We start from the raw sequence: 115,075 nt of genomic DNA, 5'->3' as shown, positions 1-115,075 counted from the left end.
GGCAGCCATCGACACGGCGAGATGGGGTGACCATGTCCTGGACCTCAGGATTGACAATGAGATCCCCTTTCGGCATCAGGCCCTGACCGCACATATGATGCACTTCGATTTTCGCCGCGAAGCCACCATCCACTTCCGTTATCGCATGGTGGGACTGGAGGAGGACTGGCAGGATTCCACGGAGCCCGACATCCGCTATCCTCCGATGCCACCGGGATCGTATCTCCTGGAGATCAAGGCGATGGATGAAGGCGATGGACGCACCTCCCAGCCCGTTGTGCTGCGGTTCCATGTGCTTCCGCCCTGGTGGCAGACCCGGAGCGTCTATCTGCTGGAACTGCTCTCTGCACTCCTTCTCGGACTCAGTGTCTGGCGATGGAGCGTGCGCATGCTGGTCCGGCGGCAGCGCCTGCTCGAAGACCTGGTTGCCAAACGCACAGCCGAGCTCCAGCGCGAGACCCAGGAACTGGTGAAAGCGCGCAACGAGTTGCAGGTGCTGGCGATGCACGACTCCCTGACCGGCCTGCTCAATCGCGGAGCCATCATCGCGAAGCTCGAGGAGGAGCTCCAGCGCAGCACTCGTGACGAGTCTCCGCTCGCTCTCGTGCTGCTGGACATCGATCACTTCAAGCGCATCAACGACACGTGGGGCCACACAACGGGCGACGCAGTCCTGAAGGAATACGCTCGTCGCATGCGGGAACTCGCGCGTTCCTATGACGCGGCGGGTCGCTACGGCGGAGAAGAGATGCTGGTGCTGCTGCCTGGACTCCGAGAGACCGACTCCAACGAGCGCCTCAGAGAGCTCCATACCGCTCTCTGCCAGCCGATCGAGGTCGGCATCCTCACGCTGACCGTGACCTGTTCCATCGGCGTGACCTGGCGGAATGGAGCCTCTGACTCAGCGCACAGCCTGCTCGAACGAGCCGACAAAGCCCTCTATCGCGCCAAGAACGAGGGCCGGAACCGGATGGCATTTGCGGCCCTCACAGGTTCTCTTCCCGAAGCCGTCCCTGCACAGCTGGGTTCGTATGAAACGCCGGCCCCACAGGATTCTCCTTCGCTGCAGTAAGCGTTGACAGCTACGTTCCCGCACCATCTACTGAAGTGGCCATGCGTCCAACCAAGCCTGCCCTCCTTCTGCGCGCCAGTCTCCGCACCGGCATCCTGCTAGCCACGTCAGCCGCGCTCGCCGGCGGCGTGACGCCAATCTCCCGCGCCCAGCGCACTGCCGCCGCACCACCTCCGCCGCCGCTGATGCTGGGCGATGCCTGGTACCCCGAACAGTGGCCCGAGTCGCGCTGGGAGGCCGACCTCACCCTCATGCAGCAGGCCCACATCCAGGTGGTCCGCATTGCGGAGTTTGCCTGGAGCAGCATGGAGCCCAGCGAGGGCGTCTACAAGCTCGACTGGCTGGAGCGCGCCGTGAATATGGCCGGCAAGCACGGCATCTACACAGTCCTCGGCACACCCACCGCGGCGCCGCCCGCATGGCTCACGCAGAAGTATCCCCAGACCCTGCGCGTGGACGCCAATGGCAAGCGTGACGAGCACGGTGGACGCCAGCAGTTCAGCTTCGACGACCCGAAGTATCGCGTCTTCGCGCATGAGATCGCGCAGAAGATGGCCGAGAAGCTCGGCCACAATCCCTACGTCATCGGCTGGCAGATCGATAACGAGCTTGCAGCGGACAGCTTCGATGAAGGCACGCAGAAGCAGTTCCAGCAATGGCTGAAGAAGAAGTACGGCACGCTCGACAACCTCAACACGCGCTGGACGACCTCCTACTGGTCGGAGACCTTCCAGGACTGGTCGCAGATTCCGCTGCCGAAGCACAACGGCGTGGACGCCGGAAACCCCGGCCTGATGCTCAACTGGCGGCTCTTCGTCTCCGACACCTGGCGCAGCTACCTGAAGAACCAGATCGACGCCATCCGCCCGCTGGCCGACAAGCGCCAGTGGATCACCACCAACACCATGGGTTACTTCGATCAGTACGACCACTACGTGACCGAGGACATCCTCGACATCGCGGCATGGGATGACTACATGGGCGATGGGAAGATCGACCAGGTAAGGAATGGCTTCGCGCACGACATGGCGCGCGGCTTCAAGCGCAAGAACTTCTGGGTGATGGAGACACAGCCGGGCTTCGTGAACTGGTACCCGGTCAACATCGCGCTGAAGCCCGGCGACGAGCGTGCGCTGATCTGGCACGACATCGCCCACGGCGCAGACGCGGTGAGCTTCTGGCAGTGGCGCTCGGCCCTCAACGGGCAGGAGCAGTACCACGGCGTGCTGGTCGGCGCAGACGGCACGCCCGTCCCTGTCTACGACGAGATCAAGCGCACCGGCGAGGAGCTGGATCGCCTCGCACCTGTCCTCGCAGGCACCACGCCGCACGCCGACGTGGCCATGCTCTACAGCTACGAGAGCCGCTGGGCCATCGAGTGGCAGAAGCACACCAACAAGTTCGACTCCGTCGAAGAGATCGCCCGCTACTACGCTCCGCTGCGCCGAGCCACGCAGTCGGTCGACGTGCTTTCGCCCGATGCTGATCTCTCGCAGTACAAGCTGGTCATTGCGCCGGCCTTCAACCTCGTGACGCAGAAGCAGGCCGATCACCTGATGGCGTACGTCAAGGCCGGTGGCAATCTCGTGCTCACGGCCCGCTCGGCGATGAAGGATGAGGACAACTCGCTGTGGCCCGCGCGTCAGCCGGGACCGTTCGTCTCCATGCTCGGCGGCCGCGTGGAGCAGTTCTACGCGCTGGATAAGCCGGTGGCGATCGAGGGCGCGACCGCTGCACCGGGAGCCGAGGCCACGATCTGGGCCGAGCAACTCTCGACCTCTTCGCCGAAGGCGGAGGTTCTCCTTCATTACGGCGAAGGCAACGGCTGGCTCACGGGGCATCCTGCGGTGATTCAGAACAAGGTCGGCGCAGGCAGCATCACCTACATCGGCGCGGTGCTCGATGCAAAGACCACGGCGTCGCTGGTCGATGCCCTGCTTGCCCAGGCGCACGCTACACCTGCAGAGATCGCAGTGCCCGAAGGCGTCGAGGCCTCCACCCGCTACAGTGACCACACATCCGTGCACATCCTCATCAACCTGAGCGACAAGCCGCAGACCGTCGCCCTGCCACGTGCGATGAAGGACGAGCTGAATGGCGGTCAGGCGCAGTCCGTCTCCCTACCGATCAGCGGCGTCGCTGTACTTTCAGAGGTGAAGTAGCGCGCACCGCACTCGCAATACATGACGGGCAACGATCCACACGGTAAAATCGGTCTCACTCCACGATGCCCAGTCTTCCGAAGCGACTTCCCGGCTCCTGCTGCCGACTGCTGGCCGCAGCGCTCTGCTGCGCCTCGGCCGCGGTTGGGATCGCGCAGAAGCCAGTCGCCCCGGAGACGCTGAAGGGCCCGCAGGGCACCACCGAGGTAGGCCTCATCGACGGGGCGGCTTATCGTATCGACATCCCTCCGGACTGGAACCACAACCTCATCGTCTACTACCACGGCTACGCGGAGAACAGCGTCAGCTACCACATCGCGGAAAAGCTCACCGGGCGGCCGCAGCCCATGCTCGACCGCCACTACGCCATCGTCGAGAGTGGCTACTCCGAGGGTGGCTGGGCGCTGCAGCAGGCCTATCCCGAGACCGAAGCGCTGCGCCGCTACTTCGTGAAGAAGTTTGGCCAACCCAAGGAGACCTATCTCGTCGGCACGTCGATGGGTGGCATGCTGGTCGCGATCTCGCTCGAGATCGACGCGCAGGGCTACATGGGTGGCCTCGACCTCTGCGGCTCCGTCGGTCCGAGCTACGTCTCGATGGATCGCCGCTTCGCCCAGCGGGCCGCCTTCGACCGCTACTTCCCCGGCATCTTTCCGCCCCTCGTCATGACCCCTCCCGACTATGAGCAGAGCTCTGCGATGCGCGACAAAGTCCTGGCCGCGTTGAAGGCCAATCCCATCGCGGCCACGTCGATGCGCGCGCTCACCGGGCTGCACAACGATCCAGACCTCGCGTGGGACATGGACTACTTCACCTTCAACATCGCGGATCTGCAAAAGCGCGCCAGAGGCAATCCCTTCGACAACCGCAACACGCTCTACACGGGTACGGGCGGCAGCGCCTCCGACTACGACCTTAACGACAAGGTCCGGCGCTACGCCTCCAATCCCCTCGCTCGCGCCTACCTGATCGCGCATTACACGCCGAATGGCCACCTCGGCAAGCCCATGCTGGCGCTGCACACGCTGTACGACCCCATCGTTCCGCCGAACACGCTGACGCTTTACACGAACATGATCCTGGCCGCGGGCGAGAGCCGCCACTTCGTGCAGCAGTACGTCCACCGCGAAGGCCACTGCAACATCACGGACGAAGAGGTCGGCCGGGCCTTCGACGAGCTTGTCGCCTGGACCCACAATGGGCCACAGCCGACGGCAGGGCTGCTTCCCGAACCGCAGCTGCGTTAGGAGATACCGGGAGGCGGGATTCGAGAGGCGGCCCGGGACCAAGAGTCAACTCCCTGCCAGAATCTCCAGGGAAACAGCGGCGGGTCTCGAATCTAGCATCTCGCATCTCGTATCTAACCGCTCTCATCTTCAAAGCCCTCGTATAATGAACTATGGCTCTCGCTCGGCCCGAGGTGACTTCCTCTGGCGCTGACCTATCTCTCGAGCCCACCCTCAGCGAGACCGGCATGGAGCTCGAAGCTGCACTCCCGGACCCGCCGCACCCTGCTGCGCCGAAATCTTCCGGCCAAAAGCCTGCGAAATCCGTAAATGGAGCTGCGCCCCTGGCAGCCCATCCCGCGCCCCCGCTCGATGGCCCTTCGGGCGAATTCGCTCCCTCGGCCGGCACTGCGGCTGCTCCAGATGCGACCTCCACGCCGAATCCCACCGCAAACGACCCCGTCATCGACCGCAACTTCGCGGAGCTGCTCACCGTCGTCCGCACCAATCGACCGAACGACGATCTCGACCTGATCCGCAGCGCCTGGGCCTTCTGCATCGAGAAGCACGCCACCCAGAAGCGTGCCTCCGGCGAGCCCTACATCATCCATCCGCTCGAAGTCGCGCATGTCCTCGCAGAGTGGAAGATGGACGCCACCGCCATCGCCGCAGGTCTGCTGCACGATGCCGTCGAAGACACCGACGTCACCGAGGCTGACATCGCGAAGAAGTTCGGCAAGCAGGTCGCGCTCATCGTCGATGGCGTCACCAAGCTCGACAAGATCAAGTTCGCCAATCGCGAAGACCACCAGGCCGAGAACATCCGCAAGATGCTGCTCGCCATGGTTACCGACGTCCGCGTGGTGCTCATCAAGCTGGCCGACCGCCTGCACAACATGCGGACGCTCAGCTTCCTCAAGCCTGAGAAGCAGGCCCGCATCGCCCGCGAGACGCTGGAGATCTACGCTCCGCTCGCGCATCGGCTCGGCATGGGTAAGCTGCGCGGCGAGCTCGAAGACCTCGCCTTCCGCTACGTCGATCCGATCACCTACAGCCAGCTCAGCGACGAGGTCAACGCGATCCGCGGCGAAGGCGAAGCCTTCCTCGACCGCACCGTCGCCAGGCTCGAAGAGAAGCTGCGCGAGGCCAACGTGCAGAGCCGCGTGCAGTCGCGCATCAAGCGCCTCTACTCCATCCAGCAGAAGCTCAACGCGCATCACGTTCCCGTGGGGCAGGTCTTCGACCTTTTCGCTATCCGCGTGATCACGCAGTCCGAGCAGGACTGCTACGCCGTCCTCGGCCTGCTGCATGCCACCTGGCGGCCGGTCCCCGGCCGCTTCAAAGACTTCATCGCGATGCCGCGGCCCAACCTCTACCAGTCGCTGCACACCACGCTCATCGCCGAGGGCGGCCATCAGTTCGAGGTCCAGATCCGCACCGAGGACATGCACCGCGTCGCCGAGGAAGGCATCGCCGCGCACTGGAAGTACAAGGCCTCCGACGTCGTCAGCGCCAAGGATGAGGCCCGTCTCGCCTGGGTCCGCCAGATCATGGAGTGGCAGCGCGAGATGACCGACCCCAACGAGTTCATGTCCACGCTCAAGATGGACATGTACCCCGAGGAGGTCTACACCTTCACGCCCAAGGGCAAGGTCATCGTCCTTCCCAAGGACGCAAGCCCCATCGACTTCGCCTACGCCATCCACACTGACGTAGGTCACGCGACGACCGGCGCCACCGTCAACGGTCGCATCGTGCCGCTGCGCTCCAAGCTGCGCAACGGCGACATCGTCAGCATCACCACGCAGACCGGTCATTCCCCTTCGCGCGACTGGCTGAGCATCGCCAAGAGCTCTCGCGCGCGCAACAAGATCAAGCACTGGCTCAACGAGCACGAGCGCGAACGCGCCACCGAGCTCGGCCGCAAGCTGCTCGAACGCGAAGGCCGCAAGTTCAAGATCTCGCTCGACCGCTTCAAGGAAGCCGACTTCGAACGCGTCGCCAACGAATACGGCCTCGGCGGCGAAGCGGACCTGCTCTCGGGCATCGGCTTTGGCAAGATCTCCCCGCGGCAGGTGCTCAACAAGCTGGAGCCCGGCAGCACCATGCCGGTCGAGGAGACCCCGGGCGAAGCCACCCCGGCCACCGATCCGCTCTCGCACCTCTCGCCGTCCGCCAAGCGTGTCTACTTCGGCAAAGGCTCCGAGTCGCTCACGGTGGAGGGCCAGGACGATCTGCTCGTCTACCGCGCGCGATGTTGCAATCCCATCAAGGGCGAGACCATCATCGGCTATGTGACCCGCGGCAAGGGCGTCGCCGTGCACGCGCGCAGCTGTCCCAACGTGCAGAACCTGCTCTACGAAGCCGACCGCCGCATCGATGTGGAGTGGTCTGAGCCACCAGCGGCTGGCCAGCCCGGCGCTCCCAAGGCCACCACCTACCCGGTCAAGCTCATCGTGACCGTCGACGACAGGAGCGGCCTGCTCAAGGAGTTCGCCGCCATCATCTCCGAGGACGGCACCAACATCCGCAGCGTGCTCACCCGCCCGGCATCGGACGGCCTCGTCTACGTGGACTTCGTCATCGAGACCACGGACATGCGCCACCTCGACCGCCTCATCCAGAACCTCCGCAAGGTTCCCGGCGTGCGCGAAGTGCAGCGCGTGCAGAAGATCTAAGCGCCGAACGAGCACCTGGAACCGTCAAATTCATTAGTGGCTGACTACTTCTGACCTTCTAGAGTTCTAGGCAAAGACGACGAAGTCGTTGGGACGGTCGTCTGAGACGCCTTTCGCCTTGATGCCGTCAGGATGAGCCCATAAAGCTTCTTCAGGGTCCTATCGCCGTATTTGAGGCATCTTGCGAGCACCGCCGCGTCGAGAAACTTCTCAGTGGGGTAAAGCGCGTCATGAAGTATCTTGATCGTTCTTTGCGAGTGCCGTGGCGCTCCATCCTTTAGCCAAGCTTTTCTGATTGCTTCCTCGGCCAGAAGGTGTACCGAATAGGTTCCCTGCTTCCCCACGGAAAGAAAGAACGTATCGCGGCCAACATCCGTTGCCGATTCCGACATAAATTTGGCGGCATAAAGGTGATAGGCGCAAGCATCCATATCGGAATACCGGCAAAAGCCGTGGTGGTCTGCCGCAAAGCTCAGCGACGCGAGTGCTGCCGGCGCACCACTCCCGATCGCAGCGAATCCCATCGAATCGAAATCATGGGGAGGTTCGCCAGCAGATACGATCCGAATATGCGGCTTATTCTTAGTATCGAACCCGGCCACTAAAAATTGAAGACTTAGATTCTCTCGATCAATGCGGCTACAAATTTCGTAGAAAACCTGATCGGTAAAGCTCTTCCTTCCTTTATTTACAAACTGTTCAACAGTGAGACCGTATTTGCTGAGAACCTTCGCTTCGATCACACGGTTCTGGGTCTTACAGAGTTCTTCGTAGAGAATTTCTGCTGTCTCATCTGAATCTTTAATCGAGTCTTTGGCTATCCGCTTTCTAGCTCGCTGGATAGTCGGAGAAGCGAAGACGACATCGTTACCGGCTATTAAAACGATGTGTCCATTTCCCAAGTGCTCATGCTTGATTGCCCCTTTATCGGTAGAAAAGTCTCCGAATGCAGCCTTAGAGTCCGATACAACGCAGATTTGTTCTTCATGATTGGCAAACGATGCGATGCATACTGTCACTGTGATTGAACTCCCGAAACGCCAAGGACGTCTCTGTAGAAAGCGGTAGGGACCCACGACCCATGCAAGTCCCCTTTTCATTTTTTGTCAAAGCGGCGCAGCTGGCCGACCGCCCTCTTCTTGAAGCTCGCGATGGAACTCCCACCGCAGACCTGACGTAGCATGTTCCTGACGGCGCGCGGTCGCGGAAGACCTGCGCGTCAGGGAGCTGAACCCATGCAAAGCCGCATCGTTGGAACCACCATGCCCGTGCTCGAGCTTCTGCTGCAGCCCGGCGAGAGCGTCATCTCCGAGGCTGGTGAGTTGAGCTGGATGACCCAGACCATCGCAATGAACACCCACACCCAGCTCGGCGGTGGCGGAGGCTTCTTCGGCGCGATCAAGCGCATGGCTGGCGGCGGCACCCTCTTCATGACCGAGTACACCGCGCAGGGCTATCCCGGCGAGGTCGCCTTTGCGGCCAAGATCCCCGGCCACATCCTTCCCATCGAAGTTTCCCCCGGCCACGAGTTCATGATTCACCGCCATGGTTTTCTGTGCGGCACGCCGCAGATCCAGCTGGGCGTCGGCTTCCAGCAGTCGCTCGGCGCGGGCATCTTCGGCGGCGACGGCTTCCTGCTGCAGAAGGTCACCGGATACGGCACAGCCTGGCTCGAGCTTGGCGGCGAGATCGTCGTCCGCGACCTGCAGCCCGGCGAGACGCTGCGCGTACATCCCGGCCACGTGGGGGCATTCCAGTCCAGCGTGAACTTCCAGATCACCCGCATCCAGGGCATCCGCAACATGTTCTTCGGTGGCGACGGAATCTTCCTCGCTGCGCTCACCGGCCCGGGCCGCGTGTGGCTTCAGACTCTTCCGCTTGCGAACCTCGCGCATGCGCTGGAGCCTTACCTTCCGCACTCCAGCGGAGAGGGCACACGCAACGTCGGCACCGCCGCGGTGGTCGGCGGCATCGTCGGATCTCTGCTGGATCGCAACAGCTAACGGCAGCTACGGTTGGAGTCATCTGCATCTCGAGGGCGTCTGGTCTACATACCAGGCGCCTTTTTGCGTCGTGGCATGCCTGAAACTCCCAATTCGCTCGCCCGGAGTGTTTGCTCGCGGCTCCTGTCTTCCGACATGCCTGTCCGCTCACTTTTCGCTACCGCCGCCCTTCGGTCCGTGGTATCACCACTCTGTCTCAAAACCACCCTCGGCCCAGCAGTCAAAATTTGTATCGACGGAGCAATGCCATGGAGAACGAGACCGTTCAGGCCACCGGCCTCAGCGACAACGCTGCAGCTGCACTCGCCTACATTACGATCATTCCTGCGATCGTCTTCCTGCTCGTAGCCCCCTACAACACCAAGAGCTTCATCCGCTTCAATGCGTTTCAGTGCCTTGGCCTGGCCGTTTGCTGGATCGCGCTTTCGATCGTCCTTGTGATCCCATTTCTTGGCTGGATCGTCAGCGGCATCGGCTATATCGTGGCATTTGTCTTCTGGATTCTCTGCATCGTCAACGCCTCCAAGGGGACGACGTTCAAGATCCCTGTGATCGGCGACTTCGCAGCCCAGCTGGCCCAGCACTCTTAGCTTGCGACGCCGGCCGGTAAGCGGCCGGTCGTCGCGGCGCCATCCCGTCGCGTCTTCCGCTCTTTACCCTGCGTGACATACACTCTGCGCCATGACATTCCGTCCCCGTATTCTGCCGCTGACCGCACTCCTGCTTGCCACCGCCGCGCCCCTGTGCCACGCGCAGGACTGGGCGAAAGCCGCTCTGGCCAAGAGCCCGCGCCATGGCGAGTTCGTCACCATCAAAGAGCCCGGCGGACGTGCGCTCGAGGCCTGGGTCGTCTATCCCGAGATCAAGGACAAAGCTCCCGTCGTCGTCATGATCCACGAGATCTTCGGCATGTCAGACTGGGCGCGCGATATGGCCGATGAGCTCGCCGGTGCGGGCTACATCGTCGTCGAACCCGATCTGCTCAGCGGCTTCGGGCCGATGGCCGTCGCGGCTCCCATGGCCAGCATGCCTGGCATGTCCGCTGACGACCATTCGCACATGGCTCCGGCGAGTGGCGGCGCGGCCTACGCACCCGCCTCGCCCGGAGGCACCAGCGCCTTCCCGGACCAGGGATCGACCACACGCGCGGTCTCGTCGCTGCCTGATCCCCAGGTGCTCGCCGACCTCGACGCCGCAGCCGACTATGGCAAGAAGATCGCCGCATCCAACGGCAAGACCTACGTCGCCGGCTTTTGCTGGGGCGGCGGCAAGAGCTTCCTCTTCGCCACGCATCGCAAGGATTTGAGCGGTGCATTTGTCTTCTATGGCCCGCCGCCCGCGACGGAGCTGATGAAGAACATCGCGGCCCCCGTCTACGGCTTCTACGCCGGCAACGACGCCCGCATCAGCGCGACTGTACCCGCGACCGAAGAAGCGATGAAGGCCGACGGCAAGAAGTACGAGCCGAAGATCTACGATGGCGCCGGCCACGGTTTCATGCGCGCTGGAGAAGCTCCCGATGCCTCCGCCGCCAACACGGCGGCCCGGCAGGAGTCCTTCCGCCGCCTCGTGGATCTGCTCGGCGGCGTGCACTAAGACATCAACATCGGAATCCTCTGGACTTGAGTGGCCGTTCGCATCTCGCAGCGTTCCTCTGCAAATCGGGCGGTCGTTTCTCGTTTGGGGAATGCATCCCTTGGGGAACCTACTTCGCCGCGGCCGCCAGCCCGGGCATCCCGGCTTCGGATGCCTGCTGCGGAAAGACACGCGGCCACCAGAGGATGAAGCGGGTGCCCTTGCCCAGCGTGGACTCCACGCGGATCGTTCCACCGTGCCGTGTGACGATGTGTTTTACCGTCCAGAGGCCCATGCCGTTGCCCTTTTCGCCCTTGGTCGTAATGCCAAAGGTGAAGAGATTCGGCAGAATGCCCGGCTCAATCCCCGAGCCCTCGTCGGCGACCACGATCTCCACGCCATCACGCTCCCCGGTCAGCGTCACAGTCACGGCGCTGCCGTCCTTGGGCGTCGCCTCGCAGGCATTGCGGATGAGGTTCAGGAGCACCTGGCGCAGCTCGCCGGGAAGCGCTTCCACGGTGAGGTCTCCGTGGCCTTCGACCTCGAGTCGCAGATTCCGGCCAGCAAAGACGACGATCAGCAGCGCACGTACGCTCTCCGCAGCCGCCATCAGATCGGTCGCCTCCGGCGTATTCGAATGGCGGAAGAAAGCCAGCGAGGAGCGACTGATCTTCACGACGCGCTCAACCTCTGCTCCGGCAGTGCGGGCCAGTTCCGCGATCTCCGGCGTCGCGTCCTCGCTGTGGCTGATGAGGTACACCAGGTTCTGGATCGCCTCGAGAGGGTTGGAGATCTCGTGCGCCAGCACCGCGGACATCCGGCTCCAGTCGTCGAGCTTGCGGGCGGTCAGCAGGCTCTGCTCAAGCCGCACCCGCTCACTCTCACTCGAGACCAGCCGGGCGGCATAGTCATTGATGCTGAAGGTGATCTCGCCCCGCCGGCGCACCAGCATCACGGCCACATACGCAGAAAGCGCGGCCGTAACGATATTGGCGGTGGCGTCCAGCCAGAACCACGGCACCCAGGTGGTGACGACCTCCATCAGGTGCGTGGAGCCGCAGGCCACGATAAACAGCGCAAAGCCGACGACAAACCATGCCCAGTCCCGCGCGATCACACGCTTGGTGCGCCGCACCATGTGCAGCAGCGTCAGGCAGATGCCGGAGTAGCTCAGGAACGTGATCGCGTTGGTCACGACCATCGTCCAGATCAGCTGAGGATCAGCTCTCCAGCAGACCGCGTGCGGCATCAGTGAAGACGGAGCCATGCTGGGAGAATCCCTCACAGACTAAGAAGCAGAATGGCGCGTTCGGGTTGACCGCCCATTTGGAGAACATAACTTAACTGAAAGCTGTTCCATCGTCCAGCCGGACCACCCTCGATCCCCCCGATCATACCCGTTATGCGACAGGTAGTAGCCTGCGCAATGTGCTATAACTGGGCCTGTCCCGTGAGTATTTCGCCTTCCCTCCGTCCGGCTGCGGCCGATTTTGGCCCTGCGCTGCGCGTTGGCATCGTTGGTTGCGGCAAGATTGCCGACGCCCATGCTGAGGTGCTCACCTTTCTTCCCGGGGCCACCCTCGTAGCCGTCTGCGACCGTGAAGTGCTGCTCGCCGAGCAGTTGGCAAAGCGTTTCGCGGTGCCACGCTACTATACGGACGCCGCGGAGATGCTAGCCGCCGAGAAGCTCGACGTGGTGCACATCACTACGCCGCCCGCGGCCCACCTCCCACTCACGAAACAATGCGTCGAGGCCGGAGCGAACGTCTTCCTCGAAAAGCCGCTGACGCTCACCGCGCCCGAGTCCGTCGAGCTCATCCGCGCCGTGGAAGCCGCAGGCAAACGCCTCGCGATGAACTACTGGCCAAACTTCGAGCCCCAGATGATGGAGTTCAAGCAGCGTCTCGCAGCCGGCGAGTTCGGGGAGCCCGTCCACATCGAGGCCTCCATCGGCTACGACCTGGGTGGAGCGTATGGCCAGGCCCTCATGTCCGACCCCAACCACTGGGTCCATCGCATGCCGGGCAAGCTCTTCCAGAACATCATGGACCACATGTTCAACCGGATCGTCCCCTTCTTTCCTGACGGCGATCCCGAAGTCCAGGCCTTTGGCTTCAAGTACCGCACCGAGATCCGTAACGACTCCACGGACGCCCTGCTCGACCAGCTGCGCGTCGTCCTGCGCTCCGGCCGCCTGTCGGCTTACGCGACCCTCGCCAGCCAGGCCCAGCCCGTCGGCAACACGCTCAAACTTTATGGCACCAGGGCCACGGTTGAGGTCGACTTCAACCTGCGGACGGTCGTCACCACAGGCTCGCAGCGCTACCCCAGCTCGCTGGGCCGGTTGTTTCCACCCTTCCAGCAAGCGATGCAGTACCTCCGCCAGGGCCGTAAGAACGTTCGCGCCTTCCGCCAGCACCGCTTCCACTTCTTCGCCGGCATGACCGAGCTGCTGACCCAGTACTACGCGGCGATCCGCTCCGGCGGGCCGCTGCCCATCTCCTACGCCGAGATGCTCTCCACCGCCCGCATCATGGACGAGGTCAACGCGCAGGTCTACCCGCAGAACAACACCCCGAATGCGACCGACGGAGGTGCCGCGTGAAGATCCTCATCACCGGCGCCGGTGGCTTCCTCGGCAAGCGCATCGTGGAGCGCCTGCTCGCCCACGGCCAGACTGACCTCCGCTGCATGGTCCGCGACGTTGCCAAAGCTCAGGGCCTGCGCGACCTCGCCGCGCGGCACAACGTTGAGTTCGAGATCGTCTCCGTCAACATGCGGAATGCGGCAGAGATTCCAGCCGCAATCTCAGGCTGCGGGCTCATCATTCACGCAGCCGCCGCCCTCAAGGGCAGCCCGGCAGAGATGTTCATGGACTCCTGCGTGGCCAGCCGCAACCTGCTGGATGCCGTCGCGGCCATGCAGGCGACGAGCCCCGTGCGGGTCGTGCAGATCAGCTCGTTTGGCGCCATTGACGTCAACTCGCAGCCGCGCGGCGCACTCCTCGACGAGCGTGTCCCCATGGAGCCACATCCCGAGAAGCGCGACCTCTATAGCTACACCAAGCTGCGCCAGGAGCAGATCTTCTGGGAGTACCAGCAGCGCTTCCGCTTCGAGCTCGTGGTGCTGCGGCCCGGCGTCATCTATGGCCCCGGCGGCGGACGCTTCTCCAACCGCGTCGGCCTCGAGCTCTTCGGCCGCTTCATGCACCTGGGTGGAAGCAACCTGCTGCCGCTCACCTTCGTCGACAACTGCGCGGAGGCCATCGTCGTCGCTGCCCTGTCTCCACAGGCAGCAGGTCAGATCTACAACGTGGTCGACGACGACCTGCCCACCTCGCGCGAGTACCTCCAGCGCTTCTCGCAGCAGGTCCAGCCCATGCGCGCGGTCCCTGTACCCTTCTTCGTGCTCATGGCCGTGTCCCGCGCTGTGGAACGGTACTACCAGCGCAGCAAGGGGCAGCTCCCGGCTATCTTTACGCCGTACAAGACGATGGCCATGTGGGGCGGCAACCGCTTCACCAATGCCAAACTCAAGGCGATCGGCTGGAAGCAGCTGATCCCGACGAACGAAGGCATCGCCCGCAGCTTTGCGTGGTTCCGCGAGAACCCGGTCGCGAAGAAGTAGCCCTCTCGGTATCATCGGTGGCGTGAAGCCTTCAGCCTCTTCCATCCCCGCGACGCGGCTTACGCGCCGTCGCATGCTGCAGCTCAGCGCCCTGACCGGTGCAGCCGCAACGCTGCCCCCGGCAGCGTATGCCATCGCGGGAGACAGGGCCGACACCACGCGTGCCTCCGCGATCGCCGTACTCCTCGGCAACGTGCGCAAACTGCCCCAGTATGACGTGCCCATGCTCGTGGAAGGAGCGGTCTACCCCGGCGTCTGGATGGAGTGCGGCCCGCTCGAAGCCCTCGTCTACGCAAAGCTCGGCAGGATCATCCCGTCAACGGCCGGTCCGACGCCTCTCCAGGTCGCACGCGCCAATCACATGGCGTTCTTCAAGGTGCAGCATGAGGACGGACAGATTCCCTCCAGCATCAAGCTCTCCGGTGAGGTCGGCTTCGGCCAGATCCAGATGGTCGTCCCCATTGCGGCAACCGCCTGGGAGCTCGCAAAGATGAGCAAGGACGAGGAGCTCCTGACCACGGCCTACGCCGCCTGCGCCAGGTGGGATGCCTTCCTGCTGCGCTATCGCAACACCCGCGGCACCGGCCTCACCGAAGGCTTCTGCACCTACGACAGCGGCATGGACAACAGCCCGCGCTGGGCTGGCATTCCCAACCGCTGCCCCGACAACGACGCGCGTAAATCGCCACCCATCGCATCGATGCCACGCCTCTGCCCGGACCTCTCCGCGACGACCTACGGGGCTCGCATCGCTCTCGCGGCCATGGCGCGCGAACTCGGCAAAATGGACGATGCTGCCCGCTGGGAGGAGTCCGCCGAGCACATCCGCACGCTGATCCTCGACAAGCTATGGAGCGAGGAAGACGCTTGCTTCTTCGATCTCGATGCGCAGGGCAAGTTCGTCAAGGTGCGTTCCATCGTGAACGCCCGCGTACTGAGTGAGCACGTCCTCAAGCTGGAGCACCCGCGGGACCGTTCTATCTTTCAAGCCCTCTGGACCCGCCAGCTCGGCAACCCCGAAGCGTTCTGGACGAAGTTTCCCTTCCCGTCCTCCGCGCTCAATGAGCCAACCTTCGTCCGGCCAATTCCGCGCAATAGCTGGGGCGGAGCTTCGCAGGCGCTCACTGCGCTGCGCACCTCGCGCTGGATGGCCCACTACGGCAAGCAGAAGGAGCACGTCACGCTCATGCGCGCCTGGGTCGAGGCCATCGAGCGCTCCGGAGGATTCCGCCAGCAGATGGACCCGCTCACGGGCGACTTCACCATGATCGATCCCAGCGGCTACTCACCCGCCGCGCTGGTATATCTCGACTTCGTCCGGCAGCTCAATTCCCACACCAACGGATGATGTTACCCGGACCCGTTCTGAGGTAGCATCGCTGCAACGAATCGTCGCCATCGCAAGCCGCACTGGAAACTATCGGCACAAAGCATGGGTCTTCTGGAAGCTTCGGGAGATGATGAATCGCTGCGGCCACTCGAAATCAGCCGCACCTTGGATCGTCCCTGCATCACGGTAACCTTCAGCAATTCCCGGCAACGCCAATACCTGCTTCACGCTTTTCTGCATCCCATTTCCCTGCGAACACGAAAGAGGACAACATGCACGGCCTCATCTGGTGGATTCTCGTCGGCATCATCGCCGGCTGGCTGACTGGCAAGATCATGAAAGGATCCGGCTACGGATTCCTTGGCGACCTCGCAATCGGCATCCTTGGCGCCATCGCTGGCGGCAGCATCATGGAGCACCTCGGCTTCAATAACTCCGGCGGACTCATCTACACGATCCTCATCGCCACGCTGGGTGCGATCGTCCTCGTCTTCCTCTTCCGCCTCATCTTCGTCCGCCGCTAGCCCATTCGTCCGACAGAAGCCCAGCGGCAAACTCTGCACCTCCCCGGCTCGGGGAGGTGCAGCAAGTTCAGCGCGAATCACTGGGCCGGTGGCGGTGGGGTCGGCGAGGCCGCCGGAGCAGGATCACCCGGCTGAGCCGCCGGTGGCGCCGTCGTCTGTGGTGGAGTGTTCGCAGGCGTCGCGTTGACTGTGGGATTCTGTCCATCCGAGCTGACAGTCGTTCCGACAGTAAGCGGGAAATCTGCCGAACCCATGTGCCCGGTAGCCTCCACACGCACCACCATCCGGGCCCGAACGGCCTTGGGATCAGGCTCGAGCTTGTACGGAAAGCGCACCCCCGACTCATAGCGGCCCCGCGCTGGAGCAGTCATCGGGGCCTTGAACTCCATCCGCTTGCCTTCGGTCTTCAGCAGCTTGTTCTTCTTATCGAAGGTCGTCACCGTAACCAGCAGCCGTGTCGACCGCGGCTGGTCTGCCGTACCGAAGTACCAGGCGAGGCCCTTGGGCATCACCGTCACCATCCACTGGTGCACATCTTCGGGAGCGATCGCCAGGACGAACGGTACAGCGTCGTAGACCATGTTGCTCGCGCTCGCGCTGACCAGCTCCGTCGCCAGTTGGCGGCCGACGCGGCCATCCTGGGTCGGCCGCGCCGGGCCACCCTGCGGATAGTATCCCTGCCGCGTCACAAAGGTGACTCCCGGCCTGTCAACGACCACCTTGATCCGGCGGAACTTCTGCGGGTCGTAGGTATTGTTCGTCGGCCTGTAACTCATCGAGTACAAGCTCGCACCATCGCGGATGGCGGTTCCAATCATGGCGTCCACATCGTTGCGGCCGTGAATCGGGCGGCCACCCGTCGCCACCGACAGCGCTTCGAAGTTAGGTTCGCCCCCAAACGGCGAGAAGGTTCCCGCGAAGTTTCCGTAACTCCCGGGATCGATCTGCAACCCGGCCGGATCGATGGTGTACAGCGTCACGCGGGCATCGCGCAGCTGATTCACCGTGCGCTGCACCGCGTTGTGCACCTGGCGTTCGCCATCCACACCCGCGTTCTGCAGGTTGATGTTCGGAAAGCCACGCCCCAGCCAGATCATGTCCTTATGGCCCGGATGCCCGGAGCTGGCTTCGGCAACACGCATCAGCGTGATGAACGCGGTCGAGAAGCGTTCCGGCACCCAGCTGAAACTGTGCGACTGCCACGGGTTCGCCGCAAAGTGGTGGTCGAGCGCGGAGATGATCTGTTGCTTGTCCTGCGTGTAGTCGCGCAGCACCTGGAACTTGTCGATGCTCACCGCGATCAGCATCGTCGGCTCGTCAAGCTTGCCCGGCTGCTTCTCGAGCCACTTCTTCAGGCTGTAGCGCGCGAAGGCCATGTCCTCGAAGTGCGTGTTGAACTCGTCCAGCAGAACGATGTTCACCGGAGCTTCCGGAGCCAGGCGATCCAGATCCGCCGTGGACTCAATGTCCACATTGGCGGGCGGCATCGTGCGGCCCGGAACCTCGAACCTTCGGATCGTCTGGGGGGCGTCGTCCTCCGTGATCTTGAAATCGTCCGCCTTCAGGTCGAGAACCGGATTCCCCTTCGCATCGAGCGCCACGCCATCGAGCACGACCACCGTCGAGTACGTACGAATCGTGTTCGCCGCGCTCTGCGGCGTCACCTGCCCCGGCTGCGAAGGCGTCATGCCTCCACCTTGCTGAGGAGGAACCGGCGATGCCGGAGACCCACTGGGAGCTCCGCTCATGGGCGCAGACTGGCTCTGCGCCCACGCCGGGCTCACACCCATCACCGAAAGACACACCAAGGACGACCACAGGAGATTCTGCATAGAAGACTCTTTTCCCGTCCTAACCCGGAATCTAAGGAAATGACTTGCCACGATGCATAAGTGTTTCAGCTTTTCAGAGAGAATCCCGCAAATCTTCAGACGCATGTAAACCGTTTTGTCATGAGCGGCGTCCATTGCATCGGTCGACGTCGCGCAACGCAGGCCGTCATGGTCGGGCCCAGATGCTCACTCAGCTCCTCCAGGTCGGTCCCATGAACACTCCTCGTCTCGCCGCTTGCCTCGTTCTCCCGCTGTCGCTTCTCCCCCTGGGAAGCTGTAGCTCGGCCGTCACTGCCGCCAGCAGCACAACCTCCACCGGCAATTCCACCACATCGACCACCAACACCTACGCGGCCGCCTATCAGGCTGTGACGTGGGCCTCGGGAGTGACCGTCGCCTTCACCTCGAACTGCAGCATGACCGTCACCAGCAGCGGCATTCCGCCGTTCCACAACACGTACTATCTCACGCCCGCCACGGGCAGCCAGACCGTCGTCGCGACCACTGCCTCTGGGATTCAGCTCGCCGTTGCAGCCTACGCGACCTCAGGTATCTCCACGGTGAACAAGGTCTCCGCGACCTTCAATATCTGCCCAACGAAGGCCACATCCACCACGGCCACGAGTAACGGCCCCATCGGGATCATGACCTCGGGCGAAGCCATCTTCGATCCTTACGAGGCCACAGGAGTGGTCGCGATGGCAGACAACGCGTCTTACACCTTCACCTCCGGTGGTGTGAGTTACACAGCGTCCTTCATCGACCAGTGCAACTCGCACGCTGCCGGAGGCATGGGCGCTAACTCCGGTTCGACCTGGCACTATCACGCCGTCCCCACCTGCTGGACGACCACCGTGGACGGAGCGACCGGCCCGTCGCACATCATCGGCATCGCGCTCGATGGCTTCCCCATCTATGGCGGCCGCGACGTGAACGGCAGCATCGTCGATCCCACCACGCTCGATGCCTGCAATGGCATCACCAGCGCGACGCCCGAGTTCCCTTCAGGCGCGTACCACTACGTTCTGCCCATCACCTCAAGCGGGGCCGCGATCACCACAAAGCAGTCGTCGCTGACCTGCTACGCAGGCACCGTGAACTCCACTGTGGTTGCGACAATGAAGAAGTTCGGCTGTAACATGCCCTTTCTCCTGGCCGACGGTAACGCCCGCCTGCCCGATGGGCGCGAAGTAACTCGGGCCGAAGCCGCCGCATGGCTAACCGACATGAAGAAGCAGATGGCCGGTATGCAGATGGCCACCGATAAGATGATGCCGGACGATATGCCGCACCACAATGCGATGCACCATTCGAGCGAGTGATTCCTGTTATGTACGAGTTACTGAAGCTATGAGTACTCGAAGCCCGAAACTCGAAGCCCGAAACTCGATCACATTTTTCATTGGTTCAAGACAGCGACATGGCCGTCCGGAGGACTTCCGGACGGCCATGTCGCATTGTTGAGGAAGCGCACAAGATCAATCCTTGTAGGGATCGAACTCGTTCGCTCCGGCCATCGCCACGCCCACCGGGGTGAGCGTGTGCAGCACGCGGATGGTTCCCGCATGTGACGCCAGTACCTCGTTCAGGCGCTTGTAGCAGTGCGGCGACTCATCCAGCCCGCCACCCTTCAGCACCACGTTCGAGCGGGTCATCCACTCGTGCATCATCTCCGGCTTTACGAGGCCCTCGCGCTTGCAAGCTCCGGTCTTGCGATCGTAGACGCCCGCAGCCTGCTTGCGGCCCATGACTCGGCCAGCACCGTGCACGGTCGAGTACAACGAAGCACGCTGCGACGCAGCCACGATGCGGCCCTCCTCAGTGCTCTCATCCGGCGCTACGCCTTCGAGAATCACCGACTGCTCGCCCATCGTTCCGCCGACGAAGCCACGCTGCCCCGGAAATGCAGGCGTCGCCCCCTTGCGGCACACCCACAGCTTGCGACCCTCGTGCTCTTCGAGCCACGCGAAGTTGTGGTGGTTATGCACCTCCTCCATCACCGGCGCACCGAGCAAGCGAGCTACGCGCTCGCACACCCAGTCGCGGCCCGCATACGCGTACGCTCCGCCCAGCTGCATCGCAGCGATGTACTGCGCGCCGAGATCGCTCTCGACATCGAGGAAGACAGGATCGACCATCATCCCATCCTTCGCTCCCGCAGCCTTGAGGAACCACGTCGCAATGCCATGGCCGAGACCACGCGAACCGAAGTGCACACCGACCCACACGCGATCCTGTTCATCGGTGAAGAGATCGACATAGTGGTTGCCAGAACCGATGGTGCCAAGCTGCGCTTCCGCCTTGCGCTTCAGCGGCTTCGCAGCTTCCGTGTTCCAGCCATCATGCGCGTTACCCATGCTCTCGTCATATGCGAAGAGCTTGTGCTCGACGCGCTCCGCGTTCTTCCGGCCGACACCGAAGCTTAGCGTACGGAAGATCTCTTCCATCAGGCGATGGATATTCGCGCGCAGCTCGCCGCCCGGCATATCGAGACGCACCGCCTTGTTACCGCACGCGATATCGAAGCCTACTGCGGTGGGCGAGATGCGCGACTCGCTCGCGATCACGCCGCCGATGGGCACGCCGTAACCAAGGTGGCCGTCGGCCATCAGGGCGAAGCGGTCCGCATGACGCGCACACATACGCGCCTGCTCCAGCGTGTTGGCCTCGTGTTCTCCGAATACAGGTATTTCGTCAATCATCTTCATTGCTATGTAATTCCTTTCTGGCTGGACGGTTGGTTGAAACCGTATCCGGCCGGGTTGGGTTGCAAGCTTCGCGCAAATCGCGTTGCAGGCAAATAGAAAAGCCCAGGCTGTCGCCCAGGCTCGTGAGGTATCACTCGGAATCGTGCTAAGTCGTTACTTAGGACGCCTCCCGCGTTGCCGAATCCCACGATCGGGAAGAGGTATGCAGCGCGCGCGGATACCGCGGCACAAACAATTTCGCGATTTGGAATGTATCTAGGCGCATCGCTTCCTCATGCCGTCGCAGGGCTCAAAGCCTCGCGTTCAGCTCCACGAGCATAACCCAGGGAGATACAAAGTTCCAAGAAGATTCTGGCCTCGGAGGAATAGCGGCGACGCACCGTACTGTCCAGCTCCCGCGCCATGAGGCATAATATTTCGCATGAATCCAGAGGCTTTGAATGCCCCCGGGACCGCAGAAAACTCACCGCCGGCCGGAACTTCCATCACGTCCGGCGAGGGACCTCGCGGGCAGACACGCGGCAGGAATCTCTTCCTGACAGTACTGCTCCTGCTGGGCTTCATCTGTATCTGCAGCTATCTCTCCTGGAATAGTGGGTTCTCCGATCTTGCGCCGGAGTACCTTGCGGCTCGATTCCTCGCCACTGGCCGAGCGGACCACTTGTACGTACTCGACCCGGGCCAGTTCAACGTCACCGATCCTGTGTGGCTCTCGGAGTGGCATCGGTTAGGCTACGCGTATTCGCCGGCGCCATTCGTTCAGACACCGCTGCTCGCGTGGGCCCTGGAGCCAGTCTGCACGCGGCACAGTTATCTCTGGTTAGCTCATGTGGTTACGGTACTCTCGCTGGTGGCCTCCGCGGCCATTCTTTGGATGATTGCCTCCCGGTGGGCGCCACGATTCCTGGCTCCCGGCCCAATGCTGCTGGCCTGCATCCTCCTCGCCAGTTGGGATCCGTTTCGCTATTCTCTGAAGCTTGGCCAGACGCACATTGTGGTCGCCTGCATGGCCCTGGCCGCACTACTGCTCGTGGATGCAAACTACGCGCCGATCCGGCCCGCCTGGAGGAATGCCCTACCTGCAGGGCTTTTACTCTCCATCGCGACGGTTATCAAGATCACCCCGGGATTTCTCCTCCTCTATTGGCTTGCGAGGAGACAATGGCGTGCTGCCTCTTGCTTTGTCGCGTGCTTGCTGATGCTGTGGGGCGCGACCCTGCTGCTCGTCGGGCATCCCGTAACACGAGAGTTCGTCCAGACAGTGCGCACGATATCGAACACCGTCTTTGTCTCTTACAACAACCAGTCACTCGCAGCGTGGTGGATGGGACCTCACTATCCCCAGGAGGAACTGCTGCGGTGGCGGATGTTGCCTTTGCCTGTGTGGCTGAAGCAACTCTCCACTGGCCTGATGGCTGCAGCCTGCCTGATCGGCGGGTTCATGGACTTCCGGTCGAAGCCCTCCTGCAATCCAACCTCTTACGGAGCAGCGTTAGCCATTGCAGCCTCCACGGTCTTTGCTCCACTCTCCTGGTCACACTATGGCGCGCTGCTCGTGATCCCGTGTTTGATCATGGCCGATTCCGCCTTCTCGCCGAAGATCTCCACTCGACTGCGACTGTGGCTGGCTGCGGTGATCGTTGTCGTCGAGGTGCTCAACGTGCGCGTCTGGGCGGCCCTGGGACCGCACCCCTTCCATATCGGCGGCTTCACGCCGCGTATTGTGCGGACACAGTTCTATTGCTGGATCCTTGCGATCGTCATGATGGGAGTGCTGTACCTCCACAGCCGGCCAGGAGCATCGAAGCTGGACTCGTGATCGGCGCCATCGCCTCCCAAAGATCGTGCAGGCGTCCACCATCTCCGCGATACTGGAGAGTATGCGCAAACCGATCCTGGCGCTGACGGCTGCGGCCTTTGGCATTGGCACCACCGAGTTCATCATCATGGGGCTGCTGCCGCAGCTGGCCTCGGACTTCCACGTGAGCATACCGCGGGCGGGGCTGCTGGTGTCGGGGTATGCGCTGAGCGTCACGATGGGATCGCCTGTGGTCGCGCTGGCGCTGAGCCACATGGATCGCAAGCGTGCGTTGCTGATCCTGCTGGGGCTGTTCATCGTGGGCAACACGTTGTGCGGGCTCGCGCCGAGCTTTGGCTTGCTGCTCGCGGCTCGCATCCTTACGGCGCTGGCGCATGGATCGTTCTTCGGCATTGGCTCGGTGCTGGCGACGCAACTTGTTCCGAAGAACGAGCGCGCGCAGGCGATCGCGCTGATGTTTACAGGACTTACGGTGGCGAATATTCTTGGCGTTCCTGCGGGTACCGCGCTGGGGCTGGCGTTTGGTTGGCGCGCGAGCTTCTTTGCGCTGGCGCCGATTGGGCTGATTGCGGCGGTGCTGCTGGTGAAGTGGGTGCCGCATCAGAAGCCGGAGCCGCTGCACCTGATGACCGAGCTTCGCAGTGTCCTTACAGCTCCCGTGCAGCTGGTGCTGGCGATGAGCACGGTCAGCTCGGTCTCGATGTTTTGCGTGCTGACTTACATTGCTCCGATGCTGGAGGAGGTGACGCACCTGTCTCCGCATACCGTGACGTGGGTCTTGGTCCTGTTCGGGCTTGGCATCACGATCGGCAACACGCTCGGCGGCTGGCTCTCGGACTGGAAGCAGCTGCCGTCGGTGCTGGGCGGGTTCGCGATGCTGGCGGTGTGCTTCGCGGCGATGCCGTTCGCGATGGGCAGGGCGATTCCGGCGGTGATCGCGGTGTTCGTGTGGGGGCTGGTGCACTTCGCTGCGGCGGGCCCGTTCCAGCCACGCATCGTGGAGAAGGCCCACAGCGCGAACCTGGCCAGCACGCTGAACCAGAGCGCGTTCAACTTTGGCAACGCGCTGGGCGCAAGCCTCGGCGGGCTGGCGCTGACCAGGGGGCTGGGCTATGCGCAGCTGCCGTGGCTCAGCGCGGGGCTGGCGTGCGTGGTGATCGTGCTGGCGCTGGCGGCGCGGCGGCTGGACGGGGTGCTCCCCTCCCCCCGGGTATCGCCAAAATATTGATCCGATAGGGGTTCGTGAGTGGTATCTCCCCGCCGCTTTGTGCGCACCGTAGGCAGGGCGAGATACCTCCTATTTCCATTGTAGTTAGTGGGGAGGGAAGATACGCCAGGTTCCCGCGAGAAAGTCTGCGGCGCTTCCCATCAGGGATGGAGGAAGAGCCGGCTGCCTGATGGGTGCAGGCCTTACGGCACGACGGAAGTCGTGCCCTTCCGCCCTTGCACATCGATCAAGAGTTTTCCCGAAGCATCCTGCGGAATGCGGCGGCGGCGCGAGACGCCGAAGAAACCGAGGATTGCGGCTCCGCCGGTGGCTAGGAGCGCTAGCGATGAGGGTTCCGGGGTCGCGGCGACGAAGGTAGTTTCTAGCGTGCAGCCGCTGCAGACGGGATCGAGCTGCGTGGCGCCGCTATAGGTGCCGTAGTAGGCTCCGGTCGCGACGGGGCCGAACTGCGGGCCGTTGATGTCGTCGTAGAACTGCATCCCGTTATAGACGGGGCCATCGGTGGGCAGCGCGCCTCCGAAGGAGGTCTGCGCCCAGAAGGAATCGAGCTCGGTGAAGGTGTAGGCGTAGTAGTCGGTCTGGTTCGGGGTTACAACGTCCTGCGCTGTCCACTGCACCTCAATCTCGGTCCAGGTGGCGTTGTCGCCGACGCCGCTGTAGTTGTCGAAGGAGTAGGTCACGTCGCCGGTGGGGTTGCCGCTGGGCGTTGCGGAGAGGGTCGTGCCGTTGGGGTTGCCGAGGTCGGGGGTGTGGACCAGCGTGAAGCTCGCACCGTTGGGCAGGCCGAAGACGTAGGTGTAGGTCCCGTTGGCTCCGCCGATGGTGTCGGCGTGCGCGGAGGTGGACGCGAGGCCGGGCGAGAGGGCCACGGCAGAGAGAAGCAATAGACGTCCGATGGGGTTTCTCATGAGTTTCTCCTGGGAATGCTTCCAAAACCTTCGCGGCGGCGTGCTCTTGCAGATTGGCGCGCAAGGGTGGCTGCTTAGATCGCGTGAAACGCGGGGAGAATGACTCATGGGAAGGTGAGATTTGTGAGAGGAGGTAATGGAACAACTGGGCATGGGCCACCCGGTGTACGCCCCTCCCTACGGTCTCATTTCCGAACGACGTGAAGGATCGACTCGGAATTCATCACAGTCATCTTTCTTGGGGCGGCCCCCTTTTCGGTTAGGTCTTGGTCAGCCAAAACGCGAATCAGGGTCTGGAAGTCCGATTTAGTTCGAATTTCGACCGGCAGTAGCCGGTCGAGTTCGCTTCCGTCTAGCAAGCACTTCATCACGTGGTCTACCGCCACTCCATTTCCGGCGACCACCGTACAGTCTTTGGTTGAGCTTCTTGAGACGACTACATACTTCACAAGATGCTCCGATTGCGTTCGGAGTGGCAGGTGGTGCTCGGGGAAAAGCATCTTGGCATCAGTGTCGTCTTCAAATGGGGCAGACGGCACGTCTCCATAGATTAGCGACCACGTCGAAGGCATTCGCCGGTAGACGAAGCTGCACGGCCTATAGTCTCCATCTTGTGAGGTCCTGATTGGGCGATCTTGCAGGAGCTGCTGGAGGAGTGTGGTATTCACTGCGGGGCTCAACAAAAAGAGCCGATGGTAGTTCGTAACCTCAGGCAAGCTATGGTATGTGGCCTTGTCATGGACTCGCGACGCTCTTGAGCCGTAGCCCACACTTGAGAGATACTCCGCAATCCTGACGTAAGCCTCAAATAGAGGCGCGGCGACGAACGAGGGTCCTTCCGCTAGATCCTTCTTAAGTATCTGAGGCTTTCCTATCTTCCGCCGTGCACTTTCATCTACTCCAGCCGACAGTTCTACGATTCTTTCAATCTGGTCGGCTCCAAGGTCGGTCTTCGTATCGCGTATCAGCGCTCCAGTTTGCTTGTGCCGGACAAATATGGGAGATGAACAAACTACTTCTAGATACTGTCGCTCTTTGCTAAGCGGCCAGAACAGTTCGACGTCGTCTGCTTCCGGAGCAAACGATGACGTAGCGATTATCAGTCGCAAATGGTCGCTTGTCGGCTCCTCAAGGCGCAGAGCGTAAATGTCGCCAAAGTTGAGGTGGCCGTAGCAACACAGCACCGCCCTCAGATTCGAGGCCATCTGCTGGAACGGCTTCCGATTGTCGCGATCCTTCCCGCTCCCCTCACCACGCTTGACCTCATCGACCAGTTTGAAGTCCCTAATTCCATACACCTTTGGAAGGGAAGGGTTCTCAATGTAGTTATCGAAGAGGATTCCCAATATCTGTCTCTGCCGCTGAGGGAAATCATCCGGAACGGCCTTAGAGATGCTCCTCGTGTTCTCAGTTGTTTCCTTTTGAGCCGCGCTTGTGTTTCCGCGTGCGTCTCTCGGAATTCGGAGCTTGCCAGCCTCTACATCGCACTTGAGGGCGGCGCGCACTTCTTTAGTGAATTCCCATTCAACTATTTGAGCGCGAAGCTCTTGGATGTCACTCTTTCGAACTCTCCGAAGCATCTTGAGAATCTCTCACATCTATTTCTTTTCCTCAATAGAGAAAGGAACGCTCCCAAACGAATCGAGGCCGGCTCTTCTCAGTTCACAGCCTCGGAAAAGGCTCCGTCGATGGTCGGTGTGTCGAATCTTTTCGGGAGATGAGGAAGAAACTATGCATCTTTGCTCCCAGATGCGAGCCTCGGAATCGTGGTCGAGCAGAATCAACTGAAGATCACAGGAGGCGTCATCATGAAGAATCCGAGGCTTGCCGACTCACTCATGCCGATCCTTGCAACGGTAGAATTTGCGGTCGCGGGCCGCTTCACCGGACCTGCCGCTTGGTTCCTTACGAGCTATGCGACAGCCAGCATGATCAGCTATTTCACAATGCGCCATCGCCTGAAGAGCTTCACCGCTTACCACTGCTTGATCAGTATCGCGGTAGGCGTGAACATTGCGCTCCTCGTCACGAGTGGTGTCTATATCGTGCCCAAGCTCCTTTAGGAGACTTCGACTATTCGGAGGAGGCAAACACGAAAAGCCCGGCCAATGGCCCGGGCTTCGTGTTTCTGCTGATGATGGAGGTTGTTACTCGGCAGCTTCGGTCGGGGCTACTACCTTCGCGGCGGCTACGGTGAAGTTGGGGTCGCCTACCTTGAAACGGGCGAAGCGCTTTACGGAGATGTTCTCGCCCATCTTGGCGATCTTCTGGGCGATGAGCTGCTGGATGGTGAGGGACTGTTCCTTGATGAAGGGCTGCTCGAGCAGGCAGACTTCCTCGTAGAACTTGCTCATCTTGCCTTCGAGCATCTTCTCGATGATGTTGGCGGGCTTGCCGGAGGCAGCAGCCTGCGCGCGGTAGATCTCCTTTTCCTTCTCGATGTCCTCGGGCGTGACTTCGTCCTTGCCGACGAAGCGGGGATCAACCGCGGCGATGTGCATCGCGATGTCCTTGAGGAGGGTCTGGAAGTCGTCGGTGCGGGCTACGAAGTCGGACTCGCAGTTGAGTTCGAGCATGACGCCGATCTTGCCGCCGGCGTGGATGTAGGTTCCGACTGCGCCCTCGTTGGTGGTGCGGCTTGCCTTCTTGGCAGCCGAGGCCATGCCGCGCTTGCGCAGCACGACGAAGGCGTTTTCCATATCGCCCCTGGCTTCTTCGAGGGCCTTCTTGCAGTCGCCCATGGGAGCGCCGGACTTCTCACGGAGTTCCTTGACCTGGGCAGCGCTGATCTTCACGGTTTCAGTGGTGGACATAGTTCCATTCTTTCTCGCCTGTGTGTGAGGCGCGTGAAAAGGGGCGCGGAGCTGGAGCAGAAGAGCTCTGGCGCCGCGCCCCCGAAGTAGATCAAACGGTGTGGCTTACGCGGAGATGACCTGCTCGAGGTCATTGGCGGTGGGCTCTTCGAGAGCTTCGATGGCAACGGGAGCCTTGCGGATTCCGCCGCCAAGGACTGCGTTGAGGTCGATGTTCTCTTCCGGAATGTCCTCGGTGGAAGCCTCGGCGATGCCGGCCGACTCGTGAACCTCGGCGACGGTCTCATCCTCGTCCACCAGCATGTGCGCAGGCAGACCGGCGGGGGTGACGTCGGCGAACTCCTCGGTGAAGGCCTTGTCCGAGATCATCTGCGTTCCCTCGAAGGCCGCGTCGGCGATCTTGGTGGTGAAGAGGCGGATGGCGCGGAGGGCGTCGTCGTTACCGGGGATGACGTAGTCGACCACGGTGGGATCGCAGTTGGTGTCGACCACAGCGACGACCGGGATACCGAGCTTGCGGGCCTCGGAGACGGCGATGGCTTCGTTGTTGGAGTCAACGACGAAGATGGCGTCCGGCAGGCGGCGCATGTTCTTGATGCCCGAGAGGGAGGTCGAGAGAGCCTTGCGCTCGCGCTCGAGCTTGATGACTTCCTTCTTGGTGAGGAGCTCGTACCGGCCGTCGACTGCCATCTCGTCGAGCTCCGCGAGGCGCTTGACGGACTTCTGGCAGGTGACCCAGTTGGTGAGCAGGCCGCCGAGCCAGCGGGAGTTGATGTAGGGCATACCCGCACGCTTGGCCTCTTCGGCGACGGCATCCTGCGCCTGGCGCTTGGTGCCGACGAAGAGGATGACCTTGCCCGAGGAGGTGAGGTCGGTGACGTACTTGGAAGCTTCCTTGAACATCTTCAAGGTCTTCTGGAGGTCGATGATGTAAATGCCGTTGCGCTCGCCGAAGATGTATTCCTTCATCTTGGGGTTCCAGCGCTTGGTCTGATGCCCGAAGTGTACGCCTGCTTCGAGCAGCTCCTTCATTGTGATGCTGGCCATGATGGCTCCTGTCTGGGCATCGCTGTCTGTGTTCCCGGCCGGCGTCAGAAAGGATGACGGCCTCGGCGACAGACGATTGATCCCGGTTGCGCCCTTTGGGGCGCGGGGTTGGGAGATTTACTACGGGCCGACGGCGAGGTGCCGGCGGGTGATGCGGAGGTGAAGCGGTTTTGGTTTTTCGGTGTTGGGTGTCAGGTCAGTAGACCCAACACCCAACATCCAAAACCCAACAACCGCGAAGCGGATTAGCGCTTCGAGAACTGGAACCGAGCGCGAGCGCCCTTCTGGCCGTACTTCTTGCGTTCCTTGCCGCGAGCGTCACGGGTAACCATGCCGCCGGCCTTGAGGGCCTTGCGGAGCTCGATGTTGAACTCCATGAGCGCGCGGGCGATACCGAGCTTGACGGCATCGGCCTGGCCGTTGACGCCGCCGCCCTTGACGGTGGTGAAGACGTCAAAGGTCTCGTTGATCTCGGGGATGCCGAAGGGGGTCTTGGCCGCGACGCGCTGCGCCGGGGTCACGAAGTACTCTTCGAACTGCTTGCCGTTGACTGTGAACTTGCCCGAACCCGGGCGAAGGAAGACGCGCGCGATCGCGCTCTTGCGTCGGCCCGTTCCGTAATACTGTACGAATTCCGCCATTTGAATCCCTCAGGGCCGAGGGCTCAGGGCCCAGGGCTCAGAAATCTGTTGGTCGCCTGAATCGGCGAGATGTTGCCTACCTGCCGGATCCCGTGGTCTGGACCCTGAAACCTAAACCCTGGCCTCTACGCCAGCTCGAGCGCCTTGGGCTGCTGAGCGTGGTGGGGGTGATCCGCACCCTTGTAGACCTTGAGCTTGGTGGCCATCTGGCGGCCGAGCTTGGTCTTGGGGAGCATGCCCTTGATGGCCTCTTCGAGGATCTTCTCGGGGCGGCGGGCGAGGAGCTTGACGAAGCTCTCTTCACGCAGGCCACCGGGGAAGCCCGTGTAGCGGCGGTACATCTTCTGGCCGGCCTTCATGCCGGTGAGGTGGATCTTCTCGGCGTTGATCACAATGATGTGATCTCCCATGTCCATGTAGGGCGTGTAGAGGGGGTTGCGCTTGCCGGCGAGGACGCTTGCGGCGACCGAAGCCAGGCGGCCGAGGGTCTTACCCGAGGCATCCAGCACAAACCACTTCCGCTCAACGTTCTGCACGCTGGGAATCGTGGTGGTCTCGTTCAGGTTCACTGTTGATACTCCTTCGTTCTGCCGTCTTCGTCTCGCCGAGCCCGGCTTGAAGCGCGAAGACTATCTGGGCTCTAAACAACCGTTATGCGGCTGCCAGGCGGCGAGCACGATGCCCGCGACCCGAAAGCCGTCGTTCACAGCAAATTGCGCACAGAGACCCATGAAGCTGGGTGCTGGGGAGTGAGGATTCGGTTGCCCTGCAGTTATTTCCCTGCCCTGCGCCAGTTTCCCGGCTGCATCTGGCTGAGGAGAGAACGGCGTCTGCCCCGGTGACTCACCACGGTGTCCCGACGGCTTTCGCCTCCTCGACGCCTAAGCTGCGGACGCACGGAGACGAATGCGCAGGACTGCGCGAGCTTTCAGAGTAGACCAAATGTGAGTTGGCGTCAACCGGAGGGCGGGAGTCTCACGCAAGCCGGCACGGCCTAAGCCAATTGTAGCCACGGCCATTCCAGCGCAGCGTGGGATGTCGCGAGGCTAGAAGCTGAAGTTGGCGCGAAGGAAGAGGATACGGTTGGCGGCGCTGGTCGACGAAAAGCTCGTGTCCTGGGCCAGGGAGCGACCGAAGAGCGACGAACTGAGCACTCCGACCGGGGGGAGCGCATTCACGTTGTTGGTGAGGTTGTCGGCTTCCGCGGTAAAGCTGAGCTGCGTTCCGCCCTGCCGGTGTGCGGTCTTGCCGCTGCCTTCCACGCGCCCGCCGAGGGTGAAGGCGCGCGTGATCGAGGTGGAGAGGTAGAGCAGGCCGGGACCGGTTCCGTAGTTCACGGGGATGACGCTTTCGCCGGCGACGGGGCTGGTGTTGAAGGTGCCCCAGCGGGTGGCGACGACGGAGGCGGCGGGGCTCGCGCTGGTGGCGAATGTTGGGCGGTCGTTGTAGATGGTGTCGCCGTTGAGGTCGGTCCCAGTGGTGATGTTGAAGGGCATGCCGGACTGCCACGAGAGGTAGCCGTTCAGCGAGAAACCCCATGGCAGGGTGACCATCGCGCCGCTGAAGAGTTGGTGGCGGCGGACGGCTTCGCGGCCAAAGTCCTGGCTGACGTTGTAGGAGTTGGAGGCGAAGTCCGTGGCATGCTGGGCGCTGCCCTGCTTGCTCTGGTTAACGTAGAGGCCGTAGATCATCACCTTCGGCGTAGGTGTGATTCGCCAGTTGACCATGCCGGCCTGATCCTTCTCGATGCCCCGCCCTGTGAACTCGTAGATGTCTGTCGTTCCGCCGTACGGGCGGACCCCGGTGCCGGGCTCAGGAGCGTTGGCATTGATGGACAGGTATTCATGGATGCCGCGAGCCCAGAGGTACGTTGCGGTCACGGAGGCGTAGTGGCTGAAGCGGCGCTCAGCCGAGACCGTAGCGATGAGCTCATGGGAGACCTTGAGGTTCGGGTCGACGCGATAGACCATGGGCTGGGCGGCGCCGAGAGAGGCCGAGGTAAAGCCGTACTCGTAGAGCTTGTTCAGCGTGGCCGGGTCAGTGACGTAGCCGCTCTGCTCGCGGACGCCATTCTGGTGTTCCGCAGTGAGAAGGTTTTCGACCTCGAAGCGATTGAAGAAGACGCCGGCTCCCCCGCGCAGGGTGAGGACCGGGGTCTTGGACAGTCCGTGCTTCGGAGCCCAGGCGAGGCCCGCGCGCGGTGCGACGTTGAAGTGATCCGGGATGCCGGTCTGGGATTCGATACGGACGCCGTAGTTGATGGTGAGGTCCTTCCGGGCCTTCCATTCGTCCTCGGCGTAGATGCCGAGGTCTCCTGTGGCAGCCGAGGCAGCGGGATCGCCTGTCGTCAGGTTGAACTGTGCAGGCAGCGCGGCGGCGTAGTTCGCCAGCGAGGTGAAGACGAACTGACCGTTGAAGGCGGCGGTCGAGGTGTTGGATTCGCGGGTCCAGCGATAGCGGACGCCGGTGCGCAGAAAGTGCGAGCTCAGTTCGATCGAGAGAAAGTCCTCGCCTTCGAGATGGTCGCGATGGTCGTTCAGAACGCCAGCCGGATCGCCACCGCCGGCGAAGGAGCCCTGCACGATGACGGTACAGGAGGCGATCTGCGCCGTGGTGCAGGGACCGCTGGCCGTCTGCTCGGGGCGTTGATCGAGCCGGGTGCGGATGTATTCAAAGCGGGCCTGGTTGACGATGCGGGCGTTCGCAATGCTCTCGTGGGTGAACTGCAGGGTCTGGTTGGTGGACGTGCTGGCGTGACCTTCGGACGGAAGCACGAGCTGGCCGACGCCTCCATTGGTGAGCGTGACGCGGTCCAGCTGATAACGCATCGTGAGCATGCTGCGCTGGCTGAACTGGCGATCGCCGCGCACCGTTGCCGAGGAGGTCTTCTGCGGGTTGGGCACCGCCGTCGAGAAGAGCGTGGGGATGAGGGCGTTCACCGCGGCGTTGTTCTGCTGATCGTTGTAGACGCCGCTCGCGAAGAAGGTGCTCTTGTGGTCAACGGGGCCGCTGAGGCTCGCATCGGTGTTGAGCACGTAGTACGCGGGCTGCGGCGATGGGGAGAAGGGATCCTGCGCGTTGAGTGCCTGCTGGGTTCCGCCGACGCCGACAGAACCGTGCAGTCTGGGGCCGCCGGCCTTGGATTCGATCTCGATGCGCCCGAAGCCCAGGGCGTCGTATTGCGCTGAGTAGGGATCGTGGTTGATCCGTACGCTGAGGATGGAGCTCTTGGGCGGAATCTTTCCGCCCGTAAAGCCATCGACGTACACGCTGGGAGAGTTGCCGAGCGATCCAGCCATGGCGAGGAGCTGCTTCTGAAACGTGTTCTCGTCGTCGGAGAGCGACATCAGCTCGCGCTCCCCGATGACCGTGGCAGACAGGTTGTCGCCGGAGGATGTGCTGCTGCCGTCGCGGTCAACCTCGATGTGCTCGTCCTTGGTCGCGATGGCGAGACGGATGCCGAGGTTGTGCCCGGCCTCAAGCTGAACGTGGCCCACTTCGGTCTTGACCCGCCGGAAGCCCGTCGCTTCGACGATGACGTCGTAGTCGCCATCCTGGAGCCTGACGCTGAACTCACCGAGATCGTTCGTCTCGGTATCGATGTGAACGGAGGCGCCGAGAATGGAGATGGCGGCATGCGGCACCCGCGCACCGCTCGGGTCCACCACCTGGCCGTTGAGTGAAAGTTCCGCGCGGGTTTGCTGTCCATCCGCTGCACCCATGAAGAGGGCGGCGAAGCTCAATGCAAGATGACCAGCCGTGACCCGGGGAAAGCTCAACATGAACCCAATCACTGGAGATGCCCCCAAATCGATACGACGAGGCCCGAGAACTTAGAGCGCGGGGAGGGTTGGGTCCATTGTTACCTTTGGGCAAACATTTGACAAACAATTCGCACGGTACAGAAGGCGCATGATTATTGCCTCCTAAGGTTCCAATGGGCTTGCATGGAGTACACGCAAGGGGTGCATGACTCCAACACGGACACCGTTGGCTGATTGCTGGTGACGATAGTCGCTATTCAGCGATTGAGTTACCCAGGTCTTCCATATATCAAAGGCGGTACTGCTGGGTACCAGAATGGCCCAAACGGGCTATCCTCGGACCTCGATGGGTTGTCCGACGGTATGTCGTGCAACACGCTGGCCGAGTTCTGTAAGACGGCGGAGTGAGAGTCCCAGCAGCATGGCATAGCCGGCGAGCAGAAGAATCTCCAGCACCATCAGCTCGAGCGCGTTGCGGTTGCCCTTCAGCAGGAGCGCATGGAGCTCGACCGCGGTGGGCTGGCCGAGGATGGAGGACCAGAAGCTGTGCTCGACTGCAGCGACGAAGAGAAAGACCGCGAAGCCCCAGGTGTAGATGCGCTTCGACTGCAGCACAGTGAGGCAGATGGGGTAGAGCGCCAGCAGCACGTAGGTGGACCAGGACTTCTTGGAGAGCAGAAGGACGGCCATGGTGACGGCAGTGGCTCCGTGCACGAGCAGGAAGAGCTGGGCGCTGCGAGTCCGCTCGGCGTCGACGCCACGCAACGCACGCTGGGCAAAGACGAAGAGTGCGCCAGCCACGGCGATGACGGCGAGAGCGGTAAGGGCGTCCCAAATGGCGCTGCGCAGCAGGCGGCCGAGGAAGGTCTCGATGACGAACGGGATGCAACCTGCGCCGCGATAGTCACCTTCGACGCCAAGCGGGATGAGCACGTTGGCTCCGACGGCGATGAAGACGCCGTAGACCGCGGTCATCGTCGCAACGAAAGTGAGTGCCCAGAGCCACCAGCGGCGCACCACAACGATGAAGAGCGGGACATAGAGCAGCGCGAGAAACTTTACCGCGCAGACGGAAAGCGCGAAGGCCACGCCTGAGAGCGCGGTCTTCTGCTTGAGCAGCACGTAGACGGCGAGCGCAAAAAAGAGGGCGATCAGCACGTTGTCCTGGCCGTCCACGGTGACGAAGAGGACGCTGAGCGGATTGACGAGATACAACGTGAGCGCCTGCCGGCGGAGGTCTTCGCCAAGATAGCGCTCGGGGATGGCGCTCCACACGGCCATCAGAGCGAGCTCAAAGGCGATGGCGAGCAGGATGATCGAGTGCGGTGCGTTGTGCAGGCGCAGCGCCGCGGCGTCAAGATAAGCATGCAGCGGGGCGTAGCTGGTTACGAAGTCGAGATAGGGGCGCTGGCCGGCGAGGATGCGGGTTGCTTCCGGGAAGTAGTAGGCCGGGATATCACCCCGCGGATCGACGTGGAGGACACCGAACAGGAGGCCGAAGACGAGGAGCCGGGACAGGCCAAAGAGCAGCAGGAAGATGCGATTCCAGCTCACTCTCTGCGCCGAGGGAAGCAGCCTGTAGCGACCAGCGAGGACGGTCGCGGTGGCTCCGATGACTCCCAACGCTCCACGCGCAGCCAATGTCTGCGTTCCGGTCATGCTCCCCCTCAGGCTTAGAGACTCTCAAGACACTCTAACCTTGAAGCGAGCGAATCCGCGGCAAGATCACTGCACACCCGTCGGGATGCCTGCGGTGCACGAACGATGGCGAGCTGCGGGTTTCTCCACTGCGCAGGCCGATCAAGCCGTACTGCTCCGGTCGAAATGAAACACTCCGGGGCTCTATCTGTCGATACGGCCTAGTGTTCCAGCTGGTCGACGCTGGGCTGCTGTCCCAGCCTGGTGCGGAGGGCTTTGGGCAGAGGCCGGCGGCGGCCCTTGACGGGCGGCGTGGCGTCCTTCGGGTCGAGGCGATAGACGATGAGCAGGTTGCGGTCGGGATCGTCCATGGCCGGGAACGCAGCGACGCGCTGGATGCGGTAGATCGTGGAGAGGGCGTCCATCTTGTCGTCGTCGAGCTCGTTCCAGGCCACGTACCAGCCGGGACGGTAGGCCTTGACGCGATCGACGAGTTCCATGGTGCCGAAGTCATCGTCGATGGACCTGAGGCCGGTCATCATGGTGATGTCCGACCCGGAGATGGAGAGGATGAGCTCCGGGTGCGAGGGATCGGACAGCACGACGCTCCTGACCTCCTGAGCGGCGTGAAGCAGGGTGTACTCGGGGTGCAGGACGTAGCCGATCTGCTGGATGGCGTCGGGCACTGCGATGGCGAGAACCGCGCAGGCGGCAAGGATGCCTCCGAGGATATCGGCGCGACGGGCCGAGGCCTGCCGGAAGGCGTCGATACCGAGGGCGACGATAGCCGTGAGCGGAGCGGCGACGACGGTGTAGTACCGGGGCTGCAGGTTGTTGTGATAGCCGAGGAACGCGAAGTATCCGCCGGCCCACAGCAGCAGAGCGACGAACGCGGGATTTGCAAAGAGCCTCGGCCGCCAGAAGAGCGAAAGCCCCAGTACGACGAAGAAGGCGGGATAGAGCACCGGGCCCATCCACATGCCGTCGGTCAGGGTGTTGAGGACGACCTTCTCCAGGGGATCGAGCATGATGCCGGTGTAGCCGTTGGCCGAGAAGAGGTAGTGGAAGTCGGCGAGGTAGTGCGGCCGCACCAGCAGGACAAAGTAGGCGAGCCAGAGACCGAGTGCCAGGCCCCCCGGGAGTGCGGCCAGCTTGAGTGCGGGGCGGAGACGATACCCTGCGCGCGACCACACCATGTAGGCGACCGCCGGCACGAGGAAGAGCGCAGTCGTCTTGGTGAGGATCATGCCGACCAGCAGCAGCCCCAGAGCGATGGACGGAAGCCAGTTCTTCCAGGGCCGGAGGTGAGGCGGGTGCAGGTGCGCCGCGGCGATGAGCGCCCAGACGGTGAGCGTGACGACCAGGGGCTCGAGGATTGCTAGCCGCTCGAAGACGAAGAAGTACGGGCTGACGCAGAGCAGCAACACCGTAATGGCAGCGGCGAGGGGCCGACCCGAGCCTTCACTGCGCGGGCGGGTGAACTTGCAGATGAGGACGTAAAAGCCAGCGATGCCCAGCGCGAAGACGCAGAGCGTGAGTGCGCGCGCGGCCACGATGCTGACGCCGGTGGCCTTGAAGAGGGCGAACTCCAGCAGGGGCCAGACGGGGAGAGCGACGGCGGGGTTGAAGTCTCCGGCGAAGTACCAGTTGCCGAAGAGCATCTTGCGGGCGGCGGCGTCGCCGTACCAGCCCTCATCGGTGTACTTGGACCAGTCGACCCAGGGCGAGTGGTTGGGGAAGTCGGCCGCGAGATGGACGAAGTGCAGCGCAAAGAAGATGGCCGCGACGACGAGCATCAGGCCGCTCAGGACCGTGGAGAGCTGCCACCGGAAAGCGGAGCTTTGGGTACGCCGATGCTCCGTGGATTGTCCGAGCTCGTCCGCCATCTTCCTCGCAGGGGGTGTTGCCGCATGCGCCCGACCCCCATGCAGATAGGTCAGGGCAAAACTGAAACGATTGGACGCCAGCGGACGGCCAGGCGATGGATGGCCTCCCGGGGAGATGTCTTAGAGGGCCTTATGAAGCGTCATTATAGGAACTTCGGCGGCCCGATCCAAGAAAACCGACGGGGGAACCTTATGGGCTACTGGATGGAATCGACGTCGGTGGCGTGCTCAGGCGGCGGGAGCATCGACGCCAGCGGCACGGCGAGGCCATGGGAGGCCAGGCAGACGCGCTCGGTTGCGTTCGGGGATGCTACGAGGAAGTGCTGGTCGTGGGTGCTGAGACCCTGCACATCGAAGGACTGGCAGATGGACCAGGCGGAGAGATCCATCTGGAGCGCGAGGTCGTTGACCTGGCGCTGGTCGAGGAAGGCGAAGTCGGGGCGGGCAGCGACGCAGGCGTGAAGGCGCTCCGGGTAGTCGTCCGGCGCCATGCGGGCACCCATGGGACGCCCTGGATTACAGATGGGAGCGAGGGTGAAGTAACCGACAGCCCCGGGGTCGTCGGCGATACCGTGGAGGCCGACGAGGAGGCCGAGCGGATGCTCCTGCATGAGGCGGAGCTGGTCGCGGCGAGAGTGCATGGCGCGGAGGACCAGGGGGCCTTCCCAGGGCAGCGAAACGCCGAGCAGCAGGACGAGGGAGAACGCTGCGATGGCTCCTTGAACCACGAGAGGCGCCGCGACGGTCTGATCGCGCTCGGCGGTGGAGATCTCGAGGATGTTCCAGAGGATCGCGAAGAGGATGGGCCAGGCGAGCTCTGCGGCGAAGGAGATCTGCTCTCCGCGGAGGATCAGCGTCAGCAAAACAAAGATGGGGAGCAGGTTGGCCACGCGCGCTACCTTGACGCGGTGAGGGATGCGGTAGAGAAGCGCCGCCGAGACGATCCAGAGCGCGAGCAGGCCCCAGCCGAAGCTGCGAGCCTCGAGGAGCGAGAGCCATGCTGAGACGGCAGCCCAGCCCCAGGAGACGGGCCACAGGGTGGCGTGCAGAGGGAGGCCGATCTGCAGGACGAGCCTGAGGATGATCAAGGCGGCGAGAGCGCAGACGCCGGCGATCAGAGGCGTCTGCCAGGGGGTGGCGACGGCGCTGCGGCGAGACCGAGCGGGTTTGCCCCCGACCTCATCCGTAGCCCACAGCGAAAGCATGATACAGACCGCCATGGCGCCGTAGAACATCTCGACCCGAAGGAGGACAGCGGCCACGCACCAGAAGGCGAGCGGCCAGCTGCTGCTGGTGCCGTGGCGCATCACGCGGCGGGTGCGCATCACGATCATGAGCACGATGAGAAGCCCGAAGGAGGTCTCGGTGCCGTCGTTGAGCCAGAAGACCGCCGCCGGGGTGCAGAGGACTGCGACGGCGAGGACCGAAAGCAGCAGCGTCAGCGGACCGGCGCGCCGCACTCTCTCGGAGAGACCCAGCGCCAGCCGTGCGATGAGAACGACGTAGCCGATCGTCGAGACCACCCGCAGGGCGACGGCGTAGTTGAAGAGGCTGTGCACCAGCATGAGCAGGGGCACGTAAAGAAGACTCAGGCGGCCTGTTCCCCAGTCCGACCCGCCAGCCCAGATGCTGCGATTGGCGTCGAGATCCGTGGCAACGCGCAGGTAGGTAAGCGCGGTGTCATGCAGGGAGTCCCAGGGAAGAAGAAGCCACACAGCGAGCCAGAGGCCCAGCGCCACCATGACGGCGGTGTAGAGGCGATCCAGCTGCTGCGAGGACAAGGCCTGCCGCGGGGTTGACCATGGCGGCCGCTGGGGAACTCTACTCATACGAGAGGGCGTCGATCGGGTCCTTCGCGGCAGCCTTTGCCGCGGGATACAACGCGCCCAGCAAGGCGCCGCACATGGCGATACAAACAGCTCCGGCAACCCAGCCCGGAGTGACCTGGAAGCTCAACGTCGGGAAGCGATTGTGCAGCACCGAACGCAGGACGTAGGTCGCCCCTACGCCGAGGATGACTCCCACGGAGGCCAGGATGCCGGTCTCGCGGAGGACGACGGAGACGATGTCGATCTTTCCGGCTCCCATGGACTTGAGGATGCCGATCTCGCGGGTTCGCTCCATCACAGCTGTGTACATGGACTGGAAGATTACGAGGAAGCCAATCACGACGGCAATACCGATCACGACGCGGAGACCGATGTTGAAGGCCGGAACGTGCTCCGGGGTGAGCATGGAGAGATACTCTTCGGCGGTCTGGACCTGGTAGTCGCCGAGGCCGTCCGTGGCGAGGATCTCCTTGCGGACCTCTTCCTGGAACTTTGGCGAGTCTTCCGTCTTCAGGTAAAAGAGGGCGGCCCTGTTGGGAGTGCCGTCGAGGTCATCCATGGTGGTGAGGGGGATGAACTTGCGGCTGCCCTTGCCATGCTCGACGATGCCGCAGACGGTGAAGTCCTTGCCGAGGATCTTGATCTTGTCACCGACCCTGGTGCCCTTGCCGGAACGTGCCTGCAGGTCGTCAATGATGACATCGAGGGGCTGCTGAAAGGGACCGCCCTCGAGAAAGACAAAGGGGCGCAACGCGTTGTAGGTCGCGAAGTCGATGCCTGCGATGTTCTCCACATTGCTGCTGACGGTGAGCTTGATGTTGGAGGGCGCGACGACCTGGACGTGGGGAAGGCCGCGGAGAACATCGGCCACGCGGATGTCGGCTGCGGCAGCAGAGAGGTTGGCCAGCGTTCCACCTGCGCCGGGGCGGACGATCATGTCCATGCCGATACCGGTGGTCTGGGTGCGGCTGCCGTTGAGGATGCCGAACATGACGCCCGCGATGGAAAGGATCATCACGACTTCGATCGCTACCGCAAAGGCCGAGATCATCGAACGCAGGGGCCGGTGCACGAGGTTGCCCACAATCAGTTTGTTCATAGTCTCCGTAATTTCATCATGCGCCGGAGGTGCCGGCGGTAAAGCTCGAGCTCAGCTGGCTGCAGCGCTGCCGATGGCTGCGCTTTGATACTTGCCGGATTCGCGGCCTCCTGCGAGCGGAGCCCCGATAAGGCTACCGAGCAGGGGCGCTACGTAGACGCAGAAGGTGATTGCCAGGCAAAGGCTGATGTTTCCGTACCATGAGTACCAGATGAGGCCGCCGACGAGGCTCTCCGGGGCGAGATGGGCAAAGTAGAGCATGGGTAGAAGTGCCCAGGGCCCCGATCGAAGGCTACCTGCGACGATGTCCGTAATGATGAAGAGCGCCAGCCAGAAAGGTGGCGCGAGCAGAAAGACACCTTGCCAACCGGCGATGGCGAAGCACTCGCCGAGAAACCCGAACGAGATGCCCGTGGTCACGTCCTCTGAGCCGAGGAAGCCACCGGTGCGATGGGCGTACCAGTTTCCGCTGTAGTTGATCTCGTTTTCGCCCTTGCCCGGGAGGAAGACGCGGGGGATCAGATTCTCGATGTAGTACCCAACGGGAGCGTAGCCAACCGGCTCATTGCGGGCTGTCCAGGAGATCAGGTCGTCATCGATCTGGAACATGGCGAGCCGGTCTCCAAGTCCGAGATTGCGGTTGAAGTAGCCGTGGTGGCCCTCGAGGGAAACGCTGACCTCGTAGGCCTCGTCCTCGGTTTCACGGGTCTGCTGCAACGTGGCAGCCAGGGAGAACGCGATCTCCAGGCGGTGGACGAGGCTGGTGTCCTCGGCGAGGGTCCGTCCTACCTGCGAGATGGGTGTGAGGACGCTGGACATGAGGAACAGCGAAACGATCACCGACACGACGTGGATCGTGCGAACCCTGAGCCCACCGTAAACGGCGCCGATGCCCCAGGCCAGGAACGGGGTGAACATACCCTGTTTGGAAAACGTCCCCAGGCCGATCAGGAAGGCGGAGAGAAATCCGAAGATGGAGATTGGGCTCAAGCTGCGGCGTCCGCCGCTTCGGGAGACCACGTCCACCGTGGCCAGGATGAGCCCCAGGGAAAGAAAGACGTTGAGCTGATTGAGGGCGCTGAGAAGCGAGGCTGGAAGTCCGAGGGGGACAAAGTCCAGCACAAAGATCAAGAGGCCTACGAGAATGCAGCCCAATCCGCTGAAGGTGAGGTTGACCTGCCGCCAGCCCAGGAGATTGCCAAGGCCGTGGACCTCGCCGGTGAGGCGGCGCGCGAGGATCACCGTGCCCAGCAGCAACACCGAACCGACGGTGTAGACGGACATGGTGAGCATCGGATCCTCAAGATTGGAGTCCGCAGGTTCGCCCACCAGCGCCTTCAGCGTGACGGCAGCGATGACGGTCAGGAGAGCGAAGAAGAGCACGTACGCGCCGGAAGGACGGGACATCCCGCCGGCGACATTGAAGGTGATCGCGCTGACCACGGTAAAGCCGAAGAAGAGAAGGCTGAAGGCGAAGCCCGTGTGCTGAAACTGCTGCACGACCACCAGGGTGCCCGCGAAGAGCACCGTCATTGGGATCGAAACCCGTGTGGGAAATTGCAGACGCATTCCCTTCCATCCTTACATATCCCCCCGGGGCTTTGAGGCAGCGGACCCCACCCCGGCACCCGGGGCGAGGGTGCGCTGGGCAGAGGTGGAAGACACGGGCTAAGATGATGCGGAGCCGTATCATTCAAGATCGATAGCGAGTCGGCAATCGCTCCCTGCGTTGGGTCACGCAGGGCGACGGCACTTCCCCGACTCGCCGGAGAGGCGCGTGTCGTTCGGCAGGGATCTGCAACTGGAGCGCGAGAGGCGCGGAATCACGCTGGAAGCCGTGGCGGAGGGCACGAAGGTGTCTTCGCGACACCTTCGCGCGCTGGAGGCCGACGACGCGGAGAACATGCCCGGGGGCGTGTTCAACCGGGGTATGGTGCGAAGCTACTGCCGGTTTCTGAACCTTCCGGAAGAGGAGTGGCTGGAGCGGTTCAGCGGAACGGACCGGCCAGCTCCAGAGCCGGATCTGGCTGAGTTTGCGGAGAATGTGAAGCGCAGCCGCGTGCCAGGGCCCCCGAATATGCGTGGGCGATGGCTGGTGGCGGCCCTGCTGCTCGTGATCCTGGGCGGGGCGGGGTACGCTTCGTGGAAGTACGTGATCAGGCCGCGGTTGGGTGCTCCCTTGTCGACCGTCCCGGTGGATTCGCGGCCGACGCGGTAGTTTCCGGGGTCTCCCTGCGACGAAAGTTCTTTTGAAACCCGGGGTGCCGGGTGCATAATTCTTCATTAACAGGACATACGACGATTCTTAACACTTGGAGGCAGCCCTTTCTGTATTGCGGCGCCTTATGGGTGGAATCCGTTCGTTGATGTTGATGGGCAATCGTTAGCCCAATCCGCTCGTCACCGCGTGGGAGCAGAAAAGACCCGCCCCGCCCGGAACGATTTTCCATTCTCCGAACGTTTCGTTCGATTTCGAGGAGGCAGGATGAGCCAGTTCCTTTCCCGCACCCGCATCGCCGCGTGTATCTTCGCGACGTCGCTGGCGCTCTCAAGTCCCGGGGCATACGCCCAGGACGCTACCACCGGCAGCATCAGCGGCACGGTCACCGATTCGACAGGCGCCATCATCAAGGGCGCGACGATTACGCTCATCAATACCGACCGCAACCACGTGGAGCGCACGCTGACCACGAACGGGGCGGGCTTCTACACGGCGACGGGACTTCCCCTCGGCACCTATTCCGTAAAGATCTCCGATCAGGGCTTCAAGACGAACACGGTGACGACGCTAGCCCTGCACGTGGGCGACGCATTGACGGTCAACCGGGCACTTTCCGCGGGCGATGCCTCAGAGACCGTGACGGTGACGGCAGACGAAGCGCTCGTGAACCTGCAGGACGCAACCTCGGCAGGCCTCATCAACGCCGAGCAGATGAACGAGATGCCTCTCGTTACGCGTAACTACGAAACGCTGCTGAACCTGCAGCCCGGCGTAGCCTTCGGTGGCGCGACAGACGACCTGACGCGCGGGCCTGCCGGCCTCTCCGGAGCTTCGAGCACGGTGGCTTTCTCGGTCAACGGCGGACGTACGACGTCCAACGGATGGACGATTGATGGCGCGGACAACCTCGACCGCGGCGCAAACCTGACGCTCTATGTGTACCCCAGCCCCGATTCCATCTCTGAGTTCAAGACCCTGCGCGGGCAATACAGCGCGGAATATGGTCGCAATGCCAGCGGGCAGGTCGACGTCGTAACCAAGTCGGGAACGAACAAACTTCACGGCAGCGCGTACGATTACATCCGTAACGACGCTCTTGACGCGAATGGCTACGCGAACGACTTCCTGGGAACCCACATTGGAGCCTACCGCTACAACGTGTACGGCTTCTCGGTCGGCGGCCCGGTTGAGATTCCGAAGGTGTACCACGGCAAGGACAAGACATTCTTCTTCGTCTCGGAAGAGTGGCAGCGCATCATCCAGAACCTGCCCGCGACCTCGGCTCTTGTGCCGCAGGCCTCGGAGCGCGCGGGCGACTTCTCGCAGTCCGGCTATAAGAATTCTGCCGGTCAGTGGACAACAGGCCCGATCACGGTCTGCACGGCGTATACGACCAATCCCGCGACCCAGGTGAATACCTGCACGGCTACGGGCACCCAGGTGACAAACATCTCGCCGACGGCGCAGCAGTACCTGAAGGACATCTATAGCAAGATCCCGGTGCCAGATGTGACCTACAACATCGCGCACAACCTTGATCCGCACACGATTCTTTCCAGCTTCAAGAACACCTTCAACAATCTGGACTCGGTCGTCCGCATCGACCAGGAGTTCGGACAGAAGATCAAGATCTTCTACCGCTATGTGCACGACACCTTCCCTGAGATTCTTCCGCAGGGCCAGTTCACGACCGTGCCGATCCCTGGCGCGAACACCACGGTGGCAACCAACCCGGGTACGCAGCACCTGGCGAAGGGTCAGTACATCTTCAGCCCGACCGCTTTGCTGAACGTCGGCTACGCGTTCTCGAACGGCAACATTGTGTCGACGCCGTCCGGCTTCCTGGGCTCGTCCAAGTCGCCTGACGTCAACCCGTCGCTGGTGTATGCCAACACGGTTGGCGTGGTTCCCACGGTTTCGGTCAGCGGCATGACCAGCCTTGCTGGCAGCCTGGCGTACACGGACCACGGCACCAACCACCAGGTCTTCGGTGATTTCACGAAGATCCTGCACAACAACACGATCATCGCGGGCTTCAGCTACAACCACTACCAGAAGCTGGAGAACAACACGACGGGTACGCAGGGTGCGTTCTCGTTCGCGACGGACGCGGCGTTCACCAACGTTCCTTCCAACACCGCCGCGGGCGCGACCGAAGCACAGGCGTACGCCAACTTCCTGACCGGAAATGCGAACGGCGGCTTCAGCCAGCTGTCGCGCGATCCGGTGACCGACATCAAGGGCGCTCTGTATGAAGCCTTTGTGCAGGACAACTGGAAGGCCACCAAGCACCTGACCATCAACGCTGGTGTTCGTTATGCCTACTACGGCCAGCCGTGGGACGCGAACCTGCTGCTGAGCAACTTCGATCCGAGCCAGTACTCGGCGTCGAAGGCGCCGACCATTGCGACCACCGGTCTGATCTGCTTCACCGGAACCTGCAGCCAGGCCAACAGCAATGCCGGCCAGTCAACGACGCCGAACCCGGCCGCGGATTACGCCGGGATCAACTACATCAACGGCCTGATCTACAACGGCCCCAACGCAAACAACAACAACCAGGCATCGCAGTTCGGCAACAAGGTAGGCAACGCACAGAAGACCAACTTCGCGCCTCGCTTCGGCTTCGCTCTGGATGTCTTCGGTGATGGCAAGACGTCGCTCCGCGGCGGCTACGGCTGGGCCTTCGACGATGCCGAAGTGAGCTACTACGAGACGACGGTCTTCAACAACCCTCCTGCTGTGGCAACGTACTCGGTTGGTCAGACCTCGTTCGACTCGCCTGCTGGTGGCGCGACGACCGCGCTCTCGACCACACCTGGCCGCATTCAGGCTGTGCCGATCGACTACAAAACGCCATACGTACAGCAGTACTCGCTGGACGTGCAGCAGCAGATCACACCAACGCTGATGCTGGACGTAGGCTACTTTGGCGATCACGGCACGCACCTGCTGGGCGCTCTGAACGAGAACCAGCCGGTCCCGGGCTCGTGGGTTGGCAAGGTGCTTCCGGCAAACTCGGGCAGCGCCTGTATCGACCCTGACACCAACGCGCAGTCGTTCCTGAACTCCACCTGCGACCGCGTGCTGAACCAGATCAAGCCATACCTCGGCTACTTCTCCGTGGATTCGCTCCGCACCATCTTCAGCTCGAACTACAACGCGCTGCAGGCCAAGGTGACGAAGCGATTCAAGGGCAAGACCTACATCGACGCCAACTACACCTGGTCGCGCGACCTGACGAATGCGCAGGCCGACTACTCAGGTTTTGACGAAAACATCTACAACGTCAACGGCGACTATGGCCGCGCGGCGGTCGATCGCACCAACATCCTGAGCATCGACGGCGTATACGAGCTTCCGTGGTACCGCGACCAGAAGGGCCTCGTCGGCCACCTGGTGGGCGGATGGGAGATCTCGGGCATCTACGCGATTGACTCGGGTCTGCCTCTGACGGTCTCGGCCAGCTCGGCATATTCGCCGAACTACAACCTGCCCGGCGGCGCGGCCAGCGTCTTCAATGGCCGCACCAACACCGGATACATCACCGACAACGCGGGTCTGGGTGCGCTGGGTAACACCAACGCGGGCCTTCGCCTCAACCAGCTCGGCGATCCGAACCAGGGCTACGGCACGAAGATCCACAACAAGGGCTACAACGCTCTGTGGTTCTACTCCGGAGCTTTCGCCGCTGCGCCTCCGAGCCAGACCAACATCGCCCCGACCGCGAAGCGCGGCACGATCCAGGGACCAGGCTTCAACCGCCTCGACCTGGGAGTCCACCGCAACTTCCGTCTCTACGACCGTCTGACCTTCCAGTTCCGTGCAGAAGCGTTCAACGCGGTAAATCACACCAACGTGCAGAGCATCAACACGGCGGCTGGTTCGACCGGAACCTTCGGTGAAGTCACCGGCTACCGCGATGCGCGTATCCTGCAGTTCGCGGGCCGCATCGAGTTCTAAACTCAGCGCGATCTCTACCCCAACGGCGTCCGCTTCGGCGGGCGCCGTTTGGGTTTTTGGGTGTGGAGGGGAGGCTCGAGACCCATTTCGTGACTTGCCTGTAAAATAGTGAGGTTCCGCTGCATCGTTTCCTTTCCAGGAGCCCTTGCGGAGCGACCGGGTTGTCTCGCCAAGTCTGCCGCCGTTTTTGCGGCGAGCGTGTGCGGCGAAGTCCGGTCGTCGGGTCCTTCGACTTCGCTCAGGACAGGCGCTTGCCTGCCTCCGCGCGAGCTGGACGTCCGGCTATCTCAAATCAGGAGCAGCAACGCTTTGTCGACCACTGATCGTTTCCTTTTCACTTCGGAGTCAGTCACCGAAGGCCACCCCGACAAGATCGCCGACCAGGTCTCCGACGCCATCCTGGATGCCTGCCTGGCGCAGGACCCGATGAGCCGCGTCGCCTGCGAGACGCTTACCTGCACCGGCCTCGTGGTGGTCGCCGGTGAGATCACCACCAAGGCTTATGTCGACTTCCAGACCATCGTTCGCGAGACGGTTCGCGAGATCGGTTACGACGATGCCCTCAAGGGTTTCGACTGCGATACATGCGGCGTGATCTCGACGATCAACCGCCAGTCGCCTGACATTGCGCAGGGTGTGGACACCGGCGGCGCGGGCGACCAGGGCATGATGTTCGGCTACGCCACCAACGAGACGCCGGAGCTGATGCCGACGCCGATCTCGCTGGCGCACAAGCTGGCGGAGAAGCTGACCGAGGTTCGCAAGAGCGGCCTGATGGGCTACCTTCGCCCCGATGGCAAGAGCCAGGTGACGGTGGAGTATGACGCCGACCAGAAGCCAGTGCGTGTGGATGCGGTTGTGATCTCGACGCAGCATGCGGAGTTCTCGGACCGCGATCCTGGCTCGACGCTGACCAACGACCAGCTGCATGCGGACATCCTGAAGAACGTGATCCAGGCTGTAATCCCGGCCGAGCTGCTGGACGAGAACACCAAGTACCACATCAACCCGACGGGCCGCTTCGTGATTGGCGGACCGATGGGCGATACGGGTCTGACGGGCCGCAAGATCATCGTCGACACCTATGGCGGCATGGGCCGTCATGGTGGCGGCGCGTTCTCGGGCAAGGACTCGACCAAGGTCGACCGCTCGGCGGCGTATATGGCGCGGTACGTGGCGAAGAATATCGTCGCTGCGGGCCTTGCTGATCGCGCTGAGGTCCAGCTCGCCTACGCCATCGGCGTGGTGGAGCCGGTGTCGATCCGCATCGACACGTTTGGCACGGGCAAGGTCTCCGAACAGCGTCTGATCGAGCTGGTTCGCGAGAACTTCAAGCTGACGCCGAAGGGCATCATCGAGAGCCTGAACCTGCGTCGTCCGATCTTCAAGAAGACCGCTGCTTACGGCCACTTTGGCCGCTCGGGCGAGAGCTTCACGTGGGAAGCGACCGACAAGGCCGAAGCGCTGAAGGCTGGCGCGGCGGCTGAACTCGCGGCGAAGTAAAGAAGCAGATCCTCTCCGAGGATGACAGCAAGAAAGACATAGACAGCACAGCGGCGGGCCTTCGGGCTCGCCGTTTTGCGTCAGAGGCGTCCAGTGCGTCTGGCTGCGGAGGCTGCAGGGGTTACGAAGGTACCGTTGCGCCGTCGAAAACCGCAGATTCGGGACAGAAGTGCGGACCGTGTTCCGCAGAAGTGGCATTCCGCGCGGGTGTCGAGGACCGTTTACTGGGTGCTGTACGGTAGCGCCATTCACTCGCGAAGCTTATCTCCCCACGCGTTCGCGCAGAGGTCAACATGCGGTTTGTCTCACTTCGGTCCCTGATCCTTACGTCTTCGGTCTCGCTTACGGTTGGCTTGCTCAGCGGTTGCGGGATGAGCGTGAAGGATGCTTTGAGCACTGCGTTGCTTGCAAGTCAGACCAGTCGCCTGAGCGGCAAGCTGCATGGCGGCCCCAACCCGATCCAGCAGGCCAACATCACGCTGTGGGAGACGTGGACGACGGGCATTGCCGGCAATGGCGCCGGCGGCACGGGGCGGGCTGCGGCCTCGGCGAGCACCTATGGTTCGGCGGCTTATTCGCTGGGCACGACGACGACCGACTCCAATGGCTCTTGGACTCTTGCGAGCTTCAACTGCGATGCGGGCGAGTATCTGTATGTGACGGCGACGGGCGGCAAGACAGCGTCCAACTCGGCCAATCCCAACGAGGTGCTGGTCGCGCCGCTGGGGGCATGTTCCGATCTGCCGACGGCAACGGAGACGCAGGTGAACATCAGCGAGCTGAGCACGCTGGCGATGGCGTATGCGCTGGGCAACTTCACCAGCGAGGATGCGGGCTATCTTGGCGGCGGCGTGCAGAAGGTGTACATCGGAGCGCCGGCGACGAACAACGCGGCGACCGCTGGCTGCACAGGTACGGGCTCCTCCATGAGTTGCGTTGCGAGCGGGCTGGCAGAAGGTTTCGCGGACGCGATCAGCCTGACGAACTCGACGAGCTACACGATCAACTTCCCTGCCGGCGCGGCCAATACTGTTCCCACGGATGCGAACGGCAACCCGACCAATGCCACGGGATCGATCCCCGCAGCGATGATCAACACGCTGGGCAACGTGCTGCAGAGCTGTGTGAACACCAGCGGCGGCGCGGCGCCGGATAGCTCGAACTGCGGCAAGCTCTTTACAGCGACGACGGCGGGCGGCAACGTCCCGACCGACACGCTGCAGGCCGCGATCAGCATCGCGCAGCACCCGGCGAACAGCGTGCACTCGCTGTATACGATCGCGAGCACGGTCGGCATCTTCACGCCTACGCTGACCGCGGAGCCCAGCGACTACACGCTGGCTATTACCTACACGGGACAGAATGCGTCGAATGCCGCGTCGTTTGGGCAGCCGATCGCTCTCGGTCTGTTGGCGAACGGGCAGATTGTGTTCTCGGAGATCGCTTCGGGCGGCTCTGGCAAGATGACCGGGATCGACACGAATGGCGTGCAGTGGGCGAATGTTGGCGCACCGGCTTCGGCGAGCGTGATTCCGGATAACGCGGGCAACGTGTACACGTTCCAGCAGGGATCGATCTTCCGCAGCAGCTCTTCGACTCTGAGCCTGACCACAACGATTGCGTCGGGAACGACGACAGTGAAGGGCGGGGCGGTGGACCTCAACAACAACTTCTACTCTTCGCCATACAACGACTCGAATGCGCTGGCGTATGTTTCTCCGAGCGGCACGACGGTGACGAGCATCTCGGGGCCGACGCTCTCGGGGTCGCCTCTGGCCGCGGGACTTGCGTTCGACGCTTCGCAGAACCTGTGGGCGGGCATCGGCAACGGATCCACGTATGTGACGCAGGAGTTCGTGACCAACGGAAGCTGCGTGCCGCCGGCGTTCTGCGCGACGACGCTGGGTTCGGCGACGACAGCTCCGGCGAGTCCCATTGCGGCGGTCGCCATCGCGGCGGACGGTTCGGCCTGGGGTACGGGGCTGACTTCGCTGTACCACGTGGGCAGCAACGGGGTGCTGCTGGGGACTTACAGCCTGCCGACGAACGCGCAGGACTACACGCTTGCCATGGATGGAACCAGTGCTCTTTTCTCGGCCGATGCGATTGGGGGCGGGATCTATCGCTTCGATACGACCGCGCTGACAGGGCAGACGCTGAACCCATGCTCGCTCCGCAATGGAACCTCCGCCCAGCTGACGGTGTGCAACACGGGGATCGTCAGCAGCACCTCGGTGCAGGTGGACGCGGAAGGCGCCTTGTGGGTGGCGGACTACTCCGGCTCGCAGATGACCAAGGTCCTGGGCGTGGCTGCTCCGGCATGGCCGTACCTGGGGTATGCGCATCCGGGCGTGAAGCCGTAGGGAGACAGAGGGTAGACAGTAGAGGGTAGAGAGTCGAGAGTCGACGGGAAAACAACAGTCATGCGGCGGGCCTTCGGGCTCGCCGTTTCTTTCTGGCGAAGGCATTGCGCACAGGCGCCCCGGCGTGTTCGACTCCCTTTGACACCACATTCATGGCCGCGACACGCAGGGCCTGATAGGGTCAGTCATCACAGCGAGCGGCGCGCTCCCACGCCGCGCAAGGAGAACGCAATGGCAGATCTGGATACGTTGAAGGCGAAGTATCAGCCTGTACTGGACACGATTGATAGCTTCAGCGAGTTTGGCGCGAAGGTGGACGATGTTTCCCTCGACGGCGACAAGCTGGTGATCAAGGGCGAGGTTCCGTCCAAGGTGATCGCGAACCGCGTGTGGGATGTGATCAAGGAGTGCGATCCGACCTTCGCCGACCTGGAGCACCAGATCGCGACGACGGGCGGCGACGATCAGCCGTACACGATCAAGTCCGGCGACAACCTGAGCAAGGTCAGCAAGCTGTTCTACGGCTCGGCGAACCACTACACGACGATCGCGGAGCACAACGGGATCGACAACCCGGACCATATCCAGGTAGGCCAGGAGATCAACGTTCCGCCGCTGGACTAGTTGCACCGGAGTTGTGAGACAGAGGAAGAGGCGAGCCTGATGGCTCGCCTCTTTGCGTTGGCGCGCGAAGACGCTTCGCGGTCGTGCCTTTCGTTGGTTTCCGAGGTGAAAATCGCGATGGATGAATCAATACGGCATTATGCTGTAAATGTCGTAGCACGCATGCTCGGGTTTCCCGGGCGCTATCGTGCGACTTCACTTCGGGCCCCCTCGATCTCCTTCCTCCTTCCTCCATCCTCAGAAACTCCAACACAACCGCGCCCGTGCGCAGAGGTGTCATGCGGTCTTCTTCGTCCCGCTTCTTTGTCTTGGCCACTACGCTTTCACTTTTCACCAGCCTGGTCACGGGCTGCGGTATCGGTACCGGCACCTCCGCAGGCATGGCGACCCCAGCCGCTAGGCGATCTGGTGTGGGTGGGAAGCTGCATGGCGGCCCCAATCCGATCCAGAACGCCAGCGTAAATCTATGGGAGACCTGGACGACCGGCATCTCCGGCGCGGCTACTGGGCGATCCGCAGCGGCATCCAGCACGTACGGATCCACGGCCTACCAGCTGGCGACGACCACAACGGACAGCACCGGAAGGTGGAACATCGCCAACTTCAACTGCGATCCAGGCGAGTATGTGTACGTGACGGCGACGGGGGGAAAGACGGCATCCAATTCCGCCAACCCCAACGAGGTACTTATCGCTCCGCTCGGGGCGTGCGCCGCCCTGCCCACCTCCACGGCGACGCAGGTGGACATCAGCGAGCTCACCACGCTGGCCATGGCGTACACGCTGGGCAACTTCATTGGGGATGTGGGCGCGTCGCCGGCGATCGGCGAGCAGGAGATCGATATCGGCGCCCCCGCGAAGAATAACGTCGCGACAGGGAGCTGCAGTGGCACGGGCTCATCAATGACCTGCGTGGCGAACGGTCTGGACGAGGCCTTTGCGGACGCGATCAGCCTGGTGAACGCCACCACCTACAACGGCGCGAAGCCCACGGGCAACGCCAACACGGTTCCCACGGACGCTAACGGCAACATGCCGAACGCTACAGGCTCCATCCCTGCTGCGCTGCTCAACACGCTGGCCAACACGCTGCAGAGCTGCGTGAACACGAGCGGTGGCATCGCGGGCGACACGTCCGGTTGCGGCAAGCTCTTTACCGCTACGACGCTCGGCAGCAATATTCCGACGGACACGCTGGAGGCCGCGATCAATATTGCGAAGGCCCCGGCCAGCAACGTCCACACCCTCTATACGATTGCAAGCACGGTGGGGGCGTTTACTCCGACACTGACTGTGGAGCCGTCCGACTACACACTCGCCGTTACCTATAAGGGCTCTGATGCGACCCACCCTTATTCCTTTGGCATGGTGATCGGTCTTGCGCTAACGCCCAGCGGAACCGTCATCATGGATGGCTTCGCGACCGGGCTTACGGTCAACCTGATCGGCGTGAATCCCGACGGTTCGCAGTGGGGCTCGGGTACGGTGAACGGCATAGGGGGAGTTCACCTGGTGGTCGATAACGCAGGCCACGTGTACTACCCGAACGGGTCGAGCATCCAGCGCATCGACGCGAGCTCCTTCTCGGTGCTCTCAAACATCACGACCAGCGCGTCTGTACAGGGCTTCGCGGTGGATCGCTTCAACAACCTCTACACGTCGATCATTACGGCAGGTGCACCGTTGTATTCGGTCAGCGCGACGGGAACCTCCGTGGCGGCGGTCGGCACCACAACGACCTCATCGGTGCCGATCGGAACGGGAACGGCGGCAGGGTACAGCCTGTTCTTCGATTCGAGCGAAGGGCTGTGGACGAGCATCTATAACCCCAGCACCGCGATCGCGACCCAGAACTTTACGTCGGGCGCGGGCTGCACGCTGCCGGTCTTCTGCTCGACATCGACGTCCAGCTCGCCGACGATCCAGACGGTGTTCAACGGGGTCGTAACGACGGCAGACGGCAAGGCCTGGGCGACCACTTCGGGCGCAGTCTACGAGATGACTTCGAACAACGTCTACGTGACAAACTTCCCGTATGCGCCGGGGCTCCTCAGTGGGCCGAGCATCGATGGCGCCGGGACGCTCATGATCCCAGACGGCGGGCACTCCGCGCTGGTGACGTTCAATACCTCGACGGGGACGTTTACTTCGCTCACACCGTGCAGCCTTCGCACCGCGGGCTCCGGCAGCCAGAACCCTACGTGCAGCAACGTCTTTGCGAATGAGTACATGACGGCGGTGTCGGCTTCGGGCGCGGTTTGGTCGGTGGATGACTTCCAGCAGACGCTGGTGAAGGTCTTCGGCATCGGTACACCGGCGTGGCCTTACCTCGGATACAACCACCCTGGCGAGATGCCGCAATAGTCCGGTTGCATCCGCACAACGAGAACGGCGGCCTTCGGGCCGCCGTTTTTCTCTCCTGAAGGTGAGTTACCGCTGCGAGCGAAATACAGGGGTTCCTCCCCTTCCCTTCCCTTCACTTCGTTCAGGGTCAGAGTCAGGGTCGGAATGACGAGGGTTGCGTACAGCCTCGGCTATTTGCTGATCGTGACCCGCTTGATGGTGATGGGGACGAGGGGTTTGTCGTGGTCGTCGCGGGGGATGCGGGCTGCGGCTTCCACCACCTTGACGCTGGCGTCGTCGCACTGGCCGAAGATGGTGTAGCTGCCATCGAGCCGGCGGATGGGATGCTCCGTGACGAAGAACTCGGTGTTGTTGGTGTTGGGGCCTGAGTTGGCGTAGGCGAGGCGGCCGGGGCGATCGAAGCTGAGGCCGGGGACGATCTCGTTGCCGAAGTGGAAGCCGATGTCATGATCGCCCTTGGGATCGAAGGGGCGGTCGTTGTTCTGGATCATGAAGTCGGGAATGACGCGGCCGAAGTGTAAGCCATCGTAGAAGCGGCGGCCTTTGACCTCGACTCCGGTAGAGGGGTTCTTGAAGGACTTCGTGCCGTTGGCCAGGGCGACGAAGTTCGCTACGCCGATGGGAGCTTCTTTGTCGAAGAGCTTGCAGGAGATGGTGCCGAGGGTGGTTTCGATGATGGCGGTCGGGCCGGTGGGGTCTGGAGCCGGGACGGCAGGTGCTGGCAGCGGCGGAATGGTGAGGTCGGCTTCGCCTTCCATCGGCGGCGCGGGTGGTGGAAGCTCCTGCCCCGCGGCCACGATGGCGACACGGCGCAGCACGACGGGATGCAGCGGGCGATTGTCTGCGCTGAGGAGCGTGTGAGCGATATCCGCGGCCACCGTCACGGAGGCGTCGTCGCACTGGCCGAAGACCACGCCGCGTTTGCTGAAGTCGGCGATGGTGTGGTCGAGCACTACGAAGGATGCGGCGTTCTGCTTGCCATCCTTGACGACGGCGACGAGACGGCCGGGACGCTCCGTGTCGAGGCCGGTCTTCTCTGGCTCGACGGCTGGACCGGCGTTGCCCTGGCTGAAGGCCTCGCGATCGCCGCCACGAAAGCCGTCGGTGACGCCGATGAGCTGCGTGGCATCGTAGAAGGGCTTGCCGTGCCGCACGGTGCCGTCGGCGCCGGTCCAATCCTTCTCACCCTTCGCGAGCGCGAGGAAGGTGGCGACGGTCTGCGGGGCCTGCTTGTCGTACAGGCGGCAGACGACGCGGCCGGAAGAGGTGTCGAAGACGGCGGTGGGGCCGGTGGGTTCGACAGGCGCGGCGTGCGCAGGAGCGGCGTGGGATGCGGTCGCGCGGTGCGTCTGTGCGATCAGCGAGGATGATGCAAGGCATGCGAGGGTTGCAATCAGCGAGGGACGCATGTCTCAGTGATACCACTGAGCAGCGCTGCGCGTTTGCGGCTGCGCCTTAGCCGCTGCGCGGTTGGCGCTGCGCTTCAGCTTGTTCTGCTGTTCTGCTGTTCTGCTGTTCTGCTACCCGATGATGGTCTTGATCTGTGGCGGATGCGTGAGGGTGTTGTGCAGGATGCACTTCTCCACGGCGGCATGGACGCCTTTGCGATGTTCTTCGCTGAGACCTTCGGGGACCGTCACGTGCATGCTGATCTCGCCAAGGCGTGCGGGGTTCTTGGCCTTCTCCGCGTGGGCGGTGACGTGCGTGCCTTCGAAGGGCAGCTTGTTGCGTTTGAGATAGTCGACGGCGTAGTAGGCGGCGCAGGCGCCGAGCGCGCCGAGAAAGATCTCGGGCGGGGTCATGGCCTCGTCGTAGCCCTTGTTGTCTTCGGGCTGGTCGCTGTAGATGACGTGGCCGCGGGTGGCGATGGAAAACTGCACGTCGCCCATGTGTTGAATTTCGATCTTCATGACTTCCTTCTGCTCTTCTCGTTGCCCTGGACCACTCCGGTGAGGACGGCGTCCAGGTGTTCCCGCACCATGCGACGGGCACGGTGCAATCTTGATTTCGTCGCAGCGAGTGTGAGCCCAAGCTGCGCTGCTGTCTCTTCCCCGCTGCGCTCGTCGAGGTCACGCAGCTCGTAGACCTTGCGAAGGTCCTCGGGCAGCGCGTCGATGGCGGAGCGAACGGCGGAGCGCAGCTGCTCGGCGGAGGCGAGCTCCTCGGGCGACCGCTGTGCGTCTTCGACCGGCTCCCAGCCCTGCTCGCCCAGCTCTTCGAGCGAGAGCGCCTCGCGGATGCGCTGCTGCGACTTGAGGTGGAAGCAGAGGCGGCGCGCGATCTGTGCGAGCCAGCCACCGAAGGCTGCGCGCTCACGCAGGGTCTCGATGCGCCGGAAGGCTGCGAGCAGAGCGTCGGTGAGCACATCCTCCGCGTCTTCGCGATTGCCGCAGAGGCGAAGCATCTGGCGGTAGACGTGGTCGCGATGCTCTTCGGCAAGGCCCTCGAACTCGGTCGCGCTTTCGCTGCTCATCCTCCTGAACGTATGCGGTTCCAGGGCATCCGCGCAAGCAGGTTGCCCATCATGCAGATGTCGGTTGCTCCCGCGAAGACCAGTCCGCAGCCTACGAGGCCGGAACACACGAGGAACCATGGACTGACCGAAGCGGCGAGAAGCGTGAAGACCACCACCAGCAATCCTGCACCGAAGCGGACCTGGCGCTCCAGCGACCAGTGGCTGACGGTGGAGCTCGAGACCGGGAGGCCTTCGCGCTGCCAGCGGTCCATGCCACCTTCAATCACGGCGGCGTCAATCCCGCAGAGGGACAGGCGGGCCTGCGCGAGTCGCGCGCGGGTGCCTGCTTTGCAAAGCAGAGCGATGCGGCCCGGCGGAAAGCTGCTAGTGTCGAGATCTACCGTCTCGAGCGGTGCGTGGATCGAACCTGGGACGCAGGCCACCGCGCGCTCGCCGGCGGAACGCACATCGATGATGATCCAGCCCCCGTTGTGGGCCTCTGCTGGCGAAATGGCTGACATGACTGGTCTCTCGTCCTCCCTTAGCAAGAGAGCTGAGGGAAGGAAAAGGATTCACCCGGGGAAGAATTCCTGGGCTGGCTCCGCTGCTGGCGCGTAAACCCTTTGCTTGCAGCACCTCGACTAGTCAGGCCGGCTACGAGGTCCACGTTCAGCGAATCACGGCTCAGGAATCCTCGGGTTTTGCATCTGATAAGGGTGCGCTTTGTAAGCGCAGGGGTACTTTTCTTGCTGATTGAGTCCGAGTTCGACATCCAGTTTCATCTTCCGCAGCCCATTGCGATGGTCGCGATGCTGCACGTCCATCCATCCATCGAGCCCCAGCTCGTCACCGAGGACCTGATCCGGGTGGAGCATATTGGGCCTTCCGACGGGGGCGACGGCGTGCGCGAGCTCCCGGTGCTGGAGTATCTGGACTGCTTCGGCAATCGCTGCACACGTTTCCTTGCGCCGGCAGGAGCCATCCGGCTGGCGGGGCGGCACATCCTGAACGCGAGCGAGACGCGAGACCCACAAGGGTACGGACTATCTCAGACGCCGGTGGAGCAGCTCCCCTCCGAGACGCTGCAGTTTCTGCTGGCGAGCCGCTATTGCCAGGTGGATCAGTTCGGCGCGATCGCGCAGGACCTGTTCGGGCACATGGGGACGGGCTGGGCGCTGGCGGCCGCCATCCGCGACTGGGTGCACGCCAAGGTGACCTTCAACTACGGTGCGGCGCGGCCGACGAAGACGGCAGCCGATGTCTTCAGCGAGCGCATCGGTGTGTGCCGCGACTTCCAGCACCTGGCCATCACGCTGACGCGGGCGATGAACATTCCTGCACGCTACGTGACGGGGCAGCTGGGCGACATTCGCGCACCATACTCGTCGCCTGGGGACTTCAGCGCGTGGTACCAGATCTGGCTGGATGGCCGGTGGTGGGATATGGATGCTCGCCACAACGAGCCGCGGCTGGGCCGGGTGCTGATGGCGGTGGGTCGCGACGCTGCCGATGTGGCGATTACGACCAGCTTCGGCCGCGCTGACCTGAAGCACTTCTACGTCGAGTCCAACGAGATCGACTCGGAGGGGCGGAAGGTTCCGCTGCCTCCGAAGTTGCCTGCGACGACTGAGCCGGTTCTCTCGTCGCAGACGACCTTTCCCGCAAGTCGCTAGAAGTTGAAGCCGGCGTGCAGCACGATGGAGCGGTTGGCCGAGGCGTTGCCGCCGAAGTTGCTCCCGATAGCGATGGACTGGCCGACGTAAGGCGAGGTCAGCACGCCGATGGGCGCGGCGCGATTGACGTGGTTGAAGAGGTTGTCGAACTCCGCGCCAAAGCGGAGGCGATATTTCGCGTCGCCGGGCCTGGCGGGCTTGCCATCCTTGTCGGGCTTTCCGGCAGGGCGAGGGCCGAAGCGGAAGTCGCGCGAGATGCTGGACTCCGTGTAGACGACTCCAGGGGCACGAGCGTAGTTGAAGGGGATGATCGTCTCGCCGGCCTGTGGGGTGATGTCGAAGTTGCCCCATGGTGTCTGGCGCAGCGAGGCGGCAGGCGTGGCGCTGGTAGCGAACGAGGGGCGATCGTTATAGATGGTGTCGCCGTTGTTATCCGAGCCGGTGGTGATGTTGAAGTAGGACCGCGAACGCACCGCGAGGAACATATTGACGTTGAAGCCTAAGCCGGGTTTGGCGTTGAAACCGGTATAGAGCTGATGTGGTGAATAGCCGGTGATCGGGCCTTCGTCCTGGCGGATGTTATACGAGTTGGAGACGAAGCTGGAGCTCGAAAAACTGCCGGTGGTGCTGGTCTGGCTGCCGATGCCGTAGAAGCCCCAGGCATTCAGCCTGGAGCCGATGTTCAGGTTGCCATTGATCCCGAAGGAATGGCCATCGGAGATGCCGTCGGAGGAGTACTGGTAGATGTTCTGCGTACCGCCCATGGGGCGCAGGCCGGTGACAGGCATGGGAGCGTTGACGTTCTCGGAATCGAACTGATGAATGCTGCGGCGGCGATAGTAGCCGACGTTGATGTTGCCGTACTTGCCGAAGGCGTGCTCGCCGGAGATCATACCCTGGTAGGTGACGGGCGAGGTGAGATTGGGTGCGATGCGGTAGGGCGTTGAGGTGCTCGCGGTGAGTGAGTTGAGCGCGCCCGCGCTGGCGCCGGCGGCAAGACTCGTGAAGTAGAAGCTGACCGGGCTGGTGTCTGTGGAGCTTGCCGCGGAGAGGTTATAGCTGAGCTGCGAGACGCCGTTCTGGCGCTGCGCCGTTAGCAGGTTGCCCGACGGGAAGCGCGTGTAGAAGAGGCCGAAGCCGCCACGCACGACGAAGAGCGGAGCCTTGGCCTTGGGCCGGGTGTAGGCATAGGCGAAGCCGAGTCGCGGCGCGGGATCGAAGTGATCGGGGATTGCGGTCTGCGACTCGAAGCGAACGCCGTAGTTCAGCGTGAGGTTTTTGGTGGCCTTCCACTCATCTTCGGCGTAGAAGCCGAAGTCGGCGGTGGTGAGTTCCGCAGCGGCCGTGCCCGTTGCGTACTGGAAGAGCGTGGGGCGGGCGTTCGCAGGAAGATTCGTGACGGTGCTACCGGAGCCGAGTGCTGCGAGGGCATTTGTATACGTGGTGAGGTCCGGAAAGGTGAACTGGCCGTTGTAGTTCGAGCGCGAGAAGTTGGCGTCGCGGTTGGCGCGGAAGCGCATACCGGTGCGGATGAAGTGCTTGCCCTCGGAGATGGAGAAGTACTCCTGCAGCTCCCATTGATCCTGGTGATCGCGCGACTGCTGTGACTGCGCTCCGCCGCCGGTGAAGGCGCCCTGCACGGTGACGCTGGGCGCGGTGGACACGGGGGCCTGCGTGAGCACAGTGCGGATGTACTGCAGGCCGGAGTCGAGGATGACCTTTGCGTTGAAGATGTGCGTGTCCGAGAGCTGCACAATCTGCCGGTGCGTGACGCTGTTGCTGCCTGCCTCGGCCAGCACCAACTGGCCAACGCCGGAGTTCTCTGCGGTGGAGTTATTGAAGCGGTACTGGCCGATGAAGGTATCGGTCTTGCCGAACTGATGATCGATGCGTCCGCGATAGCTCTGCCAATGGCTCTGCGTCGGAACGGCCTGTGTGATCTGAACCGGCAGCAGGGTTGCGGGATCGACACTCTTCGCGTTGACGCTGGCGTTGCTGTTCGTGTTCTCGACGAGCACGTTGGCGAAGAAGGATGTCGTCTTGTTGACGGGTCCTGTGAGTGAGCCATAGATGTTCTGGCTGTCATAAGCAGGCAACGTGCCAACGATGTATGGGTTGCGCGCGTTCAGGGCGGAGTCGCCCCACTGCGTATCGAGGTTGCCATGCAGCTTGTTGGCGCCGGGCTTGGTGAGGATCTCGATGCGTCCCGAACCGAACTGGTCATAGACCGCGGAGAAGGGGTTCTGATTGATGCGTACTTCGCGAATCTCATCCTTCGACGGCATCTGACCGCCGGAGAAGCCATCGACATAGAGCTGCGGAGGATTGCTGGGATCGCCGCCGCTCAGCGATTCGAGCTGCTGCTCCATCACATTGGGATCGTCCGAGAAGGTGTCGAGCTGCTCGTTCTTGAAGACGAGCGCGGAGCGGTTGGCGGAGGAGGATGTGTCGGCAGCCTGCGAGGCATCGACCTCGATCTCCTGGTCCGAGGCAGCGAGAAGCTTGAGGGTAAGTGCGCTGTTGTGGCCCGCGACGATCACCACGTTACTGCGATGCAATGTGCGAAAACCATTGAACTCCGCGGTGAGAGTGTAAGTGCCGGGAGCGAGCGAGACGGTAAAGTGGCCGATGTTATCGGAGACGGCATCGGCGTCGGCCTGGTCGGAGTGCAGATGCACGGCGGCGCCGGGAATCGCAGCACCGGTTGCATCCAGCACGTCGCCGGAGAGTACAGGCAGCTTCGAAGTAGTAACGGCAGTGGGTTTTGCCGTCTGCGCGAAGGCAGCCGACGAGACTGGGCATGAGAGGGCGCACAGCATCAGCGCGCGCACAAAGCACGTCGAGACATTCATAGGTAGACCGGCACCGTTTCCTGGAGGCTCGTTGCTCCTGCTTAGACCTCGGTGCCCGTCACACGTTAGTCAATTGAATATGTCTTTTTACGGATGAATCCCACAACCAGTTCCACAGAAACGCTCGAATTTATTTTCAAGCTATGCGGCAATGTTAGTCGGCATTGGCTGAGGGCACTTTCGCGTTGATGGAGAATTGCGACCATGGGCCAGCCTTCATGTCATGCAGAATGGGCTTTTGCCAGGCGAACTCAGGATGCGCTTTGAAAAAGGGCTCGGCGAGAAAGTTATCGCCACAGGGATGTCCCGCACGGACGATCATGCTCATGTTGGCGGCCATGGTGTCGTCCATGACTTCGCCTGTTACTGCACCCGAGGGAGAATAGGGCGGATTGCCCCACACCTTCTCACCTTCGGCCGAGAGCTCCTCATGCCCGCACAAGCTCCGCTTGCCGATGTCAATCTTCTTCTCGTAGCTGTCGTAGTGATCGGACAGAAAAGCTTCGGCGAGCTGTGCATCGAGCTTGCCGTAGTGCGTCTTCATGAACTGCTCGCCCGTAACGCGGCGGGCATTCATGCTGCTGCTGAGATCGTTGGGGTTGAAGCCCGGCGTGTCGTCGCGAATCAAGTCAGGATCGGCTGCGAAGTTGGAGCTGACGAAGTAACCATCCTTGCGGCGCGTGAGCGGCGTGTGCCTGAGGCCAAGCTCGAGATAGGCAATCTCGCCGGTCTTGCGGTCGCCCACGAGCCATGAGTTGGCATAGCCGCCGTTGTTTCCCTTGCGCATGATCGCGGCGTAGTCATCGATGCTGCTGGCGTACTGCAGTGCCTTGCGCGAGCGATCGAACTCGGCGACGCCGTTCTTGTCGAAGCCGGCGGCCATGGGCAGCGTCGTCTCAGTCATCATGATGCCGGAGGCGTTGACGCCAAAGTCGTCCTGGCTGGTGATGACACCGGGAAGGCCATCCATGAGGATGCGATAGCCGTGCTGCGGCTGGATGTCGAACATCATCGTCCAGCGCTCGCCTTCGGCGTAGCTGGACCAGTTGGAGTGGGCGATGACGATCTTACCGTCCTTCGTGGCGGAGCCCGTGGCGATGAAGGCGCTGCACTTACCGGGCGCTGACGCAGCGGGAGGGTTGGGCCTGTTCTCTTTCTTGTTGAGCGTGGGGATGTAGTAATCGCCGATCTCGAGCACACCGTTGAGGGCGACGACATCCCAGAGGTCGAGGCTGGAGCCATGCGCCTTGAGGCCTGCTGCGATGCCCTTCAGCTCCTCCTTGTACTCGGGGTCGAGGTTCTCCCAGAGCTGGGTGCGACCGGCCTCGCGGAAGAAGGCCCAGTCCCGCTCATAGGCATGCGGCGCCTCGACCTGGTAGACCTTCACGTTGTCTTCGATCTGCGGCGTGAGCAGATAGCCGTGCTGAAAGCCGATCTGCCCAGGCGTGCCTTCGAGGTGCACATAGGTCCAACCATCGTGCCTGAAGGTGTAACCACCCTTCAGGCGCGCGTCCTCCGCTTGGGATGTAACTGGCGAGAGGCAGAGGATACCAAGGGCGAGGGCAATGAGAAGTCGCAAGGGATTACCTCAAGGGCGAGGGTTCGCCGGAGTGCTGGATTGCCAGGGAGCAGGGCCGAACTGCGTGCCCGCAGTATATCCGGGGGCGAACGGCAGATCATGAGGAGTTTGCGTGCAAGGTGCGGAGTGTGGCGTGGCATCACCATGGCGCAGGATACTGTTCATGGCAACTGCAATTCTCTTCCCCGCTCCGATGACGATACCCGCAACCATGACCGATTTTTCGCACAGGCCCATCGACGAGACTCACGCCTGGCAACAGGTGCTGGCGCGGGATGCGAGCGCCGATGGCAGCTTCGTGTATGCCGTGACGTCGACGGGCATCTTCTGCCGGCCGACTTGCCCCAGCCGACGGCCGTTGAAGGAGAACGTGCGCTTCTATACAACGACTGCAGAGGCCGAGGCCGCGGGTTTCCGCGCCTGCCAGCGCTGCGAGCCTACGCGCGTGGCGGCGAAGGGCGATCCGCATGCCGCGGAGGTGCGGCGCGCGGCGCGTTTGTTGGCGGAAAAGAACGGAGAGGCAGTCCCACTGGAGGAGCTGGCATCCGCGGTGGGACTGAGCCGCTTCGCGCTGCTGCGGAGCTTCCAGCGCGTGCTGGGAGTTACGCCCGCAGAGTATGCGCGACAGCAGCGGCGCGAGCTGCTGCGAGGCACGCTGCAGGGCGGGCAGCGCAGCGTGACCGAGGCTGTCTATGAAGCGGGGTTTGGCTCGTCGAGCCGGGTGTATGAATCTGCTAACGCCACACTGGGTATGAGCCCGACGGCGATGAAGGCCGGCGGCCAGGGCGAGATGGTGCGCTATGCGCTGGGCGCAGCGTCAGGATCGGCGCAGTCACCGGAATCTTCGCTGGGTCGTGTGCTGGTGGCAGCGACCGATAAGGGCCTGTGTGCCGTGTTGTTCGCCGACGACGATGTAGCGGCCCTTGCAGACCTGCGCGGGCGGCTGCCGAAGGCTGAGCTGATTCGGGACGATGCCGCGTTGCAGCAGGCGTTGACCTTTGCGCTCTCGCGGCTGACGGAGAGCCCCAGCGCGGTGATGCTCCCATTCCACGTGCGGGCGACGGCGTTTCAGCAGAGGGTATGGAGCGCGCTGCTCGCGATCCCTCGTGGAGAGACCCGCACCTATGCGCAAGTGGCTGAGGCCATTGGAGCACCAAAGGCGATTCGGGCTGTGGGGACTGCCTGCGGAGCGAATCCGCTGGCGGTGGTGGTGCCTTGTCACCGTGTCGTGGGGGCCTCCGGGGCTCTGACGGGGTATCGGTGGGGCAAGGAGCGCAAGCAGAAGCTGCTGGAGATGGAGCGGGGTGGCTGACAACCAGGGCGGATTTCCTGATCGTGTGCATGAGGTCGATATGGCGGGCTTTCAGCCCTCGGTCTATCGCTGGCACCTTACCTAGGCCTTCGGCCTAGGCTACGACCCTGCGGGCCTTCGGCCCTGAGATTCACACCTACAGTCTAACGGCTCTAGGCTCCGGGGCAGGTCCCGGAGGTAGGCTGGGGGGCAGCGGGAGGGGTGCTCCTCTACAATTTGTAGCGTGCGCAGCCTGCGTTCGGATCTCCGGCGTGGGCGAGCGTGAGGAACCCTCCCCGATGAAGCTTCGCCCTGTTCTGCTTGTACTCGTCATCCTGAGCGTCTTTTACTACCTCTCCACGCGGCTGTGGCCCAGTGGAGCGCTGGCCAGCCTGGTGCATCATGGCGCGCTGAGTACCAATGCCACGGTGACCAATGCGTTGAGCGGCCCGCTGGGCAGCTTTTCGCTGACCGAAGCGGCAGCCGCGCCGGAGTTCGACAGCGAAGAGCAACAGAACATCGCGGTGTATAAGCGCGGCATGCCCTCGGTGGTGAACATCACCAGCGTGCAGGTGGCGTGCTGCGACTTCTTCCTGCGGCCCGTGCCGGAGGAGGGCCAGGGCTCGGGCTTCATCATCGACAAGGATGGCCACATCCTGACGAACAACCACGTCATCGAGGGAGCACAGACCGTGGAGGTCACGCTCTCCAACAAGAAGAAGTACAAGGCTGCCGTGGTGGGTGTGGACTCCAACCATGACCTGGCGCTGCTGCAGATCAAGGGCGTGCCGGACCTGCAGCCGGCGGTGCTGGCGGACTCCAAGAACCTGATGGTGGGGCAGAAGGTGTATGCCATTGGCAACCCGTTTGGGTTCAACGGCACGATGACCAGCGGCATCATCTCGGCGATCCGCTCGGTGGCGATGCCTTCGGGCAACAAGATCGAAGACGCGATCCAGACGGACGCCAGTGTGAACCCTGGCAACTCCGGTGGGCCGCTGCTGAACTCTCGCGGTGAGGTGATTGGCGTGACGACGATGATCGCCTCCAACCCCAACGGTGGCGCGGAGCAGTCGGCCGGCATCGGGTTTGCGATTCCCATGTCCACCGCGAAGGCGGTGCTGGAAGACTTCGCCAAGTATGGCCGCGCTCGCAGGCCGTCGCTGGATATCGTGACGCTGCCGATCGGTCCGGACATCGCGGAGCAGATTGGCCTGCCGGCGGACAATGGCATCCTGATCGAACGCGTGCTGCCGGGCGGGGCAGCCGAAGCCGCGGGCCTGCGCGGAGGCATGCAGCGTGCCCTGATGGGCAATACGGTGGTGATGCTGGGCGGGGACCTCATCGTGGGATTTGACGGCCAGGCCATCGAGACGCCACAGGACCTTTCGGCGGCGATGAACTCGCACAGGGCTGGCGATGTGGTGACGCTGACGGTGTTCCGCGGCCGGCAAAAGCTGAGCGTGAAGGTGACACTGAGCGAAGCTCGGCAGGTGCTGAATGGGCGGAATACGTAGAGGCGGGTTGTTCGTTCTCGGTTGTTCGTTGTGAGTTGTTGGGTGTTGGGGCTGCCAGCCGAGCTCACACCTGAATCGTTCCTTCTTGCATGCAGCGATAGCCAACTCTGCCAAACGCACAATGGCCCGGACGATTGCTCGTCCGGGCCATTGTGTTGGTGGGTAAGGGTTAGAAGAACAGCTTCGCGGAGAACTCCATCTGGCGGGCCGTGTAGAGACCGCTGTTGGTAGCCGAAGCTGCGCCGAAGGCCGAGAGGCCGGTGCCGGAGTAGGGCGAGATGCAGCCCTGCAGGACGGAGCCGGTCGGAACCGTGGCCGCAGTTGTAGTACCCGCAGCCGTCGAGCAGGCCGAGGTGGCCGAGGTCGAAGACGTCGCGTACTGCGAGTAGGTGCCGTTTACGGACGTGACAATCTTGTGGTTCAGCAGATTGAAGGCGTCCGCAGAGAACTGCAGATACATCTCCTTGTAGATCGGGAAGTTACGCTTCACGCTGAAGTCGAAGTCGTTGAAGCCCGGTCCGATCTGGGAGTTGCGGCCGATCTGGGGAGGACGGCCCGTGGTCGGCGTTCCCGAACCCGAGCTGATCGCGCCACCATAGATGCCACCGTCGTCGCCATAGCTGGTTGAGTTCGTCGAGCCCGCGTATACCGTGCCGCTCATGGAAGCGAAGATGGGCTGGCCCCCAGAAGCGATCTCGGACCCGGCAAAGGTGAATCCGTCCACCACCTGCTTCACAATCTTGTTCGACTCGAAGAGGTGGGGCTGGTAGACGAGGGTGAGTGTGAAGCGATTGCGGATGTCCGTATCGGACAGGCCGTTCTCGCAACGGATGCAGTTCGGGTCGAGCGGAGTATCGCCACCGTAGAAGGTGCCGCTGGAACCAGCAACCGCGCTGGTGTCGCTTGCATGAGCCCAGGTGTAGTTCAGGATGTACTCAAGGCCGTTGGCGAAGGGACGGCGGACCGTCGCAGCCAGCGAGTTGTACCAGGTATTCGCGACCGAGAAGCCGGTGTTGAAGCTGGCCAGCGAGGTATTGCGGCGGTCGGACGGCAGGTATACCGGAACCGTCAGCGTCTGGATCACCGTGTTGCTGGCGTTCAGGACGTCGTAGGTGCGGATGCCGTGCGGGGTCTGACCAACCAGGTTGGAATCGATGAAGACGGGAAGGCGCATGCCGCGCGTGCCAACATAGCCAACCTGCAGAGACATCTTCCAGGGGAGCTGCTGCTCGACGGAGAGATCAGCCTCGTGCGTGTACGGCGGAGCGAAGTTGGGATCGAGGCCGTGGAAGCTGTAAGCCGGTGCTGCCGTCAACGCGGTCACTGAAGGAGTGGTACCACCGGTGGGGTGCAGCGAGCCGGAGATCGACGGGCCGGTCGGGGTGAACGGAAGGTTCGGGAAGGCAAGGCGGGTGCCTGCCGTCGGGACCGTAGCGCAGGAGCTGGTGGTGGTGCCGCTGGTCGGGCCGCAACCGGAGTAGTTGTAGTTCAGCTGAACCACGCCGTTTTCGACGCGATCCGCATAGTACGTGGAACCCTGGTTGAGTGCCGAGAAGATACCGTAGCCGCCGCGAACGACGCTGCCGGTGAAGGGCTGCCAGCTGAAACCAACACGCGGTTGAATGCGGTTGGTGTTCTTGATGGTCTGCGTGTAGTAGCTGGAGATAGGTGGGAAGAGATTGTTCACCAGCGACGGAGGCGGGGTGACCTGGATGTCGTACCGGATACCCGCGGTAAGAGTGAAGTTGGGGCGAAGCTTCCAGGTGTCCTCGGCGAAGCCGTCGAACATCTTCATCCAGAAGTCGTCCTTACCCTGGGTGCCGGCAGCCGTATTCACCAGATCGACCGTCTGTACGAACGAGGTGTAGTGGTAGCCCTGGAACGGATCGGTATTGCCGGTCTGACCAGCGAAGGCATCCTGCGACCACGACTGGAAGTTCTGGAGCGAGGTCGAACCGGAATAGGAGTAAATACCACCGCCCTGGAACAGGTTGATCATGACCTCGTGAACGATGTTGACGTCGCCGCCGAACTTGAAGGTGTGGTGCCCCTTCGTGGTCGTGAAGACATCGGTGAGCTGGATGCGCTTTTCGTCAGGCTCCGCAATACGTGGCAGAGCGTTGGGCATGCCGTAGGTATCGACACCCATACCGACCGAAGGTCCGGGCGCGTTGGCGCCAGCGGTCTCGAGATCGCGCCCCCACTGCCAGTGCACTTGGTTGACCGAAGCCTTACCGAGCTGCGTCGTCAGGCCGCCGACGAGGAAGCGCTCGTGGTAGCTGGTGGGCGCGTTGGTCGAAGGCGAGCTGTTGGAGAAGGTATTCGCCGAGCTGTAGCCGTAGGTGGAATCGTAGTCGACGAAGTTGAAGTCGACGAAAGCGTCGTTGCGATTATTGATGTGCCAGTCGAGACGCGGGAAGAAGAGATTCTCCTTCAGGAAGCGTCCCGGAGCGGCGGTGGAAGTCGTCTGCAGGAAGCTGATCGCGTTGGTGCACTGTGTTGCGGTCAGCGTCGTGGGGCACTGGGTCGGCGTGATGGTGGTGGTCGAAGTCGTCGTCCCGGATGGTGTCAGGGAGATGGTGTTCGAGTCCGTGTACAGCACGCGACCGGCGCGACGGAAACCGTCATAAGTGAAGAAGTAGAAGAGACGATCCTTCATGATGGGACCGCCGACCGAGCCGCCAAACTGCTGCTGCTGGTGAACCGGCTGCGTAAGCAGGAAGGCATTGCCTCCGTTATGCAGCGCCTGATACTTGCTGTACGGATCGAGGGCGTTCATGTCCGGGTAGCGCAGCTTGTAGAACGCGTCACCATGGATGGCGTTGGTGCCGGACTTGGTGATGGCGTTGACCTGGCCGCCAGCGGCCTGGCCGAACTCGACGGAGTAGTTCGAGGTCTCAGCCTGGAACTCCTTGATGGAGTCGATGGAGTACACGTACTGTGCGCCCGACGAACGGCCACGGGCCTCGGAGAACAGCATCTGGTTGTTGTTCGAACCGTCGACGTAGTTCTGGTTGTAGAGGCCGGAGATGCCGTGGAAGCTGACCAGGCCGGTGCCGCCATCCTGCACCACGTTGGGCGTGTTAAGCACGAACGCGCTCCAGTTGCGGGTCGCGACGGGGAGATTCGCGAGCAGCTGGGGATCGAAGGTCTGCGAGACTTCGGTCTTCTCGGTATCGAGGATCGGGGTATCGGAGCTGACGTCGACCGAGGTGGCGACGGAGCTGGTGTTCAGCTTCGCGTCGATGGTCAGGATCTGACCGACGGTGAGCTGCAGGTTCTTGCGGTCGAGGGTCCCGAACGACGGAGCGGCGATGATGACCTCATAGCGGCCGGGAATCAGAAAGTTCGCCGAGTAGATGCCGGCCGAATCAGTGGTCAGGCTGCGGGTGACACCGGTGTCGAGGTTCTTGACGCTCACGGTGGCATTGGGGACGACGGCGCCCGACGGATCCGTGACTGTACCGACGATGTTGCCGTTACCGGAGGTCTGGGCGTGCCCGGCGAACGTGGCAGCAGCTGCCAATGTCAGCGTCGGAAGAACCGCGCGCAGTCGTTTTGTGAAGGAAAGAGACATATTTGGAGAGACTCCTGTCATGCTGGCGTAGTGAAACAAAGGCGAAGGCCGAAAAACACCACTGCCGAAGTCGGAAGTTCGCCTTCGGCAGGAATATCGATGTAGTTATTACTTAAGAGCATCGCCGAGGCGTCAACGCCGTGTCAAGAAAGAACGTCACGGGCAGCGCTGTCGATTGACTGACATTTGATCGTGCTACAAGGCAGCTTCGAGGCGGTTGCAATGGCACACCTGGTCTCGATGCAAGGGGCTGGGCCCCTGTTTGACCGAATGGGAGTTACAAGCGACGCGAGTCTAACTGCTCCAGGCCGGTTGAGAGGCAGGCAGAGGATGGTTATCGCAAGTTTTATGCGGTTTGCTGCTGGTGATCGGGCTACTGCAAGGTCTTGGGGATCACCGCGAACTGCAGCAGGATTTCGAACGGGACGACCTCGAGGGTCGCTTCGTGAGTCGCTTCCAGCACGACTGGGCAGGCCGCGCCGGCGCGCTGCACCTGCAGCCACCGTGCCGCACAGACGCACCAGCGATCGCCAGGCTTGAGGCCAGGGAAACCGAACTGCGGCATGGGTGTGAGGAGATCGTTGCCCAGGCGCGCGGAGGCTTCCAGAAACTCCTGCGTCACCACGCAGCACACAGTGTGCATGCCCACGTCGGCGGCACCGGTGTTGCAGCAGCCATCGCGATAGAAGCCCGTCAACGGATCGGAACCGCATGACTCCAGCGGCTGACCGAGAACGTTCTTCTGTGTGGAGATGAGCTGCTTACTGGCGTCCATCACTACCCCGTACCCTACGAGCCCTGACTGCGCCCGGGGAGATCCCGGGCTGCAGCGTCCGCACTAGAAGTGCGGCTGGAAGAAGATGATGCCGAGAACGCAGCTGACACCAAACGCAATCAGCAGAAACATCCAGTACTTGTCGATCCAAAGCTTCTTGTCGGCCTCGTGCCCCATGCAAATCCTCCAGATGATTCGATGCTACCTGAGTAGGCGGTTTGGCACCAAGTACGAAGCTCGATGATCGGCGTTCCGGGTGCTGCGTGGGGAGATCCGCTAGCTCTTCGCCCGAAACCGATTTGCTGTAGAGAACTCCTCGCGCAGCTCGGGCGTGCGGAGGTTCTCGCGCAGATGCTGGAGGCGCTGTTCAAGCGCGAGGAGCGTGGCGGCGATGTTGTCGGTGTTGGTCATGGCAATGTCGCGCCACATGCTGTAGGGGCTGGCGCCAAGACGAGTGGTCTCGCGCAGGGCGCGGCCCCCGATGGCCTCGACGGCGGCCATGCCGGCTGGGTCGGAGGCGAAGGTATCGACCAACAGCGCGGCAAGAGCGGTGGAGAGCATCTGCGGGAGATGCGAGACCCAGGCGCAGACCTCGTCGTGCTGCTCGGGGTCGATGTCGCGGACGTTGGCGCCGAAGGCGGTGACGAGGGCACGCCATTCAGCTTCGATGGGGGTCGGCTCTGCGATGGGAGTGAAGAGCCAGGTCGCTCTCTGGAAGAGCGAAGCTTCGGCGAGGGCGGCTCCGCCGGACTCCTTGCCTGCCATGGGATGACCGGGGAGAAATGCTGCGTGGCCGGGCCCGTTGTAGAGCTTGTCTGCGAGCGCGCAGATCTCGGCTTTGGTGCTGCCAACGTCGGTCACAAGCTGGCCTTCGTGAAGCACAGGCGCGAGTCGCTTGAGCCAGTCGAGGATGGGAAGCACAGGCGTCGCGAGGACGTAGATGTCGGCGGAGTAGGGCGCGAAGGCCTCGTCGCTCGCGGCAAGCACGCGATCGAGTGCGCCGATCTCAAGGGCCTTTGCGGACTCCGCGGGGTTCGCATCCCAACCGATCACCTCTCCTTCGAACGAGGCGAGGTTCTTCAGCGCGAGTCCGATGGATGCGCCGATGAGGCCATTGCCGAGGATGAGGACGCGGGTTGCCATCGCGTCTACAGCTTACGACGATGGGTGAAGCTTCGTCCGTCCGCTCCGCGGTAGTCGCCAGCGGTGTGGCCTGCGCCGCGAAGGACGTATTTGTAGGTGGTGAGGCCTTCGAGGCCGACCGGGCCGCGGGCGTGGAACTTCGACGTACTGATGCCCACCTCGGCGCCGAAGCCGTAGCGGAAACCATCTGCGAATCTTGTGGACGCGTTGTGGAAGACGCCTGCGGCATCGACCTCGCGCAGGAAGCGCTCGGCGGCAATGGGGTCTTCGGTGAGAATGCTCTCCGTGTGCGACGAGCCATGCGTGTGGATGTGGTCGATGGCCGCATCGAGCGAGCTGACGATGCCGAGCGAGAGCTCCAGTTCGCCATACTCGGTGTGCCAGTCGTGGACAGGCAGGATCTCCATGCCACGCAGGATCTGCTGCGTGATGGCATCGCCGTGCAGGGTGATGCCCCGTGCGCGAAGGTGCTCGGCGAGCTTCGGCAGGAACTCGGTGGCGATCTCGCGATGCACGAGGACGGTCTCGACGGCGTTGCAGGCAGCCGGGTAGTCGCTCTTGGCGTCTTCGATGACGCGCATGGCGAGCTCTTCGTTGGCGGCGCGATCGACGTAGATATGGCAGATGCCTTCGCTGTGGCCGAGCACGGGAATACGCGAGTTGGCCATCACGTAATCGACGAGCTGCTTGGAGCCGCGGGGGATGGCGAGGTCGATGAGGTCGTGCATCGTGAGCAGTTCGTTGGTGCGCTCGCGCCCGACGACGAGGGCGACGGAATCCGCGGGAAGATCGACGCTTGCAAGCGCTTCGCGCAGCACGTGGACGATTGCCGCAGCCGTGCGCTCCACCTCTTTGCCGGGCTTGAGCAGGACTGCGTTGCCGCTCTTGATCGCGAGCGACGCAATCTGGGTGACGGCGTCGGGACGGGCTTCGAAGATAACCGCCAGCACGCCGAGGGGGACGGAGAGCTTGGTGAGATGAAGGCCTGCGTTTGTGGCAGGCTGATCCCGGTTCCCCAGATGCGAGGGACCCGGGGCACCCGAAGTTGTGGAGGGATCCTGGTCGTCGAGCTCGATGGCGTCGAGGGTGCGGCCGAGAGGGTCCGGCAACGCCGCGACGGAGCGCACCTGCGCCACCATCTCGGCGAGCTTGGTTGCGTTGAGCTTGAGGCGCGAGAGGGTTGCAGCGGGAAGCTTCTCGGTCGCGTGCTCGGCGGCGAGTACGTCTTCGGCGCTTGCAGCAAGAAGCTCCGCGGCATGGGCCTCAAGCGCATTCGCCATCGCTTCCAGCGCAGCGTTGCGACGATCTTCGCTGAGCGGCGCGAGCCCACGCGAGGCACGCTTGGCGGCCTCTGCCATGGAGCGCGTGGTCACGTGCGTACCCTCGGCGCGTGTTGCGTCTTTCGCAGCGGCGCTCACCACTGGTCTCCTTCGAACGCGCCAAGAGGCAGCGCCGCGAAGCGAGTGCCGATATTCTGGCCTGCGACGATCTTGTCCAGCACGCCGGGCGTGCGGCCGTTGGCGATGACCACCTGCTTGCCCGCGCGCAGCACAATGCGCGCGCTCTCCAGCTTGGAGATCATCCCGCCTCGGCCGCGACCGTTGCCGCCCACGGCGAGCGCCAGCACGGAGTCGTCGATGACATCGACGTGCTCGATGAGCTTCGCGTCCTCAGCCTCGGGGTTGCGATCGTAAAGGCCATCGACGTCGGAGAGCAGCACGAGAAGGTCCGCGCCAATGTGCTTGACCAGCAGCGCGGAGAGCTTGTCGTTGTCGCCAAAGATTCGTTCCGGCTTGTTGGCGCCTTCGGCGGGGCGGTCGAGTTCCATCGTCGAGACGGTGTCGTTCTCGTTGACGATGGGGATGACGCCCATGGTGAGCAGAGCGTCGAGCGTGGCGCGAAGGTTGGCGTGACGCGCGGGATCGCGGAAGTCATCCTCGGTGAGGAGAACCTGCGCGATGGGGCAGCTGAGGCGGTCAAAGACACTGTCGTAGAGCGCCATCAGCCGCGACTGGCCAATGGCCGCGCATGCCTGCACCTGCGCCACGTTGTTGGGCCGTGTATGGATGCCGAGGCGATCCATGCCGAGGCCTACTGCGCCGGAGCTGACGACGAGGACCTCGAGGCCATCGGCGCGAAGGGCGGCCATCTGTTCGACAAGGCCGCAGAGAAGTCCCAGGGCCACGCGGCCATCGGGCCGCATGATGACGTTGGTTCCGAGTTTGACGACGATGCGACGCAAGGTGGACGGTCTCGACACGGTGTTCGTTCCTTCGATCTTAGCAAGCAGGCGTTAGGTCCTGGGTGCGTGCTGTGGTAGCGTGATACCCGCCGTACAACCAACTGCAGAGGGGTTCACGATGAAAGTTGCACTGCTAACTGCTGCCCTGCTGAGCTCCGCCGCGATGATTGCCGGAGCGCAGGCTACGCCCGACTCGATTACCAAGGAGATCCGTGGACTGCGCGCGTTGCCAGAGGCCGAACGCGGGCCTCGGACGGGCGCCATCGCTCGGGAGATCGCGGCACTTCCTGCGGGCAAGCCGAAACTCTCGCTGGCCGTGGGGCTGGCGCACCTCTCGACGGAGGGCGACCCCGGGCATGACAACCTGCAGGCCGTCACCGATGCACTGAGCTCTGCGCTCGCGGAGGCGCCCGTCCCTGAGTCCGCGCCAGGAAAGCCGGCGGAGCCGTATCACGAGCTCGCCGAGCTGGCGCGCTACGAAGGCATGCACGTAGGCGGCCCGGCTACGCAGGACACTCAGTACGACGCGGCGATGAAGGGGCTTGAGCATGAGGATGACGATGTTGCGAAGGCTGACTTCACGTTGAAGGATGGCAAGGGCAAGAAGTGGACGATGAGCGAGCTGCGCGGCAAGATCGTGCTGCTGAACTTCTGGGCGACGTGGTGCCCTCCTTGCCGCGTCGAGCTGCCAAATCTTGACGTGATCGCGGAACATTATGCGTCGCAGGGACTGGTCGTGCTTTCGGTGACGGACGAAGACGAGATGAAGGTCTTCAACCTGCTGCATGGATCGTTCAACCACATCAACGTGATCTATGATCCGGGCCGCAAGACCGAGGACCGATACCACGTCAACAGCCTTCCCAGAACTTACGTCTTCACCCGCGAAGGCAAGCTGGCAGCGGTTGGCATGGACGGCCGCACGCAGAGGCAGTTCCTGCTGATGCTGCAGAAGGCTGGACTGAAGCTCTAGCGACGATCACGCAGGTACCGCCTGCAAACGGCCGCAGACGAAGCTTGTCTGCGGCCGTGGCCTTTGCGGCACTTACGCGTGCGCCGGAACGACAGCAGGAGCGAGCTTGCGATCGACCACCGGCGCGAGCTGATGCAGCTTCGCCATGAGCTGGTTCAGCTGCTCGGGGAACAAGGACTGTGCGCCATCGCTCATGGCCTTGTCGGGGTTGGGGTGCATCTCCATCAGCAGGCCGTCGGCTCCGGCGGCAACGGAAGCGAGCGCCATGGCGGGGACGAACTCTCGCTTGCCCACGCCGTGCGAAGGGTCGCCGAGTACGGGAAGATGCGTGAGCTTCTTGAGCACGGGGATCGCGGAGATGTCATACGTGTTGCGGGTGTAGGTCTCGAAGGTGCGGATGCCGCGCTCGCAGAGCATGAGGTCGTAGTTGCCGCCGGAGAGGATGTACTCGGCGGAGAGCAGGACCTCCTCGATGGTGGCGGCGATGCCGCGCTTCATCAGCACGGGCTTGCGCACGTTGCCAAGCTCACGCAGCAGGTTGAAGTTCTGCATGTTGCGCGCGCCGACCTGGAAGCAGTCGATGTACTCGAGCATGGGCTCGATCTGCGAGATCTCCATGACCTCGGTGATGACGAGAAGGCCGTATTCATCGGCGGCCTCGCGCATGATCTTGAGGCCTTCGAGGCCCATGCCCTGGAAGCTGTAGGGTGAGCTGCGGGGCTTGTAGGCTCCGCCACGAAGGAACTGGCAGCCCGCGGCGGCAACCTGCTTCGCGCTGAGGCGGATCTGATCGCGCGACTCCACCGAGCAGGGGCCGGACATGACGACGACCTCTTCGCCACCGACGACGACGCCGTTGGGGAAGGTGATGCGGGTGCCTTCCGGGCGGAAGCCGCGGCCCGCGAGCTTGTAGGGCGAGCTGATGCGGTAGGCCTGGTGCACGCCGGGCAGCACCTGGAACTCGGTGACCTCGAAGTGGGCGGGGGTGCCGACGCCCGCGAGGATGGTTTGCGCTTCGCCTGTGGTGCGGTGCACGTTGAAGCCAAGCTCCACCATGCGCTCAATTACGGTTGTGATCTGTTCATCCGTTGCCTGGTCCTGCATTGCGACGATCATTGCTTTGTCCTTTTCTTCAAGCTTGTCTGTCACGGCGGAGCGTGACCTAGCGTTGGTTCTGCCGGGGAATGTAAGGCTGCTGCGGGTGCCGCTTGTCTTCGCCGGCCTGGGCTGTATCCGCAGGCTTCTGCAGCGAACGCATGACGTCCATGATGCGTTCATAGATGTCCTGGATCTGCGTGCCGGAGAGCGACTCGGGCTGGCGGCTGGCGGCCTTGGCGCGGGCGCGGTCATAGACGACCTGTTCGCGCTTGGGCTCGTAGACGGGCGATGCGGCCTGTGCCTTGAGCTTGCCGATCTCGATGGCGGCAGCGGCTCGTTCGCAGAGCAGGGCCACGATCTGCTCGTCCAGTTCATCGATCTTGTTACGCCAGTCTGCGATCTCCATGCCGTCCCCTGCCTCGGAGCCTTCGCGGCTCCCGATGTGATGGCGCGCCCTGCGACGCGCGAAAGTTGTCTCTGTGGGTCGATGATAGAAGTTTCGCGCAGTGTTCATGCGGACGAATCTCCTTGAGCCTGGCTCCTGGCGTAGACGCTTCCCGGCGGAATTCCGGGTTCAATTGCTACGCGCATGCGCTTTGCCGAGATGAAGCCGTTGAGTCCGTAACAGTGTTCCAGCATGAGCTTCACGCCGTCGCTTGCCACCTCAACATCGAGGCCCGCGAGCACATTCTGGTGATTGAAGCCGTTCAATTCCGAACCCGTAACATCCTCAAGTTTAAAGATCACCGTCGCGTGCTTCACCGTTCGATAGTGACCGGACGATGTAACTTCGCTCGTCATCTCGAATGCGTGAACCCGCACCTCCGACTCGACTTCCCTCTTAAGACAAAGCTCCGTGACCTCGGCATCATGAAAGGATGGCCAATAGCCGAACCACTGCCAGAGGGTCTCGAGTCCCGGAACCGTTTGTCCCAGCCCATCGAAGCTCACGCGACGCCTCCTCTTAGACTGGCGACGAATGCTCCGACTGCCGCAGGAGCTTCGGCTGCGAGCGTCTTCTCGATGAGCGCGACGATGGCCGAGCCGATGACGGCTGCGTCGGCGAACTCGCCTACGGTCTTCACGTGCTCAGGCGTGGAGACGCCGAAGCCGAGCGCGACGGGCAGTGTGGTGAATTGCTTGATGCGCTGGACTAACTCCTTGGCCCCGACGGCGAGCTCCTGCTGCGTGCCCGTGATGCCGGTGCGGGAGATGGCGTAGACGAAGCCCCCGGAGTTTTCGGCGATGGCTTTGAGGCGAGCGTCGGGCGAGGTGGGCGCGGCGAGGAAGACGGGCGCGAGGCCGTGCTCGTGCATCACGCGGAGATAGTCGGCGGCTTCCTCGACGATCATGTCAGTGAGTAGCACGCCATCGGCTCCGGCTTCTTTCGCGGCCTTCGCGAATGCGTCCATGCCTATGCGGACTACAGGATTGGCCTTTTGAGCTGCCTCCGTGAACGCCATCGAGGCCGCAGCACGAAAAGCGGTTGGACTCGACTCAATCTCGTGACTTGAACCACCCGTCAACACGACTCTGATATCGACCCTCTCGTGTCCAGCAGTCATGCCATCGCGAGCGGCGTCTCGTACAGCAGCTTCGATCTCTGGAATATATTCGGCGCTTATCGGGCTGATGCGCGGATCAGAGCTGAGTGCATCAAATCCTGTGGCAAAATCAGGAGCAACACTGAAGTCCAGCCCCATACCTTCGGCATTCGGCTCGATCCGAAGTTTTACGTGCGCATACATGCCTGAAGGACTAATGACCCGGACGTACTTAGCTTCTCCTTCGGCTCTGGCGTCGATTTCCCCAGCGATTTTCTGCTGGACTTTAGCGAACTGCAATACAGGATTGAGATAGCTGAAGAGGATGAGGCCGGCGTTGGGACGGGCGGCGCGGATCTCTTTGCAGATGCCGAGGACGTCGGTGAGGCGTGTGCCTCGTGCGACGGCACGCTCGGACGCGCGTTGGATCACAGGGCCATCGGCGAGGGGGTCGCTGAAGGGCACGCCGAGCTCGATGACGTCGGCGCCGTTGTCGATGGCGGCGATGGCCATGTCGCGCGTGGTGGCGAGGTCGGGATCGCCGGCGGTGAGGTAGATGACGAGGCCGGGTTTGTTGGAGAACGTGATAGGCATTTAGGCCCGCCCCTCCACTTGGGTGTCGATGAAAAGGTTCAGCTGGCCGAGTATTGCATTGCCTTCCTCGAAAGAATGGCCAGTTCTCGTATCGAACTCTTCGATTCCAAGTTCCTCGAGAACGACGGCGAGAGCATTGCGAAAGAGACGAACCTCTTTCAAATCGAGCATTATCCTTGCTTCTTTGGAAAGGCCACGGAGAGAGACAACAATCGATTTGAAGTCGTCCTTGGATATCCCAATGGTGCTCTCGAAATCAATCACTTCAAAACCATTGAGCACTTCGTTCGCGACATTCCAAACCAACAGATCCATGGTGCCCTCGTCGATCTCAAGGCGCATCGGGGTCGTCATTTCTGCGCTCCTTCCAAACTCATCTCACTACGCAGAATGCCGATGTCCTTATCGCCACGACCCGAGACGTTGACCATGAGGATCTTGTCCTTGCCCATCTTCGGTGCGAGCTTCATGGCTTCTGCTACGGCATGCGCGGATTCAAGCGCGGGGATAATGCCTTCGGTGCGGCTGAGTACCTTTACCGCTTCGAGGGCTTCGTGGTCGGTGGCGCTGGTGTAGGTGGCGCGGCCGGAGTCGTGCAGCATGGCGTGCTCGGGGCCGACGCTGGCGTAGTCAAGGCCCGCTGAGACGGAGTGGGTTGCGGCGATCTGGCCGGCGTCGTCCTGCAGCACGTAGGAGAACGTGCCCTGCAGCACGCCGGGTACGCCGCCGCCATTCTTCTGGAAGCGCGCCGCATGTTCTCCGAGTGCCGTCCCGCGGCCACCCGCTTCGACGCCGATGAGCTGCACGTTCTTGTCGGGGATGTACTCGTAGAACGCTCCGATGGCATTCGAGCCGCCGCCGACGCAGGCGACGATGGCATCGGGAAGGCGGCCTTCATGCTCCATGATCTGGCGCTTGGACTCCTTCGAGATGACGCGATGGAAGTCGCGCACCATCGTCGGATACGGATGCGAGCCCAGCGCGGAGCCAAGGATGTAGAAGGTCGAGCGGACGTTGGTGACCCAGTCGCGCATGGCCTCGTTGATGGCGTCCTTGAGGGTGGCGGAGCCGGAGTTGACGCCGCGCACCTCCGCGCCCAGCAGGCGCATGCGGTAGACGTTGGGCTCCTGGCGGCGCATGTCTTCCTCACCCATGTAGACGACGCATTCCAGCCCAAACAGCGCGCAGACCGTCGCTGTCGCGACGCCGTGCTGGCCTGCGCCGGTCTCGGCGATTATGCGCTGCTTGCCCATGCGGCGCGCGAGCAGAGCCTGCCCAAGCGCGTTGTTGATCTTGTGCGCGCCGGTGTGGAGCAGGTCTTCGCGCTTGAGGTAGATCTTCGCCCCACCCAAGGATTCAGACAGACGCTTGGCGTAGTAGAGCGGTGTGGGACGGCCGACGTAGTCCTTGAGCAGGCCATCGAGCTCGGTGTGGAAGGCGGGATCGGCCTGGGCGACGGCGTAGGCCTGCTCAAGCTCCTGCAGCGCGGCCATGAGCGTCTCGGGGACGTAGCGGCCGCCATAGATGCCGAAGCGGCCGGGCGTGCTGGCGGAGGGGAGAGAGACCGGACTGGTGAGCTGGGCGATGCTCATTGTTTCCTCGGGACCTCAGGGGCGAAAGCCCCGGTTCATTCGTTCGTTCAACGTCACGTAGCGCACAAAGCAAAAGCCGCAACCTTTGGGAGGTCGCGGCTCGGGGGCTTGATACAGAATCTTTGCTGAGAACTTGTCAGCGCAGGTTCAGACCGCCGCGGCCGCTACCGGAGGCCAGTAGCGGAACGGAAAGAAAAACGGGCTGAACACCTTGCACATTGGGAACAGCCTACACCCGCGCCATGAAAGACGGCAAGAGGTTGCCCGCGAAATAAGTGTATTTGGTGCATCTGGTGCGCGGATGCGAGGCATCGGACCTGATTGTTGCGGCTTTATCACGAGACGCCTTGGAATGATGAGACGTCCAGCAAGGCGAAGGCCCGGGCCGCGACAAGGAGAGTACTCCGATGACAATTCCGACGATTTCTCTTGCTGCAAAGCGTGCTCTTGCTTTGGCTGTGGCTTCGGCCACGCTGGCGCTTCCCATGACCATGAACGCGCAGGAGTCCCACGAAGACGCCGTTGCGCAGACGCATCGGCACGATGCCCGGCACCACACCAAGGCCAAGTTTGTGGCCGGCGGCGCCGTGGGCGGCGCGGTTGTCGGTGCGAAGGTGGGCGGCCCGGTGGGCGCGCTCGTCGGTGCTGGTGCTGGCGCAGGCGCTGGCCTCGCGCTGAATAAAGCGCATCGCCACCATGAGATCAAGAAGCGCGAACACTATGGCGATCCGTACCAGCGCTAAAGACCAACACTAAGGCGCTTTGCGCTCGAAGTGCTTGATGAGTTCGACTGAGTGGCGGCTTCCTTCTGTCCTGGCCATTAGGACTTGAGGAGCCGCCATTCGCCGTTCGTGAGCTCGACGTTCATCGTCTCGGTGTTCCGGACGCGGTGCACATCGTCGTAGGCGCGGAAGTTCGCCATCTTCTCGTGTGGCGTCCACTCGGGATAGAACAACGTGTGCCGCAGCGCCTGCATGAAGTGTCCGTGCGTGAAGAGCAACACGCGCTCTTCAGGTCGCTCCGCAAGCGTTGCAAGAGCAGCCTCGGTGCGGCCAAGAAGATCGCGGAAGGTTTCCGTCTCCTTGGCGTGGCGATAGTCGGGATCGGCCTTGCGCCAGAAGCGTTCCACCATCTCGAAGGTGTCGTCCGGACCAGCGTCCCAATAGGCCGGATCCCAGAAGGTGAACTCGTGGATGGGCCAGGTTTCGACGGGAACGCCGGGAAAGCGCGCGATCGTCGGCGCGGCTGTCTGCTGCGTGCGCAGGTAGGGCGAGACGACGATGAGGTCCGGCGTGAAGGCCCACTTGTCCGCGAGGATCTCGGACTGCCTCTCGCCGACGTTGGTCAGCGGAATCTCCGCGAAGCCGCCGTCCCATTGCCCGATGTTGGCCATGCTCTCGCCATGGCGGATAAACGTTGCGCGGCGCGTCACAGCGCTGGCCGCACCGGAAGCCCGGTCGATATCAATCATCACAGCTTCAAGTTTACGACGCGGGCTTTACGACGCGCTGCGAACCTGCTTCGCGTGGCGCGCATTCACAAGGAACTCACGCAGCTTGACGGGGTCCTTGGCACCGGGAGAGGATTCCACTCCGCTGGCCACGTCCACGCCCCACGGGGCGAAGGTATGGATGGCTTCTGCCACGTTGTGCGGGTTGAGCCCGCCCGCGATGAGGACCTGGCCACCGGTCTGCGTCTGCACCTTGCGCACGAGGGCTGCGGTGGCGTCCCAGTCGAAGGTCTTGCCGGTTCCGCCAGAGGCGCCGCCATGCGAGGCGTCGAGTAGCGCGGCTGCGACGCAGGGATGCGTGAGCGCTGCATGAAGTTTGAGGCGCAGCTCCTCGGGTGTGGTGTCCGCAGCAACGTCGATGACCTGAAGCAGCGTGAGTTTGCCCTCGGTGCGTGTGGTGATGGCTTCGAGGAGCTGCGGGTCGAAGGCGCTGTGCAGTTGCACCATCGTGAGACCCGCGCGCTTGGCGGCGTCCACGATCTCGCCGGGATCGGTGGTGGTGAAGACTCCAACCTTCTCGACGGTGGCAGGCAGGTGCGGCGTAATGGCGGCGACCTGCTCTACGGTGACGATGCGCTTGCTGGGCGCGAAGACAAAGCCGACAGCGCTCGCGCCGAGTTCAGCCGCGAGAGCGGCGTCTTCGAGGTTCGTGTTGGCGCAGATTTTGAGGAACATATGCGAGATGCGATTGAAGTTAGAAGTTAGAAGCTAGAAGCTAGAAGCTGTTTGAGTCCTTCCCCAGGATGTTCGTTGCGCATCAGCGACTCGCCGATGAGGAACGCTTCGTAACCGGAGGCGATGAGGCGGTCGACGTCGGCGCGGGTGCGGATGCCGGACTCGGCGACGCGAACGACGTTGGCGGGGATGTGCTGGCCGAGCTCGCACATGCGATCCATGGAGACCTCAAAGGTGCGCAGGTCGCGGCTGTTCACACCGATGCACTCGCAGCCGAGGGCCTTCGCGCGCTCGAGCTCTTCGGCGTCGTGCACCTCGCACAAGGTGTCGAGGCCGTAGCGGCGGGCGGCTTCGCGAAGGGTGAGCAGTTCGGCATCGGTGAGGGCGGCGACGATGAGGAGGATCGCATCGGCGCAATTCGCGCGGGCTTCGAGCACCTGGAACTCGTCGACCATGAAGTCCTTGCGCAGGCATGGGATCTTGACGGCGGCAGAGGCGAGACGGAGGTTTTCGAGCGAGCCCTGGAAGAACTTTTCGTCGGTGAGGACGCTGAGGACGGCAGCTCCGGCAGATTCCAATTCCTTCGCGAGGGCCGCAGGATGAAAGTCTGCGCGGATGAGGCCCTTGGAGGGTGAAGCTTTCTTCAACTCCGCGATGACGCCGATACCTTCACTCGCGGCCTTGGCACGAAGGGCCTTCGCGAAGCCGCGCGGCGTATGGGCTGCTGCATCACGCTGCAGCGCAGCGATATCGGCGTTAGCCTTGCGCTCGGCGACATCGGCACGGTGGTGCGCGAGGATCTCGGCGAGATACATGGTTTTGGTTTCGGCGGCTTCGGTCGCGGAACTCATCTCTTCGATGCTACGGCAACTCGCGGTTCCGCCGCTTGCATGATCGCCATGCGGCCCTCGCCGCTGGTGAGCGTGACCCGCAGGGAGGCACCGGGCGTCAGCCTGGGATAGACCCGTGCTGTGTGGGCTGCAAGGTCGCCGACGAAGATCTCGATGACCGACGCATCCACGTAGAGGATGAGCGTGGCATCGGGACGCGAGAGCTCGATGGCCCTGTCTTCGACGTGCAGCGTGTTGCCTTGGCACGTGATCTTCAGCGCATCGATTTCGCCCATGCGCAGCGTGAGTGCACCACCATCGTGCAGCTTCGCTTCGATCTTTGTCTGCAGGCCGGGGACGGTTGCGCCGCTGCCGATGGGCTTCATCCTGCCGGCAAGCTGCTCCACCTGTGGAGCGACGCGCATGGTGAGGTTGCCGTCCGCGTCCACGTGCAGCACACGCGGCAGTGACATGACGCCGGACCAGCCAGCGGCGATGTACTCCTCCTTGGGTCGACGCTCGGGGATCCAGCCCCAGAGAACCCTCTCGCCGTGCGGGCCTTCGAAGCTCTTCGGAGCATAGAACGCTCCGGAGTCGAGCAGGCCGCGCTTGCCTGGAGTGAAACGCATCGTCGCCTTGTCGAGCGTGCCCGTGAGCCAGTAGACCTTGCCTTCGGTGGAGTAGAGCAGCACGTGGTGTCCATCGAGCGCGAAGAAGTCGGGGCATTCGAACATGGTGCCAGCGCCAACGGTGTCGGGCGTCTGCTTTCCGTTGCCAGGCGCGGTGTAGAGCGGGCCGACGTAGGTCCAGTCGGCGTCGTCGCCGGTGGGCTTTGTGGCCTTGTAGAGCAGCACGACGCCCGCTTTGTCTTTGGTACCGGAGCCGACGGCCATCCACCACACGCTGCCTTCGCGCCATACGGTGGGATCGCGGAAGCCGGCGATGGGTTGAAGCTCGGCGGGCGGGCTGGGCAGCAGCGGCTTGTGCTGGCGGGTGAAGGTGGTCAGGTCGCCGCGAGAGATAGCGACGACCTGCTGCTCACGCAGGCTGGTGCCGGGATCGGAGATGGTCTTGAGGTCTTCGGGGGACTTGGAGACGGCGGTGTAGAAGAAGAGAGCTCGGTCGCCGTCGGCAATGGCCGACCCGGAAAAGACGCCGTAGGAGTCCGGATCGCCGGGCCCAGCGGCCACTGCCGAGCCGGTGCCAGCGGGCTCGAGGACGTTGGCGAGCAGCGTCCAGTGGACCATATCCGGGCTGACAGCGTGCGCCCAGCTGATGTCGCCCCAGTCGGCTCCGCCGCGAGCGTTGACCTGGAAGAAGAGGTGGTACTTCCCTGCCCAGTAGATGGGGCCGTTGGGATCGTTCATCCAGGCATGCGCGGGCATGAGGTGATAGCGCGGGCGGAGGGGATCGGCCGCGGTCGCGGCCTGGGCGAGGAGACGCGGTGTGGCCGCGAGGGCGGCGGCAGAGGCGAGGAACTGGCGACGGGTGGCGGACATGCGAGGTACCTGAGTTGCAACGGAGAGAATGCTATCGCAAGCAAGGATGGAGGCGCCTAGCGGAAGCGGCGAACGCTGGCGCCATAGCGGGCGAGCGTCTTGTCCGTGGTCATTAGCGTGAGGCCTTCGGTGCGTGCCTGAGCAACAAGCAGACGGTCGAAGGGGTCGCGGTGATGATGGGGGAGTTTGGCGACAGCGATGACATGTGCGCTAGTGATGAGGAGTTCCCGAAAGCCAATGCCGAGCAGGCCTCTGCGGAGCGCTGAAGGATCGGCAAGGTAACCCGGTTTGTTGAGGGCCGCTTTGATGGAGACTTCCCAGATGGACGCAACGCTGAAGAAGATCTCATTCTCTTCATCCTTCAGCACTGCCGCCGCCTCTGCGGGCATCCGGATCGAATCCTCTGCTATCCACAAGAGGAGGTGGGTGTCTGGAAGAACACGGCTCATTTGCGTTTCTTTTTCAGCGCAGATTTACGATCTGAGAACTTATCGGGGTTGCCATAGAACATCTCTTCGATCTCTTCACGGCCAAAGTCCTTGAAGTTCTCGGGAGTTGTGAACTGGCCCTTGAGGAAGCCGAACTTGCGCTTGGGCGGCTCGACTGGCGCGATGGCGCTTACCTGCACGAGGGGTTTGCCCGCCTTGGCAATGATGAACGGCTCGCCGTTGACCGCCTTGGCGATCAGCCTCGAAAGATGGGTCTTGGCTTCGTGGATGTTGACGGTTTCCATGACGGCCTCGCGAACTTAGTTTACTGGACTTAGTTGACCTGGGCAATCTACCCGCTGCTGCAAACGGGCACCCTGCCTAGAGATCGACCCGCTGTCTCCAGCGAAATGCCTGCACCTCGTAGCTCATCCTTCGCCACAGGATGATGCTGTACATCGCGAGGGTGAAGGGCACAACGACAAGGAGCCAGGTAAGCAGGATGGTCCAGCGGTCGCCCAGCCAGCCGAAGAGAGCGGCTAGACAACAATAGAGGCAAGCGAGCCAGCGCAGTTCGAACCAATGCTCGCGCCAACGCCTCCAGTATTCACTGCGACCTGAGGGAGAGTTGAGCTTCCACGGCCATTCGAGCAGGATGCGACGCCGATCCTCTTCCCAGCGTACTTTGCGCTCTTCATGGCGTTTCTCACGAAGGTCAGGATCAAAGAGATTTTCAATCGCTTCGATTGCAGCCACTCGTGCCTGTTCCTCTTGAGCAGCGGAACCTTCGACGTTGTAACCGACGTACGGTTCATCAAACCACCCCAGCTCAGAGAGTTCGTCGGGATATCCGGCTTGCACGAAGATGTGATGGAAATATCCCAACGAGCCCAGGGGATCTTCTCCAGTATCAAGAATGCGACGACCTCGAGCCTTCGCGAGCAATACTGCCGCTGCGCCTCGCTGGGCCGTTCGACGCCTAGCTCCCCGAAGACTTTGGGGATGAGTTGATCCGTCTCCCAAGCGGAGGGATCGTCGAGGATCGCGAGCCGCACGATGGCCGGGCCATCGAAGCCCGCTTCGAGTGCATCCTGCGCGGCAGGGGGCATGTCTTCGGAGTGAAGCTCTCCGAGAATGACTTTCGCCGCAAACTCTTGGGGATCGAACGGCATGGGAGACAGGCTATCGCACGCGGGCTCATTCGCGGGCTCTGGATGCGGAGAAGCAGATCCTCTCCGAGGATGACAACAAGAAAGGCAAAGGCAAGAGCGGAGTGGTGTGACCTCGTGAAGACTTGCCACTACATAGCCCTGGTCCGAGAGTCCGGACCCGGGGCACCCGGATTTGTGTGGGAATAAAGGCAAGCGGCGAGCCCTAGGGCTCGCCGCTGTGCTTTCGCTATTCTGCAGTTCTGCTATTCGCTATTCGCTGCCTTTAGGCTTTTCCCGCCAACTGCCGCAGCACGTACTGCAGAATGCCGCCGTGCTGGTAGTAGAGGATCTCCTGCGGAGTGTCGATGCGGACCGTCGCGTTGAACTCGATGGTCTTGCCCGCTTCGTTCTCGGCGATCACTGCGATCGTCTTGCCCGATGCGAATTTCGAGTCGAGCATGTCTTTGAGGCCGACGACCTCGAAGATCTCCTCGCCGGTGAGACCGAGCGATTCGACGTTCTGGCCTGCCTCGAACTGCAGGGGCAGGATGCCCATGCCGACGAGGTTGGAGCGGTGGATGCGCTCGTAACTCTCGGCGATAACGAACTTGATGCCGAGGAGGCGCGGGCCTTTTGCAGCCCAGTCGCGCGAGGAGCCTGAACCGTACTCCTTGCCCGCGAGGATGGCGAGCGGGGTACCGCGCTCCGCATAGATCACCGAGGCGTCATAGATCGACATCCCCTCGCCCGAGGGCAGGATGCGCGTGACGCCGCCTTCGGTGCCGGGGGCGAGCTTGTTCTTGAGGCGGACGTTGGCGAAGGTACCGCGCACCATCACCTCATGATTGCCGCGGCGGGAGCCGTAGGAGTTGAAGTCCACGGGCTTGACGCCGTTCTCGGCGAGGTACTTGCCGGCGGGGCCGTTGGCCTTGATGGAGCCGGCGGGAGAGATGTGGTCGGTGGTCACGGAGTCGCCGAGGACCGCGAGCACGCGAGCGGCCTTGATCTCCTGCACGGGCGCGGGGGTGGCAGGCATGCCCTCAAAGTACGGAGCCTGCCGGATGTACGTCGAATCGGGCTCCCAACCGTATACGTCTCCGGACGGAAACTTCAGGTTCTGCCAGTTCTTGTCACCATCGCTCACGGTCGAGTACTGCTTCTGGAACATCGCGGAGTCGATGCAGCTGGCCACGGTCTCGGCCACCTCCTGCTGCGTCGGCCAGATGTCCTTCAGATAAACGGGCTGACCATCCTTGCCCTTGCCCAGCGCGTCCTTCTCGAAGTCATGCGAGATGTGACCCGCCAGTGCATAGGCCACAACCAGCGGCGGCGACATCAGGTAGTTCGCGCGAACCTCAGGCGAGATGCGGCCCTCGAAGTTGCGATTGCCGGAGAGCACCGACACAGCCACAAGGCCATTCTCCTCGATGCTCTTCGAGACATCGGTGGGCAGCGGGCCGGAGTTGCCGATGCAGGTGGTGCAGCCGTAGCCGACGGTGTTGAAGCGCAGCGCGTCGAGGTACTTCGAGAGGCCGGCGCGATCGTAGTAGTCGGTGACGACGCGGGAGCCCGGAGCGAGCGAGCTCTTGACCCAGGGCGGCGTGGTGAGGCCTGCCTCAACTGCCTTCTTCGCCAACAGGCCGGCGGCCATCATCACGTAGGGATTGGAGGTGTTGGTGCAGGAGGTGATGGCGGCGATCACAACAGAACCATCGGAGAGGTACTTGTCAGGATCGACGCCGAAGCGCTTCTCGACGGAATTGATGAGCGCTTCCTTCGGAGACTCCTCGACGGCGGCGCCGACGGAGCTGGTGATGTCGCCGTTGGCCGAGGCGTGTCCGCCCTCGCCTTCCCAGCGGACCATCTGGCGGGCGGCGGAGCGGTTGGCGTTGGGGCCGAGCAACGCAGGAAGCTGCTTGGCGAAGCTAGCGCCAGCCTGCGAGAGCAGCACGCGGTCCTGGGGACGCTTGGGGCCGGCGACGGACGGCTCGACGGTGGAGAGATCGAGCTCGAGCGTGGAGCTGTACTCGGCCTCCGGAGCATCGGCAGTGTGGAACATGCCCTGCGCCTTGTAGTAGTCCTCGACGAGCTGGATCTGCTCGGCGGGGCGGCCAGTGAGGCGGAGGTAGTTCAGCGTCTCCTTGTCGACCGGGAAGATGCCGCAGGTCGCGCCGTACTCGGGCGCCATGTTCGCGATGGTGGCGCGGTCGGCGAGCGGAAGCTCGGAGATGCCGGAGCCGAAGTACTCGACGAACTTGCCGACGACGCCGTGCTTGCGCAGCATCTCGGTGACGGTGAGGACGAGGTCGGTGGCGGTGGTGCCTTCCTTGAGCTTGCCGGAAAGTTTGAAGCCGACGACCTGCGGGACGAGCATCGACACGGGCTGGCCGAGCATGGCGGCCTCGGCCTCAATGCCGCCGACGCCCCAACCGAGGACGCCGAGACCGTTGACCATGGTGGTGTGGGAGTCGGTACCGACCAGGGTGTCGGGATAGGCGGTGGTCACGCCGTCGGTGGTGTTGGTGAACACGACGCGGGCGAGGTACTCGAGGTTGACCTGGTGACAGATGCCCATGCCGGGAGGCACGGCGGAGAAGTTGTGGAACGCCGTCTGCCCCCACTTGAGGAAGGCGTAGCGCTCGCGGTTGCGGGTGAACTCGAGGGCGGCGTTGAGGTCATACGAGTTGGCCGAACCGTACTCGTCCACCTGCACGGAGTGATCGATGACGAGCTCGGCGGGGACGAGGGGATTGATCTTGCTGGTATCGCCGCCCAGCACCTTCATGGCATCGCGCATGGCAGCGAGGTCGACGATGGCCGGGACGCCGGTGAAGTCCTGCATCAGCACGCGGGCGGGCATGTAGGCGATCTCGCGGCTGGGCTCGGCCTTGGCCTCCCACTTGGAGAGGAACTTGATGTCGTCGGCGGTGACGGTCTTGCCGTCCTCGCAGCGCAGCAGGTTTTCGAGGAGCACGCGCAGCGAGAACGGGAGGCGGCTGAGCTTCACGCCGTCCTTCTCGAGGGCTGCGAGCGAGAAGTACTTTACGGTTTGCGCGCCGGACGTGAGCTCCGCCGCTGCGCCAAAGCTGTTGGGGTGGTTCGTGGATGCCATCGAGGTTCGTCTCCTGTTGCGCCCGTGAGTCTACCTCCCGCTGTGGGGCGCGAGCCAGAGAGAAGGCGCGTCGCAGGCAGCGTGAGGGAAGAGCCCGGGCCAGCTTGGGCCACCGTCAGCGTCACGCCCTGTTGCGCGTGACGAGACCGGCGGCCAATTCGTTCCTTGGTATTACCGGATTTGAGCGTGTGCGAATGGGGATGGGGCTGAACGTCGAGGAATCAACGTCCGCGGTCGTGGCGGCCACGACGAAAGCGCTTGATGGGAGCGCACTCCATGCGGTGATTTTACTCCGCGGGATCGTGTGGCTTGAAGAGGAATCTGTTCCCCGGCGGATGATTCCAAGTTGAACTGGCCAACGCAGGCAACCTTTTCCGCGCGCGACGTTGCGTCAGCATTGGTGTTTCTTCATCCAGCCCGCGTGGCGTGGACGGCATCTGAGCTAGGAGCAGCAAGATTGCCTGCGCCATCCGTCGAACGGCATGCGCGGAGCAGGAGCGACAAGTCATGAGCACGAGCAAGCAAAATCTACAGCGGCTGGCCTTCACCGGCGCTGCTTCCCTTCTGGTGCTGGGCCTGGTGGCCTGCAAGAGCCAGGATCCCCAGCAGGCAGCGATCATCCAGCAGGCTGCCGACAGCAGCACGGACCCAGCGCTGGCGAACGTGTGCCCCACCGGAACAACCAGTGCGGCGGCTCCCACGACCTCGGGCGCTGCGCCGATCACGCGGGTGGGGGGCCAGAGTTCGGCCTACACGCCGCAGCAGCAGAGCCAGGAATATCCGCAGCAGCCTGTTGCGGACCAGGACTACAGCTACAACAACACGCAGGACGAGAGCTACGCCGACCCCAGCTACAACGATGTGGACTACAGCGCCGAGGCCGACCAGCCCCCGCCGCCGTTGCCCGTCTATGAGCAGCCGCCTTCACCCGGCCCGGACTACTACTGGACGCCAGGCTACTGGGGCTGGGGCAACTCCGGCTACTACTGGGTCCCTGGCGTGTGGGTCGCGCCTCCGTCGTATGGTTCGCTTTGGACGCCGCCCTACTGGGGCTGGTACGGCGGTCACTACCGCTTCCACCGCGGCTACTGGGGCCCGCACGTTGGCTTCTATGGCGGCATCAACTACGGCTTTGGCTATATCGGCGTAGGTTACTTCGGCGGTTTCTGGCACGGGCGCGACTTCTACTACAACCGCGCCGTGACCAACGTGGGCCATGTGACCAACGTGTACAACCGCACGGTGGTCTACAACAACGTCACCTACAACAACACGACGATCAACCGGGTGAGCTACAACGGTGGTCCTGGCGGCATCAACCGCGCCCCGGCGCCGTTCGAGCGGGTAGCGATGCGGGAGCAGCATGTGGCCGCAGTTCCGGCGCAGCAGCAGGCTCATCGGTTCGCAGCGGCGGATCCGCAGCAGCGTTTCGCGGCCAATCAGGGACGTCCGCAGCAGACGGCCTTCAGCCGGCCTGAAGCTGTGACCGAAGCCGCGACGCGCAATCACATCAACGTGGCGGTGCCGATCAACAATGCGCGTCCCGGAGTTGTGAACGGTGCACCTAACCAGCCGGGTAACTTCAATCGTCCCGGTGAAGTCAACCGGCCCGGGGTCCCGGCTAATGAGGCGAATCGCCCAGGTCAACCTGCTCTACAGCCCAATCGTGGAGCGGAGATGAACCGTCCGGGTGAGATGAACCGCCCGGGAACGCCCGGCGCGATCGCCCATCCCAACACCCCAGCCAATCGTGGTGGATTCGAAGGCCGTCCGAACACCCCGGTGAACCAGCCGGCGGTGAATCGTCCTGAGACGACGCGTGGCGGCTTCAACAACAACGCCGCTCGCCCGCAGCCGACACCTCAGCCGCAACGAGTGGCACCGCAGGCTCGTCCGCAGCAGGAGCGTGTGGTGCCGCAGCAGCAACGCCCGGAGAACTTCCAGCGCCCAGCGCCCCAGGCGGCTCCTCGCGCAGAGGCTCCGCGGCAGGCGCCGCAGCCTCACGCGGAAGCTCCGCGGCCGGCACCGGCACCTCATGCAGCTCCAGCGCCTCACCCGGCGCCTGCGCCGCATGAAGCTCCGCGCGGCGGGGGCGAGCACGGGCACCGGTAAGGATAGACAGTAGAGAACAGACAGTAGACAGAGGCCCGCCATTACTGGCGGGCCTTGTTGTTTGTCGGGAAGGCTGCAAGCTAGCCCATCGCCAGCTGCACCACGAGCACCACATTCAGCGCGACGATGATGCCTGCAACAACCCAGCCCGTGACGCTGGTGCGAATCGCGCTGACGAACTCGCCCATCACATCGCGGCGCGCGGTGAGCAGCAGCAGTGGGATAAGCGCGGCGGGCAGCGTGAAGCTGAGCAGCACCTGCGAGTCGTTGAGGATGCGGAGCGGGTCCCAGCCTGCACCCATCACGATGAGCGCGGGGACCACCGTGATGAAGCGACGCAGGAAGATGGGGAACTTGATCTCGAGGAAGCCTTCGATGATGACCTGCCCGGCCATTACCCCGACGGTTGAGCTCGAGAGGCCAGAGCACAGCAGTGCGACCGCGAAGACCACCGCGGCACCGCGGCCAAGCAGCGGCGCGAGCGTGTGGAAGGCGTCCTGGATGGTGGGTGAGTAGGAAGGCCCACGGAACATGGTTGCCGCAGCCATGACGATCATCGCGGAGTTGATGATCCACGCGCCGTTCATCGCGACGAAGACGTCGACCAGTTCATAGCGCAGGTACTCGCGAACGATGGCGGGCAGGATGCGCTTGGGCGGCGGCGGCGCGAGCGTCTTGAGGCGCGGCTGCACCAGCGCGGAGTGCAGGTAGATGACGTGCGGCATCACCGTTGCGCCCAGCATGCCGACGGCGGCGTAGACGCTTTCCTTCATCGCACCGTGATCGAAGGTAGGCAGCAGCGTGTGATAAAAGGCCTTCTGCCAATCGGGATGCACGAGGAAGACTTCGAAGCCGTAGCAGAGGCCGATGATCCCGACGAAGCCCATGATGCCGCGCTCCAGCCACTGGTAGCCGGCGAGATCGAGCGCGAGGATGGCGAAGACCAGCGCGGTGGAGATGGCTGCAGAGATAAAGAGCGCGGTGGTATGACTGAGGCCGTGGGCGAGTAGCGCCGGGCCAATGAGCAGATCGAGCCCCATCGCGGCGCCGAGGAACTCGGCGAGGTCGGTGGCGACGGCGGAGATCTCCGCGCAGACCCAAAGGAAGACGCTGGTGCGCTTCGAAAAGTGCTTGCGGCAGTTCTGCGGCAACGTGCGTCCGGTGACGATGCCCAGCTTGGCCGAGAGGTACTGGATGAGGATCGCCATGGCGTTGGACCACAGCAGCACCCACAGCAGGCGATAGCCGAACTGGCTGCCACCAAGGATGTTGGTGGAGAAGTTGCCGGGATCGATGTACGCGACCGACGCCACGAAGGCGGGGCCGAAGTAGCTCCACATCTGGTCGCGACGAAAGGACTTGAGGTTGGCGAAGCGGCCGGGCTTCTCGGCTGGCACCAGCCCGGAGGAGCCGACTGCTGCTGTCGCGGGCGAGAGCACCGCGTCGCGCGACGCGGCATCGGACACACTACTCCCCTCGAGTTGAGCGGCCTCATCGGGCCGCGGATTGTTTTCCGGCATGACAGGTTAGTGTACAGGTGCCGTGCGACGAGCTTGAGAAGCAGCCGCGCGGGGTGAATCCCCCGGGATACATCCTTCGGTGCAAACTCGTCGCGAACGACGAGATCCCGCCACCTAAACGCCGGTTGACCCGAAGCCGCCCGCGCCGCGCACGGTCTCATCGACGCAGGTCGTCTCTTCGAAGATGGCCTGGATACGTTCGACGATGCGGAGCTGCGCGATGCGATGCCCTTCTTCGATGACAAACGGCTGCGCGGAGAGGTTCGTGATGACCACCTTGAGCTCGCCGCGATAGCCGGGGTCGATGACTCCCGCCAGCGTGGTGATGCCTTTGACGGCGAGGCCGGAGCGATCTTCCACCAGCGCACCGTGGGTCGAGGGAAACTCGAAGGCGAGGCCGGTGCGGACGAGGTGCGTGGAGCCGGGCTGGCCTGTGGGCGCGAGCGTTGCCGCCTCGGCGGCGTAGAGGTCGGCGGCGAGGTCGCCGTAGTCGCCGACGTGCGCGTACTTCGGCACATTCGCGTTGGGCAGCAGGCGCTGCACACGGATGCGCGGGGAGGTCTTTGCGGTCTGCATGGCTTCGCTCATCGTCGTTCCCTGGCGTTCCTGTCTGAAGAAGGTATGAATCAGTTTCGAGTTGCGGGTTGTGAGCCGCGAGCTTGAGCTATGGAAGCGTCAGACCTCAAAGCCCGACGCCCGTATCTCGCATCTGGTCCTTACGAGATCCACTTCAGCAGCCGAATGATGCCCATGGGCGCCGCCTTCGAATGCGCCGAGACGTCGCTGCGACCGTGAATCTGGCGGCGGTTGTCGCGGTAGTAGAGGAAGGCGCGGAGCATCATCTGTTCATTGGTCAGCGTGGGTTGCCAGCCGAGCTCGCGCTTGATGCGTGTGGTGTCGAACTCGAAGCTCTTCGAGATCATGCGGTAGTGATACGGCCCCAGCGGCGAGACGCCCAGTTTGTGCGCGAGCTGCATCAGCGCGAGCGTTGGAGCCTCCGGCAGCGTGGCGACACGGGACTTCGTTCCTGCCTGGCGGATAACTCCCTGGTACATCTGCGCCATCGTCGGCACCGCGTCGCTGCCGATGTTGAACGTCGCCGACTTCTCATAGTTCAGGCACATGAGGCAGGCCAGTGTGAGGTCTTCGGCTGCGATGAACTGGTAGCGGTTCTGGCCTCCGCCCACGACCCACACCTTCTTGCCGTCCTCGATGAACTCGAAGAGGATGGCGAGCAGGCCGAGACGGCCGGAGGAGATGATGGTAGGGCAGCGGATGATAACGACCTGCAGCTCGGGACACTCCGCGTGGGCGTGCTCCAGCTCGAGCTCGGCCTCCCACTTCGACTTGCCGTAGACCTCGATGGGCGCGGGCTCATCGTCCTCGGTGACGGGACGCTCGAAGCCTTCAGCCCACAGACAGTTGGTCGAGGTGAAGATGAGCTTGTGCACGCCGTGCTTGATGCAGGCGTCGGCGACGAGGCGCGTGCCGTCGACGTTCGAGGTCCACAGCTGACGCTCGTCCTTGATGTCGTGCGCGAGCATCGCGGCGACGTGATACACGGCAGCGAAGTTGTGCTGCGAGAAGAGCTGATCGAGCAGCGCCTCGTTGCGGATGTCGCCCTGAATGCTGGTCAGATGGGCGTGGCGATCGTCATCCGCGACGAGATCGATGTTGGTGACGGCGAAGCCTTCGTCGAGGAGGCGGCGCTTGAGAATGCCGCCGAAGAAGCCAGAGCCACCGGTGACGAGGATCTCGTAACGGGGGCTCGATTGTGTGTCGGTCATACCCTTCCAGACCACGTTCTGCTCGTATCGGCAGAGCGGAACAGATACACCGCCAGCACGGTCATCAACGGCTCAATGGGATGCCGGAAACGCGGCTGCACGGTGACCCCGTAATAGACCAGGGGCTCCATCAAGAATATCAGCGCGATGAGGCCGGCCCCTGTGATGCGCTGACGGAACATGAGCAAGAGTCCCAGCACGCCGCACACGGTGATGAAGCTGTAGTTCAGCTGGCGCACGAACTCCTGCGCGGGCTTGCGATCTTCAGGATGCGGCAGGCCGAACCAGTAGTACTGGAAGCGGAGTGCGGTCCAGCGCCAGAACCGGCCGGGATAGTCGTGGATGCGCTGCTGGCCGATGACGCCCATGCGCTTCGAGTACTCAACCTCGCCAAGGCGGACGTAGTCCTTATACTCCGGCGCGCCCGCGAAGAGCGGCATCGACGTACCCCAGGGCATGCCGTTGTTGACCTCGAGCGTGCTCTGGTAAAGCTCCACCCCCAGGTTGCTGCGGGTGGGGACGAAGGCATGCATGGCGCGTTCGTTGCGGAGGATCCACGGGGCGAGGCAGGCGGCGCAGAGTGCGCCGGTGATGACCGTGCCGGCGATGAGCTGACGCAGCGGGGCGAAGTTGAAACCGCTCGGGGTTCTCAGGCGTTGCCACGCAAGCCACAACAGCTCGGCCGGAAGGCAGGTGCTGAGCGAGGGGTTGGTTAGCATCAGAACGCCCCAGGTGAGGCCGAGTGCGATCCACGTTCCCCAGCGCGGCTCGCTCTGGTTGGCGAAGGCCTCGCTGGTCGGGAAGCAGACCTGATCGGGTGTGGCCTCGCCCGTGCGCGCGAGGCGCAGGATAAAGACGATGGTCCAGGTAAAGAGCATCGCCGCGATGGACATGTCCCAGAGCCAGTGGATGGCGTACTGCAACGCTGCGGGATAGAGCGCCCAGGTCCACGCCGACCACCACGCGATGGGAGCCAGTCTCGTCGACGCGCGACGACCGACCCCACGCGAGTCGAAGCAGCGGGCGGCGATCTCGTAGATGGCGGGAGCGATGGCCGCGGAGAAGAGGCTGTCCACCGACTTGACGAAGAACGACGCCATCTTTGAGTACAGGCCGAAGAGCTTGAAGGCCAGCGCCAGTAGCAGAGGGTAGCCCGGCGCGATCCAGGCTGTGGGGCCTGTGTGGCCGTTGAACGGGTCGGCATAGCCGTGGCCCGTGACCAGGGCGCGGGCGATCCGTCCGGCCTCGAAGCCGAACTCGAAGTTGCCGCCGATGGGATTGACCCGCCAGGTGCGGCCGATGACGATGACTGCGATCCGGAGGCCGAAGGCCGCCCAGAAGATCATCGCCGGGGCGCGAAAGGGGCTTTGTTTGCTGGAATTCCGCTGCATCACCGGGGTCAAGTCTACCTTGCGGAGGCGCGTGGGAAGGTTGGCGAAGCCGCCGAAAATGGGAAATCCCGCAATTGTGGCGGCACCATGGTTGACCTCAGGGGCCGATTGCCGGTAAACTCATCTAGTTTGGCGATGCAGCCCGTGTCTCTGGCTGCAGGTCTGGCAAGCGTAGGGCGTGAGCATGTTTCGATTGAATGCCAGCCACCTGCCGGTCGGGGCAATCCCCTCCTGACACACAATCTTTCAGGAATACCCTGGAAAAGACACGAGCCGCGGCAGATGCCGTGCGCGTTTTGAGGTTCATCATGTACGCAGTTCTCCGCACCGGCGGTAAGCAGTACCGCGTCTCCCCCGGCGATCAAATTCGCATTGAGAAGACCGAGCACCAGGATGGTGCGCTTGAGTTCTCTGACGTCCTCGCCGTTTCGGGCGAAGAGGGCAAGTTCGAGAGCGAGCTCTCGGGCGCCAAGGTTCTTGCCTCTGTCGTGAGCGAAGGCCGCGGCAACAAGATCCTGGTCTTCCACTACAAGCGCAAGAAGCAGTACAAGAAGCTCCAGGGCCACCGCCAGGACTTCGTGGAAGTGAAGATCAACGAGATCCTGGTCAACGGCAAGAGCTTCAAGGCCGAGGCCAAGTAAGTCTCGCTCTACCCTGAGCAGGGTTCCTAGCGGACCCACCAAATTTCGAAGCGCCCTCGCAAGAGTCCGGCGCGAATAGAGGCAAATCGAATGGCACATAAAAAAGGTCTGGGCTCTTCCAAGAACGGCCGCGACTCAAACGCACAGCGACTTGGTGTGAAGAAGTTTTCGGGTGAGGTCGTCTCCGGCGGCAGCATCCTCGTCCGCCAGCGCGGCACACCGCTGAAGGCCGGCAAGAACGTCGGCCGCGGCTCCGACGATACCCTCTTCGCGAAGGTGTCGGGCGTGGTCAAGTTCCAGGACCGTGGACAGCACGGCCGCTTCGTTCACATCGAAGCTGCCGAAGTGATGTCGGTTCCTGCGTAAACGTAAGTCTTGCCGGGTCTGCGAAGACCTCGGCTGCAAGATCGAAAGGCCCTGCTTCGGCAGGGCCTTTCTGTGTCTGTGGTGCGCCACGCGCCGTTACTGCAGCCTGGCGACCTTCTCCTTCACCTTCGACTCCCACTCCTCGCGGGCGTCGGGGTCCATGGTCGCGATCTTTGGCAGTGCACGCTCATAGGCCTGCCGGGCTTCTGCATCGCGATGGGCTGCAGCCAACGCATCGCCATAGGTGACTTCGGGCCACACCTCGCCGGGAGCGGTCTGCGCCCCGAGCTGGGCTTCGGCCACGGCGGCCGCGGTGTTCTTCTTTGCGAGCAGCGACATCGCCGCTACGACGTGGCCCATCGCGCTGTCGAGAGACACATCGAACGAGCCGTTGTAGACGAAGACGCCGTCCTGGATGAAGTCGGTGGGTTTTGTCTTCTCGAAGATCTTGTACGGACTCAGCGCACTCGAACCGAACTCGAAGGCGTTGAGGGTGCCCGCGCTGATGAAGACGGGGCCGTCGATGTGCGGCGGCACAACGTAAGCCGTGCCGGCCCAGAGTGTGTCAATGGTGTTCAGCGACTTGCAGGGAACGCCGTAGTCCTGCGGCAGGAGCATCGGGTCGGCGAAGTACGCGAACCAGCACTGGTGGATGTTGTGCGAGCGGGTGTAGTCGGCCACGGCGACGAGCTGCTGCGCCCAGTCCGTGTTGGAGTCGGACAGGTACTTGTAGGTGTTCCGGGGGCCACCCCAGGCTTCGTTCGCATAGGCCATGTAATTGGGACTCGAGGCGATGGACGTCCCCACATGGAAGAGCAGCAGCACGGCAGCAACGGCCCGCCAGGCTCGGCCATGTTCGGAGAGCGCCACCAGCGTGGCTCCGCAGAGGACGCAGCCGAAGACATAGACCGGCAACACATGGCGCGCGCCGATGTTGAGATGCGAGGTCATCGCGACGATGAAGTAGATGGCCATGGGCAGAATGAGAAAGAGCAGCTGCGTGCGGTCGCGCAGCCAGCCGCGGGCCATAGCGAAGACGCTCAGCGCGAGCACGACCAACATCGCTAGCGTCATCTTGATGGTGATGAGCACCGGGAAGTACTGCCACACCCCGTGCGCATAGACGTGGCCGAAGAAGTAGCTCGGCATGCCGTTGGCCATGCGCCGGACGTCGGTGAGGCCGTAGAGATAGCTTTCGGGAAGGACATGAAAGCGCGCCAGCAGCAGGATGCCTTTGGCCTCCGCGGGAGCCAGCGGCTTCACGTAGTCGGCCAGCGTGGGGTCGAGCGCCAGACCTGCCGGCCGTGCCGCGTAGTGGAAGCCGTACCACGCCCACAGCACGAGCAGGGCCACCGCTGCGACTCCGCACAGCGAAGCTGCAACGCGGAGCGACTCCGACATCGCTGCCTTCATGCGATTCGCCGGATACGATTGGACCCGTTCGATCACGACCACGACAGCTAACGTAACGAGCATCGGCACGAGCAGCACGGTTGAGTGCTTGGCCGCCAGCGAGAAGCCCGCGGCGACGCCCGTTACGGCGAGGCGCCCTAACGTGGGCCGCTGCGACCATCGCCAGAAGCAGTACACCGTCGCGAGCATGGTGCCGCTCGCGGCCATGTCGGTGGTGACATAGGCGGAGTGCGCGAGCACCGTGGGATCGAAGACGAAGACTGCCAGTGCGGCGAGGCCTGCGAGAGGCGAGAACATCTCGCGGGCCGTACAGAAGACCACCAGCGCACCGAAGAGGCCGAAGACCATCGCGAACAAGCGCACGCGCAGCGTAAGGTCGCGGGCTTCGTAGTGACCGCCACTGGCAGCCCCATTGCGGAAGAGCAGCTCGCGGCCGTCGAGGTAGGCTTCGAGCTTGAAGTCGCGGCCCTGCAGTTGCGGCACCTTGAGCGGCAGCGAGAGCAGCGGCAGTGTGGCCACCATCTTCACCATCGGCGGGTGCTCGGGATTCAGGCCGTAGTCGTGGGTCTTCCACTGCGAGTAGCCAGCGAAGATGTGATCGCCTTCATCCCACGTGAGCGACTGACCGCGAATGGCGTGAACGACCTGCACGATGTAGACGAACAGGAGAAGAGCCGCCACGAACGGCGCGTTGCGGGCGGCCCAGCCCTGCATTGAAGACAATCGTTTTACTTCTGGGACGAAACGTCCTGCTCCTGATCCAGCGGCCATGTAAGACGCTCCATGACGAACTGGTCCCCCGTGCGGCAGTAGCCTCCGGCTCCTGCCATGCGCCCAATGAGCTTCAGCTTGTCGGGATCAATATACAACCGGTCGCGGTTGGCGAAGGCGTCGGATCGAATGGCCGCATGCAGGATCTCGCCGAGCACCATGACGTTGCGGCCGATCTCGATCTCCTTGTAGAGCCTGCATTCGAAGGCCACCGGCGACGCAGCGATGCGGGGCACGCTGACCGTCTTCGACGGCACCATCTCGAGACCCGCCAGGGCCGTTTCGTCGACGCCCGCCGGAGCGTCGATGGCGGTGATGTTCATCTGCTTTGCCAGCTCTTCGGGCACGAGATTCACGACGAACTCGCCGTGCGTGCGGACGTTGAAGAGCGTGTCCTTCCAGTGGCGCTCGCCGTAGGCCGAGACCGAGAACATGAGGATAGGCGGAGCAGACCCGACCGCGTTGAAGAACGAGAACGGCGCGGCGTTCACCATGCCCTCCGCATTGCGTGTCACCACCCAGGCAATGGGACGCGGCAGGACCGTGCTGGCGAGAATTTTGTAGCGGTCGCCGCCACTCATGGAACCAAAATCGAGCTCTTCAAAACCTTGCATCTCTCTCCCTTGTAACTTCCAAACTCTGTACCTCTAGCTCCTGGCGATTCGCTATTCGCTTCTCGCTTGTCACCTGCTATTGCCCTCGCCTCTCTCGACCACCGGCTTGCCTTTGTCGTTCCACGCGAGCTTCGCCATGGGCGTGTGGTGGTCGTGCGGGAAGAGCACGAGCCAATCTTCGCTAATCGAGGACTTGAGGAAGCGCTTGCGTTGCTCGATGCAGGTGATGGGGTCGAGGTCGTAGCCCATCACCCAGGTGGCATCGAGGTGGTGGCTCGTGGGGCAGAGGTCTCCGATGAAGCAGGCATGTTCATTGCCGGATTCGATGTGCACGGCGAGCATCGTCTCGGTGTGACCAGGGAAACGCTCCACGCGAATGCCCGGCGTGATCTCGAGGCTCGTCTGAATGTTGACCGGCGGCAGTTCCCTGCCCTCCGCGTCGACAGCCTGCAGCCGCGCGTCGGTGGGCGTGAAGCGATCGATGCCATCGGGATCGATGAGCGTCAGCTGACCGGATTGAATGAGCGGATTGTAGTTCGGGCCGAGGTAGCTGACGCGGTCGCGATCGAGCTGCAGCCGTCCATGGGCGAGCTCTCCCGCGGCGGCGAAGTAGCGCGCGTTGGGGAAGGTGGGGCGCACGATGCCGTCGTCCCCGAGCGTGGTGTTCCAGCCGCAGTGGTCGAAGTGCAGATGCGTGTTGACGACGTGCGTGACCTCTTCGAGCCCGAGGCCGGCGGCGGCATAGGAGTCGAGCAGGCGCTCGTGGTTCTGGTGGATCTCGCGTGACTTGGCCGGCAGCTTGTTGCCGACGCCGGTCTCGATCACCACGACCGCGTTGCCGGTCCTGACGATCACGGAGTTGAGCCCGAGGAACACGCAGTTGTTGGCGTCAGCGGCCATGCGTCGCGACCACAACGTCTTGGGTACGACGCCGAACATGGCTCCGCCATCCAGAAGGAATGGACCGTCGCTGCAGATCGTCAGGTCGAAGTCGCCAAGGCTTCGGTGCGCACGGACCAGGTCGTCATCATGTTCGGTAGCAGCGGGATGCATTGGCAAACAGTCTACCGGGCACACCGGCGGCGATGAAACACGAACGCCGCCCGGGTGGGGCGGCGCAATCTCTACGGGGAAGGTGGAGCGAGGGGCTAGGCGTCAGCGGTGGCTGAGGGAGCGCTGAGGGGCATGGCTTCGGACTCGGACTGCGCGGCCTTGGTCTCGGCGATGAGCTCGGTCGGAATGCCCACGGGGAGATCCACGCGTTGCTCGGCGAGCGCCTGATCGAGGGCGGCGTTGGCCTGAGCCTCCATGGAGCCGGGGGCGTCCATGGTTGCGACGGCCGCGACGGCGGAAGGGACACGCTTGAGCTGGAAGCAGGATCGACAGAGCACCGGCCGGCCTTGCGTCGGCTTGAAAGGAACGGTGGTCTCAATGCCGCAGGCCGAGCAATTGGTGCGGGTTTCGGTGCGGGAGAGCGGAAGAGTGGACGCCCCGGCTGCGGTGCTACGGCCGAGACCGGCACGCTTGGCCTTGCAGAGCTTGCAACGTTTGGGGTCGTTCTTGAACTGCTTGTCGGCGAAAAACAACTGTTCGCCAGCCGTAAAGACGAAGTCGTTGCCGCAGTCGGCGCACTTGAGAACTCGGTCTACGAATTGCATTGGGGCCTTCTCCCACCGTACGGGATAAGGCTGAAATCGCTACCGGCACGCAACCCCTGCGCTCCGGCTGAGCGGGTTCAAGCCTGATAAGACTGATCAATTCGGGCCCGAGTGAATTTCCGCGATGCCAGCGAGTTCTGCTGGTTGCGGGGTAAAGTTCGGAGGAGTCCACAAGCTGTGAACTCCTCCGATGACTTCTGGTTTGGACTGGCCAGTCGCGTCATCGCATGAGCGACGCTGCTACCGGCGTGGAACTAGTCCTGTTCCTTACGAACCTTCTTGCGATTCCGCTTGCGCGCGAGGGCTTCCTTGACGCGCTTCTTTTCACCCGGCTTCAGGTAGAAGGAATGGCGCTTGACCTCTTTGATGATGTCTTCGGTCTGCACCTTGCGCTTGAAGCGACGCAGTGCGTTCTCGAGGGGCTCGCCCTCCTGAACTCGAACTTCGGCCATGTAAATACACCTCCCGACCCGCCTGAGTGGCTCCTCACAGGATACCGCTTTGGCCCCATAAACGAAAGGAAAAACACAAACTTACGCCGTTGTTTTCCGTGCCATCGAATCTGTCGTGGGGAGTGGTTCCGATCCCCTGTACGAGCCCTGCGAATCAGCTACTTAGGAGAGAACTTCGGTCGCTACCGAGGCTAACGTTTGCCGAGTCCCAAAAACCCAGTTCTCGCCCAGGGAAGCGCGGGTGAAGTATGCTCGGGAACATGTCCGGCAGCACCCCTTCCCTCTTCGCCAGCAGTGCCAAATCATCGTCCTCCTCCAGCAGCCCGGGCGGAGCGTCCTCGGGCTGGGTGACCGCCAACACGGATGGCGGCGCGCGCGGCAATCCGGGCCCGGCAGGCTATGGCGTGGTGGTCGAAGCCGAGAACGGCGAACGGCTCGCCGAACTGAGCGAGTTCATTGGCGTCAAGACCAATAACGTCGCTGAATACTCTGCCCTGCTGGCCGCGCTGGAGTGGGCGGAGGCCAATGGGCACAGCAAGTTACGTGTCATCTCCGACTCTGAGCTGATGGTTCGCCAGATCCAGGGGAAGTACAAGGTCAACTCGCCGGACCTGAAGCCCATGTGGGAGGACGCGCGCCGCAGGATCGGCAAGCTCGACCGCTTCGAGATTCAGCATGCGCTGCGGCACAAGAACAAGGTCGCCGATGGGCTCGCGAACCGGGCGATGGACAAGGCGATGGGTCGCAACCCGGAGGGCCCGGCGTCTTCGCCTCGGCCGGCGGCTCCGGCACGGTCTGTATCGTCTTCAGGAACAGCTGCGGCCCCGGCCGCTGCGTCCCGGCCGGCGGCAAGTCCGTCTCGTTCAGCCCCGCCTCCGCAGCCGGGGAAACCGACGATGCTGCGGGGGTTTGTCCGTGATGGCGTCGTACATCTGCTCGGCGGAGCGACGCTGCCTAACGGTATCTTCGTCAAGGTGATCCCGGAGGAGTAAACCTGCCTTCCCCACACGACACAAACCCAGAGCCAATGGCCGCATCCAAGCCCAGCAGGATGAGTGGCGAAGCGAAAAGGATGGGCCGTCCCCTGGCCCTGGCAATCGGCATAGCGATGGCTGCTACGTTGGCCATTGGACCAGGGACAAGGTCAGTACAGGCGGCACGCCAGGGTTCGGACTCGGGAGCGCTCCAGGCCGTGCGAGCGGCGGTGGAGGCGGAGTTGGAAGCCAGCAACACGGACCACACGGTGTGGACGTACCGCGATCAGGACCGGACGCCAGGCAAGGACGCCGTGTACCAGACCATCGAAACCCCGCACGGAAGCCTGCGACGGTTGCTCGAGTTGGGTGGGAAGCCGCTGAACGACGCACAGACCGAGGCCGAGACCCGTCGCATCGTCGAGTTTGTGAACAGCCCCAGCGAGCAGGCCAAGGCTCACCGCAACGACCAGCACGACGATGCCCAGGCGCGCGCCATGCTGAAGATGCTTCCGGATGCCTTTCTCTGGACGATCTCGAGCCAGGACGCTGATGCGATCACGCTGAGCTTCATACCCAATCCGAACTTCAGTCCACCGGACATGCAGGCCCGCGTGATGGGCACCATGGCCGGGACGATGGTCATCGCAAAGAACGGGAACCGTATCCGCACCCTGAAGGGTGCACTCTCCCAGGATGTGAACATCGGCTGGGGGCTGCTGGGCAGGCTGAACCAGGGCGGGACGTTCCAGGTGGAGCGCCGGCTGGTGGGCAACGGCCACTGGCAGATCACCGAGACGCATGTGCACATCGGGGGCCATGCCCTTCTGTTCCATACGATTGGCCAGCAGGAGGACGAAGAGAAGACGGAATGGAAGCTCTCGACCGAGCTGACGCTGGCTGACGCGGCCCGCACGCTCCACGCCATGTAATCGTATGGGGCCGGTAGCTCCACGCGGGAAACGCGCCGGCGGCGAAATTTGCGCATCGCGACGGCGTCCGCCACACTCTAAAGAGTTGTAAAGGCGTAGGCGGATTTAGCTCCGCGTGCCGACCCCCTATTGGAGTTGATGGTTCGTTGCAGACCCGCTGGACATCTCTTGCGCTGACGACGGTGCTGGCCACCGCAGGCGCCGCCGTGCCCGCGATGGCGCAGAGCGGCTCTTCCTCCTCCACGGGCTCGATCGTCCAGCAGGACGAAGCGGCCGCCGCCCGTGCCGATAAGAACCTTCCCAACGACCCCAGCGTGCAGCTTTCGATGGCGGACGAGAAGCTCTCCCGCGATCCCGGATCGAAGTTCTCGTTGAAGCTTTCGACGACCCCCGCGCCGGGTGTCGCCATCGAGCAGGCGGCGTCCGGTCCGGTAAGACTCTCCATCGATGACGCAATCGCCCTTGGTCTTGAGCGCAATGTGCACCTGAAGTACGACCGCGCCAACCAGATGGCCGTGCGCGGCTACGTTGGCAGCCTGGTGGAAGCCCTGATCCCGAACCTTCGCGTGACGGGTTCGACCGCCGCACAGCAGATCAACCTTGCAGCGCTGGGCTTCAAGCCTTCAGAGATCGCGAGCTTCGGTCTCAACCCGGCTGACTTCCCGACTATCGTCCACGTCAACGTGACGCAGGCGCAGATCAGCGCTAGCCAGACACTTTTCAACCTGACGGATCTTGAGCTGCTGAAGGCCTCGAAGAACGAGGTTCGGGTCATCGACCTGCAGGCTCTCAACACCGAGGGCGATGTGGTGCAGGCCGTCGCGACGCAGTACCTGCGCGTGCTCTCCGACCAGGCCAACCTCGCCAACACCCAGGCCGAAGAGGCGGACGCGAAGAGCACCTTCGACCAGGCTACGCAGAAGCTGAACGCGGGCGTAGGTATCCGCCTCGACGCCCTGCGCGGGCAGGTGGAGTACCAGCAGCGGCAGCAGCAGGTAGCTGCAGCCGAAGGCACGCTGCTCAAGGACATCATCCAGCTGAACCGCATCATGGGGCTGCCGGCCGATCAGGAGATCCAGTTGACGGACGTCGTGCCGTACAACGAGCTGGACAACATGGATCTCGATCGCGCCAAGGACACGGCCTTCCGCCATCGCAAGGATTATCTCGGCATCGAAGAACAGATGCAGCTTGCCACGCGTGAGCTGCGCGCGGTGAAGTACCAGCGGCTGCCGACGCTCGCCTTCGGCGGCTACTACGGTGTCATCGGGCAGACGACGGGAAGCTACCACGGGGACTTTGTGGCGCAGGGCACGCTGGAGTTCCCGATCTTCCACGAGGCTGCGCAGCGCGGGCAGCAGCAGAGCATCGACTCGCAGATGATTGGACTTCGCCAGCGTGAGCAGGACCTCCGCGTCGCGATCGACGCCCAGATCCGCACAGCCATGCTCGACGTCACAGCGTCGAAGCAGCTGGTCGCTGTGGCGCGCTCCAATGTGACGCTCGCCGAGCAGGAGCTCAGCGACGAGCGGGACCGCTTCAAGGCAGGTGTCGACGACAACCTTCCGGTGGTGGACGCTGAGGCCACGCTGGCCGGCGCGAACTCGCAGCTGGTGCAGGCTCTCTACCAGTACAACGTGGCCAAGCTGACGCTGGCGCGCAACACGGGTGTCGTCGAGACACGGTACCGGAATTACCTGGGCACGAACTAGGCATCGTCACGGCCGAAGCCGGCCTGCCGTTGCTGCAACCGGTTGCAGAGTACCTAGAACCTGACCGCAAACCCAAGCGAGATCACAGGAAAGAACCGCAGCGGCTTGATGTCATCATTGAGCAGCTGCTGTTCTTTGGCCTCATTGGCCTGGAATGATGGGTCGCTGTTGACCGGCCCGCAGCCGCCGTTCTGGCAGGCGTTGCCGGACAGGTTGATCACCACCTGCGGATCGCCGACGTACTCAAAACCCATCTCAAATGGCACCGAGAAGTGCCGGCCGCTACGCGGGATCATGTTGCCCCAGCCAATCGTGACGCCGGGCGCGGTCCTGCGTCCGAAGACCATGCTGAAGTCGCCGTGCAGCGGATTCGTGGGATCGCTGGTGTAGTCCTGACCATTGAGCGTGATGACGTTGCCGCCGGGTACCGTCGCTGTTCCGTTGATGTGGTTGCCGTTGTAGAAGGTGAAGCTCGGGCTGATGTGAAAGCCGCCACCAAACGGGAAGTAGTCCACGCCCACAGTGCCCGTGCGCAGCAGCAGGTGAGCCGCTACAGGTATCCCATCCTCTTTGACATTCAGCGTGTAGCCAAGAAATGTTCCTCCAGCACGGAGGTTGAACTTGCGCGCCAGCGGGGTGGCGATATCGAAGCCCACGCCAGTGACTCCTGCTTTGACTCCGACGGCGACGGTCGAAAAGGGCTTTGAACCTCGCACGGAGCCGGAGGCCTGTCCCATGCCGCCCATCGCATAGCCGTTCGCGTAGCCCTCGACGGGCGCGGCCGGACCGGGCGATGGAGTTTCGGGGGAGAAGGGATCTACCCGGTCAACCGGGTAGGCAGGGAGAGCGGTGAGCGGAGCCGGCCCGTCAGAGCGCGGCGCTTCTGCACGGCAGGTGGGAGTCTGCAGGGCCATTGCGAGCAAGACAAGCGAAGAAGACACAGCTGAAGACACGACTACACTGACACGTCCCACGGGATCCTCCGGCGAAGTGCGTTGAAGACGTTGTGCTGAAATGATTTCTGAGCTGCTTGCCGGGTACGATGCAGTACCAGAAGTGCGGGCTGCCCGCTACCCCGCATCCGGGCGCGGTACACAAGGCGGCCCCTGTGCGCCATCGATGGCACCCTTCGTACTGATGGCGTGCAACCGCCGGGTCAACTTCAGCCTGCAATCACTGGACATGCTGGCAGGTCAGCGCGGACAATCGAGTCCGAACCTGGACATTCAATCCCAACGCACCTGCTCACCGGAGACCTCCGATGAAACTCTGCTCCGCCCTCCTCCTTGCCGCTACGGCGGTGGTTGCCATTCCAGCCGTAGCGCAGATGCCCTCCATGCCATCACGGCCATCCGTTCCTTCGGTGCCGTCAGTACCTTCTGTACCGTCCGTGCCTTCTATGCCTGGGATGCCCGCCATGCCCGACCAGACCAAGAACCCAGTGATGTGGAGCTCCGACCAGATCTACTACCGGCAGGCGAAGTTCATCGCAGCGGCGGCTGATGCGATGCCTGAGGACAAGTACGGCTTCCAGCCGACGCCGGCGCAGCTCACCTTCGGCGCTGCCATTCGCCACCTGGCTGGCTCCAATGGCAACATCTGCGGCTCAATCTCCGGCATGCCCGCACCGGCTGCCACCAAGGTTGCCGAGACCGCAACCAAGGACGAACTTGTCGCGGCGCTCAAAGCATCGTTCGAGTTCTGCGATGCTGCCATGGCCGGGGCGACGGATGCGAAGCTGGGCGACCAGATTACGTGGCGTGGTGGCAAGGCTCCCCGTGCCCGCGCGGTGATCGAGCTGGTAGCGGACCTCGAAGACCACTACTCGCAGCTGGCGGGCTATATGCGGCTGAACGACATCCTTCCGCCTTCGGCGACGCCGAAGAAGTAAGTGGCATTGAAGAAGATTCTGCTGAGCTGGTCCGGTGGCAAGGACAGCGCGTGGGCGCTGCACCTGCTGCGATCACGCGAGGAGTTCGCTTCCCGCTACGAGGTCGTTGGGCTGCTCACCACCATCAACGATCACTTCCACCGCGTGGCCATGCATGGCTTTCGCGAAGAGCTGCTTGACCTGCAGGCCGAGGCAGCGGGACTTCCTTTGTGGAAGATCCCTCTGCCCTGGCCATGCTCGAACGAGATCTACGAAGCGCAGATGGCTGCAGCCTGCGAGCGCGCGGTGCGTGAAGGCATCGGAGGCATGGCCTTTGGCGATCTCTTCCTCGAGGACATTCGCGCCTATCGGATCGAGCGGCTGGCGCCCACGGGTCTCGAGCCCATCTTCCCCTGCTGGCTGCTTCCCACGGACCAGCTGGCCCGGGAGATGATCGCGGCGGGGCTCGGCGCGCGTCTAACCTGTGTGGATCCGCGCGCGTTCCCTGGCGTGGATGCCAGGACCTTCGCGGGCCGCGTGTTTGATGCGGACCTGCTCCACGAACTTCCAGCCAGCGTGGATCCCTGCGGTGAGCGGGGCGAGTTCCACACCTTCGTGACCGATGGCCCCATGCTCTCGCGTAGCATCGAAGTACATCGTGGCGAAATTATTGAACGCGATGGCTTCCTGTATGCCGATCTTCTTCCGGCGTGAATTGCCGGCCCGACTGAACTGGTTGACGCTGACACGGCCACTGGCCGCGCTGGCACTTGGACTGAGCTGTGCCGCGAGCTGCGTTCCAGCGTCGAGCGCGCAGACGCTGGCGCACCGTAACTGGGCCGGCTCGGGCATGAATGCCGAGTCGTGGTGGCGCAGCGCGGTGTTCTATCGCATTCAGCCCACCAGCTTTCAGGACTCGTCCGGCGACGGCGTGGGTGACCTGAAGGGCATCGCCGAGCGCATGAGCTACATACGCTCGCTGGGCGTCGATGCGATTGTGCTGCTGCCGCCGTTCGACCGCAACGACTCTGAAGGCCTCGATACGCTGCTGAGCGCGGCGAGCCAGAGCCGCATCCGCGTCATCGTGGGCGTACGCAACGATCCCGCAGCGAACCCGGTGGCCGATGGCCGCTCCTGGCTTGCGCGCGGAGCTGCGGGGATCGAACTTGAGGCCGACACCGACAACGCCAATCCTGCTCAGGTAGCGTCCACGATCGCGGGCCTTCGCAGTGCTGCGAAGAGTTACCCGGGCGAACGTGTGGTGCTGGCGTCGGTGAGCAGCGCCGTGGCTGCGCAGCTGCGCGGCCAGCGTAGCGCCGGACAACGGGGTGCTGGCGAACGGGGCGCTGGCGCTGACCTGCTCTCCGTGGACATCGACTCGGTGGCACGCAAGGACAACTCGCCGTCAGCCCTGGCAACGTCCCTGCGGCAGTCGCTTCTGGCGGCGCAGGAGGTGACCAGCCCGCCGGCGCCGATGCTCTTCTCCGACGACACAGCGCGTTCGGCGATGGTGTTCGCTCCGGCATCTGCCACACACGATGCGGACCGCTCGCTGGGACTGAACGCCACGATTGCAGCGATGCTGCTGACCTCGCAGTCGAGCGCCGTTTCGCTGCTCTACGGGCAGGAGCTAGGCATCGAGAGCACAGACTTGGACGTGCGCATGCAGTGGACGCCGACCAACATCACGCCTGCGAGCTGGAAGCCCGAAGACCAGCGCGCGGAAGAGGCTGCCAGGGAGGCTGCGGCTCATCCCGCGCCCGAGCCACCGAAGCCTGCCTATGATCCGAACCAGTACGGCGGGTACGTTCCTTACGTGCCTCCGCCGCGCAAGCCCACCGGACCTGCGCCGTTCGATCCCAATGCGCAGCGCGGCTTCAGCAGCATGAACACTGGGACCGCGGCGAGTTCGAGGTCGGCTCCATCGTCGACCGTGCGCGATCCTTACATTGCAGCCAGTGTCGACGCGACGCGCAGTGCGGCGGTCGAAGAGCACGATCCCCATTCGCTGCTGAAGTTCTACGAGAAGCTCATCGCGCTGCACCGTGGGTATCCGGGGCTACGCGCGGGCACGCTGAAGATCTTCGACCATGATGCGCAGAATGCGCTGGTGTGGGTGCGGTTGCCCCCCGCGGGCGCGGTGGGTGCTTTACCCGTCGTCGTCGTGTGCAACCTCGGCGACACGCCGCTGACGCTCTCCATCACCGACGATCTGAAGCCACTGCACATCCGCTACTACGCGATGCGCAGGATCATCTCTTCGCCGGATGCGCTGTTCGAGAGCGTAGAAAATATCTCGATGCCACCGCACGCGGTGTACTTCGGCGAGTTGTATCACTAGAACGCGAGCCGAGGTGGACGCAGCAACGCGCCTTCAAGATTGAGCAGATACTGCTTACGTTCAAGGCCGCCACCGTATCCGGTGAGGCTTCCATCCGCGCCGATGACGCGATGGCATGGAACGATGATCGAGATCGGATTGCGGCCATTGGCGGCGCCCACCGCCCGCGTTCCCGTCGGCATGTTGAGCGCCTGCGCGAGCTGCAAGTAACTCCAGGTCTCGCCGTAGGGAACGCTCTGCAGCATCTTCCAGACGCTGAGCTGGAAGGGTGTTCCCTTCGGTGCGAGCGGAAGATCGAACTCCGTGCGTTGCCGGACAAAGTACTCGTCGAGCTGCCGCGTGACCTCTTCGAAGCCATGCAGCACCCGCGGCCCGATGGGCTCTTTCGGCGGATGGCGGTGCTGCTCAAGATAGAGGCCGCTGAGTACGCCATCGCTCTTGACCAGCAACAGCGTGCCCACGGGCGATTCGTGCAGCAGATGATCGATGACACTCATCGCCAATGCGGCCTCAATCTCTCGCTACAGCAGCTATAGCGTCTTGGCGATGTCCGGCCCCAGCAACGCCTGGATGTTGGCGTCGGGAGTGTCGGGCACCTGTGCGTCACCGGCGGTGGGTTCCGAGAGATGGTTGCGCGTGAGGCCATCCTTGAGGATGCGGAAGGCATCCTCGGGCGTGTCGGCCCACTGGAAGAGGTCGAGATCCTTGATCGCAATGGCGCCTTTCTCCGCGAGCAGTTCGAGGTTGATCACGTTCTTCCAGTAGCTCGAGCCGTAGATGACGATCGTGATCTTCTTCGCGAGCTTGTGGGTCTGGTCGAGCGTAAGGATCTCGAACATCTCATCCAGCGTTCCGAAGCCGCCGGGAAAGACCACCAGCGCCTTCGCCATGTACGCGAACCAGTACTTGCGCATGAAGAAGTAGTGGAAGTTGAAGTTGAGCGCAGGCGTGATGTAGGGGTTCGGCATCTGCTCAAACGGCAGCTTGATGTTGAGGCCGATGGTCTTGCCGCCAGCCTCATAGGCTCCACGGTTCGCGGCCTCCATGATGCCGGGACCACCGCCCGAGCAGACGACGAAGCGGCTGCGACGGCCCGGCAGCTTCATGGTCCATTCGGTGAGCAGATGCGAAAGCTTGCGCGCGTCCTCGTAGTAGCGCGCCATCTCCACGGCAGCCTCGGCGAGGTTGCGCTTCACCTCGCTGGTCTCGTTCTCCATGTCGCGGGAGGGCTGCTGATCTTCGGGCGCGGCCTTGGCGGAGTAGCTGTTCTCCAGCAGCTCCAGCTCGTGACTGGCATCATCCATCGCACGGAACCGGGCCGAGCCGAAGAAGACAACGGTGTCCTGAATGCGCTCCTTGCGGAAACGCGAGAGCGGCTCGTAGTACTCGGCCATGATGCGCAGCATGCGGCCATCGGGCGAGTCGATGAAGTCCTTGTTCTCGTAGGCAAGGCGCGCGTTCTCGAGCGGCGTCAGATGGTCCGCGTCATCGCCGAAGTGCTCGGGCATGGGATCGACGAGGGAGTTGGCTTCGTGGGTGCTGTCTGACTTCGGCATAGGCTGTTTATTGTCTCGCTCTTGAGTGAAAAAGACTACACCCTGCCGCAGGGGCAGGGTGTAGTCACAGCAGTTGAGATGCGATCTGGGGGGAGCGGATAGCTGGTTCAGTCCTAAGATGGATGCGACCGCTACAGATCTTCTGAAGTGTCGCGTAGAGTGACGTCGCTGTTCCTGGAGATGGAAGCTGCGAATGGGGGAGCTTGCGTCTGGCTAAGTTCTACCATCCTAGGAAGCGCCCTTCTGAGGATGGTGCCCATTTCGGCTCCGCCGAAGTCGTTCCGCGAAAAGTAGAAGAACCTCAGCTTATTGCGCTTAATCGCTTGCCGTTCTAGCGCATTCAGGCGGATGCGCGCATCCGCCGTGAGGACGATCCATCCGTGCTTGGCAACGATTGGAAGCCACACCGTATCCTCGATTCCGCGAGGAAAGTGGTCGGTGTGCTTTTCGTAATCAATCTTCAATTCCTGAAACACAGCGTGAAGGTGTTTATTCCCGCAGTGATTTTCATCTAGAAAGAAGACGATCTGCTCTATGCAGCCTTGCCCTTGAGCATCTCCCATCGAATGGCATCCTCAAGCGCGCCTATCTCCACTGCATACTCTTGAGCCAAATCCGTAATCGAGTCGTCAGCCATAAATCTACCCGCAATCACGGCGGTTGAGATACCTGTGTCGGCAAGCACCGGCCGACCGAATGCAATCACGGGGCTGATGCTGATGTGACGAGGTGCGTCGGCAGATTCGTTCTTGATAAATGGATACAGCTTCGCCGCTTGACCATCTTGGCGCTGAATGCGATCGCAGTACAGGTCAACAAACTCTCGCATCTCTGTTTGCAGCTTCCGGGTCAAATTCACCACGCGCCCCTCTTCTTCGATACAGAGGCTAACGCCATCGGTACGGAACGACTCATCAAGCAGTGGATGAGGGGTACCGTGAATGAGCGCTAGTTGCTCTAGCGCCTTGCGAATCCCCTGCATAGGGAGTTTGTGGTGGCGACGCATAGCGCGCAAGACATGCGCCTCCGCGAGATTATTGAAGGAGAGGTTTTTAGGCTTCGGGGTCATGATGAGGCCGCGAGGACCGACCCAATCGCGGAGGGTCGCAGTCGGCAAACCGACATAGTGCGCCGCTTGAACGACGCTATATGCGGGGGCATCGTACAATTCCGGATTTCGCCTTTGCGCCTCTTGTCTCACACGAACACCTTACTACCGAACGCGCTTCTTGCAATCAATAAAGCAGGGCGAGCACACGGCTCGCCCTGAGTCCGGAGGTGGTTCAGTCTCCTAGTGAGCAGCCCACTCGATCTTGGTCAGGTCGATGCCTTCCTTGACCATCTCGTAGAGGGGCGAGAGCTCACGGAGGTGCTGAACGACGGAGATGATCTTGTCCGCCACGTAGTCGACCTCTTCCTTCGTGTTGAAGCGGCCGATGCCGAAGCGGATGGAGCTGTGCGCGACATCATCGCCCAGGCCGAGGGACTTGAGCACGTACGAGGGCTCCAGTGTGGCCGAGGTGCAGGCCGAACCCGAGGAGACCGCGATGTCGTTGATGCCCATCAGCAGGCTCTCGCCTTCCACATAGATGAAGCTGATGTTCAGGTTGCCGGGCAGGTGGTGGTCCATGTTGCCGTTGACCTGGGTGTAATCGAGAGCGGCCTCGAGCTTGGCGCGGAGGTAGTCGCGCAGCTCGACCTCACGCACAGCCTCTGCAGCCATCTCGTTCTGGCAGATCTCGACTGCAGCGCCGAGGCCGACGATGCCGGGGACGTTGAGGGTGCCGGAACGCATACCGCGCTCGTGGCCGCCACCGTTGATCTGCTCGGCGATCTGCACGCGCGGGTTGCGGCGGCGAACATACAGCGCGCCCACACCTTTGGGGCCGTAGATCTTGTGGCCGCTGAGCGAGAGCACATCGATGTTGTCGTCGATGACGTTGACCGGGATCTTGCCGACGGCCTGCACGGCATCGGTGTGGAAGAGCACGCCCTTCTCATGGCAGAGCTTGCCGATCTCGCGGATAGGCTGGACAACGCCAATCTCGTTGTTCGCGTACATGATCGAGACAAGAATCGTCTGGTCGTCCATGGCGCGCTTCAGGTCTTCGATGTCGATGAGGCCGTCAGCCTGCACGGGCAGGTAGGTGACGCGGTAGCCCTGCTTCTCGAGCTTCTTGCAGGTATCGAGGACAGCCTTGTGCTCGGTGACCTGGGTGATGATGTGGTTGCCGCGCTCGCGGTACATCTCCGCGATGCCCTTGATGGCGAGGTTGTTGGACTCGGTGGCGCCGGAGGTGAAGATGATCTCCTTGGCGGAGGCGCCGATGATCTTCGCGACCTGCTCGCGGGCCTTGTCGGTGGCGCGCTCCGCTTCCCAACCGAAGCTGTGGTTGCGGCTGGCGGCGTTGCCGAAGATGCCCGTGAGGTACGGCATCATGGCTTCGAGCACGCGCGGATCGAGCGGCGTGGTCGCGTGGTTGTCCATGTAGATGGGCAGGGTTACGCCAGCCGGGAGCGGCTCCTTGCTCTGCGTGATGTTCATTCCGAGTGTTTCAGCCATGGTCGTTTGCTCCAGATGCAAAGGTGCTAGATACGAAATTCGAGGGGCGGAGCGTTTCCGCCCGCGGAGAAGTGCTTAGAGAGCGATGCTTACGAGGCCGCCACCGATAGCCGACGCAACAGCCTCAGAAGGCTCGACCAGATCCGAGATGTGAATGCCTGAGAGCAGCTCGGTGATGGAGTCGTTGACCTTCCGCAATGGTTCTTTGATGGTGCAGTGGCCTGCGAGGTCGCAGGTTCCGTGGATCGTGATGCAGCTTGTAATAAACAACGGGCCATCGATGGCGCGGATGACCTCGAAGGCGCTGATGTCCGATGCCGGACGGGCCAGCGCATAGCCGCCGTTTGCACCTGCGTGCGACACCAGAATGCCGGCGCGAGCCAGCGTCTGGAGGATCTTGGCGAGGAGCTGCGGCGGAATGTGATACGCCTCGGCTACGTCCTTGGCAGACTGCGCAACGACGGCCGAGCCGGACACGAGACTCTGCTCTGCCAGGTACTTCAGGGCCATCAGCCCGTAATCCGCTTTTTTGGTCAGTCGCAGCATGGGGGGTTGGGACGCCTCGTGCGCAGGGATTGCGCCGATTCTGCCGTACTTAGTGTACGACCGGGGCTCGCCGGGAAGCAAGACCGTTTCGGTCTGAGTTGGGCTTCGGGGCGCGTCCCCGGTGATTCCGGCTGGGTAGATCGCCCGGCAACCGGTGCTTGCCCCGCTACGATAGCCAGCTACGATAAACAGATGGACCCTTCCCCTGCCTCCTCCCTGCACCTGCGGCCGATCCGGCTGGAGGATGCCGCTGAAGTTGCCGTACTGTCTGGCGATCTGGGCTACGAGCGCACTCCGGACGAGATTCAGGCATGGATCGACCGGCTGACCGCAATGAACGCCATCGCCGCGGCGAACCCCGGCGTGGTCCCGGCCCAGGCCGTCATCGTGGCCTGCGAGGGGGTGAGTTCCACGGCGAAGGTCGTTGGCTGGATCGAAGTCTCGATGATGCGCCATCTGCAGTATCCCGATACGGCACTGATCGGCGGACTGGTGGTGAGCGCGACGCAGCGCAGCCAGGGGACGGGACGGGCGCTGTGCCGCGCGGCCGAGGACTGGGCGCGGGAGCAGGGCGTCAGCGGAGTACGCGTCACGTCGCGCAGCACCCGTGAGCGAGCGCACCAGTTCTATCTACGCGATGGCTATGCGCGCGTGAAGACGTCTGAGGTCTTTGAAAAGAATCTCGACTGAGTCCAAGTGCGAGCGATCAGCAAGTCAACGCGTTTCTTTGTTCGGCAGTCAGCGGCAAACTGCCTTATCCTCTGAAGACGGACTCCAAGCGCGGTGGCGAGCATAGCCAACGTGAAGCACTGCCGGCGAAGCCGGCGGCGTGCGGGTTCGCTCACTGCTTCTCTTGACCGTCTTTCGACAAGTCCGTGCGACACCCAACCTTCTCACGATGGTCAGGCTCTTTGCACTTCCATTTCTGGTGATCGAGATTCTCGATAACCACTGGAAGATGGCGTTCCTGCTGCTCTGGATCGCTGGCACCAGCGATGCCTTCGATGGCATCGCAGCGCGCCGGCTGGGCCAGGCGACGCGTCTGGGACAGTACCTCGATCCCATCGCCGACAAGCTGCTGCTGAGCACACTCTTCATGGTGCTGACGCACGTGGGCCTGATCCCACGCTACGTCACCGTGCTGGTCTTCAGCCGTGATCTCGGCATCCTGCTGATCTGCACACTGCTCTATGTGACGAACGTGCTGCGCGACTTCCCACCGAGCTGGCTGGGCAAGTGGAACACCGCGGTGCAGATCGTAGTTGTGCTGACGATCATGACGGGGCAGGTGGTGCACATTCCAGGGCTGGAACGCGCGGTGTGGCTGCTGTTGCGCTTCATCGCTGTGCTGGCACCGATGTCAGCCGCACAGTATGCGTGGATCACGATGCGCAAGGTGCAGACGCAGGGTTCCGAGATCGCGGCCTCCGCGCCGTAGCGCGAACAATAGACGAGCGCTGTCGCGCAAGCGATTCACCTCTTCGGCGACACGTTTCCGAATCGTCATCCCTCTGTGTTTCCGCACTTCTCTCGAGCAACTTTCTGAAGCCATCCTGCATAGGCGGACATCTTTATAGATGTCAACATTCCGCGCTTGCACCCGTCACAGCATGTTGTGCCAGACGGAGGCACGCAGGACTCGCCGAACGAAGACGGTGCCTGCTTCCCGCGAAATATAAGGGCTCCGCGCCCATCTGACTTCCAGCGAGAAGCGTTACTTCTCCGGAGGAGGTATCAGCGGATGACTTCTCTCAAGGCCATCTTGGAACGTTCAAACTCGTCTCTTGCCGGTTGGACGCAGCGCGTCTTGCGCAGCAGCTCACAGGCTCTCCGCGTGACGGCTGTGGCACTGCTCGCATTGCAACCGGCGATGATGTCGGCCGTGACGCCGACGCCGCTGCGCATCATCACGCTGCAGGTGCTGGATGCGAACACAGCGCGACCGGTAAGCGCCGACTACGTTGAGGTGCAGTGCCGTGAAGGCCTGAGCCAGTGCAACACCTTCCACGTGATCCCCGACGCTACGGCGGCTGCACGCGGCGAGCTTCGCGTTGAGGTCCCGATGCAGGCCACTGCGTTGATCGTGAACTCAACCGCAACGCATATTCAGCAATGTGGCAGCTATGACGATGCCGCCACGGTCTATCGCGTGAGCTCGATCGAGAACGATGGACTGATCTCGCCGAACGAGTGCCACGATCTTTCGGCACACAAGCTACATGCGCTGGCAGCGCAGCCTGGGCGGCTGGTGGTCTTCATCCATCACAAGGCAGTCTGCCGCCGTCAACTTCCCTTCTGCTGAGACCTGACGCCAAGATGAGCGCGTTGGGACATGAAACCACCGGGAATCCCCCGGTGGTTTTTTTCTTGGAGCGCGAGGGGCAGCATGGTGCAACCAACGTGTCATTTGTCATGGAGACACCCCCACATATCCTCGTCTCACGAACGAAATTGCCCCACGGCACCCCCACATGCCGAAGGAGACACATGATGCACCTTGCAGTACCTCTGACTCTTGGATGGGACCGAATGGTTTCTTTTTATATCGAGGAGAACGGCCAGGACCTGATCGAGTACGCCCTGGTCGCGGGACTCATCGGGCTCTCGGCCATACTGTCACTCAACACGGTCACAACGAAGATCAAGAATGCATTCAGCAACATCGGGTCGCAGCTTACCAGCGCGGTCTAGGCATGCCAGGACGACCGCTTCGGCGGAGGGCGTTGCTCTGTAGTAGAAGACCTGGAAACGCAGGCGGGGGCACAGAGCGGCAATCCCCAGAATCTCCTGAAGGGCGGGCATGCCGTCCGCTGGCAAATGGTGGCCAGCGGCGGTGGTGCCCGCTTTTATTTCCCGCTTCAGCGGGCCGAAAGAAAGAGTGAAAGAACAACCTCGCGTGAGCTTGCCGCAAAACGCAATTCCGCGCTAAACTGAGGTGTACGCATTGCAGGCGCGTAGCTCAGTTGGTTAGAGCGCTACCTTGACACGGTAGAGGTCGTTGGTTCGAATCCAATCGTGCCTACCATTCCCCCTCCAGATATGTGAGAACGGGATATCGGACTGGAAGAGATGTGTCCGCGGTTCTACCGCGTTCCAGCCGAGAAGAAATGCGTACCGCGTGGTCGGATCGAATCCAGATCATGCCTTGAATAAGTTTTGAATTGGAGATCTGGTCATGGCACAGGTATGTGAAATTTGCGGCAAGGGTCCGCAGTTCGGTAACAACATCTCGCACGCGCACAACGTCACCAAGCGTCGTTGGAACCCGAACCTTCAGTCGGTAAAGGCACTGGTCGCTGG

98 protein-coding genes and 1 tRNA gene (2 of these 99 only partly in view) are annotated in these 115,075 nt (G+C 62.7%); 41 read left to right on the top strand and 58 right to left on the bottom strand.

Translation table 11 applies throughout. The annotated features are described in order from the left end of the window. From C4S68_RS15115 to C4S68_RS15100, 4 genes are all read left to right on the top strand, one after another. A protein-coding gene (locus C4S68_RS15115; protein WP_160115179.1) for a ligand-binding sensor domain-containing diguanylate cyclase crosses the window boundary here: on the top strand, positions 1-1,072 show its final stretch. The gene continues 1,880 nt to the left of window position 1, outside the view; 1,072 of the gene's 2,952 nt are visible here — the last part of the coding sequence; the start codon falls outside the window, past its left edge; the stop codon is at positions 1,070-1,072. Between the two features lie 41 nt (positions 1,073-1,113). Continuing rightward, entirely contained in the window at positions 1,114-3,234 is a 2,121-nt protein-coding gene (locus C4S68_RS15110; RefSeq protein WP_103933914.1) for a beta-galactosidase, read from the top strand. A gap of 65 nt (positions 3,235-3,299) precedes the next feature. Further along, positions 3,300-4,481 carry an alpha/beta hydrolase family protein gene (locus C4S68_RS15105; protein WP_103933913.1) on the top strand — a complete coding sequence of 394 codons (1,182 nt, stop codon included), beginning with the start codon at positions 3,300-3,302 and terminating at the stop codon, positions 4,479-4,481. A gap of 152 nt (positions 4,482-4,633) precedes the next feature. Further along, positions 4,634-7,138 (top strand): RelA/SpoT family protein, encoded by a 2,505-nt coding sequence (locus tag C4S68_RS15100; protein WP_103933912.1) that lies wholly within the window; start codon positions 4,634-4,636, stop codon positions 7,136-7,138. Positions 7,139-7,182: 44 nt separating this feature from the next. Here C4S68_RS15100 and C4S68_RS15095 read toward each other — a convergent pair whose 3' ends face one another. Then, positions 7,183-8,157: a hypothetical protein gene (locus tag C4S68_RS15095; protein ID WP_146072167.1), complete on the bottom strand. Its 975-nt coding sequence runs from the start codon at positions 8,155-8,157 to the stop codon at positions 7,183-7,185. 216 nt (positions 8,158-8,373) lie between these two features. On the opposite strand from C4S68_RS15095, the gene C4S68_RS15090 reads away from it, so the two are divergent. From C4S68_RS15090 to C4S68_RS15080, 3 genes are all read left to right on the top strand, one after another. Then, positions 8,374-9,141, top strand: a complete 768-nt coding sequence (locus C4S68_RS15090) for a TIGR00266 family protein (protein ID WP_103933910.1) — start codon at positions 8,374-8,376, stop codon at positions 9,139-9,141. Positions 9,142-9,389: 248 nt separating this feature from the next. Then, the gene (locus C4S68_RS15085; protein ID WP_103933909.1) at positions 9,390-9,731 is read left to right on the top strand and encodes a DUF4870 domain-containing protein; all 342 of its coding nucleotides are present in this window, start codon (positions 9,390-9,392) and stop codon (positions 9,729-9,731) included. 91 nt (positions 9,732-9,822) lie between these two features. Beyond that, complete coding sequence (locus C4S68_RS15080) at positions 9,823-10,737, top strand: dienelactone hydrolase family protein (RefSeq protein ID WP_103933908.1); 915 nt, start codon at positions 9,823-9,825, stop codon at positions 10,735-10,737. A 109-nt stretch (positions 10,738-10,846) separates the two neighbouring features. Here the strand turns inward: C4S68_RS15080 and C4S68_RS15075 are convergent, their stop codons facing one another. Continuing rightward, on the bottom strand, positions 10,847-11,983 hold the full coding sequence (locus tag C4S68_RS15075) for a sensor histidine kinase (protein WP_103933907.1): 1,137 nt from the start codon (positions 11,981-11,983) through the stop codon (positions 10,847-10,849). Between the two features lie 183 nt (positions 11,984-12,166). Here C4S68_RS15075 and C4S68_RS15070 point away from each other — a divergent pair, with 183 nt between their 5' ends. From C4S68_RS15070 to C4S68_RS15060, 3 genes are read left to right on the top strand one after another with little or no spacing between them, the layout of a single operon-like run. Continuing rightward, positions 12,167-13,321 carry a Gfo/Idh/MocA family protein gene (locus C4S68_RS15070; protein WP_160115178.1) on the top strand — a complete coding sequence of 385 codons (1,155 nt, stop codon included), beginning with the start codon at positions 12,167-12,169 and terminating at the stop codon, positions 13,319-13,321. Then, positions 13,318-14,343: an NAD-dependent epimerase/dehydratase family protein gene (locus C4S68_RS15065; protein ID WP_103933905.1), complete on the top strand. Its 1,026-nt coding sequence runs from the start codon at positions 13,318-13,320 to the stop codon at positions 14,341-14,343. The genes C4S68_RS15070 and C4S68_RS15065 overlap by 4 nt, the downstream gene beginning before the upstream one ends. 22 nt (positions 14,344-14,365) lie before the next feature. Next, positions 14,366-15,691 carry an MGH1-like glycoside hydrolase domain-containing protein gene (locus C4S68_RS15060; protein ID WP_235011620.1) on the top strand — a complete coding sequence of 442 codons (1,326 nt, stop codon included), beginning with the start codon at positions 14,366-14,368 and terminating at the stop codon, positions 15,689-15,691. Positions 15,692-15,760: 69 nt separating this feature from the next. On the opposite strand, the gene C4S68_RS23240 is transcribed toward C4S68_RS15060, so the two are convergent. After that, the gene (locus C4S68_RS23240) at positions 15,761-15,913 is read right to left on the bottom strand and encodes a hypothetical protein (RefSeq protein WP_160115177.1); all 153 of its coding nucleotides are present in this window, start codon (positions 15,911-15,913) and stop codon (positions 15,761-15,763) included. Positions 15,914-15,945: 32 nt separating this feature from the next. On the opposite strand from C4S68_RS23240, the gene C4S68_RS15055 reads away from it, so the two are divergent. Beyond that, positions 15,946-16,197 carry a GlsB/YeaQ/YmgE family stress response membrane protein gene (locus tag C4S68_RS15055; protein WP_103933903.1) on the top strand — a complete coding sequence of 84 codons (252 nt, stop codon included), beginning with the start codon at positions 15,946-15,948 and terminating at the stop codon, positions 16,195-16,197. A gap of 77 nt (positions 16,198-16,274) precedes the next feature. On the opposite strand, the gene C4S68_RS15050 is transcribed toward C4S68_RS15055, so the two are convergent. Beyond that, positions 16,275-18,029, bottom strand: coding sequence for a VWA domain-containing protein (locus C4S68_RS15050; protein ID WP_160115176.1), 1,755 nt, complete (start codon positions 18,027-18,029; stop codon positions 16,275-16,277). Between the two features lie 212 nt (positions 18,030-18,241). Between C4S68_RS15050 and C4S68_RS15045 the strand changes: the two genes are divergently transcribed. Continuing rightward, positions 18,242-19,351, top strand: a complete 1,110-nt coding sequence (locus C4S68_RS15045; protein ID WP_146072166.1) for a YHYH protein — start codon at positions 18,242-18,244, stop codon at positions 19,349-19,351. 156 nt (positions 19,352-19,507) lie between these two features. On the opposite strand, the gene C4S68_RS15040 is transcribed toward C4S68_RS15045, so the two are convergent. Further along, positions 19,508-20,737: an RtcB family protein gene (locus tag C4S68_RS15040; protein WP_103933900.1), complete on the bottom strand. Its 1,230-nt coding sequence runs from the start codon at positions 20,735-20,737 to the stop codon at positions 19,508-19,510. A 421-nt stretch (positions 20,738-21,158) separates the two neighbouring features. On the opposite strand from C4S68_RS15040, the gene C4S68_RS15035 reads away from it, so the two are divergent. Further along, on the top strand, positions 21,159-22,556 hold the full coding sequence (locus C4S68_RS15035; protein WP_103933899.1) for a glycosyltransferase family 87 protein: 1,398 nt from the start codon (positions 21,159-21,161) through the stop codon (positions 22,554-22,556). Positions 22,557-22,617: 61 nt separating this feature from the next. After that, a complete protein-coding gene (locus C4S68_RS15030) occupies positions 22,618-23,784 on the top strand; it encodes an MFS transporter (RefSeq protein WP_103933898.1) in 1,167 nt (388 codons plus the stop codon). A gap of 182 nt (positions 23,785-23,966) precedes the next feature. Here the strand turns inward: C4S68_RS15030 and C4S68_RS15025 are convergent, their stop codons facing one another. Together C4S68_RS15025 and C4S68_RS15020 are read right to left on the bottom strand one after the other, a co-directional pair. Next, entirely contained in the window at positions 23,967-24,692 is a 726-nt protein-coding gene (locus C4S68_RS15025; protein ID WP_160115175.1) for a PEP-CTERM sorting domain-containing protein, read from the bottom strand. A 185-nt stretch (positions 24,693-24,877) separates the two neighbouring features. Continuing rightward, a complete protein-coding gene (locus C4S68_RS15020; RefSeq protein WP_146072165.1) occupies positions 24,878-26,197 on the bottom strand; it encodes a hypothetical protein in 1,320 nt (439 codons plus the stop codon). A 303-nt stretch (positions 26,198-26,500) separates the two neighbouring features. Here C4S68_RS15020 and C4S68_RS15015 point away from each other — a divergent pair, with 303 nt between their 5' ends. Next, positions 26,501-26,755: a hypothetical protein gene (locus C4S68_RS15015; protein WP_146072164.1), complete on the top strand. Its 255-nt coding sequence runs from the start codon at positions 26,501-26,503 to the stop codon at positions 26,753-26,755. Positions 26,756-26,839: 84 nt separating this feature from the next. Here the strand turns inward: C4S68_RS15015 and tsf are convergent, their stop codons facing one another. The 10 genes from tsf to C4S68_RS14965 all read right to left on the bottom strand — a co-directional run bounded on the left by tsf (position 26,840) and on the right by C4S68_RS14965 (position 40,978). Beyond that, positions 26,840-27,505, bottom strand: coding sequence for a translation elongation factor Ts (gene tsf / locus C4S68_RS15010; protein ID WP_103933894.1), 666 nt, complete (start codon positions 27,503-27,505; stop codon positions 26,840-26,842). 105 nt (positions 27,506-27,610) lie between these two features. Then, the gene (gene rpsB, locus C4S68_RS15005) at positions 27,611-28,552 is read right to left on the bottom strand and encodes a 30S ribosomal protein S2 (protein WP_103933893.1); all 942 of its coding nucleotides are present in this window, start codon (positions 28,550-28,552) and stop codon (positions 27,611-27,613) included. Between the two features lie 245 nt (positions 28,553-28,797). Continuing rightward, the gene (gene rpsI / locus C4S68_RS15000; RefSeq protein ID WP_103933892.1) at positions 28,798-29,193 is read right to left on the bottom strand and encodes a 30S ribosomal protein S9; all 396 of its coding nucleotides are present in this window, start codon (positions 29,191-29,193) and stop codon (positions 28,798-28,800) included. 125 nt (positions 29,194-29,318) lie between these two features. Further along, positions 29,319-29,762 carry a 50S ribosomal protein L13 gene (gene rplM, locus C4S68_RS14995; protein ID WP_235011619.1) on the bottom strand — a complete coding sequence of 148 codons (444 nt, stop codon included), beginning with the start codon at positions 29,760-29,762 and terminating at the stop codon, positions 29,319-29,321. Positions 29,763-30,239: 477 nt separating this feature from the next. Next, a complete protein-coding gene (locus C4S68_RS14990) occupies positions 30,240-32,975 on the bottom strand; it encodes a TonB-dependent receptor (protein WP_103933891.1) in 2,736 nt (911 codons plus the stop codon). A gap of 312 nt (positions 32,976-33,287) precedes the next feature. Next, the gene (locus C4S68_RS14985) at positions 33,288-34,616 is read right to left on the bottom strand and encodes a hypothetical protein (protein WP_103933890.1); all 1,329 of its coding nucleotides are present in this window, start codon (positions 34,614-34,616) and stop codon (positions 33,288-33,290) included. Positions 34,617-34,816: 200 nt separating this feature from the next. Then, complete coding sequence (locus tag C4S68_RS14980) at positions 34,817-36,481, bottom strand: ArnT family glycosyltransferase (RefSeq protein WP_146072163.1); 1,665 nt, start codon at positions 36,479-36,481, stop codon at positions 34,817-34,819. 197 nt (positions 36,482-36,678) lie between these two features. Next, complete coding sequence (locus C4S68_RS14975) at positions 36,679-38,310, bottom strand: DUF2339 domain-containing protein (protein WP_146072162.1); 1,632 nt, start codon at positions 38,308-38,310, stop codon at positions 36,679-36,681. Next, positions 38,303-39,409, bottom strand: coding sequence for an ABC transporter permease (locus tag C4S68_RS14970; protein ID WP_103933888.1), 1,107 nt, complete (start codon positions 39,407-39,409; stop codon positions 38,303-38,305). Before C4S68_RS14970 ends, C4S68_RS14975 begins: the two co-directional genes overlap by 8 nt. 51 nt (positions 39,410-39,460) lie before the next feature. Further along, the gene (locus C4S68_RS14965) at positions 39,461-40,978 is read right to left on the bottom strand and encodes a hypothetical protein (RefSeq protein ID WP_146072161.1); all 1,518 of its coding nucleotides are present in this window, start codon (positions 40,976-40,978) and stop codon (positions 39,461-39,463) included. A gap of 208 nt (positions 40,979-41,186) precedes the next feature. On the opposite strand from C4S68_RS14965, the gene C4S68_RS14960 reads away from it, so the two are divergent. The 6 genes from C4S68_RS14960 to C4S68_RS14935 all read left to right on the top strand — a co-directional run bounded on the left by C4S68_RS14960 (position 41,187) and on the right by C4S68_RS14935 (position 52,446). After that, positions 41,187-41,627: a helix-turn-helix domain-containing protein gene (locus C4S68_RS14960; protein WP_160115174.1), complete on the top strand. Its 441-nt coding sequence runs from the start codon at positions 41,187-41,189 to the stop codon at positions 41,625-41,627. A gap of 267 nt (positions 41,628-41,894) precedes the next feature. Continuing rightward, on the top strand, positions 41,895-45,593 hold the full coding sequence (locus C4S68_RS14955) for a TonB-dependent receptor (RefSeq protein WP_103933885.1): 3,699 nt from the start codon (positions 41,895-41,897) through the stop codon (positions 45,591-45,593). Between the two features lie 309 nt (positions 45,594-45,902). Then, entirely contained in the window at positions 45,903-47,096 is a 1,194-nt protein-coding gene (gene metK / locus C4S68_RS14950; protein WP_103933884.1) for a methionine adenosyltransferase, read from the top strand. A 293-nt stretch (positions 47,097-47,389) separates the two neighbouring features. Next, entirely contained in the window at positions 47,390-49,459 is a 2,070-nt protein-coding gene (locus C4S68_RS14945) for an NHL repeat-containing protein (protein ID WP_146072160.1), read from the top strand. A 231-nt stretch (positions 49,460-49,690) separates the two neighbouring features. After that, positions 49,691-50,083, top strand: a complete 393-nt coding sequence (locus C4S68_RS14940; protein ID WP_103933882.1) for a LysM peptidoglycan-binding domain-containing protein — start codon at positions 49,691-49,693, stop codon at positions 50,081-50,083. 278 nt (positions 50,084-50,361) lie between these two features. After that, on the top strand, positions 50,362-52,446 hold the full coding sequence (locus C4S68_RS14935; protein ID WP_146072159.1) for a hypothetical protein: 2,085 nt from the start codon (positions 50,362-50,364) through the stop codon (positions 52,444-52,446). A 170-nt stretch (positions 52,447-52,616) separates the two neighbouring features. Here C4S68_RS14935 and C4S68_RS14930 read toward each other — a convergent pair whose 3' ends face one another. The 4 genes from C4S68_RS14930 to C4S68_RS22970 all read right to left on the bottom strand — a co-directional run bounded on the left by C4S68_RS14930 (position 52,617) and on the right by C4S68_RS22970 (position 55,422). Then, positions 52,617-53,855 carry a peptidylprolyl isomerase gene (locus C4S68_RS14930; protein WP_103933880.1) on the bottom strand — a complete coding sequence of 413 codons (1,239 nt, stop codon included), beginning with the start codon at positions 53,853-53,855 and terminating at the stop codon, positions 52,617-52,619. 111 nt (positions 53,856-53,966) lie between these two features. After that, complete coding sequence (locus tag C4S68_RS14925) at positions 53,967-54,356, bottom strand: OsmC family protein (protein ID WP_103933879.1); 390 nt, start codon at positions 54,354-54,356, stop codon at positions 53,967-53,969. Then, positions 54,353-54,919: an RNA polymerase sigma factor gene (locus C4S68_RS14920; protein WP_160115173.1), complete on the bottom strand. Its 567-nt coding sequence runs from the start codon at positions 54,917-54,919 to the stop codon at positions 54,353-54,355. Before C4S68_RS14920 ends, C4S68_RS14925 begins: the two co-directional genes overlap by 4 nt. Next, on the bottom strand, positions 54,916-55,422 hold the full coding sequence (locus tag C4S68_RS22970) for a rhodanese-like domain-containing protein (RefSeq protein WP_146072158.1): 507 nt from the start codon (positions 55,420-55,422) through the stop codon (positions 54,916-54,918). The genes C4S68_RS14920 and C4S68_RS22970 overlap by 4 nt, the downstream gene beginning before the upstream one ends. A gap of 225 nt (positions 55,423-55,647) precedes the next feature. Here C4S68_RS22970 and C4S68_RS14905 point away from each other — a divergent pair, with 225 nt between their 5' ends. Continuing rightward, positions 55,648-56,574, top strand: coding sequence for a transglutaminase-like domain-containing protein (locus C4S68_RS14905; protein WP_200821564.1), 927 nt, complete (start codon positions 55,648-55,650; stop codon positions 56,572-56,574). On the opposite strand, the gene C4S68_RS14900 is transcribed toward C4S68_RS14905, so the two are convergent. Next, complete coding sequence (locus C4S68_RS14900) at positions 56,571-59,426, bottom strand: TonB-dependent receptor (protein WP_103933876.1); 2,856 nt, start codon at positions 59,424-59,426, stop codon at positions 56,571-56,573. The genes C4S68_RS14905 and C4S68_RS14900 overlap by 4 nt on opposite strands. Before the next feature lie 154 nt (positions 59,427-59,580). Continuing rightward, positions 59,581-61,005 carry a C45 family autoproteolytic acyltransferase/hydolase gene (locus tag C4S68_RS14895; protein WP_103933875.1) on the bottom strand — a complete coding sequence of 475 codons (1,425 nt, stop codon included), beginning with the start codon at positions 61,003-61,005 and terminating at the stop codon, positions 59,581-59,583. A 163-nt stretch (positions 61,006-61,168) separates the two neighbouring features. Between C4S68_RS14895 and ada the strand changes: the two genes are divergently transcribed. Then, positions 61,169-62,317, top strand: a complete 1,149-nt coding sequence (gene ada, locus C4S68_RS14890; RefSeq protein WP_327333706.1) for a bifunctional DNA-binding transcriptional regulator/O6-methylguanine-DNA methyltransferase Ada — start codon at positions 61,169-61,171, stop codon at positions 62,315-62,317. Positions 62,318-62,595: 278 nt separating this feature from the next. After that, a complete protein-coding gene (locus tag C4S68_RS14885) occupies positions 62,596-63,813 on the top strand; it encodes a S1C family serine protease (protein ID WP_103933874.1) in 1,218 nt (405 codons plus the stop codon). Between the two features lie 169 nt (positions 63,814-63,982). Here C4S68_RS14885 and C4S68_RS14880 read toward each other — a convergent pair whose 3' ends face one another. The 5 genes from C4S68_RS14880 to proB all read right to left on the bottom strand — a co-directional run bounded on the left by C4S68_RS14880 (position 63,983) and on the right by proB (position 71,568). Continuing rightward, complete coding sequence (locus C4S68_RS14880; RefSeq protein ID WP_160115172.1) at positions 63,983-67,390, bottom strand: TonB-dependent receptor; 3,408 nt, start codon at positions 67,388-67,390, stop codon at positions 63,983-63,985. Between the two features lie 373 nt (positions 67,391-67,763). Beyond that, positions 67,764-68,165: a DUF2237 family protein gene (locus C4S68_RS14875; RefSeq protein WP_103933872.1), complete on the bottom strand. Its 402-nt coding sequence runs from the start codon at positions 68,163-68,165 to the stop codon at positions 67,764-67,766. A gap of 276 nt (positions 68,166-68,441) precedes the next feature. After that, complete coding sequence (locus tag C4S68_RS14870; RefSeq protein WP_103933871.1) at positions 68,442-69,308, bottom strand: prephenate dehydrogenase; 867 nt, start codon at positions 69,306-69,308, stop codon at positions 68,442-68,444. 5 nt (positions 69,309-69,313) lie between these two features. Continuing rightward, positions 69,314-70,726: a glutamate-5-semialdehyde dehydrogenase gene (locus tag C4S68_RS14865; RefSeq protein WP_235011618.1), complete on the bottom strand. Its 1,413-nt coding sequence runs from the start codon at positions 70,724-70,726 to the stop codon at positions 69,314-69,316. Continuing rightward, positions 70,723-71,568, bottom strand: a complete 846-nt coding sequence (gene proB / locus C4S68_RS14860) for a glutamate 5-kinase (protein ID WP_235011617.1) — start codon at positions 71,566-71,568, stop codon at positions 70,723-70,725. The genes C4S68_RS14865 and proB overlap by 4 nt, the downstream gene beginning before the upstream one ends. A gap of 100 nt (positions 71,569-71,668) precedes the next feature. Between proB and C4S68_RS14855 the strand changes: the two genes are divergently transcribed. Then, positions 71,669-72,523 (top strand): TlpA family protein disulfide reductase, encoded by an 855-nt coding sequence (locus C4S68_RS14855; protein ID WP_103933869.1) that lies wholly within the window; start codon positions 71,669-71,671, stop codon positions 72,521-72,523. A gap of 72 nt (positions 72,524-72,595) precedes the next feature. Here the strand turns inward: C4S68_RS14855 and aroF are convergent, their stop codons facing one another. Genes aroF through trpB form a run of 6 tightly spaced genes read right to left on the bottom strand, consistent with a single transcriptional unit; the run spans position 72,596 to position 77,351 of the window. Next, the gene (gene aroF, locus C4S68_RS14850; RefSeq protein ID WP_103933868.1) at positions 72,596-73,639 is read right to left on the bottom strand and encodes a 3-deoxy-7-phosphoheptulonate synthase; all 1,044 of its coding nucleotides are present in this window, start codon (positions 73,637-73,639) and stop codon (positions 72,596-72,598) included. A gap of 46 nt (positions 73,640-73,685) precedes the next feature. Continuing rightward, on the bottom strand, positions 73,686-74,135 hold the full coding sequence (locus C4S68_RS14845) for a chorismate mutase (protein WP_327333701.1): 450 nt from the start codon (positions 74,133-74,135) through the stop codon (positions 73,686-73,688). Beyond that, positions 74,132-74,572: an Imm50 family immunity protein gene (locus tag C4S68_RS14840; RefSeq protein ID WP_160115171.1), complete on the bottom strand. Its 441-nt coding sequence runs from the start codon at positions 74,570-74,572 to the stop codon at positions 74,132-74,134. Before C4S68_RS14840 ends, C4S68_RS14845 begins: the two co-directional genes overlap by 4 nt. After that, positions 74,569-75,759, bottom strand: coding sequence for a tryptophan synthase subunit alpha (trpA, locus tag C4S68_RS23970; protein WP_407641111.1), 1,191 nt, complete (start codon positions 75,757-75,759; stop codon positions 74,569-74,571). The genes C4S68_RS14840 and trpA overlap by 4 nt, the downstream gene beginning before the upstream one ends. Next, positions 75,760-76,113: a hypothetical protein gene (locus tag C4S68_RS14825; protein ID WP_103933866.1), complete on the bottom strand. Its 354-nt coding sequence runs from the start codon at positions 76,111-76,113 to the stop codon at positions 75,760-75,762. Beyond that, a complete protein-coding gene (gene trpB / locus C4S68_RS14820; RefSeq protein WP_103933865.1) occupies positions 76,110-77,351 on the bottom strand; it encodes a tryptophan synthase subunit beta in 1,242 nt (413 codons plus the stop codon). The genes C4S68_RS14825 and trpB overlap by 4 nt, the downstream gene beginning before the upstream one ends. A 407-nt stretch (positions 77,352-77,758) precedes the next feature. On the opposite strand from trpB, the gene C4S68_RS23235 reads away from it, so the two are divergent. Beyond that, a complete protein-coding gene (locus C4S68_RS23235) occupies positions 77,759-78,094 on the top strand; it encodes a hypothetical protein (RefSeq protein WP_160115170.1) in 336 nt (111 codons plus the stop codon). 77 nt (positions 78,095-78,171) lie between these two features. On the opposite strand, the gene C4S68_RS14810 is transcribed toward C4S68_RS23235, so the two are convergent. The 8 genes from C4S68_RS14810 to acnA all read right to left on the bottom strand — a co-directional run bounded on the left by C4S68_RS14810 (position 78,172) and on the right by acnA (position 86,556). Then, complete coding sequence (locus C4S68_RS14810) at positions 78,172-78,822, bottom strand: histidine phosphatase family protein (protein ID WP_103933863.1); 651 nt, start codon at positions 78,820-78,822, stop codon at positions 78,172-78,174. 27 nt (positions 78,823-78,849) lie between these two features. Then, positions 78,850-79,536, bottom strand: coding sequence for a phosphoribosylanthranilate isomerase (locus C4S68_RS14805; protein WP_103933862.1), 687 nt, complete (start codon positions 79,534-79,536; stop codon positions 78,850-78,852). Between the two features lie 26 nt (positions 79,537-79,562). Further along, positions 79,563-80,387: an indole-3-glycerol phosphate synthase TrpC gene (gene trpC, locus C4S68_RS14800; protein WP_103933861.1), complete on the bottom strand. Its 825-nt coding sequence runs from the start codon at positions 80,385-80,387 to the stop codon at positions 79,563-79,565. After that, a complete protein-coding gene (locus C4S68_RS14795; protein ID WP_103933860.1) occupies positions 80,384-81,865 on the bottom strand; it encodes a glycoside hydrolase family 32 protein in 1,482 nt (493 codons plus the stop codon). Before C4S68_RS14795 ends, trpC begins: the two co-directional genes overlap by 4 nt. Positions 81,866-81,921: 56 nt before the next feature. Then, positions 81,922-82,314: a type II toxin-antitoxin system VapC family toxin gene (locus tag C4S68_RS14790; protein WP_103933859.1), complete on the bottom strand. Its 393-nt coding sequence runs from the start codon at positions 82,312-82,314 to the stop codon at positions 81,922-81,924. Next, complete coding sequence (locus tag C4S68_RS14785) at positions 82,311-82,598, bottom strand: type II toxin-antitoxin system Phd/YefM family antitoxin (protein ID WP_103933858.1); 288 nt, start codon at positions 82,596-82,598, stop codon at positions 82,311-82,313. Before C4S68_RS14785 ends, C4S68_RS14790 begins: the two co-directional genes overlap by 4 nt. Before the next feature lie 76 nt (positions 82,599-82,674). Continuing rightward, positions 82,675-83,238 carry a hypothetical protein gene (locus tag C4S68_RS22960; RefSeq protein WP_146072156.1) on the bottom strand — a complete coding sequence of 188 codons (564 nt, stop codon included), beginning with the start codon at positions 83,236-83,238 and terminating at the stop codon, positions 82,675-82,677. Between the two features lie 489 nt (positions 83,239-83,727). Further along, on the bottom strand, positions 83,728-86,556 hold the full coding sequence (gene acnA, locus C4S68_RS14775; RefSeq protein WP_103933856.1) for an aconitate hydratase AcnA: 2,829 nt from the start codon (positions 86,554-86,556) through the stop codon (positions 83,728-83,730). Positions 86,557-87,063: 507 nt separating this feature from the next. On the opposite strand from acnA, the gene C4S68_RS14770 reads away from it, so the two are divergent. Further along, positions 87,064-88,668 carry a YXWGXW repeat-containing protein gene (locus C4S68_RS14770; protein ID WP_103933855.1) on the top strand — a complete coding sequence of 535 codons (1,605 nt, stop codon included), beginning with the start codon at positions 87,064-87,066 and terminating at the stop codon, positions 88,666-88,668. Between the two features lie 80 nt (positions 88,669-88,748). On the opposite strand, the gene C4S68_RS14765 is transcribed toward C4S68_RS14770, so the two are convergent. The 4 genes from C4S68_RS14765 to C4S68_RS14750 form a co-directional block, all read right to left on the bottom strand. Then, positions 88,749-90,134 carry an Nramp family divalent metal transporter gene (locus C4S68_RS14765; RefSeq protein ID WP_327333693.1) on the bottom strand — a complete coding sequence of 462 codons (1,386 nt, stop codon included), beginning with the start codon at positions 90,132-90,134 and terminating at the stop codon, positions 88,749-88,751. A gap of 168 nt (positions 90,135-90,302) precedes the next feature. After that, on the bottom strand, positions 90,303-90,776 hold the full coding sequence (gene dut, locus C4S68_RS14760; protein WP_235011616.1) for a dUTP diphosphatase: 474 nt from the start codon (positions 90,774-90,776) through the stop codon (positions 90,303-90,305). Positions 90,777-90,904: 128 nt separating this feature from the next. After that, on the bottom strand, positions 90,905-91,975 hold the full coding sequence (locus C4S68_RS14755) for an NAD-dependent epimerase/dehydratase family protein (protein ID WP_103933853.1): 1,071 nt from the start codon (positions 91,973-91,975) through the stop codon (positions 90,905-90,907). Continuing rightward, positions 91,972-93,366, bottom strand: a complete 1,395-nt coding sequence (locus C4S68_RS14750; RefSeq protein WP_103933852.1) for a hypothetical protein — start codon at positions 93,364-93,366, stop codon at positions 91,972-91,974. Before C4S68_RS14750 ends, C4S68_RS14755 begins: the two co-directional genes overlap by 4 nt. Positions 93,367-93,674: 308 nt before the next feature. Here C4S68_RS14750 and rplU point away from each other — a divergent pair, with 308 nt between their 5' ends. Beyond that, positions 93,675-94,007 (top strand): 50S ribosomal protein L21, encoded by a 333-nt coding sequence (gene rplU / locus C4S68_RS14745; protein ID WP_103933851.1) that lies wholly within the window; start codon positions 93,675-93,677, stop codon positions 94,005-94,007. Between the two features lie 90 nt (positions 94,008-94,097). Further along, entirely contained in the window at positions 94,098-94,373 is a 276-nt protein-coding gene (rpmA, locus tag C4S68_RS14740; RefSeq protein ID WP_103933850.1) for a 50S ribosomal protein L27, read from the top strand. Positions 94,374-94,469: 96 nt separating this feature from the next. Here rpmA and C4S68_RS14735 read toward each other — a convergent pair whose 3' ends face one another. The 5 genes from C4S68_RS14735 to rpsU all read right to left on the bottom strand — a co-directional run bounded on the left by C4S68_RS14735 (position 94,470) and on the right by rpsU (position 99,281). Then, positions 94,470-96,500 carry an ArnT family glycosyltransferase gene (locus C4S68_RS14735; RefSeq protein ID WP_235011647.1) on the bottom strand — a complete coding sequence of 677 codons (2,031 nt, stop codon included), beginning with the start codon at positions 96,498-96,500 and terminating at the stop codon, positions 94,470-94,472. 14 nt (positions 96,501-96,514) lie between these two features. After that, positions 96,515-97,171: a flavin reductase family protein gene (locus tag C4S68_RS14730; protein WP_103933848.1), complete on the bottom strand. Its 657-nt coding sequence runs from the start codon at positions 97,169-97,171 to the stop codon at positions 96,515-96,517. Between the two features lie 69 nt (positions 97,172-97,240). Further along, positions 97,241-98,224: an MBL fold metallo-hydrolase gene (locus C4S68_RS14725; RefSeq protein WP_103933847.1), complete on the bottom strand. Its 984-nt coding sequence runs from the start codon at positions 98,222-98,224 to the stop codon at positions 97,241-97,243. 95 nt (positions 98,225-98,319) lie between these two features. Next, positions 98,320-98,829 (bottom strand): zinc-ribbon domain containing protein, encoded by a 510-nt coding sequence (locus tag C4S68_RS14720; protein WP_103933846.1) that lies wholly within the window; start codon positions 98,827-98,829, stop codon positions 98,320-98,322. Between the two features lie 254 nt (positions 98,830-99,083). After that, positions 99,084-99,281: a 30S ribosomal protein S21 gene (gene rpsU, locus C4S68_RS14715; RefSeq protein WP_014267628.1), complete on the bottom strand. Its 198-nt coding sequence runs from the start codon at positions 99,279-99,281 to the stop codon at positions 99,084-99,086. Positions 99,282-99,541: 260 nt separating this feature from the next. Here rpsU and C4S68_RS14710 point away from each other — a divergent pair, with 260 nt between their 5' ends. From C4S68_RS14710 to C4S68_RS14700, 3 genes are all read left to right on the top strand, one after another. Then, positions 99,542-100,273 (top strand): ribonuclease HI family protein, encoded by a 732-nt coding sequence (locus C4S68_RS14710; protein WP_103934128.1) that lies wholly within the window; start codon positions 99,542-99,544, stop codon positions 100,271-100,273. 80 nt (positions 100,274-100,353) lie between these two features. Beyond that, positions 100,354-101,187, top strand: coding sequence for a hypothetical protein (locus tag C4S68_RS14705; protein ID WP_146072155.1), 834 nt, complete (start codon positions 100,354-100,356; stop codon positions 101,185-101,187). A 146-nt stretch (positions 101,188-101,333) separates the two neighbouring features. Next, complete coding sequence (locus C4S68_RS14700; RefSeq protein WP_235011615.1) at positions 101,334-102,899, top strand: TolC family protein; 1,566 nt, start codon at positions 101,334-101,336, stop codon at positions 102,897-102,899. A 53-nt stretch (positions 102,900-102,952) separates the two neighbouring features. Here C4S68_RS14700 and C4S68_RS14695 read toward each other — a convergent pair whose 3' ends face one another. Next, the gene (locus tag C4S68_RS14695; RefSeq protein WP_103933844.1) at positions 102,953-103,813 is read right to left on the bottom strand and encodes a hypothetical protein; all 861 of its coding nucleotides are present in this window, start codon (positions 103,811-103,813) and stop codon (positions 102,953-102,955) included. Positions 103,814-104,316: 503 nt separating this feature from the next. On the opposite strand from C4S68_RS14695, the gene C4S68_RS14690 reads away from it, so the two are divergent. The 3 genes from C4S68_RS14690 to C4S68_RS14680 are packed head-to-tail and all read left to right on the top strand — an operon-like array spanning position 104,317 to position 107,110. Continuing rightward, positions 104,317-104,790 (top strand): DinB family protein, encoded by a 474-nt coding sequence (locus tag C4S68_RS14690; protein ID WP_160115168.1) that lies wholly within the window; start codon positions 104,317-104,319, stop codon positions 104,788-104,790. After that, positions 104,791-105,483: a Dph6-related ATP pyrophosphatase gene (locus C4S68_RS14685; RefSeq protein WP_407641110.1), complete on the top strand. Its 693-nt coding sequence runs from the start codon at positions 104,791-104,793 to the stop codon at positions 105,481-105,483. It begins immediately after the preceding gene. Beyond that, positions 105,461-107,110, top strand: coding sequence for an alpha-amylase family glycosyl hydrolase (locus tag C4S68_RS14680; RefSeq protein ID WP_103933842.1), 1,650 nt, complete (start codon positions 105,461-105,463; stop codon positions 107,108-107,110). Before C4S68_RS14685 ends, C4S68_RS14680 begins: the two co-directional genes overlap by 23 nt. On the opposite strand, the gene C4S68_RS14675 is transcribed toward C4S68_RS14680, so the two are convergent. The 6 genes from C4S68_RS14675 to C4S68_RS14650 form a co-directional block, all read right to left on the bottom strand. Beyond that, positions 107,107-107,607 (bottom strand): methylated-DNA--[protein]-cysteine S-methyltransferase, encoded by a 501-nt coding sequence (locus C4S68_RS14675; RefSeq protein WP_103933841.1) that lies wholly within the window; start codon positions 107,605-107,607, stop codon positions 107,107-107,109. The two genes, C4S68_RS14680 and C4S68_RS14675, sit on opposite strands and share 4 nt — an antisense overlap. A 33-nt stretch (positions 107,608-107,640) precedes the next feature. Beyond that, complete coding sequence (locus tag C4S68_RS14670; protein ID WP_103934125.1) at positions 107,641-108,618, bottom strand: LOG family protein; 978 nt, start codon at positions 108,616-108,618, stop codon at positions 107,641-107,643. A gap of 179 nt (positions 108,619-108,797) precedes the next feature. Continuing rightward, a complete protein-coding gene (locus C4S68_RS14665) occupies positions 108,798-109,229 on the bottom strand; it encodes a PIN-like domain-containing protein (protein WP_103933840.1) in 432 nt (143 codons plus the stop codon). Then, positions 109,199-109,735 carry a DUF433 domain-containing protein gene (locus C4S68_RS14660; protein WP_146072153.1) on the bottom strand — a complete coding sequence of 179 codons (537 nt, stop codon included), beginning with the start codon at positions 109,733-109,735 and terminating at the stop codon, positions 109,199-109,201. The genes C4S68_RS14665 and C4S68_RS14660 overlap by 31 nt, the downstream gene beginning before the upstream one ends. A gap of 222 nt (positions 109,736-109,957) precedes the next feature. After that, complete coding sequence (locus tag C4S68_RS14655) at positions 109,958-111,229, bottom strand: IscS subfamily cysteine desulfurase (RefSeq protein WP_103933838.1); 1,272 nt, start codon at positions 111,227-111,229, stop codon at positions 109,958-109,960. Between the two features lie 75 nt (positions 111,230-111,304). Continuing rightward, positions 111,305-111,775 carry an RrF2 family transcriptional regulator gene (locus C4S68_RS14650; RefSeq protein ID WP_103933837.1) on the bottom strand — a complete coding sequence of 157 codons (471 nt, stop codon included), beginning with the start codon at positions 111,773-111,775 and terminating at the stop codon, positions 111,305-111,307. 192 nt (positions 111,776-111,967) lie between these two features. Between C4S68_RS14650 and C4S68_RS14645 the strand changes: the two genes are divergently transcribed. The 6 genes from C4S68_RS14645 to rpmB form a co-directional block, all read left to right on the top strand. Further along, the gene (locus C4S68_RS14645) at positions 111,968-112,465 is read left to right on the top strand and encodes a GNAT family N-acetyltransferase (protein ID WP_235011614.1); all 498 of its coding nucleotides are present in this window, start codon (positions 111,968-111,970) and stop codon (positions 112,463-112,465) included. Between the two features lie 139 nt (positions 112,466-112,604). After that, the gene (locus C4S68_RS14640) at positions 112,605-113,213 is read left to right on the top strand and encodes a CDP-alcohol phosphatidyltransferase family protein (protein WP_268807288.1); all 609 of its coding nucleotides are present in this window, start codon (positions 112,605-112,607) and stop codon (positions 113,211-113,213) included. A 303-nt stretch (positions 113,214-113,516) separates the two neighbouring features. After that, the gene (locus C4S68_RS14635) at positions 113,517-114,077 is read left to right on the top strand and encodes a hypothetical protein (RefSeq protein ID WP_103933835.1); all 561 of its coding nucleotides are present in this window, start codon (positions 113,517-113,519) and stop codon (positions 114,075-114,077) included. 227 nt (positions 114,078-114,304) lie between these two features. Next, complete coding sequence (locus tag C4S68_RS14630; protein ID WP_103933834.1) at positions 114,305-114,466, top strand: Flp family type IVb pilin; 162 nt, start codon at positions 114,305-114,307, stop codon at positions 114,464-114,466. 257 nt (positions 114,467-114,723) lie between these two features. Then, positions 114,724-114,800: transfer RNA gene (locus C4S68_RS14625), tRNA-Val, on the top strand. 150 nt (positions 114,801-114,950) lie between these two features. Beyond that, a protein-coding gene (rpmB, locus tag C4S68_RS14620; protein WP_103933833.1) for a 50S ribosomal protein L28 crosses the window boundary here: on the top strand, positions 114,951-115,075 show its 5' portion. It continues 67 nt past the right edge of the window; the window shows 125 of its 192 coding nt (coding positions 1-125); its start codon is at positions 114,951-114,953; its stop codon lies beyond the right edge, outside the window.

It is taken from the genome of Bryocella elongata (assembly GCF_900108185.1).
GTDB classification, from domain to species: domain Bacteria; phylum Acidobacteriota; class Terriglobia; order Terriglobales; family Acidobacteriaceae; genus Granulicella; species Granulicella elongata.
Note: the sequence above shows the minus strand (reverse complement) of the source record. Positions and strands in the feature narration are given on the sequence as shown.

What these genes read in the sequence shown, in the direction of transcription:
- C4S68_RS15080 (WP_103933908.1), top strand. Translation starts at nt 9,823, where the DNA reads ATGACATTCCGTCCCCGTATTCTGCCGCTGACCGCACTCCTGCTTGCC.
- C4S68_RS14870 (WP_103933871.1), bottom strand. Translation starts at nt 69,308, where the DNA reads ATGGCAACCCGCGTCCTCATCCTCGGCAATGGCCTCATCGGCGCATCC.
- C4S68_RS15105 (WP_103933913.1), top strand. Translation starts at nt 3,300, where the DNA reads ATGCCCAGTCTTCCGAAGCGACTTCCCGGCTCCTGCTGCCGACTGCTG.
- C4S68_RS14650 (WP_103933837.1), bottom strand. Translation starts at nt 111,775, where the DNA reads ATGCTGCGACTGACCAAAAAAGCGGATTACGGGCTGATGGCCCTGAAG.
- C4S68_RS14710 (WP_103934128.1), top strand. Translation starts at nt 99,542, where the DNA reads ATGTCCGGCAGCACCCCTTCCCTCTTCGCCAGCAGTGCCAAATCATCG.
- trpC (WP_103933861.1), bottom strand. Translation starts at nt 80,387, where the DNA reads ATGAGTTCCGCGACCGAAGCCGCCGAAACCAAAACCATGTATCTCGCC.
- C4S68_RS14965 (WP_146072161.1), bottom strand. Translation starts at nt 40,978, where the DNA reads ATGCGTCTGCAATTTCCCACACGGGTTTCGATCCCAATGACGGTGCTC.
- C4S68_RS15050 (WP_160115176.1), bottom strand. Translation starts at nt 18,029, where the DNA reads ATGCAGAATCTCCTGTGGTCGTCCTTGGTGTGTCTTTCGGTGATGGGT.
- C4S68_RS14635 (WP_103933835.1), top strand. Translation starts at nt 113,517, where the DNA reads ATGACTTCTCTCAAGGCCATCTTGGAACGTTCAAACTCGTCTCTTGCC.
- C4S68_RS14880 (WP_160115172.1), bottom strand. Translation starts at nt 67,390, where the DNA reads ATGTCTCTTTCCTTCACAAAACGACTGCGCGCGGTTCTTCCGACGCTG.
- C4S68_RS14955 (WP_103933885.1), top strand. Translation starts at nt 41,895, where the DNA reads ATGAGCCAGTTCCTTTCCCGCACCCGCATCGCCGCGTGTATCTTCGCG.
- C4S68_RS14975 (WP_146072162.1), bottom strand. Translation starts at nt 38,310, where the DNA reads ATGAGTAGAGTTCCCCAGCGGCCGCCATGGTCAACCCCGCGGCAGGCC.
- C4S68_RS14925 (WP_103933879.1), bottom strand. Translation starts at nt 54,356, where the DNA reads ATGAAGATCGAAATTCAACACATGGGCGACGTGCAGTTTTCCATCGCC.
- C4S68_RS14705 (WP_146072155.1), top strand. Translation starts at nt 100,354, where the DNA reads ATGGGCCGTCCCCTGGCCCTGGCAATCGGCATAGCGATGGCTGCTACG.
- C4S68_RS14770 (WP_103933855.1), top strand. Translation starts at nt 87,064, where the DNA reads ATGAGCACGAGCAAGCAAAATCTACAGCGGCTGGCCTTCACCGGCGCT.
- C4S68_RS14985 (WP_103933890.1), bottom strand. Translation starts at nt 34,616, where the DNA reads ATGACCGGAACGCAGACATTGGCTGCGCGTGGAGCGTTGGGAGTCATC.
- C4S68_RS14900 (WP_103933876.1), bottom strand. Translation starts at nt 59,426, where the DNA reads ATGAATGTCTCGACGTGCTTTGTGCGCGCGCTGATGCTGTGCGCCCTC.
- C4S68_RS14885 (WP_103933874.1), top strand. Translation starts at nt 62,596, where the DNA reads ATGAAGCTTCGCCCTGTTCTGCTTGTACTCGTCATCCTGAGCGTCTTT.
- rplU (WP_103933851.1), top strand. Translation starts at nt 93,675, where the DNA reads ATGTACGCAGTTCTCCGCACCGGCGGTAAGCAGTACCGCGTCTCCCCC.
- C4S68_RS14785 (WP_103933858.1), bottom strand. Translation starts at nt 82,598, where the DNA reads ATGGAAACCGTCAACATCCACGAAGCCAAGACCCATCTTTCGAGGCTG.
- C4S68_RS14970 (WP_103933888.1), bottom strand. Translation starts at nt 39,409, where the DNA reads ATGAACAAACTGATTGTGGGCAACCTCGTGCACCGGCCCCTGCGTTCG.
- C4S68_RS15015 (WP_146072164.1), top strand. Translation starts at nt 26,501, where the DNA reads ATGAAGAATCCGAGGCTTGCCGACTCACTCATGCCGATCCTTGCAACG.
- C4S68_RS14655 (WP_103933838.1), bottom strand. Translation starts at nt 111,229, where the DNA reads ATGGCTGAAACACTCGGAATGAACATCACGCAGAGCAAGGAGCCGCTC.
- C4S68_RS14690 (WP_160115168.1), top strand. Translation starts at nt 104,317, where the DNA reads ATGCCCGACCAGACCAAGAACCCAGTGATGTGGAGCTCCGACCAGATC.
- C4S68_RS15100 (WP_103933912.1), top strand. Translation starts at nt 4,634, where the DNA reads ATGGCTCTCGCTCGGCCCGAGGTGACTTCCTCTGGCGCTGACCTATCT.
- C4S68_RS14675 (WP_103933841.1), bottom strand. Translation starts at nt 107,607, where the DNA reads ATGAGTGTCATCGATCATCTGCTGCACGAATCGCCCGTGGGCACGCTG.
- C4S68_RS14855 (WP_103933869.1), top strand. Translation starts at nt 71,669, where the DNA reads ATGAAAGTTGCACTGCTAACTGCTGCCCTGCTGAGCTCCGCCGCGATG.
- C4S68_RS14630 (WP_103933834.1), top strand. Translation starts at nt 114,305, where the DNA reads ATGGTTTCTTTTTATATCGAGGAGAACGGCCAGGACCTGATCGAGTAC.
- C4S68_RS14735 (WP_235011647.1), bottom strand. Translation starts at nt 96,500, where the DNA reads ATGCAGGGCTGGGCCGCCCGCAACGCGCCGTTCGTGGCGGCTCTTCTC.
- C4S68_RS14930 (WP_103933880.1), bottom strand. Translation starts at nt 53,855, where the DNA reads ATGCGTCCCTCGCTGATTGCAACCCTCGCATGCCTTGCATCATCCTCG.
- trpA (WP_407641111.1), bottom strand. Translation starts at nt 75,759, where the DNA reads ATGCCTATCACGTTCTCCAACAAACCCGGCCTCGTCATCTACCTCACC.
- C4S68_RS14825 (WP_103933866.1), bottom strand. Translation starts at nt 76,113, where the DNA reads ATGACGACCCCGATGCGCCTTGAGATCGACGAGGGCACCATGGATCTG.
- C4S68_RS15025 (WP_160115175.1), bottom strand. Translation starts at nt 24,692, where the DNA reads ATGAGAAACCCCATCGGACGTCTATTGCTTCTCTCTGCCGTGGCCCTC.
- C4S68_RS14720 (WP_103933846.1), bottom strand. Translation starts at nt 98,829, where the DNA reads ATGCAATTCGTAGACCGAGTTCTCAAGTGCGCCGACTGCGGCAACGAC.
- C4S68_RS14790 (WP_103933859.1), bottom strand. Translation starts at nt 82,314, where the DNA reads ATGAGCCGTGTTCTTCCAGACACCCACCTCCTCTTGTGGATAGCAGAG.
- C4S68_RS14945 (WP_146072160.1), top strand. Translation starts at nt 47,390, where the DNA reads ATGCGGTTTGTCTCACTTCGGTCCCTGATCCTTACGTCTTCGGTCTCG.
- C4S68_RS15090 (WP_103933910.1), top strand. Translation starts at nt 8,374, where the DNA reads ATGCAAAGCCGCATCGTTGGAACCACCATGCCCGTGCTCGAGCTTCTG.
- rpsU (WP_014267628.1), bottom strand. Translation starts at nt 99,281, where the DNA reads ATGGCCGAAGTTCGAGTTCAGGAGGGCGAGCCCCTCGAGAACGCACTG.
- tsf (WP_103933894.1), bottom strand. Translation starts at nt 27,505, where the DNA reads ATGTCCACCACTGAAACCGTGAAGATCAGCGCTGCCCAGGTCAAGGAA.
- C4S68_RS15040 (WP_103933900.1), bottom strand. Translation starts at nt 20,737, where the DNA reads ATGAAGATGATTGACGAAATACCTGTATTCGGAGAACACGAGGCCAAC.
- acnA (WP_103933856.1), bottom strand. Translation starts at nt 86,556, where the DNA reads ATGGCATCCACGAACCACCCCAACAGCTTTGGCGCAGCGGCGGAGCTC.
- C4S68_RS14810 (WP_103933863.1), bottom strand. Translation starts at nt 78,822, where the DNA reads ATGATTGATATCGACCGGGCTTCCGGTGCGGCCAGCGCTGTGACGCGC.
- C4S68_RS14725 (WP_103933847.1), bottom strand. Translation starts at nt 98,224, where the DNA reads ATGCATCCCGCTGCTACCGAACATGATGACGACCTGGTCCGTGCGCAC.
- C4S68_RS15030 (WP_103933898.1), top strand. Translation starts at nt 22,618, where the DNA reads ATGCGCAAACCGATCCTGGCGCTGACGGCTGCGGCCTTTGGCATTGGC.
- C4S68_RS14680 (WP_103933842.1), top strand. Translation starts at nt 105,461, where the DNA reads ATGCCGATCTTCTTCCGGCGTGAATTGCCGGCCCGACTGAACTGGTTG.
- rpmA (WP_103933850.1), top strand. Translation starts at nt 94,098, where the DNA reads ATGGCACATAAAAAAGGTCTGGGCTCTTCCAAGAACGGCCGCGACTCA.
- C4S68_RS22970 (WP_146072158.1), bottom strand. Translation starts at nt 55,422, where the DNA reads ATGTCAGCCATTTCGCCAGCAGAGGCCCACAACGGGGGCTGGATCATC.
- dut (WP_235011616.1), bottom strand. Translation starts at nt 90,776, where the DNA reads ATGAGCGAAGCCATGCAGACCGCAAAGACCTCCCCGCGCATCCGTGTG.
- C4S68_RS14660 (WP_146072153.1), bottom strand. Translation starts at nt 109,735, where the DNA reads ATGACCCCGAAGCCTAAAAACCTCTCCTTCAATAATCTCGCGGAGGCG.
- C4S68_RS14920 (WP_160115173.1), bottom strand. Translation starts at nt 54,919, where the DNA reads ATGAGCAGCGAAAGCGCGACCGAGTTCGAGGGCCTTGCCGAAGAGCAT.
- C4S68_RS14645 (WP_235011614.1), top strand. Translation starts at nt 111,968, where the DNA reads ATGGACCCTTCCCCTGCCTCCTCCCTGCACCTGCGGCCGATCCGGCTG.
- C4S68_RS15055 (WP_103933903.1), top strand. Translation starts at nt 15,946, where the DNA reads ATGCACGGCCTCATCTGGTGGATTCTCGTCGGCATCATCGCCGGCTGG.
- C4S68_RS14980 (WP_146072163.1), bottom strand. Translation starts at nt 36,481, where the DNA reads ATGGCGGACGAGCTCGGACAATCCACGGAGCATCGGCGTACCCAAAGC.
- C4S68_RS15035 (WP_103933899.1), top strand. Translation starts at nt 21,159, where the DNA reads ATGAATCCAGAGGCTTTGAATGCCCCCGGGACCGCAGAAAACTCACCG.
- C4S68_RS14940 (WP_103933882.1), top strand. Translation starts at nt 49,691, where the DNA reads ATGGCAGATCTGGATACGTTGAAGGCGAAGTATCAGCCTGTACTGGAC.
- C4S68_RS14845 (WP_327333701.1), bottom strand. Translation starts at nt 74,135, where the DNA reads ATGAACACTGCGCGAAACTTCTATCATCGACCCACAGAGACAACTTTC.
- C4S68_RS23240 (WP_160115177.1), bottom strand. Translation starts at nt 15,913, where the DNA reads ATGCAGAAAAGCGTGAAGCAGGTATTGGCGTTGCCGGGAATTGCTGAA.
- C4S68_RS15085 (WP_103933909.1), top strand. Translation starts at nt 9,390, where the DNA reads ATGGAGAACGAGACCGTTCAGGCCACCGGCCTCAGCGACAACGCTGCA.
- C4S68_RS14990 (WP_103933891.1), bottom strand. Translation starts at nt 32,975, where the DNA reads ATGTTGAGCTTTCCCCGGGTCACGGCTGGTCATCTTGCATTGAGCTTC.
- C4S68_RS15075 (WP_103933907.1), bottom strand. Translation starts at nt 11,983, where the DNA reads ATGGCTCCGTCTTCACTGATGCCGCACGCGGTCTGCTGGAGAGCTGAT.
- aroF (WP_103933868.1), bottom strand. Translation starts at nt 73,639, where the DNA reads ATGATCGTCGCAATGCAGGACCAGGCAACGGATGAACAGATCACAACC.
- C4S68_RS14935 (WP_146072159.1), top strand. Translation starts at nt 50,362, where the DNA reads ATGCGGTCTTCTTCGTCCCGCTTCTTTGTCTTGGCCACTACGCTTTCA.
- C4S68_RS14750 (WP_103933852.1), bottom strand. Translation starts at nt 93,366, where the DNA reads ATGCAGCGGAATTCCAGCAAACAAAGCCCCTTTCGCGCCCCGGCGATG.
- rpsB (WP_103933893.1), bottom strand. Translation starts at nt 28,552, where the DNA reads ATGGCCAGCATCACAATGAAGGAGCTGCTCGAAGCAGGCGTACACTTC.
- C4S68_RS14795 (WP_103933860.1), bottom strand. Translation starts at nt 81,865, where the DNA reads ATGTCCGCCACCCGTCGCCAGTTCCTCGCCTCTGCCGCCGCCCTCGCG.
- C4S68_RS14875 (WP_103933872.1), bottom strand. Translation starts at nt 68,165, where the DNA reads ATGGACGCCAGTAAGCAGCTCATCTCCACACAGAAGAACGTTCTCGGT.
- C4S68_RS14755 (WP_103933853.1), bottom strand. Translation starts at nt 91,975, where the DNA reads ATGACCGACACACAATCGAGCCCCCGTTACGAGATCCTCGTCACCGGT.
- C4S68_RS15045 (WP_146072166.1), top strand. Translation starts at nt 18,242, where the DNA reads ATGAACACTCCTCGTCTCGCCGCTTGCCTCGTTCTCCCGCTGTCGCTT.
- C4S68_RS15110 (WP_103933914.1), top strand. Translation starts at nt 1,114, where the DNA reads ATGCGTCCAACCAAGCCTGCCCTCCTTCTGCGCGCCAGTCTCCGCACC.
- C4S68_RS14695 (WP_103933844.1), bottom strand. Translation starts at nt 103,813, where the DNA reads ATGGCCCTGCAGACTCCCACCTGCCGTGCAGAAGCGCCGCGCTCTGAC.
- ada (WP_327333706.1), top strand. Translation starts at nt 61,169, where the DNA reads ATGGCAACTGCAATTCTCTTCCCCGCTCCGATGACGATACCCGCAACC.
- C4S68_RS14730 (WP_103933848.1), bottom strand. Translation starts at nt 97,171, where the DNA reads ATGCAAGGTTTTGAAGAGCTCGATTTTGGTTCCATGAGTGGCGGCGAC.
- C4S68_RS14670 (WP_103934125.1), bottom strand. Translation starts at nt 108,618, where the DNA reads ATGCCCGAGCACTTCGGCGATGACGCGGACCATCTGACGCCGCTCGAG.
- C4S68_RS23235 (WP_160115170.1), top strand. Translation starts at nt 77,759, where the DNA reads ATGACAATTCCGACGATTTCTCTTGCTGCAAAGCGTGCTCTTGCTTTG.
- trpB (WP_103933865.1), bottom strand. Translation starts at nt 77,351, where the DNA reads ATGAGCATCGCCCAGCTCACCAGTCCGGTCTCTCTCCCCTCCGCCAGC.
- rpsI (WP_103933892.1), bottom strand. Translation starts at nt 29,193, where the DNA reads ATGGCGGAATTCGTACAGTATTACGGAACGGGCCGACGCAAGAGCGCG.
- C4S68_RS14665 (WP_103933840.1), bottom strand. Translation starts at nt 109,229, where the DNA reads ATGGGAGATGCTCAAGGGCAAGGCTGCATAGAGCAGATCGTCTTCTTT.
- C4S68_RS14805 (WP_103933862.1), bottom strand. Translation starts at nt 79,536, where the DNA reads ATGTTCCTCAAAATCTGCGCCAACACGAACCTCGAAGACGCCGCTCTC.